The sequence below is a fragment of the Bradyrhizobium sp. AZCC 1693 genome, assembly GCF_036924745.1.
GTDB lineage: Bacteria > Pseudomonadota > Alphaproteobacteria > Rhizobiales > Xanthobacteraceae > Bradyrhizobium.
On record NZ_JAZHSD010000001.1, the window covers coordinates 227,511 to 339,648 of the forward strand.

General features: G+C 62.8%; 115 protein-coding genes and 1 pseudogene (2 of these 116 only partly in view). 84 read left to right on the forward strand and 32 right to left on the reverse strand.

The genetic code is table 11. The annotated features are described in order from the left end of the window. The 3 genes in view from sigJ to V1293_RS01130 are tightly spaced (each overlapping or abutting the next) and all read right to left on the reverse strand, a layout consistent with a single transcriptional unit that may run on beyond the window. Positions 1-507: the 5' portion of an RNA polymerase sigma factor SigJ gene (sigJ, locus tag V1293_RS01120; protein ID WP_334505936.1), read on the reverse strand. Its footprint begins 381 nt before the window's first position; only the first 507 of its 888 coding nucleotides appear in the window; its start codon is at positions 505-507; its stop codon lies beyond the left edge, outside the window. Beyond that, positions 479-1,024 carry a hypothetical protein gene (locus tag V1293_RS01125; protein WP_334505938.1) on the reverse strand — a complete coding sequence of 182 codons (546 nt, stop codon included), beginning with the start codon at positions 1,022-1,024 and terminating at the stop codon, positions 479-481. The genes sigJ and V1293_RS01125 overlap by 29 nt, the downstream gene beginning before the upstream one ends. Beyond that, positions 1,017-1,394 (reverse strand): hypothetical protein, encoded by a 378-nt coding sequence (locus tag V1293_RS01130; RefSeq protein ID WP_334505939.1) that lies wholly within the window; start codon positions 1,392-1,394, stop codon positions 1,017-1,019. The genes V1293_RS01125 and V1293_RS01130 overlap by 8 nt, the downstream gene beginning before the upstream one ends. Before the next feature lie 645 nt (positions 1,395-2,039). Between V1293_RS01130 and rplJ the strand changes: the two genes are divergently transcribed. The 7 genes from rplJ to V1293_RS01165 all read left to right on the forward strand — a co-directional run bounded on the left by rplJ (position 2,040) and on the right by V1293_RS01165 (position 17,567). Next, positions 2,040-2,558 (forward strand): 50S ribosomal protein L10, encoded by a 519-nt coding sequence (gene rplJ, locus V1293_RS01135; protein WP_334505941.1) that lies wholly within the window; start codon positions 2,040-2,042, stop codon positions 2,556-2,558. Between the two features lie 51 nt (positions 2,559-2,609). Further along, positions 2,610-2,981: a 50S ribosomal protein L7/L12 gene (rplL, locus tag V1293_RS01140; RefSeq protein ID WP_300947257.1), complete on the forward strand. Its 372-nt coding sequence runs from the start codon at positions 2,610-2,612 to the stop codon at positions 2,979-2,981. A gap of 370 nt (positions 2,982-3,351) precedes the next feature. Continuing rightward, on the forward strand, positions 3,352-7,470 hold the full coding sequence (gene rpoB, locus V1293_RS01145) for a DNA-directed RNA polymerase subunit beta (RefSeq protein ID WP_334505946.1): 4,119 nt from the start codon (positions 3,352-3,354) through the stop codon (positions 7,468-7,470). Between the two features lie 153 nt (positions 7,471-7,623). After that, the gene (rpoC, locus tag V1293_RS01150; protein ID WP_334505948.1) at positions 7,624-11,823 is read left to right on the forward strand and encodes a DNA-directed RNA polymerase subunit beta'; all 4,200 of its coding nucleotides are present in this window, start codon (positions 7,624-7,626) and stop codon (positions 11,821-11,823) included. A 162-nt stretch (positions 11,824-11,985) separates the two neighbouring features. After that, positions 11,986-13,083: a helix-turn-helix transcriptional regulator gene (locus V1293_RS01155; RefSeq protein WP_334505950.1), complete on the forward strand. Its 1,098-nt coding sequence runs from the start codon at positions 11,986-11,988 to the stop codon at positions 13,081-13,083. Positions 13,084-13,325: 242 nt separating this feature from the next. Continuing rightward, positions 13,326-15,380 carry an FAD-dependent oxidoreductase gene (locus V1293_RS01160; protein ID WP_334505952.1) on the forward strand — a complete coding sequence of 685 codons (2,055 nt, stop codon included), beginning with the start codon at positions 13,326-13,328 and terminating at the stop codon, positions 15,378-15,380. Positions 15,381-15,545: 165 nt separating this feature from the next. Then, a complete protein-coding gene (locus tag V1293_RS01165) occupies positions 15,546-17,567 on the forward strand; it encodes an ABC transporter ATP-binding protein (RefSeq protein ID WP_334505954.1) in 2,022 nt (673 codons plus the stop codon). On the opposite strand, the gene V1293_RS01170 is transcribed toward V1293_RS01165, so the two are convergent. Beyond that, positions 17,516-18,733 (reverse strand): FAD-dependent oxidoreductase, encoded by a 1,218-nt coding sequence (locus tag V1293_RS01170; RefSeq protein ID WP_334505956.1) that lies wholly within the window; start codon positions 18,731-18,733, stop codon positions 17,516-17,518. The two genes, V1293_RS01165 and V1293_RS01170, sit on opposite strands and share 52 nt — an antisense overlap. A gap of 700 nt (positions 18,734-19,433) precedes the next feature. Between V1293_RS01170 and rpsL the strand changes: the two genes are divergently transcribed. From rpsL to V1293_RS01340, 34 genes are all read left to right on the forward strand, one after another. Further along, entirely contained in the window at positions 19,434-19,805 is a 372-nt protein-coding gene (gene rpsL / locus V1293_RS01175) for a 30S ribosomal protein S12 (protein ID WP_108518071.1), read from the forward strand. A gap of 15 nt (positions 19,806-19,820) precedes the next feature. Continuing rightward, on the forward strand, positions 19,821-20,291 hold the full coding sequence (gene rpsG / locus V1293_RS01180; protein ID WP_192733871.1) for a 30S ribosomal protein S7: 471 nt from the start codon (positions 19,821-19,823) through the stop codon (positions 20,289-20,291). Between the two features lie 29 nt (positions 20,292-20,320). Next, positions 20,321-22,393, forward strand: a complete 2,073-nt coding sequence (fusA, locus tag V1293_RS01185; RefSeq protein WP_334505959.1) for an elongation factor G — start codon at positions 20,321-20,323, stop codon at positions 22,391-22,393. Positions 22,394-22,433: 40 nt separating this feature from the next. After that, on the forward strand, positions 22,434-23,624 hold the full coding sequence (gene tuf / locus V1293_RS01190; RefSeq protein WP_334505961.1) for an elongation factor Tu: 1,191 nt from the start codon (positions 22,434-22,436) through the stop codon (positions 23,622-23,624). A gap of 94 nt (positions 23,625-23,718) precedes the next feature. Next, on the forward strand, positions 23,719-24,027 hold the full coding sequence (gene rpsJ / locus V1293_RS01195) for a 30S ribosomal protein S10 (RefSeq protein ID WP_002712302.1): 309 nt from the start codon (positions 23,719-23,721) through the stop codon (positions 24,025-24,027). 52 nt (positions 24,028-24,079) lie between these two features. Continuing rightward, a complete protein-coding gene (rplC, locus tag V1293_RS01200; protein ID WP_334505963.1) occupies positions 24,080-24,799 on the forward strand; it encodes a 50S ribosomal protein L3 in 720 nt (239 codons plus the stop codon). 1 nt (position 24,800) lies between these two features. Next, the gene (rplD, locus tag V1293_RS01205; RefSeq protein ID WP_334505965.1) at positions 24,801-25,421 is read left to right on the forward strand and encodes a 50S ribosomal protein L4; all 621 of its coding nucleotides are present in this window, start codon (positions 24,801-24,803) and stop codon (positions 25,419-25,421) included. After that, entirely contained in the window at positions 25,418-25,717 is a 300-nt protein-coding gene (locus tag V1293_RS01210; protein ID WP_057849127.1) for a 50S ribosomal protein L23, read from the forward strand. Before rplD ends, V1293_RS01210 begins: the two co-directional genes overlap by 4 nt. 12 nt (positions 25,718-25,729) lie before the next feature. Then, positions 25,730-26,563: a 50S ribosomal protein L2 gene (gene rplB, locus V1293_RS01215; RefSeq protein ID WP_334505967.1), complete on the forward strand. Its 834-nt coding sequence runs from the start codon at positions 25,730-25,732 to the stop codon at positions 26,561-26,563. Positions 26,564-26,575: 12 nt separating this feature from the next. Then, positions 26,576-26,854 (forward strand): 30S ribosomal protein S19, encoded by a 279-nt coding sequence (gene rpsS / locus V1293_RS01220; protein ID WP_247515602.1) that lies wholly within the window; start codon positions 26,576-26,578, stop codon positions 26,852-26,854. Positions 26,855-26,864: 10 nt separating this feature from the next. Beyond that, positions 26,865-27,251, forward strand: a complete 387-nt coding sequence (rplV, locus tag V1293_RS01225) for a 50S ribosomal protein L22 (protein WP_334505969.1) — start codon at positions 26,865-26,867, stop codon at positions 27,249-27,251. Positions 27,252-27,270: 19 nt separating this feature from the next. Further along, positions 27,271-27,969 (forward strand): 30S ribosomal protein S3, encoded by a 699-nt coding sequence (rpsC, locus tag V1293_RS01230; RefSeq protein ID WP_108518094.1) that lies wholly within the window; start codon positions 27,271-27,273, stop codon positions 27,967-27,969. A 32-nt stretch (positions 27,970-28,001) separates the two neighbouring features. After that, complete coding sequence (gene rplP, locus V1293_RS01235) at positions 28,002-28,415, forward strand: 50S ribosomal protein L16 (RefSeq protein ID WP_025588649.1); 414 nt, start codon at positions 28,002-28,004, stop codon at positions 28,413-28,415. A gap of 4 nt (positions 28,416-28,419) precedes the next feature. Next, positions 28,420-28,626 (forward strand): 50S ribosomal protein L29, encoded by a 207-nt coding sequence (rpmC, locus tag V1293_RS01240; RefSeq protein WP_108518096.1) that lies wholly within the window; start codon positions 28,420-28,422, stop codon positions 28,624-28,626. Positions 28,627-28,637: 11 nt separating this feature from the next. After that, entirely contained in the window at positions 28,638-28,886 is a 249-nt protein-coding gene (gene rpsQ, locus V1293_RS01245; protein ID WP_009797129.1) for a 30S ribosomal protein S17, read from the forward strand. Positions 28,887-28,971: 85 nt separating this feature from the next. After that, the gene (gene rplN, locus V1293_RS01250; protein WP_011473865.1) at positions 28,972-29,340 is read left to right on the forward strand and encodes a 50S ribosomal protein L14; all 369 of its coding nucleotides are present in this window, start codon (positions 28,972-28,974) and stop codon (positions 29,338-29,340) included. Next, complete coding sequence (gene rplX, locus V1293_RS01255; RefSeq protein WP_334505971.1) at positions 29,340-29,654, forward strand: 50S ribosomal protein L24; 315 nt, start codon at positions 29,340-29,342, stop codon at positions 29,652-29,654. Before rplN ends, rplX begins: the two co-directional genes overlap by 1 nt. Continuing rightward, on the forward strand, positions 29,647-30,204 hold the full coding sequence (rplE, locus tag V1293_RS01260; protein ID WP_334505973.1) for a 50S ribosomal protein L5: 558 nt from the start codon (positions 29,647-29,649) through the stop codon (positions 30,202-30,204). The genes rplX and rplE overlap by 8 nt, the downstream gene beginning before the upstream one ends. 44 nt (positions 30,205-30,248) lie before the next feature. Continuing rightward, entirely contained in the window at positions 30,249-30,554 is a 306-nt protein-coding gene (gene rpsN, locus V1293_RS01265) for a 30S ribosomal protein S14 (RefSeq protein WP_025588640.1), read from the forward strand. 14 nt (positions 30,555-30,568) lie between these two features. Next, complete coding sequence (gene rpsH, locus V1293_RS01270) at positions 30,569-30,967, forward strand: 30S ribosomal protein S8 (RefSeq protein WP_057849119.1); 399 nt, start codon at positions 30,569-30,571, stop codon at positions 30,965-30,967. A 127-nt stretch (positions 30,968-31,094) separates the two neighbouring features. Beyond that, entirely contained in the window at positions 31,095-31,628 is a 534-nt protein-coding gene (rplF, locus tag V1293_RS01275) for a 50S ribosomal protein L6 (RefSeq protein WP_334505975.1), read from the forward strand. Between the two features lie 11 nt (positions 31,629-31,639). Further along, on the forward strand, positions 31,640-31,999 hold the full coding sequence (rplR, locus tag V1293_RS01280; protein WP_334439065.1) for a 50S ribosomal protein L18: 360 nt from the start codon (positions 31,640-31,642) through the stop codon (positions 31,997-31,999). A 62-nt stretch (positions 32,000-32,061) separates the two neighbouring features. After that, positions 32,062-32,637, forward strand: a complete 576-nt coding sequence (gene rpsE / locus V1293_RS01285; protein ID WP_028349043.1) for a 30S ribosomal protein S5 — start codon at positions 32,062-32,064, stop codon at positions 32,635-32,637. A gap of 38 nt (positions 32,638-32,675) precedes the next feature. After that, a complete protein-coding gene (gene rpmD / locus V1293_RS01290; protein WP_334505977.1) occupies positions 32,676-32,870 on the forward strand; it encodes a 50S ribosomal protein L30 in 195 nt (64 codons plus the stop codon). A 75-nt stretch (positions 32,871-32,945) separates the two neighbouring features. Then, positions 32,946-33,434: a 50S ribosomal protein L15 gene (rplO, locus tag V1293_RS01295; protein ID WP_334505979.1), complete on the forward strand. Its 489-nt coding sequence runs from the start codon at positions 32,946-32,948 to the stop codon at positions 33,432-33,434. Between the two features lie 146 nt (positions 33,435-33,580). Continuing rightward, entirely contained in the window at positions 33,581-34,912 is a 1,332-nt protein-coding gene (gene secY / locus V1293_RS01300) for a preprotein translocase subunit SecY (protein ID WP_317257353.1), read from the forward strand. A gap of 78 nt (positions 34,913-34,990) precedes the next feature. Next, positions 34,991-35,869 carry an adenylate kinase gene (locus V1293_RS01305; RefSeq protein WP_334505984.1) on the forward strand — a complete coding sequence of 293 codons (879 nt, stop codon included), beginning with the start codon at positions 34,991-34,993 and terminating at the stop codon, positions 35,867-35,869. A 186-nt stretch (positions 35,870-36,055) separates the two neighbouring features. Then, positions 36,056-36,424: a 30S ribosomal protein S13 gene (gene rpsM / locus V1293_RS01310; RefSeq protein WP_057849112.1), complete on the forward strand. Its 369-nt coding sequence runs from the start codon at positions 36,056-36,058 to the stop codon at positions 36,422-36,424. 134 nt (positions 36,425-36,558) lie between these two features. Then, positions 36,559-36,948 carry a 30S ribosomal protein S11 gene (gene rpsK / locus V1293_RS01315; protein WP_006021048.1) on the forward strand — a complete coding sequence of 130 codons (390 nt, stop codon included), beginning with the start codon at positions 36,559-36,561 and terminating at the stop codon, positions 36,946-36,948. Positions 36,949-37,069: 121 nt separating this feature from the next. Then, positions 37,070-38,110, forward strand: a complete 1,041-nt coding sequence (locus V1293_RS01320) for a DNA-directed RNA polymerase subunit alpha (protein WP_334505986.1) — start codon at positions 37,070-37,072, stop codon at positions 38,108-38,110. A 155-nt stretch (positions 38,111-38,265) separates the two neighbouring features. Next, positions 38,266-38,682: a 50S ribosomal protein L17 gene (gene rplQ, locus V1293_RS01325; RefSeq protein ID WP_334505988.1), complete on the forward strand. Its 417-nt coding sequence runs from the start codon at positions 38,266-38,268 to the stop codon at positions 38,680-38,682. 135 nt (positions 38,683-38,817) lie between these two features. Further along, positions 38,818-39,276, forward strand: a complete 459-nt coding sequence (gene greA / locus V1293_RS01330) for a transcription elongation factor GreA (RefSeq protein WP_334505990.1) — start codon at positions 38,818-38,820, stop codon at positions 39,274-39,276. 23 nt (positions 39,277-39,299) lie between these two features. After that, complete coding sequence (locus V1293_RS01335; protein ID WP_334505992.1) at positions 39,300-39,596, forward strand: DUF1330 domain-containing protein; 297 nt, start codon at positions 39,300-39,302, stop codon at positions 39,594-39,596. Positions 39,597-39,746: 150 nt separating this feature from the next. Then, on the forward strand, positions 39,747-40,091 hold the full coding sequence (locus V1293_RS01340) for a DUF1236 domain-containing protein (RefSeq protein WP_334505994.1): 345 nt from the start codon (positions 39,747-39,749) through the stop codon (positions 40,089-40,091). Between the two features lie 63 nt (positions 40,092-40,154). Here the strand turns inward: V1293_RS01340 and V1293_RS01345 are convergent, their stop codons facing one another. The 4 genes from V1293_RS01345 to V1293_RS01360 form a co-directional block, all read right to left on the reverse strand. Next, on the reverse strand, positions 40,155-40,541 hold the full coding sequence (locus tag V1293_RS01345) for a hypothetical protein (RefSeq protein ID WP_334505996.1): 387 nt from the start codon (positions 40,539-40,541) through the stop codon (positions 40,155-40,157). Positions 40,542-40,795: 254 nt separating this feature from the next. Then, positions 40,796-42,289, reverse strand: a complete 1,494-nt coding sequence (locus V1293_RS01350) for an amidase (RefSeq protein ID WP_334505999.1) — start codon at positions 42,287-42,289, stop codon at positions 40,796-40,798. Between the two features lie 7 nt (positions 42,290-42,296). Further along, positions 42,297-43,274, reverse strand: coding sequence for a Bug family tripartite tricarboxylate transporter substrate binding protein (locus V1293_RS01355; RefSeq protein ID WP_334506001.1), 978 nt, complete (start codon positions 43,272-43,274; stop codon positions 42,297-42,299). 143 nt (positions 43,275-43,417) lie between these two features. Continuing rightward, positions 43,418-44,431 (reverse strand): zinc-binding alcohol dehydrogenase family protein, encoded by a 1,014-nt coding sequence (locus V1293_RS01360; protein WP_334506004.1) that lies wholly within the window; start codon positions 44,429-44,431, stop codon positions 43,418-43,420. Positions 44,432-44,554: 123 nt separating this feature from the next. On the opposite strand from V1293_RS01360, the gene V1293_RS01365 reads away from it, so the two are divergent. The 4 genes from V1293_RS01365 to V1293_RS01380 all read left to right on the forward strand — a co-directional run bounded on the left by V1293_RS01365 (position 44,555) and on the right by V1293_RS01380 (position 48,452). Next, complete coding sequence (locus V1293_RS01365; RefSeq protein WP_334506006.1) at positions 44,555-44,932, forward strand: winged helix-turn-helix transcriptional regulator; 378 nt, start codon at positions 44,555-44,557, stop codon at positions 44,930-44,932. A gap of 81 nt (positions 44,933-45,013) precedes the next feature. Next, positions 45,014-46,408 (forward strand): DegQ family serine endoprotease, encoded by a 1,395-nt coding sequence (locus tag V1293_RS01370; protein ID WP_334506008.1) that lies wholly within the window; start codon positions 45,014-45,016, stop codon positions 46,406-46,408. Then, complete coding sequence (locus V1293_RS01375) at positions 46,405-47,739, forward strand: replication-associated recombination protein A (RefSeq protein WP_334506010.1); 1,335 nt, start codon at positions 46,405-46,407, stop codon at positions 47,737-47,739. The genes V1293_RS01370 and V1293_RS01375 overlap by 4 nt, the downstream gene beginning before the upstream one ends. 47 nt (positions 47,740-47,786) lie before the next feature. Then, entirely contained in the window at positions 47,787-48,452 is a 666-nt protein-coding gene (locus tag V1293_RS01380; RefSeq protein WP_334506012.1) for a tetratricopeptide repeat protein, read from the forward strand. A 102-nt stretch (positions 48,453-48,554) separates the two neighbouring features. Here V1293_RS01380 and V1293_RS01385 read toward each other — a convergent pair whose 3' ends face one another. The 5 genes from V1293_RS01385 to V1293_RS01405 form a co-directional block, all read right to left on the reverse strand. Beyond that, the gene (locus V1293_RS01385; protein ID WP_334506014.1) at positions 48,555-48,842 is read right to left on the reverse strand and encodes a hypothetical protein; all 288 of its coding nucleotides are present in this window, start codon (positions 48,840-48,842) and stop codon (positions 48,555-48,557) included. After that, the gene (locus V1293_RS01390) at positions 48,839-49,234 is read right to left on the reverse strand and encodes a TfoX/Sxy family protein (RefSeq protein WP_334506016.1); all 396 of its coding nucleotides are present in this window, start codon (positions 49,232-49,234) and stop codon (positions 48,839-48,841) included. Before V1293_RS01390 ends, V1293_RS01385 begins: the two co-directional genes overlap by 4 nt. A gap of 12 nt (positions 49,235-49,246) precedes the next feature. Then, positions 49,247-49,927 (reverse strand): winged helix-turn-helix transcriptional regulator, encoded by a 681-nt coding sequence (locus V1293_RS01395; RefSeq protein WP_334506018.1) that lies wholly within the window; start codon positions 49,925-49,927, stop codon positions 49,247-49,249. A gap of 24 nt (positions 49,928-49,951) precedes the next feature. Next, complete coding sequence (locus V1293_RS01400) at positions 49,952-50,386, reverse strand: hypothetical protein (RefSeq protein ID WP_334506020.1); 435 nt, start codon at positions 50,384-50,386, stop codon at positions 49,952-49,954. A gap of 136 nt (positions 50,387-50,522) precedes the next feature. Continuing rightward, positions 50,523-51,470 carry an alpha/beta hydrolase gene (locus V1293_RS01405; RefSeq protein WP_334506022.1) on the reverse strand — a complete coding sequence of 316 codons (948 nt, stop codon included), beginning with the start codon at positions 51,468-51,470 and terminating at the stop codon, positions 50,523-50,525. 131 nt (positions 51,471-51,601) lie between these two features. Between V1293_RS01405 and V1293_RS01410 the strand changes: the two genes are divergently transcribed. The 6 genes from V1293_RS01410 (at position 51,602) to V1293_RS01435 (ending at position 57,643) form a co-directional block, all read left to right on the forward strand. After that, on the forward strand, positions 51,602-52,807 hold the full coding sequence (locus tag V1293_RS01410) for an RluA family pseudouridine synthase (RefSeq protein ID WP_334506024.1): 1,206 nt from the start codon (positions 51,602-51,604) through the stop codon (positions 52,805-52,807). Between the two features lie 108 nt (positions 52,808-52,915). Then, positions 52,916-54,139, forward strand: coding sequence for an amidohydrolase family protein (locus V1293_RS01415; RefSeq protein ID WP_334506026.1), 1,224 nt, complete (start codon positions 52,916-52,918; stop codon positions 54,137-54,139). Between the two features lie 122 nt (positions 54,140-54,261). Further along, positions 54,262-55,053, forward strand: a complete 792-nt coding sequence (locus V1293_RS01420) for an ATP12 family chaperone protein (protein ID WP_334506028.1) — start codon at positions 54,262-54,264, stop codon at positions 55,051-55,053. Between the two features lie 223 nt (positions 55,054-55,276). After that, positions 55,277-55,672, forward strand: a complete 396-nt coding sequence (locus tag V1293_RS01425; RefSeq protein WP_334506030.1) for a DUF2158 domain-containing protein — start codon at positions 55,277-55,279, stop codon at positions 55,670-55,672. Between the two features lie 106 nt (positions 55,673-55,778). Then, positions 55,779-57,380 (forward strand): flagellar hook-length control protein FliK, encoded by a 1,602-nt coding sequence (gene fliK / locus V1293_RS01430; protein ID WP_334506032.1) that lies wholly within the window; start codon positions 55,779-55,781, stop codon positions 57,378-57,380. Further along, positions 57,377-57,643 carry an EscU/YscU/HrcU family type III secretion system export apparatus switch protein gene (locus tag V1293_RS01435; RefSeq protein WP_334506034.1) on the forward strand — a complete coding sequence of 89 codons (267 nt, stop codon included), beginning with the start codon at positions 57,377-57,379 and terminating at the stop codon, positions 57,641-57,643. The genes fliK and V1293_RS01435 overlap by 4 nt, the downstream gene beginning before the upstream one ends. A gap of 22 nt (positions 57,644-57,665) precedes the next feature. Here the strand turns inward: V1293_RS01435 and V1293_RS01440 are convergent, their stop codons facing one another. Beyond that, a complete protein-coding gene (locus V1293_RS01440) occupies positions 57,666-58,907 on the reverse strand; it encodes a hypothetical protein (protein WP_334506035.1) in 1,242 nt (413 codons plus the stop codon). A 62-nt stretch (positions 58,908-58,969) separates the two neighbouring features. Here V1293_RS01440 and blaOXA point away from each other — a divergent pair, with 62 nt between their 5' ends. Further along, entirely contained in the window at positions 58,970-59,788 is an 819-nt protein-coding gene (gene blaOXA, locus V1293_RS01445; protein WP_334506036.1) for a class D beta-lactamase, read from the forward strand. 78 nt (positions 59,789-59,866) lie between these two features. Beyond that, a complete protein-coding gene (locus tag V1293_RS01450; protein ID WP_334506037.1) occupies positions 59,867-61,240 on the forward strand; it encodes a serine hydrolase in 1,374 nt (457 codons plus the stop codon). A gap of 43 nt (positions 61,241-61,283) precedes the next feature. Here V1293_RS01450 and V1293_RS01455 read toward each other — a convergent pair whose 3' ends face one another. The 3 genes from V1293_RS01455 to V1293_RS01465 form a co-directional block, all read right to left on the reverse strand. Next, positions 61,284-61,787 (reverse strand): hypothetical protein, encoded by a 504-nt coding sequence (locus tag V1293_RS01455; protein WP_334506038.1) that lies wholly within the window; start codon positions 61,785-61,787, stop codon positions 61,284-61,286. Between the two features lie 86 nt (positions 61,788-61,873). Further along, positions 61,874-62,875 carry a dienelactone hydrolase family protein gene (locus tag V1293_RS01460; protein WP_334506040.1) on the reverse strand — a complete coding sequence of 334 codons (1,002 nt, stop codon included), beginning with the start codon at positions 62,873-62,875 and terminating at the stop codon, positions 61,874-61,876. A 66-nt stretch (positions 62,876-62,941) separates the two neighbouring features. Then, positions 62,942-63,349 carry a DUF4260 domain-containing protein gene (locus V1293_RS01465; RefSeq protein ID WP_334506041.1) on the reverse strand — a complete coding sequence of 136 codons (408 nt, stop codon included), beginning with the start codon at positions 63,347-63,349 and terminating at the stop codon, positions 62,942-62,944. A gap of 136 nt (positions 63,350-63,485) precedes the next feature. Between V1293_RS01465 and V1293_RS01470 the strand changes: the two genes are divergently transcribed. Continuing rightward, positions 63,486-65,018 (forward strand): acyl-CoA carboxylase subunit beta, encoded by a 1,533-nt coding sequence (locus V1293_RS01470; RefSeq protein WP_334506042.1) that lies wholly within the window; start codon positions 63,486-63,488, stop codon positions 65,016-65,018. Between the two features lie 219 nt (positions 65,019-65,237). Here the strand turns inward: V1293_RS01470 and V1293_RS01475 are convergent, their stop codons facing one another. Then, on the reverse strand, positions 65,238-65,699 hold the full coding sequence (locus tag V1293_RS01475) for a VOC family protein (protein WP_334506043.1): 462 nt from the start codon (positions 65,697-65,699) through the stop codon (positions 65,238-65,240). Positions 65,700-65,918: 219 nt separating this feature from the next. Beyond that, positions 65,919-66,269, reverse strand: coding sequence for a cupin domain-containing protein (locus V1293_RS01480; RefSeq protein WP_334506045.1), 351 nt, complete (start codon positions 66,267-66,269; stop codon positions 65,919-65,921). 125 nt (positions 66,270-66,394) lie between these two features. Between V1293_RS01480 and V1293_RS01485 the strand changes: the two genes are divergently transcribed. After that, positions 66,395-68,110 (forward strand): IS1182 family transposase, encoded by a 1,716-nt coding sequence (locus tag V1293_RS01485; RefSeq protein ID WP_334506047.1) that lies wholly within the window; start codon positions 66,395-66,397, stop codon positions 68,108-68,110. Between the two features lie 73 nt (positions 68,111-68,183). On the opposite strand, the gene V1293_RS01490 is transcribed toward V1293_RS01485, so the two are convergent. Continuing rightward, positions 68,184-68,393 (reverse strand): hypothetical protein, encoded by a 210-nt coding sequence (locus tag V1293_RS01490; protein WP_334506049.1) that lies wholly within the window; start codon positions 68,391-68,393, stop codon positions 68,184-68,186. A gap of 233 nt (positions 68,394-68,626) precedes the next feature. Here V1293_RS01490 and V1293_RS01495 point away from each other — a divergent pair, with 233 nt between their 5' ends. The 5 genes from V1293_RS01495 (at position 68,627) to V1293_RS01515 (ending at position 73,154) form a co-directional block, all read left to right on the forward strand. Further along, a complete protein-coding gene (locus V1293_RS01495; protein ID WP_334506051.1) occupies positions 68,627-69,124 on the forward strand; it encodes a hypothetical protein in 498 nt (165 codons plus the stop codon). An 81-nt stretch (positions 69,125-69,205) separates the two neighbouring features. Then, positions 69,206-70,462: a cell division protein FtsZ gene (gene ftsZ / locus V1293_RS01500; RefSeq protein ID WP_442894194.1), complete on the forward strand. Its 1,257-nt coding sequence runs from the start codon at positions 69,206-69,208 to the stop codon at positions 70,460-70,462. 152 nt (positions 70,463-70,614) lie between these two features. Then, complete coding sequence (locus tag V1293_RS01505) at positions 70,615-71,526, forward strand: hypothetical protein (protein WP_334506053.1); 912 nt, start codon at positions 70,615-70,617, stop codon at positions 71,524-71,526. A gap of 211 nt (positions 71,527-71,737) precedes the next feature. Beyond that, positions 71,738-72,727, forward strand: a complete 990-nt coding sequence (locus V1293_RS01510) for a Bug family tripartite tricarboxylate transporter substrate binding protein (RefSeq protein WP_334506055.1) — start codon at positions 71,738-71,740, stop codon at positions 72,725-72,727. A gap of 79 nt (positions 72,728-72,806) precedes the next feature. After that, positions 72,807-73,154 carry a hypothetical protein gene (locus tag V1293_RS01515; protein ID WP_334516582.1) on the forward strand — a complete coding sequence of 116 codons (348 nt, stop codon included), beginning with the start codon at positions 72,807-72,809 and terminating at the stop codon, positions 73,152-73,154. 173 nt (positions 73,155-73,327) lie between these two features. Here the strand turns inward: V1293_RS01515 and V1293_RS01520 are convergent, their stop codons facing one another. Beyond that, positions 73,328-73,969: a PEPxxWA-CTERM sorting domain-containing protein gene (locus V1293_RS01520; protein WP_334506057.1), complete on the reverse strand. Its 642-nt coding sequence runs from the start codon at positions 73,967-73,969 to the stop codon at positions 73,328-73,330. Positions 73,970-74,601: 632 nt separating this feature from the next. Here V1293_RS01520 and V1293_RS01525 point away from each other — a divergent pair. Next, positions 74,602-74,781, forward strand: a pseudogene (locus V1293_RS01525) (IS110 family transposase); the annotation flags it as partial. A gap of 364 nt (positions 74,782-75,145) precedes the next feature. Here V1293_RS01525 and V1293_RS01530 read toward each other — a convergent pair. Next, a complete protein-coding gene (locus V1293_RS01530) occupies positions 75,146-75,856 on the reverse strand; it encodes a PEPxxWA-CTERM sorting domain-containing protein (protein ID WP_334506059.1) in 711 nt (236 codons plus the stop codon). A 120-nt stretch (positions 75,857-75,976) separates the two neighbouring features. Next, a complete protein-coding gene (locus tag V1293_RS01535; protein WP_334506061.1) occupies positions 75,977-76,663 on the reverse strand; it encodes a PEPxxWA-CTERM sorting domain-containing protein in 687 nt (228 codons plus the stop codon). Positions 76,664-76,884: 221 nt separating this feature from the next. Here V1293_RS01535 and V1293_RS01540 point away from each other — a divergent pair, with 221 nt between their 5' ends. Next, entirely contained in the window at positions 76,885-77,988 is a 1,104-nt protein-coding gene (locus V1293_RS01540; RefSeq protein WP_334506063.1) for a helix-turn-helix transcriptional regulator, read from the forward strand. 137 nt (positions 77,989-78,125) lie between these two features. On the opposite strand, the gene V1293_RS01545 is transcribed toward V1293_RS01540, so the two are convergent. After that, positions 78,126-79,373, reverse strand: coding sequence for a glycerophosphodiester phosphodiesterase family protein (locus V1293_RS01545; RefSeq protein WP_334506065.1), 1,248 nt, complete (start codon positions 79,371-79,373; stop codon positions 78,126-78,128). A 250-nt stretch (positions 79,374-79,623) separates the two neighbouring features. On the opposite strand from V1293_RS01545, the gene V1293_RS01550 reads away from it, so the two are divergent. From V1293_RS01550 to V1293_RS01560, 3 genes are all read left to right on the forward strand, one after another. After that, positions 79,624-80,652, forward strand: coding sequence for an IS110 family transposase (locus V1293_RS01550; protein ID WP_334506067.1), 1,029 nt, complete (start codon positions 79,624-79,626; stop codon positions 80,650-80,652). A 355-nt stretch (positions 80,653-81,007) separates the two neighbouring features. Beyond that, positions 81,008-81,322, forward strand: coding sequence for a hypothetical protein (locus V1293_RS01555; RefSeq protein ID WP_334506069.1), 315 nt, complete (start codon positions 81,008-81,010; stop codon positions 81,320-81,322). A gap of 238 nt (positions 81,323-81,560) precedes the next feature. Continuing rightward, entirely contained in the window at positions 81,561-81,917 is a 357-nt protein-coding gene (locus tag V1293_RS01560; protein ID WP_334506071.1) for a twin-arginine translocation signal domain-containing protein, read from the forward strand. A 73-nt stretch (positions 81,918-81,990) separates the two neighbouring features. On the opposite strand, the gene V1293_RS36080 is transcribed toward V1293_RS01560, so the two are convergent. The 3 genes from V1293_RS36080 to V1293_RS01570 form a co-directional block, all read right to left on the reverse strand. Next, the gene (locus V1293_RS36080) at positions 81,991-82,236 is read right to left on the reverse strand and encodes a GCG_CRPN prefix-to-repeats domain-containing protein (RefSeq protein WP_442894195.1); all 246 of its coding nucleotides are present in this window, start codon (positions 82,234-82,236) and stop codon (positions 81,991-81,993) included. Between the two features lie 85 nt (positions 82,237-82,321). Beyond that, on the reverse strand, positions 82,322-83,347 hold the full coding sequence (locus V1293_RS01565; RefSeq protein ID WP_334506073.1) for an alpha/beta fold hydrolase: 1,026 nt from the start codon (positions 83,345-83,347) through the stop codon (positions 82,322-82,324). Positions 83,348-83,573: 226 nt separating this feature from the next. Then, the gene (locus tag V1293_RS01570; protein WP_334506075.1) at positions 83,574-84,272 is read right to left on the reverse strand and encodes an ArsR/SmtB family transcription factor; all 699 of its coding nucleotides are present in this window, start codon (positions 84,270-84,272) and stop codon (positions 83,574-83,576) included. A 173-nt stretch (positions 84,273-84,445) separates the two neighbouring features. Between V1293_RS01570 and V1293_RS01575 the strand changes: the two genes are divergently transcribed. Next, complete coding sequence (locus V1293_RS01575; protein ID WP_334506077.1) at positions 84,446-84,754, forward strand: NIPSNAP family protein; 309 nt, start codon at positions 84,446-84,448, stop codon at positions 84,752-84,754. A 68-nt stretch (positions 84,755-84,822) separates the two neighbouring features. Then, positions 84,823-85,635, forward strand: a complete 813-nt coding sequence (locus V1293_RS01580) for an isocitrate lyase/PEP mutase family protein (RefSeq protein WP_334506079.1) — start codon at positions 84,823-84,825, stop codon at positions 85,633-85,635. Between the two features lie 77 nt (positions 85,636-85,712). Here the strand turns inward: V1293_RS01580 and V1293_RS01585 are convergent, their stop codons facing one another. Further along, positions 85,713-86,150: a hypothetical protein gene (locus V1293_RS01585; RefSeq protein ID WP_334506081.1), complete on the reverse strand. Its 438-nt coding sequence runs from the start codon at positions 86,148-86,150 to the stop codon at positions 85,713-85,715. A gap of 184 nt (positions 86,151-86,334) precedes the next feature. Beyond that, positions 86,335-87,549: a cytochrome c gene (locus V1293_RS01590; RefSeq protein WP_334516584.1), complete on the reverse strand. Its 1,215-nt coding sequence runs from the start codon at positions 87,547-87,549 to the stop codon at positions 86,335-86,337. 289 nt (positions 87,550-87,838) lie between these two features. On the opposite strand from V1293_RS01590, the gene V1293_RS01595 reads away from it, so the two are divergent. The 11 genes from V1293_RS01595 (at position 87,839) to V1293_RS01645 (ending at position 104,527) form a co-directional block, all read left to right on the forward strand. After that, positions 87,839-91,345: an indolepyruvate ferredoxin oxidoreductase family protein gene (locus V1293_RS01595; RefSeq protein ID WP_334506083.1), complete on the forward strand. Its 3,507-nt coding sequence runs from the start codon at positions 87,839-87,841 to the stop codon at positions 91,343-91,345. Between the two features lie 471 nt (positions 91,346-91,816). Beyond that, the gene (locus V1293_RS01600; protein WP_334506085.1) at positions 91,817-93,418 is read left to right on the forward strand and encodes a hypothetical protein; all 1,602 of its coding nucleotides are present in this window, start codon (positions 91,817-91,819) and stop codon (positions 93,416-93,418) included. Between the two features lie 52 nt (positions 93,419-93,470). Then, positions 93,471-94,046, forward strand: coding sequence for a hypothetical protein (locus V1293_RS01605; RefSeq protein WP_334506087.1), 576 nt, complete (start codon positions 93,471-93,473; stop codon positions 94,044-94,046). Positions 94,047-95,109: 1,063 nt separating this feature from the next. Continuing rightward, positions 95,110-96,258: a thiolase domain-containing protein gene (locus V1293_RS01610; RefSeq protein WP_334506089.1), complete on the forward strand. Its 1,149-nt coding sequence runs from the start codon at positions 95,110-95,112 to the stop codon at positions 96,256-96,258. Next, complete coding sequence (locus V1293_RS01615; RefSeq protein ID WP_334506091.1) at positions 96,258-96,647, forward strand: Zn-ribbon domain-containing OB-fold protein; 390 nt, start codon at positions 96,258-96,260, stop codon at positions 96,645-96,647. The genes V1293_RS01610 and V1293_RS01615 overlap by 1 nt, the downstream gene beginning before the upstream one ends. Positions 96,648-96,844: 197 nt before the next feature. Continuing rightward, positions 96,845-97,705, forward strand: coding sequence for a MaoC/PaaZ C-terminal domain-containing protein (locus V1293_RS01620; protein ID WP_334506093.1), 861 nt, complete (start codon positions 96,845-96,847; stop codon positions 97,703-97,705). 150 nt (positions 97,706-97,855) lie between these two features. Then, the gene (locus V1293_RS01625) at positions 97,856-98,737 is read left to right on the forward strand and encodes an SDR family oxidoreductase (protein ID WP_334506095.1); all 882 of its coding nucleotides are present in this window, start codon (positions 97,856-97,858) and stop codon (positions 98,735-98,737) included. A gap of 112 nt (positions 98,738-98,849) precedes the next feature. Continuing rightward, the gene (locus V1293_RS01630) at positions 98,850-99,806 is read left to right on the forward strand and encodes a dihydrodipicolinate synthase family protein (RefSeq protein ID WP_334506097.1); all 957 of its coding nucleotides are present in this window, start codon (positions 98,850-98,852) and stop codon (positions 99,804-99,806) included. A gap of 4 nt (positions 99,807-99,810) precedes the next feature. Next, positions 99,811-100,611 (forward strand): NUDIX hydrolase, encoded by an 801-nt coding sequence (locus V1293_RS01635; RefSeq protein ID WP_334506099.1) that lies wholly within the window; start codon positions 99,811-99,813, stop codon positions 100,609-100,611. Between the two features lie 129 nt (positions 100,612-100,740). After that, positions 100,741-101,658 carry a DMT family transporter gene (locus V1293_RS01640; RefSeq protein ID WP_334506101.1) on the forward strand — a complete coding sequence of 306 codons (918 nt, stop codon included), beginning with the start codon at positions 100,741-100,743 and terminating at the stop codon, positions 101,656-101,658. Positions 101,659-101,845: 187 nt separating this feature from the next. Beyond that, on the forward strand, positions 101,846-104,527 hold the full coding sequence (locus V1293_RS01645; protein ID WP_334506103.1) for a PAS domain S-box protein: 2,682 nt from the start codon (positions 101,846-101,848) through the stop codon (positions 104,525-104,527). A 7-nt stretch (positions 104,528-104,534) separates the two neighbouring features. Here the strand turns inward: V1293_RS01645 and V1293_RS01650 are convergent, their stop codons facing one another. Next, positions 104,535-104,885 carry a GrlR family regulatory protein gene (locus tag V1293_RS01650; protein WP_334516586.1) on the reverse strand — a complete coding sequence of 117 codons (351 nt, stop codon included), beginning with the start codon at positions 104,883-104,885 and terminating at the stop codon, positions 104,535-104,537. A gap of 231 nt (positions 104,886-105,116) precedes the next feature. Between V1293_RS01650 and V1293_RS01655 the strand changes: the two genes are divergently transcribed. After that, positions 105,117-105,566, forward strand: a complete 450-nt coding sequence (locus V1293_RS01655) for a hypothetical protein (RefSeq protein WP_334506105.1) — start codon at positions 105,117-105,119, stop codon at positions 105,564-105,566. 163 nt (positions 105,567-105,729) lie between these two features. Here V1293_RS01655 and V1293_RS01660 read toward each other — a convergent pair whose 3' ends face one another. Next, positions 105,730-106,113 carry a VOC family protein gene (locus V1293_RS01660; protein WP_334506108.1) on the reverse strand — a complete coding sequence of 128 codons (384 nt, stop codon included), beginning with the start codon at positions 106,111-106,113 and terminating at the stop codon, positions 105,730-105,732. Between the two features lie 270 nt (positions 106,114-106,383). Between V1293_RS01660 and V1293_RS01665 the strand changes: the two genes are divergently transcribed. Both V1293_RS01665 and V1293_RS01670 read left to right on the forward strand, forming a co-directional pair. Further along, a complete protein-coding gene (locus tag V1293_RS01665) occupies positions 106,384-106,965 on the forward strand; it encodes a hypothetical protein (protein ID WP_334506110.1) in 582 nt (193 codons plus the stop codon). A 140-nt stretch (positions 106,966-107,105) separates the two neighbouring features. Continuing rightward, positions 107,106-107,570, forward strand: a complete 465-nt coding sequence (locus V1293_RS01670; RefSeq protein ID WP_334506112.1) for a hypothetical protein — start codon at positions 107,106-107,108, stop codon at positions 107,568-107,570. A gap of 15 nt (positions 107,571-107,585) precedes the next feature. Here V1293_RS01670 and V1293_RS01675 read toward each other — a convergent pair whose 3' ends face one another. Then, positions 107,586-107,954, reverse strand: coding sequence for a hypothetical protein (locus V1293_RS01675; RefSeq protein WP_334506114.1), 369 nt, complete (start codon positions 107,952-107,954; stop codon positions 107,586-107,588). A gap of 330 nt (positions 107,955-108,284) precedes the next feature. Between V1293_RS01675 and V1293_RS01680 the strand changes: the two genes are divergently transcribed. The 3 genes from V1293_RS01680 to V1293_RS01690 form a co-directional block, all read left to right on the forward strand. Continuing rightward, positions 108,285-109,457 (forward strand): cupin domain-containing protein, encoded by a 1,173-nt coding sequence (locus V1293_RS01680; RefSeq protein ID WP_334506116.1) that lies wholly within the window; start codon positions 108,285-108,287, stop codon positions 109,455-109,457. A 451-nt stretch (positions 109,458-109,908) separates the two neighbouring features. After that, positions 109,909-110,922: an alpha/beta hydrolase gene (locus V1293_RS01685; RefSeq protein ID WP_334506118.1), complete on the forward strand. Its 1,014-nt coding sequence runs from the start codon at positions 109,909-109,911 to the stop codon at positions 110,920-110,922. A 123-nt stretch (positions 110,923-111,045) separates the two neighbouring features. After that, positions 111,046-112,138: the 5' portion of a putative bifunctional diguanylate cyclase/phosphodiesterase gene (locus V1293_RS01690; RefSeq protein WP_334506120.1), read on the forward strand. The gene runs 857 nt beyond the window's last position; only the first 1,093 of its 1,950 coding nucleotides appear in the window; it begins with the start codon at positions 111,046-111,048; the stop codon falls past the right edge of the window.

Genomic DNA, 112,138 nt, shown 5'->3' on the forward strand with positions numbered 1-112,138 from the left:
AGGTGCCGGGCGATTGTCGCGCACCGCGCGGCGGGCGCGTGAGGCCAGTTGCCGGCAGGACGCCTCGGTGCGGTCGAGCATGGCGGCGATTTCGGGGAACGGCGTGTCGAAGACGTCGTGAAGCAGGAAGGCCGCGCGTTCCGGCGGCGACAGCCGGTCGAGCGCCAGCAACAAGGCGAACGAAAGATCGTCGGCCAGTTCGGTCGCGGCGTCGGCCGACAGGCCCTCCGCGTCGAACACGGGCTCGGGGAGCCATGGCCCGATATAGACCTCCCGCTGCGCCTTTGCGCTCTTCAGGCGATCGAGACAGAGCCGGGTCACAATGGTGACGAGAAAGGCCTCGGGGTTGTGAACGTCCTGCGCCCCGGCAAAGCGCAAATAGGCGTCCTGCACGACGTCTTCCGCGTCGCTGCGGCTGCCGAGCATGCGATAGGCAAGGCCGAGCAGGCGCCCGCGATGGGGTGCCAGCGGGTCGCCATCATGCAGCCTGTTTGACGACATCGACATTATGTCCCTCCACGGTGACGCGGCGGCACTCTTTGGCGTAACCGAGCCCTGCCTTCACCATCGGGAACATCCGGCCCAATTGCAGTGCCAGCGTTAAATCGATAACGCCCTTCTGGCCCCATTGGGCGCGAACGGCGTCGCGAAATTCATCATCATTGGCGGACCGGCGCACCACGGCGTCTGCAAACCTGAACCCAAGCGTGGTCGCGTCATTCATCGCGCGGGGATCGCGGCGGAGAACCGCTTCGACCTGGTCGTTGGGCATGCCGGCTTCCAGCGCCATGTCGACGACCAGTTGGGTGCATGGACCGCAATCCTCGGCCAGGGCGCCGACGATCTTGGCTGCGAAACTCGCGTCGATCGGGACCGCCTCGCGATGGGCGGACGCCTTCATGACGGGCGCGAATTTGAAGAAGGCGGAAGGGGAACAGTTCAGCATCATCAGGAGATAGCTGACGTCGTACCCGTAACGCTTGGCAAATGCGCGCAGCGTGCGGCGCGCGATCCAACTACGCATGATTTTCTCCTTTGCTGGGGAAGGCGGAATAGAGGGCGGCTGCCGACGGCAGTACGATGGCGAGGAGGTCAAAGACGGGGTGATGGGCGTGGCCGCCCGCCAGGATCGCCAGGTGGAGCAGGGCGTGGGCGGCGAGGAAGCTGGCGCCAGCGACTGCGGCTGGCCAATATCGTGGCCGCCATGCCCGCGCGGCCAGCGCCAGCCCGGCCACGAGGAACGCGACCCCGATATCCTGAGCGAAATGTGGGTTGAACGGGCCGGTGTCCGGTACCCCGGGTACGGTTTCGTACCAGAGGGGGCCAGCCACCAGCATGGCTAGCCCGTTCAGAACCGTGGGTATCGCAAGAATTGCTGCCAACTGACGCCGCATGGGAACCTCCTGCGGCCAAGACGAGCCAAGTGCCCCCGGTGTGACAGAACCCGTCAAAGAATTTCCCTGATTCGGGGCGAAAATTTTTGCTCCGGCCGGCCGGTGAACTGGTCTGAATTTTGCTCTTGGCAAGCCGGCCAAGACTCGGTAAACAACCGTCTCCGGGCGTGCTGGCCGTTGCTGGCACGTTCGTGCGCGCATTCCGAAAACCCGATACGGTAGGAGATCATTCCTTTCAGGACATCCGCATGGATTGCTCGAAAGGAAGGAAAACTCATCACTTCGGTGGAGTGCGGCAGGGGTCTTTCGGCTTGCCGGATGACCTCGATCCTGTCCGAGACTGCAGGCGCCCGAGTCGAAACTTAATGCGGAAACGCAAGTTTCTTCAATGGCTTAATCTTACGGCCTGCATAGACGGGTGAAGACCGGATTTCGCTTTATCGCTGCCTCGCGCGGCGCCATGGCTGATTTGGTTCGAACCTCGACACCCCGCGCCATCTGGTTCGGGAGGGCAGGCTTATCAATGTCGTCCTGCCCGGCGTGTCCTTGAGACTGGTGTCTAGAGGTCAGGTTTTGGGTGAGACGATGGGTGCAACCCGGCGGTCTTGCTCTTAAGCGAAGGCCGCCAACCGGAGAGAGCTTGCTGTGGAAAGAGCGGCAAAAAAGGACGCGGTTGAGGCGCTGAACGAGGTCTTCAAGACCACGAGCGTCGCAGTCGTCGCCCACTATTCCGGCCTCACCGTGGCCCAGATGCAGAAGCTGCGCATGCAGATGAAGCAGGCGGGCGCGTCGGTGAAGGTCTCGAAGAACCGTCTCGCCAAAATTGCTCTTGAAGGCACGGATGTCGTTGCCATCGGTTCCCTGCTGAAGGGGCCGACCGTGATCGCGACTTCAAACGATCCGGTAGCGGCGCCGAAGGTTGCCATCGAATTCGCCAAGGCGAACGAACAGTTCGTCATTCTCGGCGGCTCGATGGGTAAAACCGTCCTGGATGTGAACGGTGTGAAGGCGCTTGCCTCATTGCCGTCGCTGGACGAGCTGCGCGGCAAGATTGTCGGCCTCCTGGTGGCGCCGGCGACCAAGATTGCTCAGCTCTCCACTGCGCCCGCGGCCAAGCTCGCGCGCGTCGTTCAGGCCTATGCCTCAAAGAGCGAAGCGGCCTGACCCTTCGCAAATCAAATCTGGTTCGAACCAAACCTTTAAGGAAACTGATCAATGGCTGACCTACAGAAAATCGTCGACGACCTCTCGAGCCTGACCGTGCTCGAAGCTGCCGAACTCGCAAAGCTCCTCGAAGAAAAGTGGGGCGTGTCTGCTGCCGCCGCCGTTGCGGTCGCCGGTCCCGCTGCCGCTGCTGCCGCTCCGGCTGAAGAAAAGACCGAGTTCACGGTCGTTCTCGCTGCCGCAGGCGACAAGAAGATCGAAGTCATCAAGGAAGTCCGCGCCATCACCGGCCTGGGCCTCAAGGAAGCCAAGGACCTCGTCGAAGGCGCGCCCAAGCCGGTCAAGGAAGGCGTGAACAAGGAAGAGGCCGACAAGCTCAAGGCCCAGCTCGAAAAGGCTGGCGCGAAGATCGAATTGAAGTAAGCGTACTACACAGAAAAGTGTGGGGATTCGCGGGGTTAGCCCTTCGAATCTCCACGATTCCGCCCCATATCGGAGCGGCAGCAGGAAAACGCGGTAGGCGGTGGGGACGGCAGGGTTCCCGGCGTAAGCCGTTGGGAGACAGTCAGATTTCGGGCTTTTTCAGTCCGTGAAGCGGCAAGTTGAGACGGGCGGGTGCAGTCGTGCGCCCCGCGCGTCGTTTTGCGTTTTAAAGGGCTAGAGAACGGGTTCAGGATTTAATTCCTGAAAGTGGGCTTTGTTCCTTTCGAGCGATTCGAAATTCAACCCGGGGGCGATGGCAGTCGCGCTTCGGAAGGTTCGCCCACGAGGGCGACGAAAATGAGAGGCCACGATGGCGCAGCAGACATTCACCGGTCGCAAACGCGTTCGCAAGTTCTTCGGACACATCAAGGAAGTCGCCGAGATGCCGAACCTCATCGAGGTTCAGAAGGCGTCCTACGACCAGTTCCTGATGGTCGAGGAGCCCCCGGGCGGCCGGCTGGACGAAGGCCTGCAGGCGGTATTCCGCTCGGTGTTCCCGATCTCGGATTTCTCGGGCACCTCGATGCTCGAATTCGTCCGCTACGAATTCGAGCCGCCGAAATATGACGTCGACGAGTGCCGCCAGCGCGGCATGACCTATGCTGCGCCGCTCAAGGTGACGCTGCGCCTGATCGTGTTCGATATCGATGAGGAAACCGGCGCCAAGTCCGTCAAGGACATCAAGGAGCAGGACGTCTACATGGGCGATATCCCGCTCATGACCATGAACGGCACCTTCGTCGTCAACGGCACCGAGCGCGTCATCGTCTCCCAGATGCACCGTTCGCCCGGCGTGTTCTTCGATCACGACAAGGGCAAGACCCATTCGTCCGGCAAGCTGTTGTTTGCCGCGCGCGTGATTCCGTATCGCGGTTCCTGGCTCGACATCGAGTTCGACGCCAAGGACATCGTGTTCGCGCGCATCGACCGCCGCCGCAAGATCCCCGTGACCTCGCTGATGTACGCGCTCGGTCTGGACGGCGAGACGATCCTGTCCACCTTCTACAAGAAGATCAATTTCAAGCGCGCCAAGGAAGGCTGGCGCGTTCCGTTCGACGCCGCCCGCTTCCGCGGCTACTCGACCATCAACGATCTGATCGATGCCGACACCGGCAAGGTCGTGCTCGAGGCTGGCAAGAAGCTGACGGTGCGCGCCGCGCGCCAGTTGCAGGAAAAGGGCCTCAAGGCGCTGCGTCTGTCGGATGAAGAGCTGGTTGGCAATTATCTCGCTGAGGATCTCGTCAATCCGAAGACCGGTGAAATCTACGCCGAAGCCGGCGAGGAGCTTACCGAGAAGTCGCTGAAGGCGCTCAACGAGCAGGGCTACAAGGAGCTGCCGCTGCTCGACATCGACCACGTCAATGTCGGCGCCTATATCCGCAACACGCTGAATGCCGACAAGAACATGACGCGTGAAGACGCGCTGTTCGACATCTACCGCGTGATGCGTCCGGGCGAGCCGCCGACCATCGATTCGGCCCAGACCATGTTCCAGTCGCTGTTCTTCGACAGTGAGCGCTACGACCTGTCCGCGGTCGGCCGCGTCAAGATGAACATGCGCCTCGAGCTCGACGCGCCCGACACCCATCGCACGCTGCGCAAGGAAGACATCCTGGCCGTCATCAAGACGCTGGTCGACCTGCGCGACGGCAAGGGCGAGATCGACGACATCGACCATCTCGGCAACCGCCGTGTGCGTTCGGTCGGCGAGCTGATGGAGAACCAGTACCGCATCGGCCTGTTGCGCATGGAGCGCGCGATCAAGGAGCGCATGTCGAGCGTCGACATCGACACCGTGATGCCGCAGGACCTGATCAACGCCAAGCCGGCCGCTGCCGCGGTGCGCGAGTTCTTCGGCTCCTCGCAGCTGTCGCAGTTCATGGACCAGACCAACCCGCTGTCGGAAATCACCCACAAGCGCCGGCTCTCGGCGCTTGGCCCGGGCGGTCTGACCCGCGAGCGCGCCGGCTTCGAGGTGCGCGACGTGCATCCGACGCACTACGGCCGCATCTGCCCGATCGAGACGCCCGAAGGTCCGAACATCGGCCTGATCAACTCGCTGGCGACGTTTGCGCGCGTCAACAAGTACGGCTTCGTCGAAACGCCCTATCGCAAGGTGAAGGACGGCCGCGTCACCGACGAGGTCGTGTATCTCTCGGCGATGGAGGAGGGCCGTTATCGCGTGGCGCAGGCCAACGTGCCGCTCGACGCCAAGGGCCGTTTCACCGAAGACCTGATCGTCTGCCGTCACGCCGGCGAAGTGCTGCCGATCACGCCCGACAAGGTCGACTACATGGACGTGTCGCCGAAGCAGCTCGTTTCGGTGGCCGCGGCGCTGATCCCGTTCCTCGAGAACGACGACGCCAACCGCGCGCTGATGGGCTCGAACATGCAGCGCCAGGCGGTGCCGCTGGTTCGCGCCGAGGCGCCGTTCGTCGGCACCGGCATGGAAGGCGTGGTGGCCCGTGACTCCGGTGCCGCGATCGCCGCGCGTCGTTCCGGCGTGATCGACCAGATCGACGCTACCCGCGTCGTGATCCGCGCCACCGAGGATCTCGATCCCACCAAGTCGGGCGTCGATATCTACCGGCTGATGAAGTACCAGCGCTCCAACCAGTCGACCTGCATCAACCAGCGTCCGCTGGTGAAGGTCGGCGACATCGTCAGGAAGGGCGACATCATCGCCGACGGTCCTTCGACCGATCTCGGCGAGCTCGCGCTCGGCCGCAACGTGCTGGTCGCGTTCATGCCGTGGAACGGCTACAACTTCGAAGACTCGATCCTGCTCTCCGAGCGGATCGTGAAGGACGACGTCTTCACCTCGATCCACATCGAGGAGTTCGAGGTGATGGCCCGCGACACCAAGCTCGGACCTGAGGAAATCACCCGCGACATTCCGAACGTTTCGGAAGAAGCGCTGAAGAACCTCGACGAAGCCGGCATCGTCTATATCGGCGCCGAAGTCCGCGCCGGCGACATCCTGGTCGGCAAGATCACGCCGAAGGGCGAAAGCCCGATGACGCCGGAAGAGAAGCTCTTGCGCGCCATCTTCGGCGAAAAGGCCTCCGACGTCCGCGACACCTCGCTCCGCGTGCCGCCGGGCGTGCAGGGCACGATCGTGGAAGTGCGCGTGTTCAACCGTCACGGCGTCGACAAGGACGAGCGTGCGCTGGCGATCGAGCGGGAAGAGATCGAGCGTCTGGCCAAGGACCGCGACGACGAACAGGCGATTCTGGACCGCAACGTCTACGGCCGCCTCGCGGAGCTGCTGGAAAACCGCCAGGGCATCGCGGGTCCGAAGGGCTTCAAGAAGGACACCAAGATCACGCGCGCCGTGCTCGAGGAGTATCCGAAGTCGCAGTGGTGGATGTTCGCATCGCCGAACGACAAGCTGATGACCGAAATCGAGGCGATGCGGAAGCAGTACGACGAATCGAAGAAGGGCCTCGAACAGCGCTTCCTCGACAAGGTCGAAAAGCTGCAGCGTGGCGACGAACTGCCGCCCGGCGTCATGAAGATGGTCAAGGTCTTCGTCGCGGTGAAGCGCAAGATCCAGCCCGGCGACAAGATGGCCGGCCGTCACGGCAACAAGGGCGTGGTGTCCAAGATCGTTCCGATCGAGGACATGCCGTTCCTCGAGGACGGTACGCATGCGGACATCGTGCTCAATCCGCTCGGCGTGCCCTCGCGCATGAACGTCGGCCAGATTCTGGAGACGCATCTCGGCTGGGCCTGCGCAGGCCTCGGCAAGCGCATCGGCCAGACCATCGACAGCTACTATCAGAAGCAGGATCTCAAGCCGCTGCGCGAGACCCTGAAGAAGATCTATGGCGACGATGAAACCATCAAGACGCTGAACGACAACGAGCTGATGGAGCTTGGCCGCAACCTGAGCCACGGCGTGCCGATCGCAACGCCGGTGTTCGACGGCGCCAAGGAAGCCGACATCGAGGAGATGCTGAAGCTCGCGGGCTTCGACGCCTCCGGCCAGTCGACCGTCTATGACGGCCGCACCGGAGATGCCTTCGATCGCAAGGTCACGGTGGGCTACATCTACATGCTCAAGCTGCACCATCTGGTCGACGACAAGATCCACGCGCGTTCGATCGGTCCGTACTCGCTCGTCACCCAGCAGCCGCTGGGCGGCAAGGCGCAGTTCGGCGGCCAGCGCTTCGGCGAAATGGAGGTGTGGGCGCTGGAAGCCTACGGTGCGGCCTACACGCTGCAGGAAATGCTGACCGTGAAGTCGGACGACGTCGCCGGCCGTACCAAGGTGTACGAGGCGATCGTGCGCGGCGACGACACGTTCGAGGCGGGTATCCCGGAATCGTTCAACGTGCTGGTCAAGGAAATGCGCTCGCTCGGCCTCAACGTCGACCTGCACAATTCCAAGGTAGGACCGGCGCCGACGTCCGAGGCGGCCGAGTAACGCTTGAGATTCCATGTCCGGCCAGAAGCGCGAAGAGAACCTTCGCGCAGATGGGCCGGGCATTCGCGCTCCTCTCGGACGTTGAGCAGGGCGCGCACTAAATAAGAGTTTCGAATTTGCTGCCGGTGACGACCGGCACGCGAGGAGAAGACGATGAACCAAGAAATTATGAATCTCTTCAATCCGACGACCCCGGCCCAGGTCTTCGACCAGATCCGGATCTCGATTGCGTCCCCGGAGAAGATTCTGTCCTGGTCCTACGGCGAGATCAAGAAGCCGGAGACCATCAACTACCGGACCTTCAAGCCGGAGCGCGACGGCCTGTTCTGCGCCCGCATCTTCGGGCCGATCAAGGATTACGAGTGCTTGTGCGGCAAGTACAAGCGGATGAAGTACAAGGGCATCATCTGCGAAAAGTGCTCGGTCGAGGTGACGCTGTCGCGCGTCCGGCGCGAGCGCATGGGCCATATCGAACTGGCAGCACCCGTTGCGCACATCTGGTTCCTGAAGTCGCTGCCGTCCCGCATCGGCCTTCTGCTCGACATGACGCTGAAGGATCTCGAGCGGATCCTGTACTTCGAATACTACGTCGTGCTGGAGCCGGGCCTGACCGCGCTCAAGGACCGTCAGCTCCTGTCGGAAGACGAGTACCTGAAGGCGCAGGACGAATACGGCCAGGATTCGTTCACCGCCATGATCGGCGCGGAAGCGATCCGCGAACTGCTGAAGGGGCTTGAGCTCGAAAAGCTCGAGCAGTCCCTGCGCGCGGAGATGCACGAGACCGAATCCGACATCAAGCACAAGAAGCTCGCCAAGCGGCTGAAGATCGTCGAGGCGTTCCGCTATTCCGGCAACAAGCCGGAGTGGATGATCCTGACCGTGGTGCCGGTGATTCCGCCGGACCTGCGTCCGCTGGTGCCGCTCGACGGCGGCCGCTTTGCGACGTCCGATCTCAACGACCTCTACCGCCGCGTCATCAACCGCAACAACCGCCTGAAGCGGCTGATGGAGCTGCGTGCGCCCGACATCATCATCCGCAACGAAAAGCGCATGCTGCAGGAGGCCGTCGACGCGTTGTTCGACAACGGCCGCCGCGGCCGCGTCATCACCGGCGCCAACAAGCGGCCGCTGAAGTCGCTGGCCGACATGCTCAAGGGCAAGCAGGGCCGCTTCCGGCAGAACCTGCTCGGCAAGCGCGTCGACTATTCGGGCCGCTCGGTGATCGTGGTCGGTCCCGAACTGCGGCTGCATCAGTGCGGCCTGCCGAAGAAGATGGCGCTCGAACTGTTCAAGCCGTTCATCTATTCGCGGCTCGATGCCAAGGGCCTGTCCACCACCGTGAAGCAGGCGAAGAAGCTCGTCGAAAAGGAGCGTCCCGAGGTTTGGGATATCCTGGACGAGGTGATCCGCGAGCATCCGGTGCTCTTGAACCGCGCGCCGACGCTGCATCGCCTTGGCATCCAGGCGTTCGAGCCGGTCCTGATCGAGGGCAAGGCGATCCAGCTCCATCCGCTGGTTTGCGCGGCGTTCAACGCCGACTTCGACGGCGACCAGATGGCCGTGCACGTTCCGCTGTCGCTGGAAGCGCAGCTCGAAGCGCGCGTCCTGATGATGTCGACCAACAACATCCTGCACCCGGCGAACGGCCAGCCGATCATCGTGCCGTCGCAGGACATCGTGCTCGGCCTCTATTACGTGTCGATCATGCGCGAAGGCCTGCCCGGCGAGGGCAAGATCTTCGGTGACATGGCCGAACTCGAGCACGCCCTGCATTCGAAGGTCATCCACCTCCACACCAAGATCAAGTACCGGTGGGAGGGCACCGACGAGAACGGCAAGACTACCAAGCGCTGGATCGAAACCACCGCGGGCCGCGTCATGCTCGGCACCTTGCTGCCGAAGAACCAGAAGATCTCGTACGACATCATCAACAAGCTGATGACCAAGCGCGAAATCTCCGGCGTGATCGACCAAGTCTACCGCCACTGCGGCCAGAAGGAGACGGTGATCTTCTGCGACCGCATCATGGCGCTCGGCTTCTACAACGCGTTCAAGGCCGGCATCTCGTTCGGCAAGGACGACATGGTGGTGCCGCACTCAAAGTGGAAGATCGTCGACACTACGCGCACGCTCGCAAAGGATTTCGAGCAGCAGTACAATGACGGTCTGATCACCCATGGCGAGAAGTACAACAAGGTGGTCGACGCCTGGTCGAAGGCGACCGAAGAAATCGCCAAGGAGATGATGAAGGAAATCTCCTCGACCAAGAAGACGCCGAAGGGCGCCGACGCCGACATCAACTCGATCTACATGATGGCGCATTCGGGCGCGCGCGGTTCGCCGGCCCAGATGCGTCAGCTCGCCGGTATGCGCGGCCTGATGGCGAAGCCGTCGGGTGAAATCATCGAGACGCCGATCATTTCCAACTTCAAGGAAGGTCTGTCGGTGCTCGAATACTTCAACTCGACCCACGGCGCCCGCAAGGGCCTCGCGGACACCGCGTTGAAGACCGCGAACTCCGGTTACCTGACCCGCCGTCTGGTCGACGTGGCGCAGGACTGCATCATCACGCAGGACGATTGCGGCACCAAGCTCGGCATCAAGATGCGCGCCATCGTCGATGCCGGTACGGTCGTAGCGTCCCTGGCGTCGCGTATCCTCGGCCGCACCACGGGCGAGGACCTGCGCGATCCCGCGACCAACAAGGTCGTGGTCAAGCGCGGCACGCTGATGGAAGAGACGCATGTCGACGCCATCCAGCAGGCTGGCATCCAGGAAGTGAAGATCCGTTCGGCGCTGACCTGCGAGTTGGTCAACGGCATCTGCGGCAAGTGCTACGGCCGCGATCTGGCCCGCGGCACCCCGGTCAACCACGGCGAGGCGGTCGGCGTCATTGCCGCCCAGTCGATCGGTGAGCCCGGCACGCAGCTCACGATGCGCACGTTCCACATCGGCGGCGCGGCGCAGATCAACGAGCAGTCGTTCGTCGAGTCGAATTTCGAAGGCAAGGTCACCATCAAGAACAAGGCCATCGCCAGGAACAGCGAAGGTCACTTGGTCGCGATGGTCCGCAACATGGTCGTTGCGATCACCGATGCCGACGGAACCGAGCGTGCGACCCACCGCATTCAGTACGGCGCGCGCATGCACGTCGACGAAGGCGATATGGTCAAGCGCGGCCAGCGCATCGCGGAATGGGATCCGTACAGCCGTCCGGTGCTCACCGAAGTCGAAGGCACCATCGGGTTCGAGGACCTGGTCGAGGGTCAGTCGATCTCGGAAACGCTGGACGAATCCACCGGTATCGCCAAGCGCGTCGTCATCGACTGGCGCGCGTCGCGGGGCGGGGCGGATCTGCGTCCGGCCATCGTCGTCAAGGGCAAGGACGGCAAGGTGCTGAAGCTCGCACGTGGCGGGGATGCCCGCTACATGCTGTCGGTCGACGGCATTCTGTCGGTCGACATCGGCGCCAAGGTCAAGGCCGGCGACATCCTGGCGCGTATCTCCACGGAAAGCGCCAAGACCCGCGACATCACCGGCGGTCTGCCGCGGGTGGCCGAACTGTTCGAGGCCCGCAAGCCAAAGGACGCGGCGATCATCGCGGAAATCGCGGGCACGATCCGCTTCGGCCGCGACTACAAGAACAAGCGCCGCATCTCGATCGAGCCGATGGACAAGACCGAGGAGCCGCGCGAGTACCTGATCCCGAAGGGCAAGCACATCCATCTGCAGGACGGCGACATCGTCGAAAAGGGCGATTTCATCGTCGAAGGCAATCCGGCACCGCACGACATCCTGGCGATCAAGGGCATCGAGGAACTCGCTGCCTATCTGGTCAACGAAATCCAGGAAGTCTACCGGTTGCAGGGCGTGCTCATCAACGACAAGCACATCGAGGTGATTGTCCGTCAGATGCTGCAGAAGGTCGAGGTCACCGACCAGGGCGACACCGACATGATCTCGGGCGAACAGGTCGACAAGATCGAGTTCGACGCGCTCAACCTGAAGGCCAAGGAAGAGGGCAAGAAGCCCGCCACGGGAACGCCGGTTCTGCTCGGCATCACCAAGGCGAGCCTGCAGACCCGCTCGTTCTTCTCGGCGGCCTCGTTCCAGGAGACCACCCGAGTGCTCACCGAAGCCGCCGTCAACGGCAAGGTGGACCCGCTGGAAGGCCTCAAGGAGAACGTCATTGTCGGCCGGCTGATCCCGGCGGGCACCGGCGCCTCGATGGCCAAGATCCGCGAAGTCGCGGTCAAGCGCGACAAGCTGATTCTCGACGAGCGCGAGAAGCAGACTGCGATCGTGCCGACCGCTCCGGAAGCGGAACCGCTGGCGCTGCCGCCGGCGGAATAAGGTTCCGTCAGGTTCCAATCAACGAGAAAGCCGGCTGCGAAGCCGGCTTTTTCTTATTGTAAACGGGATCTGTCGCGAGACGGGTGGCGCTTGCTCTCAAGTTGGGGAATAGTGTTATGCTCGCAACGGTAGTGATGCTTGCAGTTCCCCATGAGCGACTTGATGAGCGACTCGGCTCATTTTGAATCCTTAATCGATCGCGTCTACGAGGCGGGGCTCATACCTTCCCAATGGCCAGCCCTGCTTGGCGACCTCGGTGCAGCGGTCGGCGGCAATGGCGGCTTTCTGTTCGGCGTGCGGGACGGATACACACGTGCGGTCAATTCCGTCGAATATGACCAGCTCATTCCTGTTTTCCTGAGAGACGGATGGAGCGAACGCGATCCCAATCTGCCGCGCGCTATCGCCCGGAACCATGCAGGCTTCCTCACTGACCATGATCTCTTCTCGGAGGAGGAGATCGCGACCAACGACGTCTATTGCAACTTTTACCGCAAGCACGGCATTGGCTACCGGGCCGGGACGATCATTCCGATACCGAGCGGCGATTCGATCGCAATTGTCGTGTCACGGCATCAGGATCGCGGTCCGGTGCCGCGAGAGGTCGTCGCCTTGCTGGATGGGCTGCGGCCACATCTGGCGCGCGCGTCCCTTGCCGCAAATCGCCTCGGCTTCGAACGCGCCCGTGCGCAGGCTGATGCTTTGCAGGTGCTGGGCCTGCCGGGCGCTGTGCTGCGCGGGCGTGGCCGGGTGTTTGCGGCAAACGGCTTGTTCGAGGCGCTGATCCCTTCGCTGTTTCGGGATCGTATCGAGCGCGTGACGACGACGGACGTCACGGCGGACGCGCTGCTTGCGGAGGCGCTTGGTCCAATGTCACTTGCCGATCGTCGGATCGTGAAATCGATACCGGTCGCTGCGACGAGAGACCGCGTGCCGATGGTGCTGCATGTCCTCCCCGTTCGCGGTTCCGCACGCGATATCTTCACGCAGGCCACAGCGCTGCTGGTGGTGACGCCGGTCGATCGCGCTGCGGTGCCGACCGCGGAGGTTCTGCAAGGCCTGTTCGACCTGACGCCGGCGGAAGCGCGCGTGGCGCGGGGCATCGGCCAGGCTGAAACCGTTGATGCACTTGCCGACGCGACCGGCGTCAATCGGGAGACGGTGCGCAGCCAGCTCAAGGCCGTGCTGTCGAAGACCGGCCTCTCGCGCCAGCAGGAGCTTGTCAGCCTGCTCGCCGGCAAGGCGTTCCATGGTGGCTAGGCAACAGATCGCGGAGGCGGAGCCACAACATCCCCCTCGCGCCGGCGGAATAGGACTTCCGCAAGAATACGGTGCGAAGACAAAAGGCCGGCACAAGCCGGCCATTTTGCTGCTTTCTTTCATTGCTGCGTTGCGGGGACCTGCTTTGTTCATCTTCCCTTCAGGGTGAAAAGGGCTTTTGCTAATTTGGTTTAGACCGGCTGCTTCCCGAAGGCAGGGGGCCGGAGGGCGACGGAAAAGACATGTTGGATCTTGCAATCGTAGGCGGCGGCCCCGGCGGGCTGATGAGCGCCTGGTATTTGAAGAAAAAGCTCGGCGATCTCTGCCGCGTCACCATCTACGAGGCGTCCGACCGTGTCGGGGGCAAGATCGTCTCGCGGAAGTTCGATTCCGCGCCCGCGCTCTATGAGGCCGGCGTCGCCGAAATCTACGATTATTCGATGACCGGCCCGGATCCGCTGCGGGAACTGATCCAGCATTTCGGCCTGCAGACCATCCCGATGGACGCGGAGCAGGTGCACCTCGACGGCGAGTTGCTCAACGACGTGCCGGGCATGCGCCGCAAATATGGTGAGAAGACCGCGGCTGCGATCGAGGCGTTCCGCAAGCGGTGCAGCGACCTGGTTTCGCCGATCGAATATTACGAAGGCGTCGGCGCCCACGACAACGAGCACCCCTGGGCCTACATGACCTGCGAGGAAGTGCTCGACAAGGAAGTCGAGGATGCCACCGCCAAGCGCTTCCTCAAGGCGATGGCGCGCTCGGATATCGCGACCGAGGCCCACAACACCAATGGCCTGAATGCGCTGAAGAACTTCGTGATGGATATCGACGGCTATATCGGCCTGTATTCGATCCAGAACGGCAACGAGCAACTGATCGAATGCCTGCGCTCGGAAGTCGATGCCGATATCCAGCTCAACCATCGCGTGCTCAAGGTCGGCAAGACCAATTCTGGCCGCTACGCGCTCAACATGATGAACGGGAAGGGGCCGGAGACACGGGATTTCGATCTGGTGCTGATGTGCCTGCCGCATTCCTGGCTCGCCACCATGCGCTGGGATGGCGAAGACCTGCGCCAGTCGATGGTCAAGCACGTCGCCTATTTCGACCGTCCGGCGCATTATCTTCGGGTTTCGATCCTGTTCGACGAGCCGTTCTGGGGCGAGAAGATCCGCGGCGCTTGGTTCATGTCGGAAGCGTTCGGCGGCTGCTGCGTCTACAATGAGGGCGCCCGCCATGACGTCGGTAAGCACGGCGTGCTCAACTGGCTGATCGCAGGTTCCGACGCGCTGGCGTTCGCCAATCTGAGCGATCAGGAACTGATCGACGCCGCGCTCAAATCGTTGCCGGCCTCGCTCGGCAACGCCCGCGATCATTTCATGGAAGGCAAGATCCACCGCTGGCTGTCGTCGGTGAATGCGCTGCCGGGCGGCCTGCCGGTGCGCGACGTCATGACCAACCATCGGCCGGAGCCGAAAGAGCATCCGGGAATCGTCGTGGTCGGCGACTATCTGTTCGATTCGACGCTGAACGGTCTGCTCGACTCCTCCGACGCCGCCACCGATATCATTCTGACCGAGATGATGCGGTTGCGCCGCACCCGCGCACAGCAGGGCGGGGTGTCATCCGACAAGATCGACCGCAGCTATTTTGAGAATTACCGTGGCGTCGGCCCCTACAGCGAAGTCTGGAACCAGTTTACCGATCCGGCCTATCTGACCGACCTGATCAAGATCGTCTGGAACAGGGCCAAAGGCTACAAGCTGCTCGTTGCCGGTTCCGCCAGCGGCGAACTGGTCGGCGCGTTGCGCGAGTTCGGCATCGATGCCTGGGGTATCGAAAACAACAAGGCGATCCACGCCAAAACGCCGAAGGCGCTGAAAAAGTACAACAAGCTCGGCTCCATCGTCGACATACCGTTCAAGGACGACGAATTCGATTTCGTGTTCGAGACCAGCCTGTGCCACGTCGCCGAAAAGCAGGTGCCGCGGGCGGTGCGCGAACTCAACCGCGTCGTGAAGACCGGGCTGCTGTTCGGGTCGGTGACGTCGGACATGGCCCCCGCGCTGATCGACCGTTACGACCTGTTGCGCGGCGTGAAGAAGCTCGGCACCTGGTGGGAATGGTCTGAATTGTTCTTCGGCAACGGCTTCGACCTCTCGATGCACCGGCGCGACTGCACCGATGCGGTATGGGCGGCGACGCTGGCCGCCAACAAGGGGCCGGGGCAGTGGTACGCCGACGCCGACAGCCTGCGCTATTCGTTCTTCGACAAGGTCGAATCGGACGATTGAGGTCCGACCGGTTGTATTAAGGCAGGACCGGCTCTGACGGATCAGCGCCGGCCGCGCCAAATGTTTGCCGAATTGATCCCGATCGCATAGAATCGGCGAGGGTAGCGCTCGCCGCTGCCGCGTTCGATTTGCGGTCATGCCGGCCGTGCAGCATCGGTTGGTTTTATGGCGCCCAAGCCTCCTTCCTCGGATGATCAGAATCCCGCGCCAGCGGACGATCCTGAGCTGACGAAGAAGCTCGTGCTGGACGCTGTCGCGCCGCTTTCCGGCGGTAAGGGGGCCGGCGCGCCCCCCGACGATGACAAGGACGACGAAAAGGACGAGCTGGAGTTCGACGACGATGATGATGACGAGGACCTCGTCGTCTTCACCGCCAAGGAAGCCGCCGGCGCAATGGCCACCATCTACGGCTTCGTCAAGCCGTATCTGGGAAATTACCGGAAGCTGCTCGTCTTCGTGACCTTCGGCGTTCTCGTCGAGACGCTGTTCAACGTCATCATGCCGCTGAGCCTCAAATTCCTGATCGACGACGCGCTCGGCGAGGAGGACTTCCAGGCGCTCTACAAGATCCTCGGCGTGCTTGCGGCCGCCGGCATCATCACCTCGATCATCGCGGTCTGGTATGAGCGCTGGGATGCGCGGCTGGCGGCGTGCATCATTGCCGACGTGCGGACGCGGCTGTTCGAGCATGTCCAGAACCTGCCTTCGTCCTACTTCGCCCGGACCAAGCGCGGCGAGATCCTCTCGCGCTTCTCGATCGACCTTGCGGCCTTCGAAGGTTCGATCAAGACCTTCGCCAACAGCGCAGCGCTGCCATTTTTCGAACTGATCGCCGGCATCGTGCTGATGCTGTTCTTGAACTGGCAGCTCGCGGCGGTGGCCTTGCTGGTGTTTCCGATCACGCTGATCGGGCCGCGGATCCTGACGCCGAAGGCGGTGCAGGCGAATTACGAGCAGAAGCTCAACGAATCGGCGCTGCTCGGCACGGTGCAGGAAAACGTGGCTGCGCAGGCGGTGGTCAAGGCGTTCAGCCTGCAGCGCCGCACGCTCGGCTGGTTCACCATGCGCAACCAGGAAGTGCGCATCAAGACCGCGTCCGCCGTCTTCCTCTCCACGATGGTGGAGCGCACCGTCACCATTTCGGTATTGCTGCTGCACCTCGTGGTGCTGGCGATCGGCGCCTATCTCGCCACCAAGGGCCAGATCACCATCGGCACCTTCGTCACCTTCGAGAGCGCGTTCTGGGAGGTGTCCTACAACATCGCCCATCTGATGCATTTCATTCCGGTGTCGATCCAATCGGCAGCGGCGGTGCGGCACATCCAGGAACTGCTGGATGAGCCGACGCGCGGCGCCGATCGGCCGGGCGCGCCCGATTTGCCGCGCATCACCAACGACATCACTTTCGACCGCGTCACCTTCGCCTACGAGGGCAGCGAGACGCCGGTGCTCGATAATTTCAGCCTCAAGCTCGGCGTCGGCAAGCGGATCGCGATCGTCGGTCCCAGCGGCTCGGGCAAGAGCACGCTGCTCAATCTGATCCTGCGTCTCTACACGCCGGACGAGGGGCGGGTGGCCATCGACGGCGTCGATATCCGCCGCGTGACCCGCGAATCCCTGCGCAGCGGCATGGCGGTCGTGTTCCAGGAGAACATGCTGTTCAACATGTCGATCCGGGAGAACATCCGGCTCGGCAAGGAAGGCGCCAGCGACGAGGAGGTCGAGGAAGCGGCGCGCAAGGCCGAGATCCACAGCTACATCATGAGCCTGCCGCAGAAATACGACACGCCGGTCGGCGAGCGCGGCGACACGCTGTCGGGCGGCCAGCGCCAGCGCATCGCGATCGCGCGCGCGATCATCCGCAATCCCTCGCTGCTGCTGCTCGATGAGGCGACGTCGGCGCTCGACCAGACCACGGAAGCCGCGATCAACCGCACGCTTCTGAACGTGGCGGAGGGGCGCACCATGATCTGGTCGACCCACCGCCTGACGTCGGTGGTCGAGATGGACGAGATCATCGTGATTTCAGGCGGCAAGGCGATCGAGCGCGGCTCGCATGCGCAGTTGCTCGCGGCCAACGGCGTCTATCGCAAGCTCTGGGACGACCAGGGCCACACGCCGCAGAACGCCGCCGGTCAGGCTGACGACGACAATGAAGACGACGATGATGAGGACGACGAGGAGTGAGCGCGGCGGCTTGATCCCGCGCTGACGCGGTTGCGCATCCGTCGCAAGGCGCCTTCGCCGAACCACGCCAGGAAGCGTGCCCAGCGCTGGGCACGCCAGTATAGCCCGTTCTCGATCGTGACCTTGCGGAAGCTGATGGCTTTGGCCATCGACCAGGCATCGCAGGCCTGCTTGACCGGATCGTTGTAAAAGGAGGCGATCTTGTCCGCGCCCATGCCCTCGGTCGCAAGCCAGGCCGGGATATGGACGTTGCAGAGCCGGGCGACGTCGGTGAACACCTTGTCGGTGCCGGTGCCGGTAACCGGGCAGGTGGCCGCAAAGGCGTCGCCGACCAGAACGATGCCCGCTTGGCGATAGCCGGTCGAGACATAGAGATCGGCGGGCCTGATCTTGACGTCGCCGGCAACGCTGAATTCGCCGGTGATGCGGCGCAGCCTGGGCAGCACAGCATTCATGGTCTCGACCGGCCTGCGGCGCATCTCGCGCAGCCAGGGGTCGTCGACCTCGCGGTAGACGAAAAGGTTGGCCCGCATCCGGCTTCCGATGGGGAAGAGCGTCACATAGGCGACGCGCTCCCTTACCCCTTCCGAAAAATAGGTAAGCGCAGGAAATTCGAAGGCCGGGCGGCCGACCGGCACCAGGTCAAATCCGATCGAGATGGAATGGCTGACGCTGAGGACCTGGCGCTCGATGCCGAGACTGCGGCGCAGCCCGACACTCAGTCCATTGGCCAGCACCACCAGCCGCGCCGAGATTATTTCGCCGTTGGACAGCGTGAGCTTTTGCCGCTCCGCGCTGGTCGAGACATCGGTCGCCTTGGCGTAGATGAGTTCGGCGGGGGCTGCGATTTCCGCCCGGACCGCGCCGATCAGCGCGTCATACATGATGCCGTATTGGCGGCTCGGCTTCTTGTCGAGCAGGTAGCCGAATCGCGCGATCCAGTTTTCGCCGTCATGGGTGGCCGAGCGGAGCACCGAATCGGCGATTCCGGTCTGGTAAAAGCGGTCGATCTGCTCGTCGCCGCTGATTTTTTCGACGCGGAAGTCGAACGGATAGACCTGATGCGGATCGATCAGGACAGTTGGAATCCCCGCGCGTCCGAGCATGGCGGCCGCGGTCGAGCCGGCAAGGCCGCCGCCGATGATCGCGATGTCGGTATATTTCATGGGCAATCCCGGCCTAGAAGCGCCAGTTTTGCGCCCCGAAAGGCAAACAAAGGCTTAGCCGGGAAAAACTGGAACCGGAAAATATTGTTTCTGGCTATATTTATCCGGGTACAATGCCCGACTCGGGCGACGCCGGGCAGGGCGGGATGTTGCCGATTCCGCGCCTCGCCAATTCATTTCCGCACCCAGCGGATCCGTGCGAAGCACTGAATCCGCAGACGCCATAGGCATTTCCAGCGTTCTCGTTTCGCTTGACTTAGCTATCCACCGCTTATAGAAGACGGCCACTTAACGACAGGCGGTGAGCAACGCCAGCGTCGGAACGGAACACCCTTTCAAATCCTTACGGAAGTTTCCTAAGGGACCTGGACGGGCACCAACCTCGACGAATGCCGCTCAAACGCTGTCGATCATATTGCTAGGCAATGCCAGGACGATTTTAGTTCTCTTGAGCACGTCCTCTTGAGAGTGAACTCGGATGCATGACCTCGGTAGCAGGCCGGACAGCGACCGCTGATCGGCCTGTGCTTGCGGTCCTCTGTGGCGTCGAAGCGCTTTCCGCTCAGCAATGGGTGGTTGGCGCGATTTCGTTTTGCGTGGATGTTTTTCACGCAAGGCGGGCCGAACGGAACGGCTAGTTCCGAGAAGAATTTGCGAAAGCCATTCAAGGTTTCGCGCGAACTAAAGGGTGAAGGCTGACATGCCGACGATCAACCAGCTGATCGCAAAACCGCGTGCGGTGCAGAAGTCACGCAAGAAGGTGCCGGCGCTGCAGCAGTCGCCGCAGAAGCGCGGTGTTTGCACGCGCGTCTACACCACGACCCCGAAGAAGCCGAACTCGGCGCTTCGTAAGGTCGCCAAGGTGCGCCTGACCAACGGCTTCGAAGTGATCGGTTACATCCCGGGTGAAGGCCATAACCTTCAGGAGCACTCGGTGGTCATGATCCGCGGCGGTCGCGTCAAGGATTTGCCCGGCGTGCGCTACCACATCCTCCGCGGCGTCCTCGATACCCAGGGCGTCAAGAACCGTAAGCAGCGTCGTTCGAAGTACGGCGCGAAGCGTCCGAAGTAAGCGGGAACAGATCAGATGTCTCGTCGCCATTCTGCTGAAAAGCGTGAAGTGAACCCGGATCCGAAGTTCGGGAACATCATCATCACGAAGTTCATGAACTCGATCATGTACGACGGCAAGAAGTCCGCCGCCGAGAGCATCGTCTATGGCGCGCTCGCCATGATCGAAGCCAAGACCAAGCAGGGCCCGCTGCCGGTTTTCGAGCAGGCGCTCGAAAACGTCATGCCGACCATCGAAGTGCGGTCGCGCCGCGTCGGTGGCGCCACCTACCAGGTGCCGGTCGAAGTGCGCTCGGTTCGCCGCCAGGCGCTGGGCATTCGCTGGATCATCACGGCGGCCCGCGATCGCAACGAAAAGACGATGACGGAGCGGCTCTCGGCCGAACTGCTCGACGCGTCGAACAACCGGGGGAACGCCGTCAAGAAGCGTGAAGACGTGCACCGGATGGCGGAAGCCAACCGTGCCTTCTCGCATTATCGCTGGTAACGGCGAAGAACGGATTTAAGGAACAGCCCATGCCCCGCGTTCATGCCATAGAGAACTACCGCAACTTCGGTATTATGGCGCACATCGATGCCGGCAAGACCACGACCACCGAGCGCATCCTCTATTACACCGGCAAGAGCCACAAGATCGGCGAAGTGCACGAAGGTGCCGCGACGATGGACTGGATGGAGCAGGAGCAGGAGCGTGGCATCACGATCACCTCCGCTGCGACCACCGCGTTCTGGAACGGCAAGCGCCTGAACATCATCGACACCCCCGGCCACGTCGACTTCACCATTGAAGTCGAGCGTTCGCTGCGCGTGCTCGACGGCGCCGTGTGCGTGCTCGATTCGAACCAGGGCGTTGAGCCGCAGACCGAGACCGTCTGGCGCCAGGGCGACAAGTACAGGGTTCCGCGTATCGTCTTCGCCAACAAGATGGACAAGACCGGCGCGGATTTCTTCAAGTGTCTCGCCGACATCGTCGACCGCCTCGGCGCCAAGCCGATCGCGATCCAGCTTCCGATCGGCGCCGAGAACAACTTCAAGGGTCTCGTCGACCTCGTGAAGATGCAGGGCATTATCTGGAACGACGAATCGCTCGGCGCGAAGTTCGACTATGTCGATATCCCGGCCGACCTCGTCGACCAGGCCAAGGAATACCGCGAAAAGATGATCGAAGCCGCCGTCGAGCTCGACGACGACGCGATGGCCGCCTATCTCGATGGCAAGGAGCCGGATGAGGCGACGCTGAAGCGGCTGATCCGTAAAGCCGTGCTGACCGGCGCCTTCTATCCGGTGCTGTGCGGCTCGGCCTTCAAGAACAAGGGCGTGCAGCCGCTGCTCGACGCCGTCGTCGACTACCTGCCGTCGCCGGTCGACGTGCCCGCGATCAAGGGCACCGACGATGACGGCAATGAAGTGGTGCGCAAGGCCGACGACAAGGAGCCGCTGGCTCTGCTCGCGTTCAAGATCATGGACGATCCGTTCGTCGGCACTATCACCTTCTGCCGCATCTATTCGGGCGTCCTGCAGAGCGGTACCGGCGTCGTGAACTCGACCCGCGAAAAGAAAGAGCGTATCGGCCGCATGCTGCTGATGCATGCGAACAACCGCGAAGACATCAAGGAAGCCTATGCCGGCGACATCGTGGCACTGGCGGGCCTGAAGGAAGCGCGGACCGGTGACACGCTGTGCGATCCCGACAAGCAGGTCATCCTCGAAAAGATGGAATTCCCGGAGCCGGTGATCGAGATCGCGATCGAGCCGAAGTCGAAGGCCGACCAGGAAAAGCTCGGCGTCGCGCTGGCGAAGCTTGCCGCGGAAGATCCGTCGTTCCGCGTGTCGACCGACCAGGAGTCCGGCCAGACCATTCTCAAGGGCATGGGCGAACTCCATCTCGACATCAAGGTCGACATCCTCCGCCGTACCTACAAGGTCGACGCCAACATCGGCGCGCCGCAGGTGGCGTTCCGCGAGCGGGTTACCAAGCGCGCTGAAGTCAAGTACACGCACAAGAAGCAGACCGGCGGTACCGGTCAGTTCGCCGAAGTGTCGATCATCGTCGAGCCGAACGAGCCCGGCAAGGGCTACGAGTTCGAGTCGAAGATCGTCGGCGGCGCGGTGCCGAAGGAATACATCCCCGGCGTCGAAAAGGGCCTCAACAGCGTGATGGGCTCGGGCGTCGTTGCCGGCTTCCCGGTGGTGGACGTCAAGGTCCAGCTGGTCGACGGCAAGTATCACGACGTCGACTCCTCGGCGCTGGCCTTCGAAATCGCATCGCGCGCGGCATTCCGCGAAGCGCTGCAGAAGGGCAAGTCCGTTCTGCTCGAGCCGATCATGAAGGTCGAGGTGGTGACCCCGGAAGACTACACCGGTTCGGTCATCGGCGACCTGAATTCGCGGCGCGGCCAGATCCAGGGCCAGGACATGCGCGGCAACGCCAACGTCATCAACGCGATGGTGCCGCTCATGAACATGTTCGGGTACGTGAATAACCTGCGCTCGATGAGCCAGGGACGCGCGACCTTTACGATGCAATTCGATCACTACGCTGAAGCGCCGGCGAACGTGTCGGCAGAAGTCCAGAAGAAGTTTGCCTGATTGTCGTTGGTTCAAAGCTAACGACTGAACGGAGAGTCAAATGGCCAAAGCAAAGTTTGAACGTACTAAACCGCACTGCAACATCGGAACCATCGGTCACGTCGACCATGGCAAGACATCGCTGACCGCAGCGATCACCAAGGTGCTGGCTGAAACCGGCGGTGCGACGTTCACGGCGTACGACCAGATCGACAAGGCGCCGGAAGAGAAGGCGCGCGGCATCACGATCTCGACCGCCCACGTCGAATACGAAACCCAGAACCGGCACTACGCCCACGTCGACTGCCCGGGCCACGCCGACTACGTCAAGAACATGATCACCGGCGCGGCGCAGATGGACGGTGCGATCCTGGTGGTGTCGGCCGCCGACGGCCCGATGCCGCAGACCCGCGAGCACATCCTGCTTGCCCGCCAGGTCGGCGTTCCCGCGCTCGTCGTGTTCCTGAACAAGTGCGACATGGTCGACGATCCGGAACTGCTCGAACTCGTCGAAATGGAAGTCCGCGAACTGCTGTCGAAGTACGAATTCCCGGGCGACACCATTCCGATCATTCGTGGTTCTGCGCTCGCCGCCCTCGAAAACAAGGATCCGAAGCTCGGTCACGATGCCGTCCTCGCGCTGATGAAGGCCGTCGACGAGAGCATCCCGCAGCCGGCGCGCCCGGTCGACCAGCCGTTCCTGATGCCGGTGGAAGACGTGTTCTCGATCTCCGGCCGCGGTACGGTGGTGACCGGCCGTGTCGAACGCGGCATCATCAAGGTCGGCGAGGAAATCGAAATCGTAGGACTCCGCGACACCCAGAAGACCATCGTCACCGGCGTCGAAATGTTCCGCAAGCTGCTCGATCAGGGCCAGGCCGGCGACAACATCGGTGCGCTGCTTCGCGGCACCAAGCGCGAGGAAGTCGAGCGCGGCCAGGTGCTGTGCAAGCCGGGTTCGGTCAAGCCGCACACCAAGTTCAAGGCCGAGGCTTACATCCTGACCAAGGAAGAGGGCGGTCGTCATACCCCGTTCTTCACCAACTACCGGCCCCAGTTCTACTTCCGCACCACCGACGTGACCGGGGTCGTCCATCTGCCGGAAGGCACCGAGATGGTGATGCCCGGCGACAACATCGCGATGGAAGTGCACCTGATCGTGCCGATCGCGATGGAAGAAAAGCTGCGCTTCGCGATCCGCGAAGGCGGCCGCACCGTCGGTTCGGGCGTCGTTTCCAGCATCATCGAGTAGGCAGCGAACAGGGAATGGCGAATAGCGGGTGAATTCACTCGCTGTTCGCTCCCCACCATTCGCAAGAAGCGACGACAAAGAAAGACAAACGGCAATGAACGGCCAAAATATTCGCATCCGTCTCAAGGCGTTCGACCATCGTATCCTCGATACGTCGACCCGCGAGATCGTGAACACGGCGAAACGTACCGGTGCCCAGGTTCGCGGACCCATTCCGCTGCCCACCCGCATCGAGAAGTTCACCGTCAACCGTTCACCGCACGTCGACAAGAAGAGCCGCGAGCAATTCGAGATGCGCACCCACAAGCGCCTTCTCGACATCGTCGATCCGACCCCGCAGACCGTCGATGCTCTCATGAAGCTCGATCTGGCCGCCGGTGTCGACGTCGAGATCAAGCTCTAAGATTTTCAGGATCGTCCGAAGTTAGCGGACAGAAAGAACAGGAAGCACGCCGATGCGCTCCGGAGTGATCGCACAAAAGGTCGGGATGACGCGGGTCTTTACGGAGACCGGCGAACATATCCCTGTGACCGTGCTGAAGCTGGGCAATTGCCAGGTGCTGGGCCACCGCACGACCGAGAAGAACGGTTATGTCGCGTTGCAGCTCGGTTCGGGTACCCGCAGGACCGTCTATCTGCCGAAGGCAGAGCGCGGCCAGTTTGCGGTCGCCAAGGTCGAGCCCAAGCGGAAGGTCACCGAGTTCCGCGTGTCGGAAGACGCGCTGATCCCGGTTGGCGCCGAAATTCAGGCGGACCATTTCGTGGTTGGCCAGTTCGTCGACGTTACCGGCACCTCGGTCGGTAAGGGTTTTGCTGGCGGCATGAAGCGCTGGAATTTCGGCGGTCTGCGCGCCACCCACGGCGTGTCGGTTTCGCATCGTTCGATCGGTTCGACCGGCGGACGTCAGGACCCCGGCAAGACCTTCAAGAACAAGAAGATGCCCGGTCACATGGGTGTCGATCGCATCACCACGCTCAATCTGCGTGTGGTGCAGACCGACGTCGAGCGCGGCCTGATCCTCGTCGAAGGCGCCGTTCCCGGCTCCAAGGGCGGCTGGATCTCGGTGCGCGACGCCGTCAAGAAGCCGCTGCCGAAGGATGCTCCGAAGCCCGGCAAGTTCAAGGTCGCCGGCGGCGAGCAGGCTCAGGCTCCGGCCGAGCAGGAGGGCGCGTGAGATGGAACTGAAAGTCACGACCCTTGAAGGCAAGGAAGCTGGTTCGGTCCAGCTCTCGGACGCGATCTTCGGTCTCGAGCCGCGCGCCGACATTATCCAGCGTTGCGTGCAATGGCAGCTCAACAAGCGCCAGGCCGGAACGCACAAGACGCAGGGCCGCGCCGATGTCTGGCGCACCGGCAAGAAGATGTACAAGCAGAAGGGCACCGGCGGCGCCCGTCACGGCTCGGCCCGCGTGCCGCAGTTCCGCGGCGGTGGCCGTGCGTTCGGTCCGGTGGTTCGCTCGCACGCGACCGACCTGCCGAAGAAAGTGCGCGCGCTGGCGCTCAAGCATGCCCTGTCGGCGAAGGCCAAGGACGGCGGCCTGATCGTGATCGACAATGCGCAAGTCAAGGACGCCAAGACCAAGGCGCTGGTCGGTCATTTCTCAGGGTTGGGCCTAACCAATGCGCTGATCATCGACGGCGCCGAGCTGCACACCGGTTTCGCCACCGCTGCGCGCAACATTCCGAATATCGACGTGCTGCCGATCCAGGGCATCAACGTCTATGACATTCTGCGTCGTCAGAAGCTCGTGCTGACGAAGGCGGCAGTCGATGCGCTGGAGGCGCGCTTCAAATGAAGAATATCGATCCGCGCCATTACGACGTGATCGTCGCGCCCGTCGTCACCGAAAAGGCGACGGTGGCGTCCGAGCACAACAAGGTGGTGTTCAAGGTCGCCAGCAAGGCGACCAAGCCGCAAATCAAGGAAGCCGTCGAAAAGCTGTTCGACGTCAAGGTGAAGCGCGTGAACACGCTGGTCCGCAAGGGCAAGACCAAGGTGTTCCGCGGCAATTTCGGTTCGCAGTCGGACGTGAAGCGGGCGGTCGTGACCCTCGAAGAGGGCCACCGCATCGACGTCACTACCGGACTATAAGGCGACACAGCGATGGCATTGAAAACATACAATCCGACGACGCCGGGCCAGCGCCAGCTGGTGATGGTCGACCGTTCGGCGCTCTACAAGGGCAAGCCGGTGAAGGCGCTGACCGAGGGCAAGCTCGGCAATGGCGGCCGCAACAACACCGGCCGCATCACCGTGCGTTTCCGCGGCGGCGGCCACAAGAAGGCCTACCGCCTGGTGGACTTCAAGCGGAACAAGGTCGACGTTCCCGCCGTCGTCGAGCGGCTGGAGTATGATCCGAACCGCACCGCGTTCATCGCGCTGATCAAGTATCAGGACGGCGAGCAGGCCTATATCTTGGCGCCGCAGCGTCTGGCTGCCGGCGACACCGTGGTTGCCGGCAACTATGTCGACGTGAAGCCCGGCAATGTCATGCCGATGGGCAACATGCCGGTCGGCACCATCATCCACAATATCGAGATGAAGATCGGGAAGGGCGGCCAGATCGCGCGTTCGGCCGGCACTTACGCCCAGATCGTCGGCCGCGACCAGGACTACGTCATTCTGCGCCTGAACTCGGGCGAGCAGCGCCTGGTGCACGGCCGTTGCCGCGGCACCATCGGTGCGGTGTCGAACCCCGATCACATGAACATCTCGATCGGCAAGGCCGGCCGTACCCGCTGGCTCGGCTGGCGTCCGCATAACCGCGGCGTCGTCATGAACCCGATCGACCATCCGCACGGCGGCGGCGAAGGCCGCACCTCGGGCGGCCGCCACCCGGTTACGCCGTGGGGCAAGCCGACCAAGGGCAAGAAGACCCGTTCGAACAAGTCGACCAATCGATTCATCCTCCTAAGCCGCCACAAGCGGAAGAAGTAAGGAACGCCGGACATGGTACGTTCAGTCTGGAAAGGCCCGTTCGTCGAAGCGTCTCTGCTCAAGAAGGCAGATGCTGCGCGCGCGTCCGGCCGTCACGACGTCATCAAGATCTGGAGCCGCCGCTCGACCATCCTGCCGCAGTTCGTCGGCCTGACGTTCGGCGTCTACAACGGCCAGAAGCATGTGCCGGTATCGATCAACGAGGAAATGGTGGGTCACAAGTTCGGCGAATTCTCGCCGACCCGTACCTTCCATGGCCATTCTGGCGACAAGAAAGCCAAGAAGGCTTGAGGAATAGACGATGAGCAAACCAAAGCGCGAACGTGTCCTCGCGGACAACGAGGCCAAGGCAGTTGCCCGGATGCTGCGCGTCAGCCCGCAGAAGCTCAATCTTGTCGCGCAGCTGATCCGCGGCCGGAAGGCGTCTGCTGCGCTCGCCGACCTGCAGTTCTCGCGCAAGCGGATCGCGGTCGACGTCAAGAAGTGCCTGGAATCGGCGATCGCGAACGCCGAGAACAACCACGACCTCGAAGTCGACGATCTCGTCGTCGCCGAGGCGCATGTTGGCAACGGCATTGTCATGAAGCGTTTTTCACCGCGCGGCCGTGGCCGTTCGGGGCGTGTATATAAACCGTTCTCGCACCTGACCATCGTGGTTCGTCAGGTCGAGGCCGAGGCAAGCGCTTAAAGCGGCGCGGGAGAAAACGATGGGTCAAAAGATCAATCCAATCGGACTGCGTCTCGGCATCAACCGCACGTGGGATTCCCGTTGGTTCGCCGGCAAGAACGAGTACGGCAAGCTGTTGCATGAAGACGTCAAGATCCGCGAGATCCTGCACAAGGAGCTCAAGCAGGCGGCCGTCGCCCGCATCGTGATCGAGCGTCCGCACAAGAAGTGCCGCGTGACGATCCATTCGGCGCGTCCGGGCGTGGTGATCGGCAAGAAGGGCGCCGACATCGACAAGCTGCGCAAGCGGGTTGCCGACATCACCGCTTCCGACGTCGTCATCAACATCGTCGAAATCCGCAAGCCGGAACTCGACGCCACCCTGGTCGCCGAATCGATCGCCCAGCAGCTCGAGCGCCGCGTCGCTTTCCGCCGCGCCATGAAGCGGGCGGTGCAGTCGGCGATGCGTCTCGGCGCCGAAGGCATCCGTATCAACTGCTCGGGCCGTCTCGGCGGCGCCGAAATCGCGCGCATGGAGTGGTACCGCGAGGGCCGCGTGCCGTTGCACACGCTGCGCGCCGACGTCGATTACGGCGTGGCGACCGCGTTCACCACGTTCGGCACCTGCGGCGTCAAGGTCTGGATCTTCAAGGGTGAGATCCTCGAGCACGATCCGATGGCCCAGGACAAGAAGATGGCCGAAGGCGACACCGCACGTCCGCGCCGCGACGCAGCGTGAGACATCAGAAGAAGGTTTGAGGGCTTAAAGCCATGATGCAACCAAAGAAAACGAAGTTCCGGAAGGCGCATAAGGGCCGTATCCACGGCGTTGCGACTTCGGGTGCGACGTTGTCGTTCGGTCAATTCGGCCTGAAGGCGATGGCGCCCGAGCGCATCACCGCCCGCCAGATCGAAGCCGCGCGCCGCGCGCTGACCCGTCACATGAAGCGCGCCGGCCGCGTCTGGATCCGCGTGTTTCCGGACCTGCCGGTGTCGAAGAAGCCTGCCGAAGTCCGCATGGGCTCCGGCAAGGGTACGCCGGAATTGTGGGTGGCGCGGGTCAAGCCGGGCCGCGTGATTTTCGAGATCGACGGCGTCACGGTGCAGACCGCCAAGGAGGCGCTCTCGCTCGCCGCCGCCAAGCTGCCGATCAAGACGCGCTTCGTCGCGCGCATTGCGGAGTAACGTCATGGCCCCGATGAAAGTTGAAGACATCCGCGCGATGAGCGACGACCAGAGGGAGGATGCCGTCCTCAATCTGAAGAAGGAGCGTTTCAACCTGCGTTTCCAGCGCGCCACCGGGCAGCTGGAGAACACCTCGCGGCTGCGCGAAGCCCGCCGCGATATCGCCCGCATCAAGACCATCGCCGCGCAAACGCGCGCGAAGAAGAAGTAAGAGGCCGTATTATGCCGAAACGTACCCTTCAGGGCGTGGTCGTGAGCGACAAGCAAGCCAAGACGGTGGTGGTGCGCGTCGATCGCCGCTTCACCCATCCGATCTACAAGAAGACGATCCGCCGCTCCAAGAACTACCATGCGCATGACGAGAACAACGAGTTCAAGCCGGGCGACATGGTGTGGATCGAGGAGAGCAAGCCGATCTCCAAGTTGAAGCGCTGGACCGTGGTCCGGGGCGAGCAGAAGAAAACCGCCTGAGGTTCGTTCGGCCAGGCCGGACGGGTAATCAGGAAAAATTTTAGGCGCTAATTCGAGCGCATCAGAAAGAGGACGAGGTGCATCAATGATTCAGATGCAGACCAACCTCGACGTGGCCGACAATTCAGGCGCACGCCGTGTCATGTGCATCAAGGTGCTCGGGGGCTCCAAGCGCCGCTATGCCACCGTGGGCGACGTTATCGTTGTGTCGATCAAGGAAGCGATTCCGCGCGGCAAGGTGAAGAAGGGCGATGTGATGAAGGCCGTCGTGGTACGGGTCCGCAAGGACATCCGCCGCGCCGACGGCTCGGTCATCCGCTTCGACCGCAACGCCGCCGTCTTGATCAACAACCAGTCGGAGCCGGTCGGCACCCGTATCTTCGGGCCCGTGCCGCGCGAGCTGCGCGCCAAGAACCACATGAAAATCATCTCGCTTGCGCCGGAGGTGCTGTGATGGCTGCCAAGATCCGGAAAGGTGACAAGGTCATCGTGCTGAACGGCCGCGACAAGGGCCGCACCGGCGAAGTATTCGAGGTCCGCCCCGCCGAGAACAAGGCGCTGGTGCGCGGCATCAACATGGTGAAGCGTCACCAGAAGCAGACCCAGAACCAGGAAGGCGGCATCATCTCCAAGGAGTCGCCGATCCACCTGTCCAACATCGCCTATGTCGGCAAGGACGGAAAGCCGACCCGCGTGGGCTTCAAGATTCAGGCTGATGGCAAGAAGGTACGCATTGCCAAGAGCTCGGGAGCAGAGATCGATGGCTGATACCGCTTACACACCGCGCCTGCGCGCGGAGTATGACAAGAGCATTCGTGGCCAGCTGACTGAAAAGTTCGGCTATGCCAACGTCATGCAGGTACCGCGGCTGGACAAGGTCGTGCTCAATATGGGCGTCGGCGATGCCGTCAACGACCGCAAGAAGGCCGAGACCGCGGCTGGCGAACTGACGCTGATCGCCGGCCAGAAGGCGGTCGTGACCTATTCGCGGATCGCGATCGCGACCTTCAAGCTGCGTGAAAACCAGCCGATCGGCTGCAAGGTCACGTTGCGGAAAGCGCGGATGTACGAGTTCATCGATCGCCTGGTGAACGTGGCGCTGCCGCGCGTGCGCGACTTCCGTGGCCTCAATCCGAAGAGCTTCGATGGCCGCGGGAACTACTCGCTCGGCCTCAAGGAGCACATCATTTTCCCCGAAATCGATTTCGACAAGGTTTCGGAAGCCCGCGGCATGGACATCACGGTCTGCACCACGGCCAAGACCGACGACGAGGCGCGTGCCTTGTTGACCGCATTCAATTTCCCGTTCCGGCAGTGAGAAGCCACTAAAGCCTCTCAAACGCGGAAACCCAGGAGCCAAGCATGGCAAAGAAGAGTTCGATCGAGAAGAACAACCGGCGCAAGCGGATGACGAAGAACGCCGCCCCGCAGCGTGCGAAGCTGAAGGCGATCATCGCCGACAAGACCCGGCCGATGGAAGAGCGGTTCGCGGCGACGCTGAAGCTCGCCCAGATGCCGCGCAATTCGTCGGCGACGCGGATCCGCAACCGCTGCGAACTGACCGGTCGTCCGCGCTCGAACTACCGCAAGAACAAGCTCTCCCGCATCGCGCTGCGTGAACTCGGCTCCAAGGGCCTGGTTCCCGGGCTCGTGAAGTCGAGCTGGTAAGGAGGGTCGTCAAGATGTCAACGCACGATCCGATCTCCGATCTCATCACCCGCATCCGCAATGCGCAGATGCGTTCGAAGTCCAAGGTCTCGACCCCGGGCTCGAAGATGCGCGCCAGCGTGCTCGAAGTGCTGAAGTCCGAGGGCTACATCCGCGGCTACGCCAGCGTCGAACATGCTTCGGGCCGCAGCGAGCTCGAGATTGAGCTGAAATATTTCGACGGCGAGCCCGTCATTCGCGAGATCGAGCGGGTCTCGAAGCCGGGCCGCCGGGTTTACGCCTCGGTGAAGAACCTGCCGCGGGTGAACAACGGTCTCGGCATTTCGGTGTTGTCGACGCCGAAGGGAATCATGGCTGACCACGAAGCGCGCGACGCGAATGTGGGCGGCGAAGTTCTCTTCACGGTGTTCTAGTGCGCATTCCGCAAAAGTGGGAACCGGTTTTGCGACAAGAATGCGCACAAGCTTTTAATTTGACGCGTTTTCTACGGCGAACCGCTACACACTTCGCCGGAAAACGCTAAGGAGAAGGATTGAAGCCATGTCACGTGTTGGCAAACGGCCCGTTCCGGTCCCGTCCGGTGTGACGGCGACCGTCGAGGGACAGACCGTCAAGATGAAGGGGCCGAAGGGCCAGCTTCAGTTCGTCGTGCATGACGACGTCGAAGTGAAGTTCGAGGGCGGCGAGGTCAAGGTCGCGCCGAAGTTCAAGACCAACCGGGCGCAGGCCATGTACGGCACCGCGCGCGCGCAGGTCGCGAACCTGGTCGAGGGCGTCACCAAGGGTTTCGAGAAGAAGCTCGAGATCACCGGCGTCGGCTACCGCGCCGCGATGCAGGGCAAGAACCTGCAGCTCGCGCTCGGCTACAGCCACGACGTCGTCTACGCGATCCCGGAAGGCATCACCATCGCGGTGCCGAAGCCGACCGAGATCACGATCACGGGCACCGATTCCCAGCGCGTCGGCCAGGTCGCCGCGGAAATCCGCGCCTACCGCCCGCCGGAGCCCTACAAGGGCAAGGGCGTGAAGTACGCCAACGAATTCATCTTCCGCAAGGAAGGCAAGAAGAAGTAACGGAGCCGGTCATGTCACTCAAGGTCACGAATGCCCGGCGCAAGCAGCGCGTGCGCAACTCGCTGCGCCGGTCCGCCAATGGACGTCCGCGTCTGTCGGTGTTCCGTTCGTCGAAGCACATCTACGCCCAGGTCATCGACGACCTGAAAGGCGAAACGCTGGCTTCCGCCTCGTCGCTGGAAAAGACCATGCGCGAGGGCGGCAATACCGGCGCCAACATCGATGCGGCCAAGGCCGTCGGCAAGCTGCTGGCGGAACGCGCCGTGCAGAACGGCGTCAAGGAAGTGGTGTTCGATCGCGGTCAGTATCTCTATCACGGGCGCGTCAAGGCGCTCGCGGATGCGGCCCGCGAAAGCGGACTGAGCTTCTAACGAACCGGTTTTGGAAATTTACGAGGACAGGGGCTTTCTTCCCCTAAAGATTGGAAAACACCATGGCAGGTGAACGCGAACGCGGCGGACGCGAACGGAGCAGGGATCGCGAGGAGCGCGACAGCGAGTTCGTCGACAAGCTCGTCCACATCAATCGCGTGGCGAAGGTCGTCAAGGGCGGCAAGCGCTTCGGCTTTGCGGCGCTGGTCGTGATCGGCGACCAGAAGGGCCGGGTCGGTTTCGGCCACGGCAAGGCGCGCGAAGTGCCCGAGGCGATCCGCAAGGCGACCGAGTCGGCCAAGCGCAACCTGACGCGCGTCGCACTGCGCGAAGGCCGCACGCTGCATCACGACATCGCCGGCCGCCACGGCGCCGGCCGCGTCTACCTGCGCGCGGCTCCGGCCGGTACCGGCATCATCGCCGGCGGCCCGATGCGCGCGGTGTTCGAAACGCTCGGCATCCAGGACGTGGTGGCGAAGTCGATCGGCTCGTCGAATCCCTACAACATGGTTCGCGCCACCTTCGACGCGCTGAAACATCAGGATTCGCCGCGTTCGGTGGCGGCACGCCGCAACATCAAGGTGTCCACGCTGCAGTCGCGCCGCGTCGGTGGCGACGCCGAAGTGGTGGCTGAATAACCGGCGCGATTTTTTAAGCGCTCTTTGGAGTTAAGACGATGGCCAAGGCCGCAAAGATGATCAAGGTCGAGCAGACCGGCAGCGCGATCCGCCGCCACCACTCGCAGCGTGCGACGCTGATCGGCCTCAAGCTCAACAAGATCGGTCGTGTCACCGAGCTGCAGGACACGCCTGCGGTTCGCGGCATGATCGCCAAGGTTCAACATCTCGTCCGCATCGTCGGCGAGAAGTAAGATCGGAGCATGATCCCGAAAAGCGGGTACCGGTTTTCGGTCAAGATCATGCGCCAAGGATAAAGGAAACTAACGATGAAGCTCAGCGATATCGCCGACAACGCCGGCTCGCGCAAGAAGCGCATGCGCGTCGGCCGTGGCATCGGTTCGGGCAAGGGCAAGACTTCGGGCCGCGGCGGCAAGGGCCAGACTGCGCGTTCGGGCGTGCGCATCAAGGGCTTTGAGGGCGGCCAGATGCCGTTGCATCGCCGCCTGCCGAAGCGCGGCTTCAACAACATCTTCCGGCTCGACTTCGCCGAGATCAATCTTGACCGGCTGCAGCAGGCGATCGATGCCAAGCTGGTCGACGCCAAGGAACCCGTCACCGTGGAATCGCTGGTCAAGGCCGGCGTGATCCGTCGCGCCAAGGACGGCCTGCGGCTGCTCGGCCGCGGCGAACTCAAGGCGAAGCTCGCGATCGAGGTGCACGGCGCCTCCAAGTCCGCGGTCGCGGCGGTCGAGAAGGCCGGCGGCACCGTGAAGATCCTGGCCCCGGCCAAGAAGGAAGAAGGCGAGGCGGCGTAACATCTGCGTCATCGCCCGCCTAATCGCGGGCGATCCGCACGATAGGACAATGGACTTATCGAAGCCGAGCACCAAATAATGTCCGGCGTCTGCCGATGGCCCCGACCGGGGCATCGGCCTGGGGGGCGGCGGGAGAAAGCCTGATCATGGTCTCAGCAGCAGAACAACTTGCGGCAAACCTCAATTTCGGCGCCTTGGCGAAAGCCGACGAACTGAAGAAGCGCATCTGGTTCACGCTGGGTGCGCTGCTTGTTTATCGGCTCGGCACCTATATCCCGCTGCCCGGCATCGACCCCGCGATCTGGGAGCAGGTGTTCAAGTCGCAGGCCGGCGGCATTCTCGGCATGTTCAACATGTTCGCCGGCGGCGGCATCCACCGCATGGCGATTTTTGCGCTGAACATCATGCCGTACATCTCGGCATCGATCATCATCCAGCTCCTGACCACGGTGTCTCCGCAGCTCGAGGCGCTGAAGAAGGAAGGCGAGGCCGGCCGCAAGACGCTGAACCAGTACACCCGCTATCTGACGGTGATCCTGGCCGCGTTCCAGTCCTACGGTATCGCCGTCGGCCTGCAGGGCGCCGGCAACGTCGTCAGCGACCCCGGCGTCTTCTTCCTGCTCTCCACGACGATTACGCTGACCGGCGGCACCATGTTCCTGATGTGGCTCGGCGAGCAGATCACCTCGCGCGGCATCGGCAATGGCATTTCGCTGATCATTCTGGCCGGCATCGTCGCCGAGCTGCCGTCGGCGCTTGCCAACATGCTGGAACTGGGACGCCAGGGCGCGCTGTCGACCGGCCTGATCCTGATCGTGATCGTGATGGCGGTCGCCGTGATCGCCTTCATCGTGTTCATGGAGCGCGCGCAGCGCAGGCTGCTGATCCAGTATCCGAAGCGCCAGGTCGGCAACAAGATGTTCGAGGGCCAGTCCTCGCATCTGCCGCTGAAGCTCAACACCTCGGGCGTGATCCCGCCGATCTTCGCCTCGTCGCTGCTGCTGCTGCCGGCCACTGTTGCGAACTTCAACGCCGGCAAGGGCCCGGAATGGTTCCAGTGGCTCAACACCCAACTCAGCCACGGCCGTCCGCTGTTCCTGTTCCTCTATCTGGCGCTGATCGTGTTCTTCGCCTTCTTCTACACCGCGATCGTGTTCAACCCGACCGAAACCGCCGACAATCTGAAGAAGCATGGTGGCTTCATTCCCGGTATCCGTCCGGGCGAGCGCACCGCCGAATATATCGACTACGTGCTGTCGCGCGTTACCGTGCTGGGCGCGATCTATCTGGCGATCGTGTGTCTGATTCCCGAAATCCTGATTTCCTACGCTTCGGTGCCGTTCTATTTCGGCGGCACCTCGCTCCTGATCGTCGTCAGCGTGACGATGGATACGGTGGCACAGGTGCAGGGCTATTTGCTGGCCCATCAGTATGAAGGACTGATCAGGAAATCGAAGCTGAGGGGCCGCCGCCGCTGATCTCGCGGAAACGCTGCGGTCTGAATTTCAATAAGAGGGTGTGCGGTGTTCGCTCACCAAGCCGGGGGGCGAAAAGTCATGAGATTGATCCTTTTGGGTCCGCCGGGCGCGGGCAAGGGGACCCAGGCGCAGCGGCTGGTCCAGAAGCACGGCATTATCCAGCTCTCGACCGGCGAGATGCTGCGGGCGGCGGTGGCCGCGCAGACGCCGGTCGGCCTGCAGGCCAAGGACATCATGGCGAGCGGCGCGCTGGTGCCGGATGAAATCGTGATCGGGATCATCTCCGACCGTCTCGACCAGCCCGACATGAAGAACGGTTTCATCCTCGACGGCTTCCCCCGCACGGTGCCGCAGGCGGCAGCCCTCGACGAACTGCTGAAGAAGAAGCACATCAAGCTCGACGCCGTGGTCGAACTGCGCGTCAACGAGAGCGCGCTTCTGAACCGCGTCGAGACCCGCGTCGCCGAGATGCAGGCCCGCGGTGAGGAAGTGCGAATCGACGATACCCCGGAGGTGCTGTCGAAGCGGCTGGCCAACTACCGTGCGCAGACCGAGCCGCTGATTCACTATTATTCGGAGCGGCGGAAGCTTCTGACGGTCGACGGCATGATGACCATCGAGCACGTCACCCGGGAGATTAACCGGATCCTGTCGGCGATCGGGGCGGTGGAACCTAAGGTGGCCAAGCCCGCGGTCTCGGCCAAAAAGGCCGGGGGAGCCGCCAGGAAGACGGCGAAGCCGGCGGGCAAAAAGGCTGCCAAAACCGCTAAGAAGGCCGCCAAAGCGGCTCCAAAGGGCAAGAAAGCCACCTCCAGAAAGGCCGGAAGGGCGACGGGGGCCGCACGGAACGCCGCGGCGGCGGCCAAGGGTAGGGCTGCCGCCAAGGTCAAAAGGGCGACAAAAAAGACCGTTCGCAAGGTCGCCAAAAAGGTCACGAAAAAGCGAGCTAAGCGATAGAGGCGGTTGACGAAACCGAGTTGAATCCTTTAATAAGCCCCGCATCCAAGTCGGATAGTTTTTGACGATGCCGGGCCCCGAAGCAGATGAGGGGAAGGGCGTCGTGTTCGCGTTTGCGGAAACCTGCCCGAGATAGCAAGAACTTAAAAGCCGGCCCATGAGGGATCGGCGACAGGAGAGAAGTCCGTGGCCCGTATTGCCGGCGTGAATATCCCGACCAACAAGCGCGTGCTGATCGCGCTCCAGTACATTCATGGCATCGGCCAGAAGAACGCGGCCGAGATCATCGAGAAGGTCAAGATCCCTCTGGATCGTCGCGTCAGCCAGTTGAGCGACCAGGAAGTCCTGCAGATCCGCGAAGTGATCGACCGTGACTATCTCGTCGAAGGCGACCTTCGCCGTGAGACCGGCATCAACATCAAGCGGCTGATGGATCTCGGCTGCTATCGCGGCCTGCGTCATCGCCGCGGCCTCCCGGTGCGCGGCCAGCGCACCCACACCAACGCGCGCACGCGCAAGGGCCCGGCCAAGTCGATCGCCGGCAAGAAGAAGTAAGCGGGCGAATAGCGAATAGGGGATGGCGAATAGTTATCTATTCGCCACTCGCCACTCGCCATTCGCCACTCACGTTTTTAGGTGTAGCCGCTGGCAATACGGCGGCGTTTGAGATCACAGGAAGGTTTTAGGTAATGGGCAAGGAAGCCACCCGCGTACGCCGTCGCGAACGCAAGAACATCGCCTCCGGCATCGCGCACGTCAATTCGTCGTTCAACAACACGACCATCACCATCACCGACGCGCAGGGCAACACCATTGCCTGGTCGTCGGCCGGCACGATGGGCTTCAAGGGCTCGCGCAAGTCGACCCCCTACGCCGCGCAGGTCGCGGCCGAAGACGTTTCCAAGAAGGCGCAGGAACACGGCATGCGCACGCTGGAAGTGGAAGTTGCGGGCCCCGGTTCGGGCCGTGAATCGGCGCTTCGTGCGCTGCAGGCGGCGGGCTTCACTGTGACGTCGATCCGCGACGTGACGACGATCCCGCACAATGGTTGCCGTCCGCGCAAGCGCCGGCGGGTCTGACGTTTGGTCGCGGGCGCTCGATTCGCGCGTCTCGCGATTGTTTTTGGAATTTTGACTGCCGCGGGCTGATCCGCGGATCTCCAACGCCGGTGATTTGAAGGCAAATCGACCGGCCGGTCTATTGACCCGAAGGGGTGACAAAGTGACGATCCAGAAAAATTGGCAAGAACTCATTCGACCGAACAAGCTGCAGGTAACGCCGGGCACCGATGCGACCCGGTTTGCGACCGTGGTCGCCGAGCCGCTCGAGCGCGGCTTCGGTCAGACGCTCGGTAACGCGCTGCGCCGCATCCTGCTGTCGTCGCTGCAGGGCGCCGCCGTGCAGTCGGTGCACATCGACGGCGTGCTGCACGAGTTCTCCTCGATCGCGGGCGTTCGCGAGGACGTCACCGACATCGTGCTCAACATCAAGGACATCTCGATCAAGATGCAGGGCGAAGGCCCGAAGCGCATGGTCGTGAAGAAGTCGGGCCCGGGCGTCGTCACGGCCGGCGACATCCAGACCGTCGGCGACGTCGTGGTGCTCAATCCCGACCTGCAGATCTGCACGCTGGACGAGGGCGCGGAAATCCGCATGGAGTTCACGGTTGCCGCCGGCAAGGGCTATGTCGCCGCCGAGCGTAACCGGCCCGAGGACGCGCCGATCGGCCTGATCCCGGTCGACAGCCTGTTCTCGCCCGTGCGCAAGGTCTCCTACAAGGTCGAGAACACCCGCGAGGGCCAGATCCTCGACTACGACAAGCTGACCATGACGATCGAGACCAACGGCGCGATCTCGCCGGAAGACGCGGTGGCCTATGCCGCCCGCATCCTGCAGGATCAGCTCAACGTGTTCGTGAACTTCGAAGAGCCGCGCAAGGAAGTGACGCAGGAGATCATCCCCGATCTCGCCTTCAACCCGGCGTTCCTCAAGAAGGTCGACGAGCTCGAACTGTCGGTGCGTTCGGCAAACTGCCTGAAGAACGACAACATCGTCTACATCGGCGACCTCGTGCAGAAGTCGGAAGCGGAAATGCTCCGCACCCCGAACTTCGGCCGCAAGTCGCTGAACGAGATCAAGGAAGTGCTGGCCCAGATGGGTCTGCATCTCGGCATGGAAGTGCCGGGCTGGCCGCCGGAGAACATCGACGAGCTCGCCAAGCGCTTCGAGGATCACTACTAAGCGAATAGGAAGTGGCGAATAGCGAATAGCGAATTGAGAAGAAGCTACTCGCTACTCACCATTCGCTACTCGCCACCCCGGGCGAACGCAGGCAGCCCACCTGAGCAACATGTCCGACGAACCGTCGCGACGAAGACAAATCAAGGAATAGTTCAATGCGTCACGGCAAGGTTCATCGTAAGCTCAACCGCACCGCCGAGCATCGCCGCGCGATGTTCGCCAACATGTGCGCGGCGCTGATCAAGCACGAGCAGATCGTCACCACGCTGCCGAAGGCGAAGGAATTGCGCCCGATCGTGGAGAAGCTGGTTACCCTCGGCAAGAAGGGCGGGCTCGCCATGCGCCGCCAGGCGATCTCCGAGATGCGCGACAAGGATCAGGTCAGGAAGCTGTTCGACGTACTGGCGACCCGCTACAAGGACCGCCAGGGCGGCTACACCCGCATCATCAAGGCCGGCTTCCGCTACGGCGACAACGCGCCGATGGCCGTGATCGAGTTCGTCGACCGCGACGTCGATGCCAAGGGCCTGGATTCCGGCCCGGTGCAGGAAAAGTCCGCCGAAGCGGCGTAAGGCTTCCAAGATCGCAAGTTTTAAAAGCGGCGCTTTCGGCGCCGCTTTTTTGTTGGGCGACGCGCCTGGCCATCCCGTCACCATGTGGGGAGCGGGTTCACAGGAACCCTCCGGGACCGCCGACGTTTAACATGCATGAGCCGGGCGTTCGTCAAGGATACAGAGGACGTCGAAGATCTGCCTGACCGGCCGATCTCCGATCTTCCGAATGACGTGACGGCTGAAGGTCTTCGCCGGATCGAGGAAGCATTGGCCGCAGCCCAGGCCGCGCAAGCTGCAGCGCAATCCGCAGGAGATCGGACCGCCCTGGCCAGCGCCCGCCGCGATGTCCGTTACTGGAGTGCGCGCCGCGCCACGGCGGCGGTGATCCCGGAACCCACGGACAATTCGGTCGTGCGGCTCGGCCACACCGTCACCATCGTGCGCGAAGATGACCGCCGGCAGACCTTCCGCATCGTTGGCGAAGACGAGGCCGACCCCGCACGCGGGACGATCTCGCATGCGTCGCCGCTGGCGCGCGCGCTGTTCGGCAAGGGTGTCGGCGATGTCATTGTTGTCGCCGGAGCGGAAGCGGAGATCGTCGAAATTCGGTGATCAATTGTAGTCTGAGGTTCGCGATGTCGGCCTATGTTATTTCCGAAGTCGAGATGCGCGATGCGGCGAGCTTCGAGGCTTATCGCATCATCGCCGCGAAGACGATCGCGCAATATGGCGGGCGCTATTTAGTCCGCCGCGGCGTCGCAAATTTGATCGAAGGCGGCCCACCGCCGAAAACTATCATTGTCGTTGAATTTCCAACGATAGAACGTTTGCGCGAATGGTACGCTTCGCCGGAATACGCGGAGGCCTTGAAGGTGCGGCAGACGGCGCTGGATCGACGGCTGATCTTCGTTGAGGGCGTCGCGCCGCTTTGAGCTTGCAACGGAATGTCGCGCTAAATAGCGGCGCGTCAAGGCGATATCTTTGCCTATTCAACGCGTTGCGATGGTAATTCTTCCCGGAACAAGAGGATGAAAAATCTGTTTTTCCCGCAGCCGCGCTTATGCGGTTTGAGGAGGAACGAGATGAAGAAACTGTTCATACTTGCGGCGGCGGCGTCGCTGGTTGCGACGATGGCCAACGCTCAGAGCACCACCGTCGAGACGACGACCGGCGCCGCTGGCGCGACAATCCGTATCGAGCCGGAGTATCGCACCCGCATCAAGAGTTACGTCATCGAGCACAAGATCCGCCCGGTGGAAACACAGGAAAGAATCATCGTCGGCGCCAAGGTACCGACCGATGTCGAACTCGTGCCGGTACCTTCGGATTGGGGCCCGTCAGTGACGAAGTATCGCTATGTCTACTCGAACGACCGCGTGATGCTGGTTGATCCCGCCACCCGCACCGTGGTGCATGAAATCGACTGATTGACTGACGCGTTGTTCATCAAAAAAGGGCCGCCCTGTTGGCGGCCCTTTCGATTCGATGCATCACCAATGATGCCAGTGGCGGCGATGGTAGAACCGCGGGCCATAGAACCGCGGACCACCATAGTAGGCGTATGCCGGGCGTATGACGCGACGGTAGCGAACGACGGGATAATAAGGCTCGTCGTAATATCCGCCATAGTAGGCCGGCGCATAGCCGCCGTAATATCCGCCGTAATAGCCGGGGTAGCCGCCATAATAGCCGTAACCTGGACCATAGGCATAGGCGCTCGACGCGATGCCGCCGATTAGCGCTCCCGCCAGAAGTCCGCCGGCCAGGCCTGGCCCCCATCCCCCGTGCCCCCACCGTGCTTCCGCAGGCGCCGGTGCCGCGATGGTGGCGAGGCCGAGGGTCGCTGCGGCGGCCAAGGCCAAAGGTGCTTTCCTCATGGAACGTACTCCTTTTCCCTAAAGACATTCGCTAAACACATTCGAGTGAAGTTCGTTGCGTAAGTATCGGCTTCCAAGCGGCTTTTGCGGCTGATTTAATTTTGATGAACGTGCGTTCAGGAGGCGATTTCGCGCGGGAGTCCATAATTGCAATGTTCCGCTTGGAACTTTGCGGCAGGAAAGGTATTCCGCACGGCTTCTCGCGCTGGTCAGCAAGAAGCCCTCCCAGCCGATGACCGCAGATGAATACCGCCTCAGTCGAAATCCAGAAAACCCGGCCGGCCGGACATCGGTGGCTGACGGCCCAGCCAGGCGAGATCGGGGACGGGACGGGCCGTCTCCGAACTGGCTGCAAGCAGGGCCTCGATCTCTCGGGCAACCGAAAGCGTTGCGACATCGCCGCCGCGCGGGCCGATGATCTGGATGCCGAACGGCAATCCGGCGCCGTCGCGGCCGGCCGGGATCGCCACCGCCGGGTGCCCGGCATTGGTGACGGCATAGGCCAGCGCCAGCCAATGGAAATAGCTTTTGGTCGGCGCGCCGTCGATCGCGGCCGGGTAGAGCTCCGACCACGGCCGTGGGCTGATCGTGACCGTGGGCGCAATGACAAAATCGTGCTCGCCGAAGAATTTCTGCCAGCTCCGATAAAGCGCAGTCTGCAGCGAGAGCGCACGCGCCACGTCGAGCGCGGAATATCCGAGCCCCTCGGCCACGTTGTCGCGAATATTGGGCCCCACCTTGTCCGGATACTTCTCGGCCAGTTCACGGTGACGCCCCAGAAATGCGACGGCGCGCAATATGCGAAACACCTCGTCGGCATGGCTGCAATCCGGATGGGTCCATTCGAGACTGCGGAAGGCCGATCCGAATGTGGCGAGCTTCTTCTTGAATGTCTCGGCGATGGCGCGCTCCGTCGGCGCAAACCCGAAATCGCAGGTCGCCGCGATCCGCAAGCCGGCGAGATCGGTCCTTGGCGGATCGCGGTAGGTCGCACGCTCGGGCGCTCCGCCGGCGTGCAGGATCGCCGACAGCGGATCGCGCGCGTCGCGATCCAGCATGCAGGAAAGCATCAGGCAGGCGTCGGATACATTTCTGGCCATCGGCCCGAGCTGCGAGATCTGCAGCCAGGCCATGTTGCGGCTGTTGCTGGCGATCAGCCCGGGCGAGGGGCGGAAACCGACGACCCCGCAGAACGCTGCGGGGTTCCTGACCGAGCCTCCCGTGTCCGAACCGGTCGCCAGCGGCACCATGCCGGTGGCAAGCGCTACCGCCGATCCGCCGGATGAGCCGGCGGCGGAGCGTTCGGGATTGAACGGGTTGCCGGTGGCGCCGTGAAGCGCATTGCGGGTGTTGCCGCCCGCGCCCCATTCGGGGACGTTGGTCTTGCCGACGACGATGGCGCCGGCGCGCTTCAGCATTGCAACGATGGCTTCGTCGTCTTTCGCGATATTGTCGGCGAACAGCACGCTGCCGAAGCTCGTCGGCAACCCCTTGGCGTCGATCAGGTCCTTGACCCCGAGCGGAAGTCCGTGCAGCGCGCCGAGGTCATCGGCGCGCATCACGGCGGCCTCGCTCTCCTGCGCCGTTGCGCGCGCGGTCTCGAACGAGCGCGCAATGACCGCATTGACGGCCGGATCGATCGCCTCGATGCGCCGGATGCAACTGTCCATGAGTTCGACCGGCGAAAACTTGCGCTCGCCGATCAGCGCCCGGGCTGCTACCGCGGGCAGATCGCACGGCTCGGTCATGTCAGGACTACTCTTCCTTGATCCCGCCCTCGCGGGCCAGTTCCTTCATCGCAGCCGTTTCCTTGGCGATGAAACCCGGCCAGTCCGCATAGCGCTTGAAAGCGGGTTCATACCCGACCTTCAGGAAACGCTCGATCACCGAAGGGCTGGCGATCGCCTCTTCCAGCGTCGAGGCCAGCCGGTCGCGAATGGCCGGCGGGACACCCTTGGGCACCACGATGGTACCCCATGAGACAAGATCGATATTGGGATAACCGAGTTCGGCGAGCGTCGGAACGTCGGGAAGGAACTGCGAGCGTTTGGCGGAAAACACCGCGAGCGGGCGAACCGTGCCGGCTTCGATTTGCGGCCTGATCGCGATCACGGTGTCGACGTGGTACTCGATGTGCTTGCCCATCAGGTCGTTCATCGCCGGCGCACTGCCCCTGTAGGGCAGGTGCACCATCTTGATGCCGGCACTCGATTTGAAGAGCTCGCCGGCAAAATGCGAAATGGTGGCCACGCCAAAGGAGGCCAGCGACAGCTTGTCGGGATTGGCCTTTGCCGCCGCGACCAGCGCAGCAACGTCCTTGATCGGATTGTCGCGATGGGTGACCAGCACCATCGTGATGGTGCCGGTCTGGGCGATCGGCTCGAAATCCTTGGCGCTGTCGTACGGCACGTTCTCCTTCACCGCATTCTGCAAGGTGAACGTCGAATTCGAGCTGGAGAACAGGGTGTATCCATCGGGAGCCGCGTTGGCGACCTCCTTGGCTGCGATCGTGGTGCCGCCACCGGGGCGGTTGAGCACGATCACGGGCTTGCCCAGGCGTGCCTCGAGTTCGCCGGCAACGATGCGCCCCACGACGTCGGAGGCGCCGCCGGCCGGAAAGGGCACGATCAACTGGAGCGGTTTTTCGGGGTAGCTGCCTTGCGCCGTTGCGGTCGACGCACAACCCATCACCCAGGCCGACGCGATCGCGGCCGCCAGAAACATCCTTATCATTCGAAACAGGCCTCCTGTCTTCCTTAACCCCCGGCAATTCGCGCCGGGGTTCTAGGCGACAGCCATCCCGGATCGATGGAGCAGGCTCCCCTGAATCGACCTCCCGATCAACCCTGTTGTTTGGTCACCCTGTTGTTTGGTCGCTACCAGCCCTCCAGCACGATCTTGCCGCGCGACTTGCCGCTTTCCAAAAGCGCATGCGCGCGCTTGAGGCTAGCCGCGTTGATGGTGCCGAAGGTCTGGTCGAGCGTGGTGCGCAGCACGCCCTTGTCGATCAGGTCTGCCACATCGTTGAGCAGATGGTGCTGCGCAATCATGTCCGGCGTCTGGAACGACGAACGCGTGAACATCGATTCCCAGTGGATCGAGACCGCCTTGCCCTTGAAGGCAGAGACGGTGAATTCCGGGGGATCGTCGATCAGGCCGAACTTGCCTTGCGGCGCCATGAAATCGGCGATCGCCTTGTAGTGCTGGTCGGTAAAGGTGAGGCTCGCAACCAGCGCCACCGGCGGCACTTTCAGCTTCTCGATCTGCTCCTTCATAGGTTTGGAGTGATCGATCACGGCATGCGCGCCGAGGTCGAGGCACCATTTCTGCGATTCCGGACGCGTCGCGGTCGCGACCACCGTCAGCCCGGTGAGGCGGCGCGCAAGCTGAATCAGGATCGAGCCGACGCCACCGGCGCCGCCGGTGATCAAGAGCGTGCGCGGATCGACGCTCTTGCCCGGCACGGCGCTGAGCCGGTCGAACAGCAATTCCCAGGCGGTGATCGAGGTGAGCGGCAGCGCTGCGGCCTGCGCGAACGATAGCGACTTTGGCTTCTTGCCGACGATCCGTTCGTCGACCAGATGATATTCCGCATTGGTGCCCTGGCGCAGGATCGAGCCGGCGTAGAACACTTCGTCGCCCGCCTTGAACAGGGTCACGTCGGGGCCGACTGCATCGACGATGCCGGCGGCATCATAACCCAGGATCTTTGTCTCGCCCTCGGGCGGAGCGGCGCGCTTGCGGACCTTGTAATCGACCGGGTTGGCCGAGATCGCCTTGACGGCAACCCTGATGTCGCGGCCCTTCGGTTCCGGCTTGGCGGTTTCGAAATCGATCAGCGAATCCGCGTGCTCGATGGGGAGTGATTTTCGGTATCCGACGGCCTTCATGTCCGTGCCCTCCTGGTTTGCTTGATTGAGCGGTTGAGCCTAACTGTCGCGCTGGCATCCACTTGGCAAGTACTGTAAATTCGGGGAACTAGTCCCTGTTTGGATACTATTGGAAAATTGTCTATGAAACGGCGGAATTTTGCCCATCGGCCGGGTTGCGCGGTCGAGGCTACGCTCGATCTGATCGACGGCAAGTGGAAAGGCGTGATCCTGTTTCACCTGCAGGCCGGCACCCAGCGCTTTGGGGAGTTGCGGCGGCGGATGCCAGGGATTACCCAGCGCATGCTGACCAAGCAGCTTCGGGCGCTCGAGGACGACAAGCTCGTGATCCGCAAGGTCTATGCCGAGGTGCCGCCGCGGGTCGAATACACGCTGTCTGAGATCGGCGTGAGCCTGCGGCCGGTGATCGAGACGCTGCGGGCGTGGGGCGAGGGCCATCAGGAACGGCTATCCTGTGCGCCGGCGCCAGACGTCGTCAAAACGCCCGATCGCGCGGCGTAGCTGCCGGTATTGGGTCCATATAATCTTCTCTCGTTGCCGCCGCGCGACTATATGTGTGGCGCCAAATTCCAGGATTTTCGCATGAATTTGATCCGCTCTTTCGCCCTGCTGCTGGCCTCGGCAGTCGTCGCAACGCCTGCGCTGGCGCAGGACCGGCGCGTGCCGTCCTCGGGCGCCGAGTTGCGGCTGTCCTACGCGCCGATCGTGCAGCGCGCGCAGCCGGCGGTGGTGAACGTCTATGCCGCCAAGACCGTGCAGAACCGCAACCCGCTGCTGGACGACCCGCTCTTCCGCCGCTTCTTCGGCGTGCCCGGCCAGCAGCCCGAGCAGATGCAGCGCTCGCTCGGATCGGGCGTGATGGTCGATCCAACAGGGCTCGTGGTCACCAACAACCACGTCATCGAAGGCGCCGACCAGGTCAAGATTTCGCTTGCCGACAAGCGTGAGTTCGAGGCCGAAATCGTGCTGAAGGACAGCCGTACCGATCTGGCCGTGCTGCGCGTGAAGGACGGAAAAGACAAATTCGCGACGCTGGACTTCGCCAATTCCGATGAACTGCTGGTCGGCGACGTCGTGCTCGCGATCGGCAATCCCTTCGGCGTCGGCCAGACCGTGACGCACGGCATCGTCTCGGCGCTGGCGCGGACGCAGGTTGGCATCACCGACTACCAGTTCTTCATCCAGACCGATGCGGCGATCAATCCCGGCAATTCCGGCGGCGCGCTGGTCGACATGACCGGCAAGCTCGCCGGCATCAACACCGCGATCTTTTCGCGCTCCGGCGGTTCGCAGGGCATCGGCTTTGCGATTCCCGCCAACATGGTGCGCGTCGTGGTGGCGTCGGCCAAGAGCGGCGGCAAGGCCGTCAGGCGGCCATGGCTTGGCGCGAAGCTCCAGGCGGTGACGCCGGAGATCGCCGACACGCTGGGGCTGAAACTGCCGAACGGCGCATTGATCGCCAATGTCGCACCGAACAGCCCGGCGGCGCGCGCCGGTCTGAAACCGTCCGACCTGATCGTCGCGATCGAAGGGCAGACAATCGACGATCCCAATGCGTTCGATTACCGCTTCGCCACCAGGCCGCTCGGCGGCGGTGCGCAAATCGACGTGCAGCGTGCCGGGAAGCTCGTCAAGGTCACGGTGCCGCTGGAGACCGCGCCCGACACCAACCGCGACGAAATCGTGCTCACCGCGCGTTCGCCGTTCCAGGGCGCGAAGGTCGCCAACATTTCGCCGGCGGTCGCCGATGAGCTGCATCTGGATTCCCAGACCGAGGGCGTCGTGGTGATCGACCTTGCCGATGATGGAACGGCTGCCAGCGTCGGCTTCCAGAAGGGCGACATCATCCTTGCCGTCAACAACCAGAAGATCGCCAGGACCAGCGACCTCGACAAGGCCTCGAAAGCATCATCCAGGCTCTGGCGCATCGTCGTGGTGCGCGGCGGTCAGCAGATCAACGTGACGCTGGGCGGATGAGCCCCAAGCAACCGCGCGAGGCAACCAACCTCTTTGCCGCGGCAGGGATGGAGCAGGACGCGCCGCGTCCGCTGCCCGACCGGCTGCGGCCGCGCACGCTCGCCGAGGTCGTTGGACAGGACCACATCCTTGGTCCCGACGGCGCGCTGACGCGCATGCTGGAGACGCGCACGCTGGGCTCGCTGGTGTTCTGGGGGCCGCCCGGCACCGGCAAGACCACCGTGGCGCGGCTGTTGGCGGATGCCACCGAGCTGCATTTCGAGCAGATTTCCGCGGTGTTTTCCGGCGTCGCCGACCTCAAGAAGGTGTTCGACGCTGCCCGCGCCCGGCGCGAGATGGGCAAGGGCACGCTGCTGTTCGTCGACGAGGTGCACCGTTTCAACCGCGCCCAGCAGGATTCATTTCTGCCCGTGATGGAAGACGGCACCGTGGTGCTGGTCGGCGCCACCACGGAAAATCCGTCGTTCGAGCTCAACGCCGCGCTGCTATCGCGGGCGCGGGTGCTGGTGTTCCATTCGCTCGATGTCGCCGCGATCGAAAAACTGTTTGCGCATGCCGAGAAGATCGAGGGGAGGAGGCTGCCGCTCGATGCGGAGGCGCGCGCCGTGCTGGTGCGGATGGCTGATGGCGACGGCCGCGCCGCGCTGACCCTGGCCGAAGAGGTCTGGCGCGCCGCGCGCAAGGACGAAATCTTCAATGCTGCGCAGTTGCAGGAAATTTTGCAGCGCCGCGCGCCGATCTACGACAAGTCCGCCGACGGCCATTACAATTTGATCTCGGCGCTGCATAAATCGGTGCGCGGCTCCGATCCTGATGCGGCGCTGTATTACCTCGCGCGCATGCTGGACGCCGGCGAGGACCCCTTGTTTTTGGCACGGCGCGTGGTGCGGATGGCGGTCGAGGATATCGGTCTCGCCGACCCGCAGGCACTGGTGATCTGCAACGCCGCCAAGGATGCGTTCGACTTCCTTGGGTCTCCCGAAGGCGAGCTCGCGATCGCGCAGGCGGTGATCTATCTGGCCACCGCGCCGAAATCGAACGCCGCCTACAAGGCGTTCGGCGCTGCGATGCGCGCGGCGAAAGAGGGCGGTTCGCTGCTGCCGCCAAAGCATATTCTGAATTCGCCAACCAAGCTGATGAAGTCGGAAGGCTATGGTACCGGCTACGAATACGACCACGACGCGCCGGACGCCTTCTCCGGGCAGGACTACTTTCCGGAAGCGCTGGGGCGGCAAACCTTCTACGATCCGCCCGATCGCGGGTTTGAGCGTGAAATCCGCAAGCGGCTGGATTATTGGGCGAAGTTGCGAAAGGAACGTGAGCGCGAATGAACAGTTTCGGGAACTATCTTGCACAGACCATTCGCGCTGTCGCCTTTGTGGCGACGCTGGCGCCTACGGTTGCGGCTACCGCTGAGACCGTCGAAGTGGTGCCGGGCGTACAAGTGACGAAGCGGACGTATTCCGCGCCGATCAACGAGCAGCCATTTTTCGGATTTGCGGCCAAGAATTCCGAGGAGAAGGCCGCCGACGATAAATTTGTAGACGCCATCGTTGGAGCCACCGGCTCGCGTGAAAAGGCTTTCGAGGAAGCAACCAAGCGGGCCTGGATAGCGATAAATGCCGGCAGGATACGGGAAGCCGCGCTGCGATTTAATCAGGCCTTTCTCGTTTCACCTGAACAGAGCAGCGTCTATCATGGCTTCGCGGTGATAGCCCAAGCTCGCTTCAATGATTTGGATGCTGCGGACGAGCTCTTCAGGATCGCGCTCAAGCAGCCTCATCCGGTGAAGGCGCTCCATGCCGATTATGGCCGCTTCCTGCTGATCGCCAAGCGGCCGCGCGATGCGCTGTCGGTGCTGGAACAGGCGGTCAAGGAGGCGCCGGATTTCGGCGACGCCTGGACCAATCTCGCCTGGGCGCGCTTCCAGAACGGTGACCCGGTTGCGGCCTGCACGGCGGCGGAGGAGGCTGCCAAGCACCGCCCATCCAACAATTCCATGGGCGACCTGACGGCGGTGAGAAACGTCGCGCAGTGCAAATAGCTCGGGCGGCTTAGACTACCGGGCGACGCGGTTGTGATGCAGCAGCGAAACGGCGCGTGGCCAAGTCGCTGAACCGCGCCATTCGCCGCAACGTCTTTCGTGTCAAGCGGACCTTACTTCGTAGACACGAATGCTCGAAATGTGGGGATTGCCCTGGGCCATCTTCTCGGCGTCGTCGAGATTTGCCGCGTTGACGATCGTGAAGCCGGTGATGGAGTCGGGCCCGAGCGGAAGGTCCCTCGTTCCGCCCTTCGAGATCTCGCGACCATTGCCGAAGCCGCCCATGTCAACGGTATGCGGCTTGGTCGCTTCGAACCATTTGCCCCAGGCGGCCATGATTTCCGGGGTGGGCTTCTCAAATCCGTAATGCAACAGCACAAACTTCTTCATGGGCTACTCCTTTTCACCGGTCGGGGCATTTGCTTTCCCTTGGGGGACTTCGCTTTCGGTGCGATTGCCTCGGCATACCGCAGCGAAAGATCGATCCAGGATGCGCGGCTGCGCGGGTCGGCCAGCAGTTCGTCGGGCAATCGCACATATTCACGCATCGGCCGGCCCGGCATGGGCTCGAAGGGCCGTTCGCCGAATTCGGCGCTGAACCGGGCGCGATCCTTGTCCGATAGCCGTATGATGAAATCGTTCTGATGCAGCCCGATAAAGAGGTTTCCGTTGGCGAAGGCCGCCGGGTAGCCGAACATCTTGCGGCGGGAAACACTTGTGCCTGACGGAACCGACGTCTCGAACAGATCGATCAGCGACTGCGGTGATTTCGTCCAGGCCACCGGTCCCTCCCGTCAGTTTGCAGCGGGCGTGATGCGCCGGCGATCCGCGGGGTCGAACAGAAGGGGAAGCTTGCGGACGAGCGCCATGGCGCCGGTTACCCTGGCGCGCTTCGCCTCAATCGCATCCTGAAGCGATACGCTCATTCCGACAATCTGCAGCACCGCGTCGAACGGGGCTTCCAGCGTCCCCTTGCAATCGGTGAGGCCTCTCTGAATCGTCGTCCCGACGCTGCTGCCCGCGACGGTGAAGCCGGCCGATTTCTTGCCATGGGTGACCACGAGGCCGACGTTGATTTCCGGCACGGGCGAGCGCTTCGCAATAGCGTCAAGGCCGAGCAGCACCCAGTCAGGCTCGAACGTGTCGCCCGGTACCGGCGGGAACAGGAAGCGGCCGCCCCAGCGGATCAACTCCCGGATCGCGGGCTGAATCTCCCGGCCGATCTCCGTCAGCTCGTACACCTGCGCATTGACCGGAGGCGGCAAGGCCGTCCGCCTTACGACGTTGCATTCGGTCAGGGCGGTGAGGCGCGTTGTCAGCAAGGTGGGGCTCATGCCGTCAAGATGATCCAGGAGATCGCCAAATCGCTTCGGCCCGAGAAGAAGCTCCCGAATGATCAGGAGAGTCCATCGCTCGCCGATGATTTCCGCCGCGCGGGCAAGTGCGCAGAATTGCGGGTAGTGCAGGTTGCTCATGCCTTTAGGTCGGTTTCCTCCGCATCATCTTCGGTAGGCGAGCGCAATCAATGGCCCCACGACGGCGAATTGCAGGATCGTGAAGGCGGTTTCGAGCAGCACATAATCCGGCACGGAAGCCATCACATTCTTGGCTCCGACCGCGAGCGTGGTGAATGACCACGACAGCAGGCCCGCGCCAAGACCGTACAACAGCCCGTCCTTCACGAAGGAGCCGCTGCCTTGGATGAATACACGTGGGAACAGCCACGAGAAGATCGCACCCTGGATGATCATCGAAGCCAGTCCGAAGGCGATTACCGGCTCGTCGCGATAGATTTGGAGCGCGTGGTACTTCTGCTCGAACAGGACGAGATGCCAGACGTAGGCGATCGGAAAGGACGGAAGCAGATAGGCGGCAAATCCAAGCCAAAAGCTGCGGACGCCGGTTGGGCGGGCAACGTCAGATGTCGCTGACATCGGAAAGCTCCAGCTTACTACATTTTTTATAGTATGCAGTACAAAATCTGGAGTCAACTGTTCATGGGTGACGGAGCCCTCAGGCGCAACGGCGGTTCCGGGTGTGGGGCGCGCAATGCGCGCCCTCATTCGAAAGCTATTTCCCCGTCTTCACGAAATCGAGGATCTCATCGACAAGGCGCGTATCCACCGCGTTGATCGCATACACTTCCGACATATGGCTGTGCTGCGGCACCATCGTCGCCCGCGCGCACCCGTTCGGCCCCTTGCAGGCGGCCTGCTTCAGCAGATTGAACTGCTCGACGAAGCGCGGCGGGTCGAGTTCGGCGGCGGCGATCATCAGCGGGGCCTTCGTTGTCAGCAAACCCTGAAGCGAGGAGCGCTCGGCATAGCGCGATGGGTCGGAGCCGAAATAGGCAATCTCGGGATCGCCGAGCGGCGAAGCGTTCAGGTCGTAGATGCCTGACACCATCACCGCGCCGGCAAGGCCGCCGTCTTTCACCTTGTAGAACTCCGGATGCGACACGTAGTTGGCGACATGAATCGCGCCGGCCGAATGCCCCATCAGGTAGATGCGCGCGGGGTCCCCGCCACGCTCGCCGATCTTGCCGGCGACCCATGCCACGACGGCGGCGAGATCTTCGGCGCCCGCCGGGTAGGGCGATTGCGGCGCCAGCCGATAGGTGGCGTTGACGCCGACAAAGCCGTTTTGGACGGCCCACAGCATGACATTGTCGTAGAACGGGCTGGTCGGCGTTGTCCGCTTGTTGCCGCCGACGAAGGCGCCGCCGTGAACGAAGATCAGCACCGGTCGGGCTGATGCCGCCGTCTCCGGCGTGAAGACATCGAGCAGATGGCGATCGGCCGGCCCGTATTTGACCTCGCGCTCGGTCTTGACGCCCTGGTACGGTTCCTTCTGCTGCATCGGCGCGAACAGCGCAGCGGTCTTGGGCGGATCGACGACGCGGCCGATTTCCAGGAGCTTCCAGACGAGATCCTCCGACATCGGGGCTTGCTGCGCGGCGGCGGCCGTGCTGGCGAGGACAGCCGCAAGCGCAGCCAGCGCCAATCTCGAGAATGCCATCCGCGATACTCCTTCGTTTCTTCTGGGTTCGGCCTAACATGGCCGATCCCGTCGCCAATTTGTACCGATTTCACCGTGACGATTCGCTGCATTTGCGCTACCGAAAGGCTCACCTTTGGAGCCGGAACCAGATGAGCCGCCGCGACCGAAAACCGCTAGCCAAGTCGCGTTCGCCGGGCGATCGCCCCAAAGGGGCTACTCCCTTTCGCAACAAGAAGTCCGGTGACGGGCCGCAGGGCAATCGCCCCGGCGGCAAGTCCGCACGGTTTGCCGAGCCGCGCCGGACGAAGCCGGCGCCGTTCGTTCCCGAGCCCGAGAAGATCGCCCCCGAGCCGCCGCCGCTGCCGACCAAGGTTCAGACCGTCGTCGTGACCGCCGACGAGAACAACATGCGCGTCGACCGCTTCCTCGAGGCGCGCTTTCCGGGGCTTTCGTTCTCCCACATCCAGCGCATCGTTCGCAAAGGCGAGTTGCGCGTCAACGGCAAGCGCGCCGACAGCAAGGACAGGCTTGAGGAAGGCCAGAGTATCCGCATTCCGCCACTGAAGCTCGACACGCCGAAAGGCGCGGGTCAGCTCTCGGAAGCTGCAACCAAGACGCTGCAAGCCGTCAAGGACATGATCCTCTTCGAGGACGCCGACGTCATGGTACTGAACAAGCCCGCTGGGCTCGCCGTGCAGGGCGGCTCCGGCATCACGCGAAACGTCGACGACATGCTGGAAGTGATGCGCGACGCCAAGGGGCAGAAGCCGCGGCTGGTGCACCGGCTGGACCGGGAAACGTCGGGCTGTCTATTGATTGCAAAAACCCGCTTTGCCGCCACCGCCTTGACCGGCTCGTTCCGCCATCGCTCGGCGCGCAAGATTTACTGGGCGCTGGTTGCCGGCGTGCCGAAGCCGAAGCAGGGCCGCATCTCGACCTACCTTGCCAAGGAAGAGAGCGAGGACGACAGCATCATGCGGGTTGCAAAACACGGCGACGAGGGCGCCAGCCACGCGGTGACCTACTATGCCGTGGTCGAGACCTCCGCCCAAAAACTCGCCTGGGTATCGCTGAAGCCGGTCACCGGGCGAACCCATCAATTGCGCGCCCATATGGCCCATATCGACCACGCCATTGTCGGCGATCCCAAATATTTCAACAAGGAGAACTGGGCGCTGCCGGGTGGCCTGCAGAACCGGCTGCATCTGTTGGCGCGGCGGATCGTGATCCCGCATCCGCGTGGCGGCGTGATCGATGTCAGCGCGCCGCTGCCGCCGCACATGCTGCAGTCCTGGAATCTGCTGGGGCTTGAGCATGACCGGTTCGATCCGATCGAGAACGCGCCGGAGGAATGACGCGGGGCGCGCAACAACGATCAAACGGCAAACACGCTGATTTGATATTGCGCGGTCCAGGCGGTCTCTAACATCAGGCCGCCCGGAGCAACCTTGGGAATGCCGCGCATGAACGGAAATCTGGTCCGCCTCGCGTTTTGCTTTTTCGTTCTGATCGGGGCCGCCGGTGCGAGTGCGCCGGCCAACGCGCAGACCCTCGCTCTCGTCGGCGGCAAGGTCTACGCCTTGCCCGACGCCGCGCCGCTTCCCGATGCGGTCATTATCGCCTCCGACGGCGTCATTGCCGCGATCGGCAGCCGCAGCGACGTGCAGATTCCGTCCGATGCGCGCGTCATTGATTGCACCGGCAAGACGGTGGTGGCCGGCTTCTGGAACAGCCATGTCCATTTCACGGAAGCCGTCTGGAAGAACGCAGGCTCTGCTCCCGCCGCGCCGCTACAAGAGCATATGCGGGAGATGCTGACGCGGTGGGGTTTTACGACCGTCTGGGATCTTGGCTCAGACGGGCAAGATACCCTGGCATTGCGCCGCAGGGTCAACGCCGGCGAGGTGCCGGGCCCGAATATCTATTCGACACTCGACATCTTCCCCAAGGATGGCCATCCCGTCTATCTCCCGGCCGAAATGCAACTGCCGGAGGCTGCGACGCCCGACGAGGCCGCTCAGTTGGCGCGCAGGTATATCGGCGTGCTCGATGGCGTGAAGCTGTTCACCGGCTCCTTCAAGGGCTCCGGCAAGCCGGTCGTGAACATGGATCCGGCCGTCGCCAAGGCAGCCGTCGACGTGGCGCATGCCGCGGGCAAGCCGGTGTTCGCCCATCCGCAAAACATGGCGGGCGTAGACACGGTCATCGCGGCTGGCGTCGACATCATGGCTCACACGGTGGCCGGCGAACCGGTCTATTCGCCCGGGCAACTCGCGCGTTTCAAGCAGCAGGGCATTGCCCTGGTTCCAACATTGTCGCTGTTTGCAAAACTGCCGGTCGGACCTGATATCGCGGCCCGCCTCGTCGCTACGACCGTCAATCAGGTCAAGGCGTTCTCCGACAATGGCGGTCCGGTCCTGTTCGGCACTGACATCGGCTTCACGACGTATTACGACACCACGCTCGAATATGAACTGATGCACCGCGCGCTGTCCGAACGCCAGATCCTGGCGTCGCTGACGACCAACCCCGCGCAGTATTTCAAGGCCGCGACGAAGGGGCGGGTCGAGAAGGGGTTTGACGCCGACGTCGTGGTGCTCGACGGCGATCCCACCGCCGATGTCACCAATCTCGCCAAGGTTGCCTACACCATCCGCGCCGGCAAGGTGATCTATCAAAAACCCTGACGCCGGCGGAACCAGCAGCATCGCAACCATCGCCGCAAGTTCCTCATCGGCTTTATTTGCATCCACCGTTATCGTATTGTCAGACCTGAATTTATCGCCGCCCGCGGGAAGCTGAACACGAGATGCGTGAACTATTCGATGAAGTCGCCGGACATTCTCCGCTCGATCCGGAGGAGGCGGTGCGACGCGCCACGCGCACGCCCCAGCGCAAGCGGTTCTACAAGGAGGCCGGCACGGCCGTGGCGGATGGCGGGTTTTCCGTCACGCTGGACGGCAAGCCGATCCGCACGCCTTCCGGCCGCCAGGTGGTGGCGCCGACCGGCGCCATTGCGGAAGCGATCGCCGCCGAATGGAATGCGCAAGGCGAGACCATCGATCCCCTGACCATGCCGCTGACGCGTTTTGCCAACAGCGTCGCCGAGGTCACCGACCGCGTCGATGCCGTGGCCGACGATGTCGCAAAATATCTCGGCACGGATCTGCTGTTCTACCGCGCCGACCATCCCGAGGCGCTGGTCGCGCGCGAAGCCGCGCATTGGGACCCGGTGCTGTCCTGGGCCGCGAACGAACTAGGCGCCCATTTCATCCTGTCCGAGGGCATCGTGCATGCCGCCCAGCCGGCGCAGGCGATCAAGGCCGCCCGCGGCGTGTTTCCGGCCGACCCCTGGTCGGTGGCCGCCCTGCATGTGGTGACGACGCTCACGGGCTCCGCGCTGCTGGCGTTGGCATTGCTGCACGGCGTCCGCGATCCCGATCAGGTCTGGACCGCCGCCCATGTCGATGAGGACTGGAACGCCGAAAAATGGGGCGTGGACGAGGAGGTGGCGGCCCGCCGGGCCGCCCGGCTGGTCGATTTCCGGGCAGCGGTGACCATTCTCAGGGAATTGAATCCCGGCGGGCCTTCCTCGCGCTGAGATTGGCTTCCGCCCACCGCGACGGAACACGCTTGGCATCGAAGCCTTCGTGGGCAGCGCAAGCCGGTCGCCTGCCGCGAATCGGGGCGATGTGCTAGCATAAGTTGCACGTATCGACATGGTGACGGCGCATTGTCTGGACGATCGCGCGTCGGCAACTTCCAGACGAAACGATTATCGCCGCGAGTTGCGCTCATCAAAACTGTTGACCGCGGATATACGAATGACCGTTTTCAAACCGGGAAATCTCGTGGTGCTGAAATCCGGCGGTCCGATCATGACCGTGGATGCGGTGAACACCGACATTTTCGATGACAACAAAGTCACGGGCATCGTCTGCGTCTGGTTCGTCGGCGAGAAGCTTCAGCGCGTACGGTTCGGACAGGATGCGATCGAACCCGCACGGTTGCAAAAGACCTCTTCAAGAAAACGAAAGGCGCGTTTGGAGGAGGTCGCCGGTGAGTACAAGATGGTTCTTGATGAGATGGTCGGCGCCATGAACGCCCCGGCGGATACCGAGAGCGATGTTTCAAGGGAGGTTGCGGGACAACCGGAGTCCGCAAAGACCGTTGCTGAACAATCGGACACGGCGCCGGCTCCCAACGATGTCGCTGCCTGACGGATCGAAGGTGGAATTGCCGGTACTAAGAGGCCCGAAAGGGCAGAGTATTAACGAGAGGTTTACGACGCCGGGTTAGTCTCTAGTCTGGCCGAGACCTCTTGATATGGCGATATCAATCAATCCCGTTCTCCCGGTGCTATCAGCCCAAGAGGCTGGCGGCATTGCGCCCGAGCTCGTGCTGCAGCCGGGAAGTGTCGTCAACGCCCAGGTTCTGAAAGTGCTGTCCGCCGATCTGGTGCGGATTGCCATCGCCAGCCTCTCGATCGATGTGGCCTCGGAAATCCCGTTGCAGCAGGGCCAGAACCTGCAGCTTGCGGTCATGCAGACCAGGGACGGCATCCGCCTCGCCGTGGTCGGGCAGGGCGGCGATGCCGCGGGCACCGCAGCCGACGCCGTCACCTTGTCGCCCGATGCGCTGGCCGATGCGGCCGTCACTCGGCCGGCCATCGTGTCACCGAAGAACGTGCTGACGCCGCTGGAGCGCGTAGCCGTCTCAGCAGCCGCGCAAGCCGCGGTCACCGAACAGGACAGCCTGGCGCCGTTGTTTGCCAATCTGGGTGCGGCGGTTTCCTCCAGCAATCTGCCGCCGAAATTGCAGGCGGCGATCGCGCAGGTGCTGGCGCAACAGACGAGCCTCGACCAAAACCTCGACGGCGGTGACATCAAGACGGCGTTCCAGAAATCCGGAATTTTTCTCGAGGCGTCGCTGGCGGCTGGCTCGGTCCCCGCGAGCGGCGTTCCCGATCTCAAGGCCGCGCTGATCGTGCTTCGCCAGACGCTGCAGTCGGCGCTTGGCAGCAACGCAACAGCCGCGACGCCCGTTACGCCCCCCGCGGCGGATGCAGCGGCGCCACACGTCGCTGCGGCAAGCCTTGCGCCGTCTTCGTCGCCCAATCTCGATGTCCAGGAAATCCTGCTGCCGCAGGCACGGTTGGTGGTCGCCGAAAACCTCGCGCTGGCCGGCCAGGCCGCGCGCAGTCCGCTTGCGGCTGCGCTTGACGCAGGACCTTCGGCCGGTGCGACCTTGAACCTGCTGCAGGAAGCGCTGCAGGAGCTTGGCACCCCGGCGCGGGCAGCCGCCCCGTCGAAAGAGGTTCGTGGCGCGGACGTGGCCTTTCACACCAACACGCCGCCGCCGCCGCCCGTCCGCGGCGCGCTTCCGGCCGCCCAGCCCATCGCACAGCCCACCATCGCGCCGCATGCGCCGCTCGAGGCGACCGCGCATCATCTGCTCGATGACACCGATGCCGCCATCGCGCGGCAAACCCTGCTGCAGGTGGCCTCCCTGCCGGATCGTATCGACAATTCGGCGCCGAAGGCCGACATGACCGTGCCACGCTGGAATTTCGAAATTCCGTTCGCAACGCCGCAGGGCACGGCGATGGCGCAGTTCGAGATTTCCCGCGATGGCGGCGGCGAGGGCGTCGAGGCGGCCAAGCGGGTATGGCGCGCGCGATTTTCCCTCGACGTCGAGCCGGCCGGTCCGGTTCATGCGCTGATATCGCTGACCGGCGAAAAGACCTCGGTGCGGATCTGGGCCGAACGGCCTGCTACGGCAGAGCAACTACGCGCCGAAACCTCGCAGCTCAGCCAGGCGCTCAGCCGCGCCGAGTTGCAGCCAGGCGATATCGTGATCCGCGACGGCGCGCCGCCACAGCCCGCACCTACCGCCCGTGCCGGCCATTTTCTGGACCGCGCGCTATGAGCGTCGAGATCAGGAACAAGCTTGCGGTCGCGCTGCACTACGACAAGACCGGCGCCCCACGGGTCGTGGCGAAGGGCAAGGGCGTCATCGGTGCCAGGATCATCGCCGTCGCCCGGGAACATGACATCCCGATCGAGGAGAACGAGGTTCTGGCGGGCGCCTTGTCCCATGTCGAGATCGGCGACGAAATTCCGCCGGACCTCTACAAGGCGGTCGCCGAAGTGCTGATCTTCGTGCTGCGGCTGTCGGGGCGGATCCGGTGATTGAGAATGGTTGCCCGCGTCGCTACTCGATTCCCCACACATGAGGATCGAGAAGTCCTGCCGACGGCTTGATCTCATCAATGTTGACCGGACGCCGCGTCATGCGGACCGCGATCCATTCCTTCACCACCTCCGGCCCCTCCACGGCACGCCACCGCCAATGATCCTTCAGCGTAACGCCGTCGCTCGTCAGGCACCTTGATCGGCTGACGTCCCAAAATGTGAACAAGTAGAACCAACGGCAGGTCTCGCCAAGGATCGTCTCCGAGCGGTTTGTTTCGTGCCACATTGCGGGCGTTGTGGTCGCCGCATCCTCCGGCGCAGATGCCGGCCGGGTGATGGCGAGCCGCTTGGGTGCGCCTAATTCGTCCCAGACATATTCAAAGCCCATCCGACCAGAATCATGCACGATCTCAAGCTTGCGGCGTACGCCGCTTACAGTTTCCTCTATTGACTGCCACTGACCGCGCTGGCGCGTTGTTCGAACCGATTTTCCTGCATCGGCGGACTGGCCCGAAAGCTCCATAGTTATTTCATAGCCGAGTATTCCCGATGCTCCCAAAGTTGGCGCATCTCGATCCCACCAATCCAGGATCAAGAGCGAGCGCGAGGGCTTCACCTCGTCCGCTGTGACCGTCCGGCGCTCCACGCGCGTTGCCTCGGCGAATGTAATTACCTTGTTTCCGAAGGTGGACCTCTGCCACAACTCAATGCCGTCATCCGTGACGCAGCTCAGATGGAAAGAGCCCGAGTCGCTGGGGGCCCCTTCACTGGGTCTCGATACTTCCCACACCGTGCAGGTCTCGTCGAGATGCGCCTGCCGTTCCCCGGTATTGCGAGGCCGGTAGCCACGATAAGATAGATCAATGCCACCACGACTGAGAAATGTCGATGACACCCTGCGCTGATCATGGACTGAAACGACGCCATTGACGGAGTAATACGCGACGAAACGGTAGGTGCCTTCAATTCGATCTACACGGGTCCAATCTCCGTGATGAGTCACACTTCGTTTGGCGACCTCCTTGCCATACATGCTCTCGACCATGGTGACGACATAGTCAGGTTGCGGGGAGATCGGCGCAAACGGCAGATTGGCCATCGCAGAGGCGACAGCGGGGACGAAGATCGCCGGTACAAGAAAGATCTTTCGCAAAGCAAACTTTCCAAAGGTGTTGGCGGCACGCGCTGTAATAGCGTTGAGTTGTACCGCAATCCTTGGCGCGTCTGGAAGGGAGGTGCATCCTGGTATTTCGATTGTCATTGTTTTACCACGATGCCATCTGCATCGTTTTCTCACGTTCCTCAACCAGCTCGGATACCACCGTGATCAATCGCCGCCATGCGCTCGGCCTACTCACCGCCGCGAGCATTCTTCCCACCCGCAGTTTCGCCAACGTCTCCTACCAGCGCAGCGAGTTTCGCGACGATCTGGCCAAGCGGTTTTTCGACCTCGGCACGACAGGTACCTTCGTCGCCTACAAGGTAGATGATTACCTGATCATCGCCAGCGACAAGGTGCGCTCGGGCGAGGGCAGGCTGCCGGCCTCGACCTTCAAGATTCCGAATTCGATCATCGCGCTGGAGACCGGCGTGGTCGAGGACCCCGACAAGGACGTCTTCAAGTGGGACGGCGTGACGCGCAGCATCGAGCCCTGGAACAAGGACCACACGCTGCGCTCGGCGATCGCGGTGTCCGCGGTGCCGGTCTATCAGGAGATCGCCCGGCGCATCGGGGCCGAGCGCATGCAGAAATATGTCGACCTGTTCGACTATGGCAACCGCGACATCGGCGGCGGCATCGACCAGTTCTGGCTCACGGGAAATCTTCGCATCGATCCCGTCCAGCAGATCGATTTCGTCGACCGGCTGCGGCGCGGCGTGCTGCCGGTCTCGAAGCGCAGCCAGAAGCTGACGCGTGACATCCTGCCCGTGACGAAAGTCGGCGACGCCACCATCCGCGCCAAGAGCGGCCTTCTGGGAGCGGAGCAAGGCAAGCCGTCATTGGGCTGGATGGTCGGCTGGGTCGAGAAGGGCTCTTCCACCACCGTGTTCGCCATGAACATGGACTGCAAGGAGCAAAGCCACATCGCCGCCCGTATGACGGTGACGCAGCAATGCCTTGCCGATATCGTGGCCTATTGACGGGCTGATCTGCGCGGTCTCGGCTGGTGCGCGGGGGCGAGTTGAACTAGCATGCCCTGACTACCAGAGGGGGTGTGCATGCCGGATCGTCGCTCGGTATTGCTGGGAGGCTTGGCGCTTGCGCTTCGGCCAGCCTGGGGCTGGGCGCAGACCCCAGCGGACCAGGATATTGCTGCCATCCTCAAGGAGAGGGTGGATGTTGGGCGTGACACGCTGGGCCTTGTTGCCGCCTTCCTCGACGGGGATCGGCGCAGCGTCACCGTGTACGGGCAATCCGATCCGGCAAACAATCGCGCGCTCGACGCTGACACGGTTTTCGAGATCGGCTCGATCACCAAGGTGTTCACCGCGCTGTTGTTTGCCGACATGGTCTTGCGCGGGGAGGTCGCACCAGATGACCCCGCGGCCAAATATCTGCCTGATAGCGTCAAGGTGCCGGATTTCGAGGGTGCGCCGATCACGCTCCTTGACCTTGCGACCTACACATCGGGCCTGCCGCGGATGCCCTCCAATTTCGCGCCGAAAGATCCGAACAATCCCTACATCGATTACACGGCCGATCGGCTCTACGATTATCTCTCGAACCACAAGCTCGGCTTCAAGCCGGGCAAGCACTACGAATACGCCAATCTCGGTTTCGGCCTGCTGGGTCACATTCTGGAGCGGTGCGCTGGCAGGAGTTATGAGGAACTGGTCGTCTCTCGCATTTGCGCGCCGCTTGGCATGGACGATACACGCATCACGCTTTCGAGTTCGATGCAGCAACGTCTGGCGCGCGGCCATAACGCCGGTTTGACGCCCGTCGCGAACTGGGATTTTTCGGCGCTCGCCGGTGCGGGCGCGCTGCGTTCGACGGCGAACGACCTGATGAAATTTCTCCGGACGTGCATGAATCCCGCTGACGAGCCGATTGCCGCCGCGCTGAAGATGACGCTTTCCGAACGTCGTCCAAGGGCGAAGGAGCGTGACGTGGCGCTGGGTTGGTTCGTCGCGTCGCGGTTCGGCGATGAGTTGGTCTGGAAGGACGGCGGCACCGGTGGCTATGCCACCTTCATCGGCTACTCGACCAAAACCCGGCGAAACTGTATCCTTCTCTCCAATGCGGCCGCATACGGCGCTAATACCGCGCTAGCCACGCATCTCATCAACACGGCGTACCCGCTGCCGAAACTTCGCCGTGAGGTGCCAATCGATCCGCAAATTCTCGCAACCTATGTCGGGCGTTACGAATTGACGCCGGATTTTGTGCTGACCGTGCGCGCCGACGGCGGCCGGCTGTTTATCCAGGCCACGAAGCAGTTGGAATATGAGGTGTTCGCCGAGAGCGAGCGGAATTTCTTCTATCGCGTGGTCGACGCCCAGATCACTTTTGATCCCAGCGACAACGGCGTGTCCCGTTCGCTGACATTGCATCAGAACGGCCGCGACCGGCCGGGACGCCGGGTGCCTTAGCATCAGTTCATCCACGCCAACGTCGTCGCAATTTAGCTCGCGGCTAACGCCGGTTCAGCGCCAGCGAGACGGACGTGATGTTGGCGCCCTGAGGCTGGATGGACACCGTCTGGCGGCCGCCACGCGTCGTCAACGACAGGTTGGCCGAAAAGCTGTCGCCTCGCGCTGCAACCTCGACGTGATCGCCGGCCGCGCGTCCGGAAAGCGTGCCGGATGCATTGCGGCTTGCTTCGGTCCATGAACCCCTGATCGCACCACCGCGGTATTCAACTTCGCTTGCGAGATCGAATTTGTAGCTCTCGCTCGCACAGGTCAGATTGAGCCGAAGCTGATCGCCGGCCCCGTCGACGTCGTACGATGCGCGGCAACGCAACCGCTCTTGTTGTCCGTCGCTCGTGCTCAGAACGCCGCTGCCTGACCATGTACCTGCCATGGCGACGAAAGGCGAGACAGGTGCGGCCAGCGCCGTGCAGCCGGGCAGGCTTAGCACAGCAAGCAGCAACACCCTTTGAGTGAGACTGGATCCAGACATGTTGATGGCCTCCATTTCGGTATGGCCATCAACGCCGGAATCGCAAACAGGTTCATCGGTTCCACCGCCACCCGGCTTGGGCGGCGGGTTCCACCGCGCAGCTATCCCAGCTTGAGCAACGCCTGCAGGAATTCGCTCACCGCTTTTCGCGCTTCCTGCGCGGTTGCCGGATTGCCGCCGACGTGCGGATTGAGTGAGATGCAGGCGTCCTGGTAGGTGAAGGGCGCCTTGGTATCGTCGTTCATCAGAACACCGCCTTCGCCCTCCTTGAGCCGGCAGTTGCGCGCCGACTGGGCATTGGCTGACACGACGACCGTGCTGAGGCCGAGCAGGCCGGCATCGAAGCCGTGTGCGGAATCCGGATATTCCGTCAGCACCGCGTCGCGTTTCGCTTCCTGCAAGCGGGCGAGATAGGCCTTGCAGCTTGCGACCGGGTTATAGTCGTCGGGCGTGCCGTGAAAAATCCGGACCGGACGCGCCACGGTCTCGGTATCGGTGGCATAGCTGGTCGAGCAGTCCGGATAGAACGGAATATAGGCGGCGAACTGCGCGCCTGACTTGTTCCAGAGCTTGTGGAAGCGCTCGAGGCTGGCGTAGAGCGTGGCCTGTCCGCCGCGCGAAAATCCCATCAGCACGATCCGGTCAGGATCGACGCGCGGATGTTTGGCGAGGATTTCCAGCGAACGGTAGATATCGACGATGAAATTGAGCCGGCCGAGCAGCGCCTGGTTGGGACCGACCGCCGTCAGCCCGCGGCCGCTGAAGCCGTCGATCACGAAGGTCGAAATCCCCATCGTATTGAGATGGCGCACCCACGGGTCCATGCCGGCGCCGACGCCGCTCGATCCATGCATCAGCACTACGACCGGAAGTTTTCCGCTTCCTTGCGCGATGCGGAATTCGCCGGCAACCGTGACCTGCTTGCCGTTGGCGTCGCCGGTAAGGAATTGCTGGTCGGAAATCGTCAGCGACGGGATCGCGTAGATTTCGGTCCGCGCCGCGACGTCCTTTGGCATCGATTGCGCTGAGGTTTCGATGCAGGTGAACAATAGCCCCGTGCAGAAAATCGTGGCCGCAGCCGCGACGCGCCAATCCGTCAGCATTGATCCCCCCAAATTTTATTGCTGTGGCAGCTTTGGGTGGGACTACATCAAGCGGCCAATCGCCTGTCAATTCGGAAGCTTGCCGATCCGTCCCATATGGGTGAAGCCAAACCCGCTGGCATATTTCAGGCCGTAGCCGAGCGCGCGGTCGAAGCCGATATGGGCTAGCCAGATCATGGCGATCGAGAGGATGAGCGGCGAGGCGGTGCCAAAGCCGGTCGTCATCATCGCCATCGGCGCGAGATAGCTGTGGGCTGCGTTGTAGATGAGGGCGCCGAAGCGGGGTCCCGACAGGTAGGCCGCAAAGCTCAGATCGGGCACGAAGAACAGCAGGGCGTAAACCCACCAGTCGCCATCCCAGATATAATAAAGCAGCGTCATACCGATAAAGAGCGCTAATCCTTCCAGCCGGAGCACCATGCGCACGCCCCCGGTAACGGCGCCTGAGGTGTCGGCGCTTGCAGTATCGGTCATTCCATTCCCCTGATCAGGATGGGCATATAGGGCGTGCCGGATGGCGGTACCAGAGGCCGGAAGGGGTGTTTCCGCTTCCGAAAAGGCCGTGTTAGAACCCCCTCAAATCGTTACCCAAAAGGCGGGCGGGAGCAGCATGAAGGATATCCTGGACACCCTCGAAGAACGGCGCGCCGGCGCCAAGCTCGGCGGCGGCGAGAAGCGCATCGAGGCGCAGCACGCCCGCGGAAAATTGACCGCGCGGGAGCGCATCGAACTGCTGCTCGACAAGGGCTCGTTCGAGGAATTCGACATGTTCGTCGAGCACCGCTCGACCGAATTCGGCATGGAGAAGTCAAAAGTGCCGGGCGACGGTGTCGTCACCGGCTGGGGCACGGTAAACGGCCGCAAGACCTTTGTGTTCGCCAAGGATTTTACCGTGTTCGGCGGCTCGCTGTCCGAGACCCACGCGCTGAAAATCACAAAACTGCAGGACATGGCGATGAAGGCGAGGGCGCCGATCATCGGCCTCTATGACGCCGGCGGCGCGCGCATCCAGGAAGGCGTCGCGGCGCTCGCGGGCTATTCCTACGTGTTCCGCCGCAACGTCATCGCCTCGGGCGTGATCCCGCAGATATCTGTCATCATGGGCCCCTGCGCCGGCGGCGACGTCTACTCGCCCGCGATGACCGACTTCATCTTCATGGTGAAGAACACCTCTTACATGTTCGTCACCGGCCCCGACGTGGTGAAGACCGTCACCAACGAGGTGGTGACGGCCGAAGAGCTCGGCGGCGCCTCGGTGCACGCCACGCGCTCCTCGATCGCCGACGGCGCGTTCGAGAATGACGTCGAGACCCTGTTGCAGATGCGCCGGCTGATCGACTTCCTGCCGTCCAACAACACCGACGGCGTGCCGGAATGGCCGAGCTTTGACGACATCGAGCGCGTGGACATGTCGCTCGATACGCTGATCCCCGACAATCCGAACAAGCCCTACGACATGAAGGAGCTGATCCAGAAGGTCGTGGACGAGGGCGACTTTTTCGAAATCTCGGAAACCTTTGCCCGGAACATCGTCACCGGCTTCGGCCGCATCGCCGGCCGCACCGTGGGCATCGTCGCCAACCAGCCGATGGTGCTGGCGGGCGTGCTCGACTCCGACGCCTCCCGCAAGGCCGCGCGCTTTGTTCGTTTTTGTGACGCCTTCAACATCCCGATCGTGACGTTTGTGGACGTGCCAGGCTTCCTGCCGGGCACGGCGCAAGAGTATGGCGGCCTGATCAAGCACGGCGCGAAACTGCTGTTCGCCTATTCGCAATGCACCGTGCCGCTCGTCACCATCATCACCAGAAAGGCCTATGGCGGCGCCTTCGACGTCATGGCGTCGAAGGAAATCGGCGCCGACATGAATTACGCCTGGCCGACCGCCCAGATCGCGGTGATGGGCGCCAAGGGCGCGGTCGAAATCATCTTCCGCAGCGACATGAACGATCCCGACGCGATCGCCAAGCGAACCAAGGAATACGAAGACCGCTTCCTGTCACCGTTCATCGCCGCCGAGCGCGGCTACATCGACGACGTCATCATGCCGCATTCGACACGGAGGCGGATCGCGCGGGCGCTGGCGATGTTGAAGGACAAGAAGGTCGAGATGCCGGCGAAGAAGCACGACAATTTGCCGTTGTGATGGGAATGCGTATGGTGGGTTAGCCGAAGGCGTAACCCACCGGCCGAACCGACCGCGCATCGAGACTTCGGTGGGTTACGCTACGATAACCCACCCTGCGAAGCTTAGGCCTACTTCGCCGTAAACGCAGTTTGCAGGGTGGGCCACGCTTCCGCCTTCGCTCTTCCGAGCTTCGGCAGACAAGCTAACCCGCCCCACATTATTCTCCCGCGAGCGGCGCTACGCCGCCCTGTTTTGCTGCTTCATAAATTCCGTTGCGCGCTTCTTGAGCTCGGCAGGCGAAACGTCCTCGACGTGGGTGCCGATGTGCCAGTGATTGCCGGCCGGGTCCGCCACGCCGCCGCTGCGGTCGCCATAGAACATGTCCGAAGGCTCCATCACCGACGTGCCGCCGGCCTTCAGCGCCTTCTGGTAAACCGCATCCACATTGGGCACGTAGAGGTGCAGCATGGCCGAAGTGGCCTTTGCGCGCTCGGAAGCATCGGAAATCATCACCACGGAATCACCGATCTTGAGCTCCGCGTGCATGATCTTGCCGTCGGGTCGCATCATCGGCTCGAACACGAATTGCGCGCCGAATGCGTTCTTCATGAACTGGACGATCCTTTCCGCGCCGTCGACGACGAGATAAGGCGTGAGAGTGTGATATCCTTCGGGAACGGGCTTTACTTTGCTTGCCATCGCTGTCTCCTCTGGTTTGGATGACGCCTGCAGCAGAATGACCCAACATCCCCCTTTGTCTTTTAGATTTTCACGCGGTTGTTTGTAGAAAGTGTGACGGTCTCATTGCCGCGACGGCGGGTCCGCGGGCAGCTCGCGTTGCGGTGGTTCCGCGTTATATTCATGCTCCGAGCAATAGGAACTCGCGCCGAGCACTCCTCGACATCATTAAAGCTCGGCCTAACGCGACACCAGCGGAACAAAATCGTATTCGCCGACCCCTTGCAGAACCAGGAAGGTGAGCGATGTCGCGCCGCCGTTGGTCACCAGATGCGGTCGCGCGGGTTTGACGACATAGACTTCGCCGGGCTTCAGATTCACTTCCTCTTTCGGATCCTGCAGGAACAGCCGCATCTGGCCTTCCAGAACGTAAAACGTATCGGACACATTGGTGTGGGTGTGCCACGGCACCTTCTGGGTTGCGGAGAGCTGCAACTCCGTAATGCGAAAGCCGGGGCGCGCGGCGTGCTGGGCGCGGCGCTCGACTTCGTAAAGCTGACTGGCATCCTTGACTGGCTGCGGCTGGCTCATGACGGCCTCCCTCGGATCATCGGCCCCGATCGCGTGGTGATGCCGTGCCATGATAGCTTGCCCCCGCCATTCACGAAACGGTCAGCTTCGTAGGAGTGGGTCAGGCGAAGCCGTAACCCACCAACGTGTCGATACGCGGTTGGTGCAGCGGTGGGTTACGCTTCGAGGCTGGGCAAGAATTTTTCTCACCCGAATCCGGATGCTGTACGATTCGGTTTATGACGAATCGCAGCTACAAGACCGGTCCGTGCCGGGAGCAATTGAGCCTTCTGCCGCCTCGCGTCGAGGATTATGTTGGGCGAGATAACCCGGTTCGGGCGATCGAGGCCTATGTCTGCGCGCTCGATCTTGAGAAGCTCGGGTTCCGGCATGCCGGAGGTGGTATTGGGGCGGGACAGCCCAGCTACGATCCGGCGGATCTGTTGAAGGCCTATCTTTACGGCTACCTTCATCGGGTCCGCTCCTCGCGTCGCCTCGAACAGGAGGCGCAGCGCAATCTGGAACTGATGTGGCTGCTCAAGGGGCTGACGCCCGGCTACCGGACCATCGCCAACTTCCGCCGGGACAACTGGGCGGCGCTCAAGGCGGCGAACCGGGAATTTGTACTTCTGCTGCGCGAACTCAACCTTCTGGGCGGGGAGCTCGTGGCGATCGACGGCGCCTTTTTCCACGGCGATGCCAGCAAGGCGAGCATCAAGACGAAGAAGCGGCTGGCTGAGCAGCTTGCTCGTCTCGACCGCGACATCGAGGAGTATGGCAAGGCGCTGGCATCGAACGACGCCACCGAAGAGGTGCATTCGTCCAGCAACGAAGAAGGCGGGAGGGGGAATGGCGGCGCGGTTGCGGACAAGCTCGCGGCATTGATGGAGCGGCGGGCGAAGGCCGAGGCTGATCTTGATCGACTGAAGGAGAGCGGCGAGACCCAGTTGTCGACCACCGATGCGGACGCCCGGCTGTTGTCGAAGAGAGGCCATGTCGTCGCCGGCTACAATGTTCAGATCGCGGTCGATGCCAAGCACAAGCTCATCGCCACGAGCGAGGTCGTCAACGACGGCAACGATACGGGCCAGCTATACGAGGTGGCCGAGGCGGCAAAAGAGGCGCTGGGAGTGGAGGCGCTGGAGGCGGTCGCCGACACCGGCTATTACAATGGCGCGACCCTGAAAGAATGCGAGGAAGGCGGCATTGTTGCCTACGTCCCGCCGCCCAAACGAACGGGGGGCCTGGAAGAGCAAGGCCGCTTCACCCATGAAGCGTTCAGCTATGACGCCGAAGCCGACGTTTATCGCTGTCCTGCGGGCGCGCTGTTGAAACCGATGAACGGCGTCAAAATCAGCCCGGCTGGTCGGCAAGACGTCCGCTATGTGAGCCTGAAATCCGTCTGCAAGGCTTGTCACCTGCGCGAGCGATGCCTTGGTCAAAAGGCGGACAAGCGCACGATCTACCGCTGGGTGCACGAAGCGGTGATCGATCGTCACCGGGAGCGGATGAAAGAGGCCGGGGCCATGATGCGCCAGCGGGCCTGCCTGGTCGAACATCCCTTCGGCACGCTCAAATGCCGCGCCGGCTATCGCCACTTCCTGGTCCGCGGCTTCGACAAGGTGCGCGGCGAATGGAGTCTGATGGCGCTCTGCTACAATCTCGCCCGCGTGCTGAACATCCTCGGCTTCGACGAATTTGTCGCATTCTTTGCCCGTCGGGCGGCCGAGCGGGCGATTTTGCGCGTCTTGCGCGCCATCACGTCCGCGATAGGCCTTGCCAACGCCTCCATCAAAGCCTTCTCAGCCAAATTGGTCCGAAACTCGGCGATCATCTGCTTCCGCTTCAGCACTGCCGCGTAACTGTGCGATTCTTGCCCAGTCTGTTCGCCAACCCACCTTACGAAGCTGCCAAGCCGAGACGGTCGCGGCCTTATCACTCCTCTTCGTCCCTTATGCGTTGCTCGCCTTCGCGCAGGCGCTGCGCAATTGCCGTTCGTCTTGGTATCAGCGCGGCCTCATCCGCGAGCCGCTGCGCGAGATCGGAGTGATATTGCTGCACGACGTCGAGCACCGCTTCCTTGGCGAGCCTGCGATGGTACTCGGCAAGAAATCTGTGCAGGTCAGCGAGCTGTTCGTCATCCATGGCGATCGCACCTCAGCCGCAATGCCAAATATATGGCGACCGGTTGATTCCGGCCAGCTTGCGGCGCTCCCAATCCCGGCAAACCGGGCGGCCGCAGAGCGGGGCAGCCGCGGTACCTCAAATGGGCCGCTCCCGCCGCTCGTTAACCATCTATTAACCATACCGACCTAGCCTGTGGTTATTGCCAGTCATCACTAGCGGATTACCGCCGGTTCGTTCGAGGAGAACAGCCGATGTCCGTTGAAATTCTTACCTATGGCGCACTCGGCGCCCGCCTGAACATCTCGCCAGTGGCCGCCCGTTCGCTGGCCAGGCGGCTTCGCTTGCCGCGCTCGCTTTCGGAGGATGGCAAGGCCCTGGTGAGCGTTGATCTCGCTGAAATAAGGCACACGCCGCAGCCTGTGGGCCGCCGCCAGGCGGGCGAAGTCGCGCAGTGGACGGCAAAACTGGCGGCGTTGGAGGCGGAAATCGCGCAGCTCGAAGCGAGGGCCGCCGGTCATCGCGCAGATTTCGAGCACGAACGCGCACGCGCCGACCGCCTGATGGACGAGCTGCTGCAGGCGAGGGCCGAGATCACTGCCGCCAGGGAAGCGGCGGCGCGGCTTGAGGGGGAGGTGGCCGTCCTGCGGACCCGTGCCCGAACTGATAGCTCGATCGACAAGACGGAACGCCGGCTGGGGCAGCTCGCGGCGACCCTGGTGGAATCAGACCGCAAGGCGGCACGTGGGTAGTAATCCAGGTCTTTTCATTCCAGGTCTTTTCATTCCAGGTCTTTTCATTCCGCGGCTTGGCGGAGCAACCGTGGGGCAACAATGACTGACGTCACAGATATTCACGAGCTGAGGGCGCGCATCATCGTGTTCGGGGTCGGCGGCGCCGGCGGCAATGCCGTCAACAACATGATCGAGGCGGGGCTCGAAGGCGTCGACTTCATCGTCGCCAATACTGATGCACAGGCGCTCACCAGTTCGAAGGCCGGGCGTGTCATCCAGATGGGCACGCAGGCGACCGGCGGCCTTGGCGCCGGCGCGCAGCCCGAATTAGGGCGCGCGGCGGCGGAAGAGGCCATCGATGAGATCCGCGATCATTTGACCGGCGCACATATGGTGTTCATCACCGCCGGCATGGGCGGCGGCACCGGCACTGGCGCAGCCCCGATCATTGCCAGGACCGCGCGCGAGCTCGGCATTCTCACCATCGGGGTCGTCACCAAGCCATTCCAGTTCGAGGGCCAGCGCCGCATGCGTTATGCCGAAGCCGGCATCGCGGAACTCCTGAAGGCGGTCGACACCCTCCTGATCATCCCGAACCAGAACCTGTTCCGGGTCGCCAACGAGAAGACCACCTTCGCCGATGCCTTCGCCATGGCCGATCAGGTGCTTTATTCGGGCGTGGCCTGCATCAGCGACCTCATCGTCAAGGAAGGTCTGATCAATCTCGATTTTGCCGACGTTCTCTCGGTCATGCGCGAGAAGGGCAAGGCCATGATGGGCAGGGGCGAGGCCTCCGGGCCGAAGCGGGTGCTCAACGCCGCGATCGCTGCGATTTCCAATCCATTGATCGAGGATCCCTCGATCAAGCGCGCCAGCGGCCTGATCGTCTCCATCACCGGCGGCAGGGACCTGACGCTGTTCGAGGTCGACGAGGCGGCGACCCGCATCCGCGACGAGGCCGATCCGGATGCCAACATCATCGTCGGCGCGACCTTCGATGCAAGCCTCGAAGGCGTCGTCCGCGTCTCGGTCGTGGCGACCGGCATCGATAATCTCGCCGCGGCGCGTCCGGCGCAGCCGGCGGATAACTCCCTCGCAGACCTCGCCGGCCGGCTGAGCAACGACAGGCGCCGCATCACTGAGCGGATCGAGCGCGCTGTACCGCCACCGAGTCCGCCGTCGATGCTCCCGGCGGCCCGCCACCCCGAAGCGCGACCGGCAAGGCCGCTCGCGGAGCAGGCGCGGCAGGCGGCGCCGCAGCGCCTCGATCCGTTCGGCCGCGCCTCACCTGCACGCAATCCGGCCGAGGAAAAGGTTCTCGATATCCCGGCCTTCCTGGGCCGCAAGGCGAACTGAGCCGTCGTTGGAACCAGGTCAACTCGCTTCCAGCCGCCGGACGTAGAGCGCCGCGATGCGACTTCAGGAAGATTACCGTCAACGCCGCGTGCGGACGCAACAGTCCGCATTGCCCAAAATCAGCCCTATACTTTCCATCCTCCAGCCTTGCTTTGGTCAAAACGGCGGTAGGGAGTGTCTACAATCCGACGATCGCCCGTTCAGTTGACGGCAAAACTGGGAGGAGGCGCCCCATGGATTCCTCTGTTAACACCAAGCAAGCCGATCCACGCGATGTTAGTCCGGGACTTTCAGCGCAAGACGTCGAACTGGTCGCTCGCGCCGATCAACGGCTCGCGCACGCTTATGAACAGATCGCCAACGCCGATGAGCAGCTGGCGCGCATCAATGAACAGATTTCCAGGATGGAGTACGATGCCGCACGGAAGAAGGCCGTGAACAAGCTTAGCCGGCCGTCGCGTGGCAGGCCGGCGCTGCGCGGCTTCATAGGCCTGCTGCTGGCTGCCGGCATTTGTATTGCTGCATTCGCGTCGCAGTCCTATGGCGAGACGGCCAGGCTGATGATCTCCCGGTGGGCACCGCAACTGGCTTCGTCGTTGCCGTCGGCAACACCGAAGCTTGATGCCCAGCAGAGCCTGCCTGTTGTTCAGGTGGCTGCGGCGGACGCAGCAATTTCGCAATTGTCAGCTCCGGCTCAGACCGCGCCGCAAGACGCGGCACCCGGTCCGATCCCACCTGAGGTGACACAATCGCTCCAAACGATGGCGCGTGATCTCGCAAGCGTGCAGCAGGAGATCGGGCAGCTCAAGGCCAGCCAGGAAGAATTGGCGCGCGAAAATGCCAGGACCGCCGAACAGCTCAAGGCGAGCCAGGAACAAATGGCGCGCGCGATCGCCAGCGCCTCGGAGCAGAACCTGCGGCCCAAGGCGTCAGGAGCGGCGACATCAGCCAATCCGCCACGGTCGGTTGCCAACCCCGCGCGCAAGCCCGTGTCGACGCCTCCGCAGAAGCAAGCCAGAGCGCAAGCGCGGGCGCCAGTGCAGTTGCAGTCCCGGCAACAGTAGTTTTGATAGGCGCCGCCGTCCGCCAAGGGCGGTGTCGCCTCTCTCGCCAGTCGCGTTATTTTCCAGCGCTCGGAATATGGCAGTCGCAAATGCCATTCATTGCGCTGGTGCGCTTGCGCGAATTTCGTTGAGTGCGCCAATCTGTCCCGGCCTTCGCATGTGGCGGCAGCCGGGCGATGCGCTAGGCTCCCTGAAAATTCAGGGAGGGATCATGTTAGCGAAAATCAATCGGCGTCACTTCATCGCTGCCGGCACGGCAACTGCCGCGATGCCTTTCCTGTCGCGCGGGGCCTCGGCGCAGGCGGTGTGGCCGTCGCGGAATATCCGGATGGTCTGCAGCTACCCGGCGGGCGGGCAGACCGACCTGCTCGCGCGCGCCTTCGGCGATTTCATTACCAGGCAGGTGGGGAAGACCGTCGTCATCGAGAACAAGGCAGGCGCCTCCGGCTCGATCGGCGCAGCGGACGTCGCGCGCGCGGAGCCGGATGGCCACACCATCCTGTGCTCCATCTCGACCACCTATGTGATGAACCGGGTCATGATGAAGAACCCCGGTTACGACATGGATAGAGACCTGACGCTCGTCAGTATCATTCCGGGCGCCGGGCTGCTGCTGGTCGCGAGCCTGGCGTCCGGCGTCAAGACGCTGGCCGATTTCGTAGCCTTCGCGCGCAAGAAAGGCCAGGTGAACTTCGGCACCTATAGCGCGGGATCGGCGCCGCACATGACGATCAACGAACTCAACAAGCAGTATGGTCTCAAAATCGAACCTATCCACTACCGGGGCGAAGCGCCGATGTGGACGGGGCTGCTGGACGGCACGCTCGATGTCGCGATGGGCAGCTACACGGCAGCCCAAACCGTCCTGCAAGGCGATAAGGGCGTTGTGTTCGCGGTGCATTCGAAGAAGGTCGACGCGATCCCTGATATCAAGACCCTGCCCGAACAAGGCGCGACATCAAAATTCTTCACCGTGAGCGGCTTCACCGGCTGGGCGTTGCCGAAGGCTGTGCCGCAGCCGATCGTCGATCGGCTGGCCGAACTTTGCGTGGCGGCCAATGGCGATCCCAAGGTGAAGGAAGTTCTCCGGACTTTCGTGCTGGATCCGGCGCTCGGCTTCAAGGAGAGCAACGCCCTGTATCAGCGCGAATTGCCGACCTGGATCGAGAGCGCGCAGGCGCTCGGCCTGGAGCCGGTCTAGCGCGAAAGGGGGATCAGCGTGTAGGGTGGGTTGGGCGAAGCCGTAACCCACCGCACATTGGTGCTCGATCTTGAATCTGATGGCCGAGGACGACCCGACCGACGAGATTTCCCTCATCGAGGAGCGGCTCGAGGAGCTTGCCGAAGTCTCGGAGCGATGCCGGAAGATCATTCTGGTTTCCAAGGCGGCCATCGCCGGCGGCTTCGCATTGCTGCTCGTGATGATGCTCGGCCTGTTCGGGTCCAGTCAGGTCGCCGCCCTCGGCTCGATCGCCGCGGTACTCGGCGGAATCGTATCGCTCGGATCGAATGTCAGCACGTTGCGGCAGACGAGCGACGCCATCAGCGCCGCCGAGGCGCTCCGTTCGGATCTGATCGGCAGGATCGATCTCCGGGTGGTCGGCGATAGCCCCATGAAACTGAGTTGACGCGCCTCGCACAGGCAGTGCTAGGGTGGGCAAAGCGACTTGTCCGCCGTAGCTCGAAGAGCGGAGGCGGAAGCGTGCCCACCATTCTTGCCCTCGCACAAAATGGTGGGCACGGCGCTGAGAGCGCCTTTGCCCACCCAACGAAGCTTTTGTCACCCTCGCAATCGTGTCGGTCACGCCACGAGCGTCGCCGGCGCAGATTTCTTGCGACGATAGGCGCCGTAGCCGATCCCGGCGAAGCCGAGCAGCATCATCGCCCAGGTCGACGGCTCGGGAACGGCTGAAACCGCATCAAAGGAAACAGTTCCTTCGAAGAACACCGCTGCATGGTTGTTGGGAGTCGGTCCGCCAAAAATTCCACTCAGCGTGTTGTTGACGATGAAATGAAGCGTATTGGTCCCCACGACAAAGGGTCCCGTAATCGGATCGAATGTCGAGGTGCTGTTCCCGTAGCGAAAATTGTATGCAGCATTGTCGCTGCCATCAGGCAGGAAATAAAACGAACCCGATCCGGGTCCAAAAATGCCGGTCTCGCTCACATTCGTGCCATTCAGTTGAAGCACGGCGCGATCGTCGGCCGCGAACAACGAGGTATTGAGAACCGCGTTCGAAAAACCCACCGGAAGCACGAATGTCGCGTCTACCGTGTAGTAGGAGTTGGCGAAGTCTCCAAAGTCCTGGCCGACGCTTACATTGATTGTCGTGGCTGAAGCAGTTCCCACTGCTGCGAAGAGCATAGCGGCGGCACAGGTTATGCCGGCGATTGATTTTGACTTCACTATCGAGGCGAACAAGTAATTCTTGAGCATTTTCATTTACCGAAATCTCCTACTTTCAAAATACGCCGATGCGAAAAGGCTAGAAGATCGACGTGACGCGATCCATAGGCCCGCGCTTTGCGCGGCGTTCGGTCGCTACATCAAATGATGTACGGCAGGGCCGGCTGTTGCAGTTATTTGGCCCGGCGATACACTGTCTTGATTACGGTGCTGCAAGTAGTTTCAATTCTGCCATTTTACCGCGGGGGCGGGGCTTGATGAATCAGGACGATTTGCTCGTCATCATCGAGAAGATCTATGAAGCCGCGACCGACACGAGCCTCTGGCCCGTCGTCCTCCAGACCATCGCCGACGCCTTTGGCGCCCAGGATGCGTCGCTGAGCGCGGTCTCGCCGGTGGCCGTGCCCTGGCTGGTCGCGCCGCGCACCGATCCTTCGTTCCTGCAAAGCTATGGGCAGCATTATCATCCGTTGAATCTGTTCTGGGACCGCATGACGCGCGTGCCGGTCGGTACCGCGGTCACCGACCGCATGGTGCTTCGCCAGGAAACCCTCCGCGCCAGTCAATTCTACAACGAGTGGTCGCGGCCGCGGAACTACCTTTCGGTGATGGGGGCGACGCTTCTCGTCGAGGATCAATGGCGCTTCGAGTTCGTCGTTCCCGGCAAGAACGTCATGCTGACCAAGCCGCTCAAGGGCTGTTCGCAATTGAAGAGCTGGGCCATGCGGATCAAAAAGCGCGCCGGCATGAGCAAAGCCAAGGTGGCGTTGGCGCGCCGGCTCGCGGTGATCATGCACCGCATGCTCGCCGACGGAACACCCTTCAACGCCGCTGCGGCGGCAGCCTAACAGGGAGAAACAGCAGTTTTCGGGCGGGTCACGACACCAGGCCTTCTCGAAGCGAAGTCCCTTCGCCGGGACGATGGATCAGGTCAGGCCGTTGCCCACCAGGTCGCCTCGTGAGCACGCTCAACGTAGATTGGTCGACCTATCCTCTTCCAACCCCATCAGGTGGCGGCCCTGCGCCGACCCCGTACAGAAGCGAGACCCCGGCGGGCGGACAACGCAAAGGGATTGACTAATCGAGGCCCGTTACAGAAGGGTGGGCAAAGCGCAGCGTGCCCACCATCTCTCCAGTGCGACGCTGCATGGTGGGCACGCTTTCGCTTTGATTTGCACACCCTACGAGGCTTCGTCCTCGCGTTCATGACGGTCAGGCCGCGACGGCCGCCGGCTTCCTGCGGCGATAGACACCGTAGCCGATGCCGGCGAAGCCGAGGATCATCATGGCCCAGGTTGAAGGTTCGGGAACGCCGCTGCTGATCGTGACGTTCGTCGGCGTGAGTCTCGCATGAACGTACGCGCTGTACATCCCCGTGACGAAATTGCGATACTCGATATCGACGATTGCAAAAATGCCGTCCTTGGAGTCGACCGTGTGGCTGAAGGGACCGTCGAGCGATGACGGAAAAAGCGAGTCAAGCCGATCCAATCGGTGAATGAGGTTCACGGTCTCCGTGGTTGGTCCAAGCTGGGCGAGGCGCTTGATGTCGTGCTGGATCAGGCTGCCCGTGTCGTGAATGCCCTGAATGAACCCGAGTTTGTTGGGGACGAAATCGAGACTCACATTGTTGATCGTGAAGGTCGCGCTGAGCGCCGGCGACGGCGAGCCGAAGAAACTCCCTCCAAGCGCATAGTTCCATCCCGGCGAGTTCAAAGTTTCGCCGAGGCTGGTGTCGAAAACGTAGACGGCCTTATAGGCGGCGCCATCAAGATGGTCGCCGGCATGGAAGAACCCGATGGGGTCATCTCCGCTTGCAACGGTGCCGTTATAGGTCACCGTGACGATCGTGGCGCCGGCAGGGGCAATGCCTGCAAGGCAGACAGTCAGGCCGGACAAGACGATCAATGCAAATTTTCGCATTTTGAATTCCGAATACCGGGGGTTGCTCGTTGTCGACGTATAATTTTGCGCAATGTCCCGTGGTCGGACGTCGCAAATAAAAAGGCCGCCACGAAGGCGGTCTTTTTGCATTCATCTCGGTCAGGCCGCGAGGGTGGCCATCTTCTTGCGACGATAGGCTCCGTAGCCGACGCCGGCGAAGCCGAGCAGCATCATGGCCCAGGTCGAGGGCTCGGGCACGGCGCCCGTCACAAAATTCGGGCTGAAACTGTCGGCATTCAGGCTCAGGTCTCTGAAGGTGATCGTGTTCGCGCTGGTGCCGCCATATTCCTCGAGGAGAAACACATCGAGCGTGAGCTGCTGGTTGGTGAAGCCCGAAATCGTAAACGTACCGCCGCCTGCCCCGGGCGTGTAGGTCAATGAGTTGATGCTCAGGAAATTGTTGACGTGAACGTCGCCGGAACTGGCGAAATGAAACACGTCGGAAAAACTGTTCGCCTGATTATGGACTTCCAGTCCGGCTTCACCATCCAGAGCAAGTATCGACGGATAGAGGTCGAAGACCGAAAGCGTGAAGTTGCCGGAGAACGTAAAGTTGCTCTGGAGATCGGCGCGCCCTTTGTTGGTGCCGCTATCATGGTTGAATACAATTCCACTACTGGTCAGCGCGGCGCCGAAGCCCTGGGTGGTGGTGATCGAAAGATTTGGATTGAGCGTGCCGCTGGTGAGGCTGTCGAAAAATGTCACCGCCTGCGCTTGACCTATCGAGCTGACAGCAAGCCCGGACAGGAGAGCGAATGCAAACACATTAGTCCCGGACAATTTCATTTGCGAAAATCTCCTACACTGAAAATTCACTGATGCGAAAGGCTAGAAGATGGATGTGACGCTAGCCAGCCGTTCGGGCTTGGCGCGGCGTTCGGTCGCTACATCAAATGATGTACGGCAGGGCCGGCTGTTGCAGTTATTGGGCCCGGCGCTACACTGTCTTGATTACGGTGCTGCAAGTAGTTTCAATTCTGCCATTTTACCGCGGGGGCGGGGGCTTGATGAACCAGGACGATTTGCTCGTCATCATCGAAAAGATCTATGAGGCCGCGACCGACACGAGCCGGTGGCCCACCGTCCTTCAGACCATCGCCGACGCATTTGGCGCGCAGGATGCATCGCTGAGCGCGGTCTCGCCGGTGGCTGTGCCCTGGCTGGTCGCGCCGCGCACCGATCCGTCGTTCCTGCAAAGCTACGGGCAGCATTATCACCCGCTAAACCTGTTCTGGGACCGGATGACGCGCGTGCCGGTCGGTACCGCGGTCACCGACCGCATGGTGCTTCGCCAGGAAACCCTCCGCGCCAGTCAATTCTACAACGAGTGGTCGCGGCCGCAGAACTACCTTTCGGTGATGGGGGCGACGCTTCTCGTCGAGGATCAATGGCGCTTCGAGTTCGTCGTTCCCGGCAAGAACGCGTTCGGGCCGGAGCAGATCAAGCTCTACGATGCGCTGGCGCCGCACCTCAAACGCGCGGTGCAGCTCACACACCGCCTGCAATCCGCAGAGCTCGATCGTGCCTATTCGCACGGCGCACTCGACAGCCTCGACCGCGGCATGCTGATGGTCGACTCCAGGGCGCGCGTGTTGTTCGCAAACCAGGCGGCAAAGAGATCGTTCAACGCCGGCCTGAAAATGGTGGATGGCGTGCTGTGCGGGACAAAGCCGTCGGAAACCGCGTGGCTTCATCTGGCAATCGCCGATCCCTTCAACAATGGCGGGCGCAATGAGATCGCGATTTCGCGAGATGCGGATCGCGCGCCGCTGTCGTTAACGGTGATACCGCTGCGGCATCACGTCGAATGGATCGCGCGGCATGAGCAGGCGGCGATCGTCTTCGTCAGTGATCCCGAGGACGCCGCGTGCCAGCGGCATCAAGCCTTGCAGCAGCAGTTTCGCCTGACGCGCGCCGAAGCCGCCCTGGTCGAGGAAATGCTGAAAGGCGGGGACATGCCTGATGTCGCAGCCCGGCTTGGAATCGCGCCGGCGACCGCGCGAACGCACCTGCATCGCATCTTCCGGAAGACGGGCACGACACGCCAGTCCGAGCTGGTGCATCTGGCGTTGTCGCCGGGCGAGGGCGTTCGACGAAACGGCGGCGCGTAGGGTGGGTTAGCGCGCAGGGTGGGCAAAGGCGCACTGCGCCGTGCCCACCATTCTCGTGCGAGTCAAAGTTGGTGGGCACGCTTCCGCCTTCGCTCTTCGCTACGGCGGACAAGTCGCTTTGCCCACCCTACGAAACATCACTTCATCGCCGTACAACTCGCATAGAACGTCGTCGTCGCCGGCCAGTCCGAGAACATGCCGCGCACGCCGACCTGTTTGGCGAGCACGTCCAGCACGGTCAGCGAATCGCCGTCGCGATCGACCGCTGATTTGATCGATTTGTGATAGAAGCCGCCGCCCTTGTGCAGCGGGCCGTCGCGCTCCAGCGACCAGCCGATCAGGTCGAGGCCGGCGGCCTTCGCGGCCTTGGCGTATTCGGACGGGACGATCTCGCGCTTGTCGTTCAGCGTCAGCATGGTCCAGATCGGAGGGCCGAGGATGGCTATGCCTTGCGCCTTCAATTCTGCCATCGAAGGTTTCCAGGTCTCTGGCTTGCTGGGATCGAGACCCTGCTTCTCGTAGCGCTCCTCGAGATAGACCGCCTGCTTTGCGAATTCCGGCTCGGTCTTCACCCAGTAGAGCACGTCGGCGAGATTAAAACTTTGCGCAAACACATCGCCCGGGGCAATGCCGGCTTTCTTGTAGGCGTCCAGCATTTGCGAAGCGTATTTCTCCTGGCTGTAATCGCCGTCGAATGGCATCGGCACTTCCGGCGCCTTCAGCTCCGGCGTGAATTTGGCGCCCAGGCTCTTGATCAGCGCGATGCTCTCGTCATGCGTCATCAGCGTGCCGGAATTGGCGTAAAGATCCGTGCGCCAGCGCGGCGTGCCGTTCTGGTATTCCTCCGCCGTCTTCGCATCCGGATTGAAGCCGTCCATCTTCGCGCTCAGCCGGCGGAATTCGGCAAGCGTGATGTCGCTGGTGCAGCACTTTGCCGACGCCTTCTTGCCGCTTGCCGGGTCGGCCGGGCTGAACGCCTGCGAGCATTTGGCGGCAAGCTCCGGCACCGTCAAAATGTTGGTCGTGGTGTGCAGGTCGCACTGCGAATGGCGGCAGACCAGTTCGCGGTCCTTGGTAAAGGTCACGTCGCATTCGATGATGCCGGCGCCCATGCGGGCGGCCGCGACATAAGATTCTTTCGTATGCTCGGGAAACTCCAGCGCTGCGCCGCGGTGGCCGATGGAAAAGTCGGTCTTGCGAAACGGCCCGGTGCACTGGCTGAGCTGTTGCTTCAGCGGCCCGTCCTTCATCTTGTCGACCAGATAAAACGGCCGCGGCCCGATCTGCGGCTCGTGGGGTAGCAAGATGTCGTCGGCAAGGGCGGGAACGGCCGCCGCCAGCAGCCAGAGGGCTGCGGCAAGGGCGGAGCGATGGCGGATGGGCATGGGTGGCACCTCGGATAACGCGTTGCGCGCGGCCTTGATATCACGGAGCATGTGACAGTTGCGTGTGGAAGGATACGTAGATGGGGTAACGGGCCCCGGCCCGCCTTCCAAGCAAGCCGCGCTTGCTACGGCGCTGTTGGGTAGCGCGCTTCGCGCGGCTTGCTTGGAAGGCGGGCGGTCGTCCCTCACATTGATGGTGTTACGGAGTCAGAGGGATGAGCCTCGCTCCAAGCATCGAGGAGAGACGACCATGAACCACTATGCCGGAATCGACGTGTCATTGGAATGCTCGAGCGTGTGTGTTGTTGACGCAAGCGGCAAGATTTTGCGCGAGGCCAGGGTGGCCAGCGAGCCGGAGGCGCTGATCGCCTGGTTCCGGCAGTCTGGCTTTGAGTTTGAGCGGATCGGGCTGGAAGCCGGGCCCTTGTCGCAATGGCTGTTTGCGGGGATGAAGGCGGCCGGCCTCGCCGTTGAGCTGCTCGAGACGCGGCACGTGCGGAAGGCGTTCGAGGCGATGCCGGTCAAGTCGGATCGCAACGATGCACGCGGGATTGCGCAACTGATGCGGCTGGGCTGGTTCCGGCCGGTGCACTGCAAATCGATCAGTGCGCAAGAGACCCGATCGCTGTTGACCGCCCGCAAGCTGGTGCAATCGAAGCTTCTCGACGTCGAGAACAGCCTGCGCGGGATCCTGCGCGGTTTTGGCCTCAAGGTTGGCAAGACGACCGGGCAGACTTTCGCGGGACGGATCGAGGAACTCGTGGACGGCCATCCGCACCTGCAAATGATCGCCAAGGCGCTGCTGGCGGTGCGAGCGGTGCTGCGGACCGAGTTCGCAGCTTTCGAGAAGCAAACCCGCAGGATGGTGCGGTCCGATACGCAGGCACGGCTGCTGACGTCAGTCCCGGCGGTCGGCCCGATCGTGGCGCTGACCTATGCCAGCGCAATCGACGATCCGACCCGGTTCAAATCGTCGAAGCAGGCAGGAGCCCATTTCGGGTTGACCCCGAAGAAGCATCAATCCGGTGAGACCGACTACACCGGCCGGATCAGCAAGATCGGTGACGCCTCGGTGCGCACGGCGCTCTATGAGGCTGCCAACGTCATGCTGACCAAGCCGCTCAAGGGCTGTTCGCAATTGAAGAGCTGGGCCATGCGGATCAAAAAGCGCGCCGGCATGAGCAAAGCCAAGGTGGCGTTGGCGCGCCGGCTCGCGGTGATCATGCACCGCATGCTCGCCGACGGAACACCCTTCAACGCCGCTGCGGCGGCAGCCTAACAGGGAGAAACAGCAGTTTTCGGGCGGGTCACGACACCAGGCCTTCTCGAAGCGAAGTCCCTTCGCCGGGACGATGGATCAGGTCAGGCCGTTGCCCACCAGGTCGCCTCGTGAGCACGCTCAACGTAGATTGGTCGACCTATCCTCTTCCAACCCCATCAGGTGGCGGCCCTGCGCCGACCCCGTACAGAAGCGAGACCCCGGCGGGCGGACAACGCAAAGGGATTGACTAATCGAGGCCCGTTACAGAAGCGTGGGCAAAAGCGCAACGTGCTCACCGTGCAACAACGGTGCAAGAAATGGTTTGCACGCTACGCTTTGCCTACCCTACAAGAACAATTCCTGGGAGAGAAACATGCCCGCAGCCTTTTTCGTCGTCCGCGCCACCGTATCAGACCCCGCCAAGCGTGAGGCCTTCGGCACCTGGTATTCGCGCGAGCACCTGCCGGATGCGATGAAGTCGTTCGGCGCTGTGAAGGCATGGCGCTACTGGAGCGATACCGATCCATCGCTGCACCAGGCGATGTACCAATTCCCCGATAAGGCGGCGCTCGACCGCGCGATCGAGGGGCCGGAGATGAAGCGCCTGGTCGCCGATTTCAACCGCGACTGGCCCGACGTGACGCGGACGCGGGAGGTGCTGGTGCTGGCCGAGGAGCGCGTGGCGTAAGACAGTCGTCAGGCAAGGCGACTTGTCCGCTGAGGCTTATGAAGGCGGTGCGTCACACGCGCGCGCGATGCAGAAATGCCGCAACGGCGACAAATGTTCCGCAGCGAAGAGCCGTGCGCGAAAATAAATCTTGATCGGCTTCGTTCGCGGCAAAGCTGAATGCGCAGTTCACCGCGCGTTCATCTAGGCAGCTTGAAACTCTCTTCTTTCGCACCCAGCAGACGGAGGAGGAGATGTGATGGAACGCCGCCACTTTCTGAAACTCGCCTTTGGATTTGCCGCGGGCGGCATCGCGCTTGCAGCGAGCGCGCAGGCCGCGCCGCTGATGCCGGCGCCGCTCGCCGACGACGCCAAACTGCCCGTCAATCCTGATGCCCAACCCGCCGTCACTTCAGGCGAGGAGGTCGATCGCCTCACGCCGGAAGAAGTGCGCTGGGGCCGCGGCCGCCATCGCGGCTGGGGCCGCCGCCATTGGGGCTGGCGTCGCCGGCACTGGGGTTGGCGCCGCCGCCGTTGGCGCCGCAGGTATTGGGGCTGGCATCGCCGCCGTCGCTGGCGCCGCCGCTACTGGCGTCGTCGTCGTTACTACTGGTAAGTCGCCGCCGGGGATTGCTTAGATAAGGAATAAAAAAAGCCCCGCGCGAGCGGGGCTTTTGTCGTGCTCTGGATCAGTAAGCGCGGCAGCGTCCGTAGCGCCACACGGTGCCGTAAGGGCACCCGCGACCGGGCCGCACCACCACGACCGGAGGCGCCACAACGACCGGGCCTGGACGAACCACAACGGCCCGGCGATTGGGCTGGCAGCCGCCATAGGGGCCACGATGCCAACCGGGGCCGCATCCGCCTGCGGCTTCCGCCGCGCTGAAGCTGGCAACGGTGCCCAGGGCCAAAACTGCTGCGAAAAGGTATTTCATGTTTTCTCCCGTTTTCGGCCGCAAGGACGGCACGATTCGGAACCTATTCACGAACAGCTGAATGGAATATGAATGTCGTGATTTGTCATGGGGCTACGGCCAGAAATCCGAGCACCAGTTCGTTGTATTTGGTCGGTGCCTCCAGGAAGACCAGATGTCCGGTGTTCGGGATCACCTCGGCGCGGCCGTTGGTCATCATTGCCGCGAGCGCCTTTGCGCGTTCGGCGTTCTGCCCCATTTTCGCGCGCAGCGCCTCCGGCGCATTGGCTCTGCCCGGCGCGTTGTGATCGTCGGCGCCCATCACGAACAGCGTCGGCTGCGTGATCAGCGGAATCTCGTGCACGACAGGCTCGCGGTAGATCATCTGCGCCGAGCTGACGAAGGCGCGCAGCCAGCGCTGATATTCGGCGCTGCCCTTGATGTTGAAACGCGCGTCGATGAACGGCGTAACCTGTTCGGGCGGCAGTTTTAGCGCGTAATTGGTCTCCAACTGCTTGCGATAGCCGTCTGCCGTGAGCTTGTCCTCGTTCTCCAAGATCTTCTCGGTCGGCGTCGGCGGCACGTAAAGCCGATAATCCTCCAGCCCGATCGGCGCGGTCAGCACCAGATGCGCGATCCGGTCCGGCCAGGCGCGCGCGATCCGGACGCCGAGCATGCCGCCGAGCGAATGCGCCACGATGTCGGCCCTGGCGATCTGCAGATGATCGAGGAGTGCGATCGTGTTGCGCGCCAGCGTATCGAAATGCAGGTCGCCTTGCGGCTTGGAGGATTTGCCGAAGCCGATCTGGTCCGGCACCACCACGCGATAACCGGCCTCGCTCAGCGTCTTGATCACCGGCGCCCAGTAGCTCGATGGGAAATTGCGGCCATGCAGCAGCACCGCGGTGCGCCCGTTCGGCTGTGCCGGAGCTACGTCCATATAGGCCATCCGCACCTGTTCGCCGTCGTTCACGAGCGGCAGCAGATGGACGGGGTAGGGATAGGCAAAGCCCTCGAGCGCAATGCCGTAGGGCTCGCGTTGAGCGGGCCGTTCAGTTTCCGCCGCGGCCGCAGACAACAACGGCGTCGCCGCCAAGGCGACTGCTATCGCACCGACGCACATCCGTCGCATCCCAAAACTCCTGTTCGCAAGGGGCGTATTGATGCCGACATCGCGCGGTGTAAAGACTTTGCATTTCACGTTTTGGCGAGAGCGCCAGTTCGTCCTCATGTGAGGGGGCGCCAACGGGTCCGCGCGTAGCGCGGCCCCGACGACAGGCTCCGCGCCGTCTCCGGACGATGCTTCTTCGAGAGAGCACATCATGCCCGGCACAAGCCCGGCCATGACGAAAAATGAGTCACTCCTGCATGCTTCCGAACAGCGCCGCGAACCGCTTTTCGCCGGTGCGGGTGAAGTTGACGACGCGGCTGCCCGGCGCAGGATCCCGCGCCGCCCAGTTGAGTTCGGTGAACCGGTTCATCACGGCGGCACCCAGCGTGCCGGCGAGGTGATGGCGGCGTTCGCTCCAGTCGAGACAGGCCTTGCAGACGGGACGGCGCGGGTGCGCCAGCGCCTCCGTGTCGATCTGCAGGGCCTCGGCCATGAAGCGCTTGCCTTCGCCGGTGAGTTCGATGTCCTGTTTTGTTTGCCGGACCAGCCGCTGCTTGCGCAGGCTGTCGAGCATCTGCACGCCGAGATCGCCGGCGAGGTGATCGTAGCAGATCCGCGCCCGCCGCAGCGCCGGCTCCTTCGGTCCCGTGCGCACGCGGGTGTGGCCGGCACGCTCGGCCAGGCCCGCAAGCCCTTCGAGCACATGGGCGACGTCGGGGCCGGTGAGGCGGTAGTAGCGGTGACGCCCCTGTTTTTCCGGCTCGATCAGGCCGCCTGCCTCGAGTTTCGCCAAGTGCGAACTCGCGGTCTGCGGCGTGATGCCGGCCTGATGCGCCAGCTCGCTCGCGGTCAGCGCGCGGCCGGTCATCAGCGCGGTCAACATATTGGAGCGCGCGGGATCGCCGACCAGAGAGGCGATCATGGCGATATCGGGGCCTGCTTTCATAGTTCGATGATAGCCGAAGCATCATCGACAATCAAGCGGGTATGCTCCGAACTGCGACACAGGCTCCGTCATTGCGAGGAGCGAAGCGACGAAGCAATCCATTCCTCCGCTCGTGGAGGCATGGATTGCTTCGCTTCGCTCGCAATGACGGCCAAGGAAGCACAGGAGCCCCCATGACCATCACCGTTTTCATCCGCTACCAGCTCGATCCGTTCAAGCGCGCGCTGTTCGAGCAGTACTCAAAAAACTGGCTCACCATCATCCCGAAATGCGGCGGCGACCTGCTCGGCTACTGGATGCCGCATGAGGGCACCAACAACATCGCGTTTGCGCTGATCTCGTTCGAGAATCTCGCGGCTTACGAAAGCTACCGGGCGCGGCTGCGCGCCGACAGCGAGGGTATGGCCAATTTCAATTTCGCCGAGGAGAACAAGTTCATCCTCGCCGAAGAGCGGACCTTCCTGCGCAAGGTCGTGGCGTGAGGCGTCTGGCAGAACGGGCGTCGCGCACCTATCTACGCGGCGCCAACAAACATTGAGGGGAGCTATCAATGCTGACACCTGCTGACAAGCGCGCCGCGTTCAGGAAATTGCACGAGAGCGGATGCTTTATCATCCCCAATCCCTTCGATGTCGGCAGCGCGGTAGCCTTGCAGCATCTCGGCTTCAAGGCGCTGGCTTCCACCAGCGCAGGCTTTGCCTGGACGATTGGGAAAGCCGACAACCGCGTCACTGTCGATGATGTCTGCACCCATCTCGCCGCGATCTGCGCGGCGGTCGATATCCCCGTCAATGCCGATTTCGAGGACGGCTTTGCGCACGAGCCGGACAAGGTCGGCGTCAATGTCGCGCGCGCCGTGAAGACCGGCGTTGCCGGCCTTTCGATTGAGGATTTTACCGGGGACAACGCAAAACCGCTGTTCGAGCGTGCGTTGGCGGTCGACCGCATCCGGGCGGCGCGAAAAGCCATCGATGCCGACAACAGCGGCGTCCTGCTCACCGGCCGCTGCGAGGCGTTTTTGCGCGGGCAGAAGGATCTGACGCTCGTGATCGACCGGCTCACCGCCTATGCCGAGGCCGGCGCCGATTGCCTCTACGCGCCCGGCATCTCAACGCCGGACGAGATTTCGGCGGTCGTGAAGGCGGTGCATCCAAAACCCGTCAATCTGCTGGTCGGCGCATCCGGCCCGTCGCTGAAGGCGGCTTCCGATCTCGGCGTGCGCCGCATCAGCGTCGGCGGCGCGCTGGCGCGGATGGCATGGACCGGCTTCATGAAGGCGTCGAAGGAGATGGCGGAGCAGGGGACGTTCAAGGAGTTTGCGAACGGCTATCCCGGCGGCGAACTCAACAAGATGTTCAGCTAACTAAGCCCCAAATTTACTTGGCCACAAAAAAGCAGCGGGCCGATCGGCCCGCTGCGCGACGTTTCGGATGATAACCGTTACTGCTTGCTGGCCGGCGCGTTGTCGGCTGGCGGCGTGGTCGCCTTGTTCATGTCCGTGCTCGACTCAGTCGGAGCCGCCGGGCGGCTGGTCGCCGCGCCTGTGGTCGTGCCCGGCTGGTTGTTGCTGCGAGGCGTTACGTCACGCATGCCTGGAGGCGCCGCCGGGTTGGCCGGCTGCGTCTGTGCGGTCTGGTTCGGTGGCGAGGTGCCTGCCTGGTTTACGGTCGTATTGTTGAGGCCATAGAACAGGGCGCCCAGCACGACTGCGATGGCAACGGCGAACATCGCGACCTTGGTGCCGCTCGGAGCGCCTTCGCCGAGCGCGGGATCGGGCTGCAACTCATTGTCCAGACTGTTGAGGCGGGCCTGATGACGGATTTCCTCATCGCTCAGGCCGGCGCGGTAGGGATCGTTCGGATTGGGTTGGTATGCCATGAATGGGTTCCTCCGTTAGCATCCCACAGTTAACCGGCAAGACAATGGCTGGCGTGACCGGATGTTCCGCACCAACGTTGCAACCCCGTAATGTTGGAACCGGTGATTCCACCCAGTTCCCAATGTGAGGTTTGCACGTGGCGCTGACCGCGCAGGCGATGACCGCAGCACTTGCGGCGCCGCGCTATCTTGGCCGGCGCGCTTTCGCGACCTGATCCGCCGTCACCAGCGGCGCCGCATTGCCCCAGGCATTGCGAATATAGTTCGTCACGTCCGCGATTTGCTGGTCGGTCATTTTCGCGGCATAGGCCGGCATCGATCCCTTGTTGGGCGCGCGCGGCGTCGTCACGGTCTCGGCGCCGTCGAGGATGACGCGCAGCGTGCTCAACGCGTTGGCCGATTGCAGGTTGGCGTTGCCGGGCAGCGGCGGGTAGATCCGCGGCGCACCTGATCCATCCTCTTCGTGGCAGGCGATGCAGGCGCCATTGTAGAGCTTTTCGCCCGCGGCCATTTGCGCCGGCGAGGGCGGGGTGACCTTCGGCTCGGGCGTGCCGGTCGGGAGGCCTTTCAGGTAGACCGCGATGGCGCGGATATCCGCATCGCTCATCTTCGAGGTCGAGTTGACCACGACCTCCGACATCAGCTCGCCGGCGTGGCTCCTGGCGTTGCGGCCGCTCTGCAGATACTCCGTGATGTCTTCCACGCTCCAGGATTTCAGGCCACTGCGCTCAGCGCCGTCCAGCCGCGGCGCGAACATGCCCGTGACCCGCCCGCCGCCATACTTCTGGCCGCGTCTGTCGGCGCCAAACATGTTCTTCGGCGTGTGGCAGGCGCCGCAATGCGCGACACCCTCGACCAGGTAGCGCCCGCGATTCCATTCGGCGCTCTTTTGCTGGTCGGGCATCAAAATGCCGGGCTTGAAGAACAGCCAGTTCCAGCCGCGCATCACGACGCGATAATTGAATGGCCAGCGCAGCTCGGGCGCGCGCGGCGTATTGCTCACCGGCGTCAGCGTCGCCAGATAGGCGCGGATGGCGAGAATGTCCTGGCGCGTCAGTTTGGTGAAATTCGGATAGGGGAAGGCCGGGTAATAGCGCGAGCCGTCGCGCGCCACGCCGAAGCGCAGCGCCCGGTAGAATTCGTCATCGCTCCAGGCGCCCAAGCCCGTCTCGCGGTCCGGCGTCAGGTTGGGCGAGTAGATGCCGCCGAAGGGGGTGTCGATCCGCTTGCCCCCGGCGAACGGTTTTGCGGGATCGGCGGTGTGGCAGCTTGCGCAGTCGCCGGCATCCGTCAGCGCCTTGCCGCGCGCGATGTCCTCAGGCGTCGGCTCGGATTGGGCATGCCCTTCGCTAACGGCGAACGCAGTGCACAAAAGCGTCCCAGCGAGAATCGCCCGCATGATCCGATGTCGTCCCTGCACCCTTTGGCCTCCTGTGTCGTTATAGCGCGAAAGCGCGGCGAACGGGGACGTCATGCCATTTCGCGCCGAGGCTTCCGGACGACACAAACCGAAATGCGCTGCCGTTATTCCCGGCACGAAATTGCGATTTTTGAAAGCGGGGCTTGAGGGCCGAGATTTGTAGTGCGTGGGCGGAAAAATCCGACATAGACTGGTTCTAATGAGTTCAGATGACTAGCTAAAAGCAGTCGTTCCGATCAAGGCTCCACCGGCGGCGAAGAGGGCTTCAATGGGAATTAACCAAGGTCCGATCAGTCTCGATCAGAAATACACCCAAGGGACAGGCCACATCTTCCTGACCGGCATCCAGGCGCTGGTCCGCCTGCCGATGGCGCAGATCCGCCGCGACCGCGCCGCAGGGCTGAACACCGCGGGCTTTATCTCCGGCTACCGCGGCTCACCGCTCGGCGGCTACGACCAGCAGCTCTTCGCCGCCCGAAAACACCTCGACCAGTACAACATCAAGTTCCAACCCGGCGTGAACGAGGACCTCGCGGCCACCGCGATCTGGGGCTCGCAGCAGCTCAACCTCTCGCCCGGCGCCAAATATGATGGCGTGGTCGGCATCTGGTACGGCAAGGGCCCCGGCGTCGACCGCTGCGGCGACGTCTTCAGGCACGGGAATACGGCCGGCTCGGCCAAGAACGGCGGCGTGCTCGTCCTCGCCGGCGACGACCACGGCGCAAAGTCCTCCACCGTCCCGCATCAGTCGGACCACGCCTTCATCTCCGCGCTGATGCCTTATCTTTATCCCTCCAGCATCCATGAAATGATTGAGATGGGCTTGCTGGGTATCGCAATGTCGCGCTACTCCGGCTGCTGGGTCGGCATGAAAGTGATCACCGAGACGGTGGAAACCACCGCCGAGATCGACCTCAGCGACGAGATGACGCCGTTCGCGATCCCGACCGATTTCGAGATGCCGCCCGGCGGGCTCAATCTGCGCTGGCCGGACGATCGCTATGCACAGGACCTGCGCCTTCAGGACTACAAGGGCTATGCGGCGATTGCCTTTGCCCGCGCCAACAAGATCAACCGCATCACCATGGATTCGCCGAACGCTCGTTACGGCATCATGGCGTCGGGCAAAAGCTACGAAGATATCCGTCAGGCGCTGCGTGAGTTGGGGATCACCGAGGAGGTCGCCGCCAAGATCGGGCTTCGGCTTTACAAGATCGGCATGCCCTGGCCGCTGGAGCCGGAAGGCGTTCGCAATTTCGCCGTCGGCCTCGAGGAAATCTTCATCATCGAAGAGCGCCGCGAGATTGTCGAAAATCAAGTGAAGCAGGAACTGTTCAACTGGCGCGACGACGTCCGCCCCCGCATCGTCGGAAAGATGGACGATCACGACAAGCGATTCCTGACATTCGCCGCCGAGCTTTCCGTCGCCTCGCTTGCGAGTTCGCTGACCGAGCGGCTGCTTCGACTTAATCTCAACCCCGAAATCGCCGCGATGCTCCGCGCCAAGGCCGACTGGTTCAACGGCCGGCAGGCAACCCAGATGCAGGCGGTCGCCCCCGTTACCCGCACGCCGTATTTCTGTTCGGGCTGCCCGCACAACACCTCGACCAAGGTGCCGGAGGGCAGCCGCGCCTTCGCCGGCATCGGCTGCCACTTCATGGCGCTGTGGATGGACCGCTCGACCGAGACCTACACCCACATGGGAGGCGAGGGCGTGCCGTGGGTCGGCGTCGCACCCTTCACCAAGGAAGAGCACGTGTTCGCCAATCTCGGCGACGGCACTTATTTCCATTCCGGCAGCCTCGCGATCCGTCAGGCGATCGCCTCGGGCGCCAACATCACCTACAAGCTCCTCTACAACGATGCGACCGCGATGACCGGCGGCCAGCATGTCGACGGCGAATTGTCGCCGCAGCAGATCACCTTCCAGCTTCATTCTGAAGGCATCCGCAACATCTATCTCGTCTCTGAAAATCCGGACGCCTATCCGGCGTCCGACATCGCGCCCGGCGTCAAGGTCGCGCATCGCGACGAACTCGACGCGGTCCAGAAGACCTGCCGCACGCTGAAGGGCACTTCGGCGATCGTGTTCGTGCAGACCTGCGCCGCCGAAAAACGCCGCCGCCGCAAGCGTGGCCTGATGGAAGATCCTGCGCGCCGCGTCATGATCAATCCGGCCGTGTGCGAAGGCTGCGGCGATTGCTCGGTGCAGTCGAACTGCATTTCGGTGGAGCCGCTGGAGACCGAGATGGGCCGCAAGCGCACCATCAACCAGTCGACCTGCAACAAGGACTATTCGTGTCTGAAGGGCTTTTGCCCCTCCTTCGTTACCATCGACGGCGGCAAGCCGCGCCGCCGCGCGCCGGCTAACCTTGGCGACACCGGCCTCGGCGACATCGGCGATCTGCCCGAGCCGTCCTCGTTCCCCTCGCTGCAGCGGCCCTACAATATCGCGGTCGGCGGCGTCGGCGGCACCGGCGTGCTGACGATCGGCGCGCTGCTCGGCATGGCCGCGCATATCGAGGGCAAGGCCAGCATGATCCTCGACATGTCCGGCCTCGCGCAAAAAGGCGGCGCGGTGCTCAGCCATGTGCGTCTGTCAGAACATACCGCCGACGTCACCTGTTCGCGGATCGTCACCGGCACCGCCGATCTCGTGATGGCTGCCGACGAGGTAGTGGCGGCCGCCAAGGACACCATCACGCTTTGCGAAGCCAGCCGCACCGTCGGCGTCATCAACACCCACGTCATTCCGACCGCCGATTTCATCCTCAACCGCGATTTCAATTTCCAGAGCCGCAAGGTCAACCACGTGCTGGAGACCGAGCTGCGCAAGGACTCTTCTTTCTACGACTTCACCAAGCCCGCCGAAGCGCTGCTTGGCGATTCAATCGCCACCAACATCATGATGCTGGGGTACGCCTACCAGAAGGGCCTGCTGCCGCTGTCGGCAAAGGCGATTCTGCAGGCGATCGAGGTCAACGGCGTCTCGATCAAGATGAACACGCAGGCCTTCCAGCTCGGCCGTCTCGCCGCCGCCGATCCGGCGCGGCTTGAGGCCATGATGAAAGGCCAGGACGAGGTCGTTACGCCGAAGACGCTGGATGCGATGTCGCTCGACGAGGTCATTGCCCACCGCAGCGCGCACCTCGCCGAATACCAAAATGCTGCGCTCGCCGAGCGCTATCGCGGTCTCGTGAAGCGAGTCCGTGACGCCGCCACCGATGGCGGCTATGGCGATCCGTTGCCGCGCGCGGTCGCGATCAATTACGCCAAACTGCTTGCTTACAAGGACGAATACGAAGTCGCACGGTTGTTCACCGACGGCCGCTTCGAAAAGCAGCTCCGCGACCAGTTCGAAGGCGACTTCAAGTTCAACTTCAATCTGGCGCCGCCCATTCTCGGCGGCGGCCTCGACGCACTCGGCCGCCCGAAGAAGCGCGCATTCGGCGCCTGGATGTTGCCGGTATTCCGGACATTGGCAAAACTGCGCTTCCTGCGCGGCACGCCGTTCGACATCTTCGGCTACAGCCCCGACCGCAAGCTCGAGCGCGACCTGATCGTGGCTTACGAAAAGGACGTCGCCACCGTGCTCGGCCTGCTGTCGCCGGTCACGCACGACATCGCGGTCGAGATTCTGTCATTGCCCGACCGCATCCGCGGCTACGGCCCGGTCAAGGAGAAGGCGGTGCACGACGCCAAGGCGCGCTACACCCAACTCGCCGCAGACCTCGTCAACCCGCCACCGGCACCGCGGCAGTTGGCGGCGGAGTAGGGCACCGATCGGGTGGGCAGGCAGGCGCACGGCGCCGCGTCGACGATTTTCCTTTGTGATGGTGGGCACACTTTGCTCACCCCTGCGCGCTAACGCAGAACCTATAAGTCCGAAGGAGCGGTCAAATGCTCGCTTCGGTGCACACTCCGGATTCAATTCAGATATTGTGCGCGCGTTGCAGGCTCTTTCGGGAGCATGGAAAGAGGATTAAGCTTCACTCGGTAAGCGCCAGAGACGTGCCGAAATCCTGTGATTGAGGGCGACGTCGGTGGCTTCAGCAGCAAGCATTGCGCATTCATTCAAAACCGGTTGCAGGCGCGATTTGTAGCGCGTTCGGACCGGCGTGGTTGATCTGCGCGCTTTGCAGGCGCAGGGGCAACAAACCGAAACTGGATAACGAGGAGGGACGGAGAGGCATCTGATCACTCAAGCTTACGGACGATCACTCGCAAGGCCTAAAGGAGACTCACGATGAACGCGAAATCGGGACGAACCTTGTTTGCCGCCGGCCTGATCAGTGCGGCGCTCGCAAGCGGCGCAATCGGCCAGCAAGACCAAAATCTCGGTAAGGTAACTTTCGCTACCTCCTGCGACCCCAAAGTGCAGGTCGAGTTTGACCGCGGTGTCGCCATGCTTCATTCGTACTGGTTCGTGATCGCCCGCCGGAAATTCGAAGAGATCCTGCAGCAGGATCCCACTTGCGCCATGGCGTATTGGGGCGTGGCGATGGACCTGCTCGGCAACACCCTTGCAACTACCCCGTCACGGGCGGACGCGCAGGCAGCTTGGGCCGCACTCGAGAAGGCGCGGGCTGCCGGGCCGAAGACCCAGCGCGAACGTGACTGGATCGAGGCGCTGAGCGCCTATTTTCGTGACCACGATAAGGTCGATGTAAATGCCCGACTGGCAGCCTACAATACCGCGATGGCGCAGATGGCGCAAAACTATCCTGACGACTACGAAGTCCAGGCCTTTTATGCGTTGACGCTTCAAGCCGCCGCACCGAAAAGCGACCTCACCTACGCCAATCAGGTCAAGTCCGCAGCGTTATTGGAGAAACTCTTCGAGCAGAATCCGCAGCATCCGGGCGTGACACACTACCTCATTCACGCCTACGACTTCGCGCCGCTTGCCGACAAGGGGATCGCTTCAGCGCGGCGTTATGCCAGCATTGCGCCGGCCGTGCCGCACGCGCGGCACATGCCATCGCATATCTATTCCATGGTCGGCCTGTGGGAGGAATCCATTGCCTCCAACGCGTCGTCGCTGGAGATCCAGCCGGACTACTATCATGCGTCGGATTTCATGGTTTATGCCCACCTGCAGCTCGCACAGGATACCAAGGCTGATGCCATGATCAAGAGGTCGCTCGCCACCGCCGATCGCGGCGATCGTCCTATCACCTTCGTTAATTTCACCGCCAAGTCCGCCATGCCCGCGCGTTATGTCCTGGAACGCGCAGATTGGGCTGGCGCCGCCGAGCTGCCTATGATTGCCACCCAATATCCGATGGCGGATTCGTTGATCCGCTTCACGCGCGGTCTGGGCATGGCCCGCACGGGTGATCTTGCAGGCGCCAAGGCAGAGATCGAAGCGATGAAGGCGTTGCGAACGACACTGCAGCGTGCCGACCAATCCTATTGGGCGGACCGGACCGAAGAGCAGATGCTGGCCGTTTCGGCCTGGATCGCACTGAAGGAAGGCGCGACCGATCAGGCGCTGCGGTTCATGCGAGCCGCGGCCGATGGCGAGGACGGCAGCGTCAAGCATGTCGCGATGGAGAATCGCCTCTATCCGTTCCGCGAATTGCTGGCCGAACTACTTCTGGAGACGGGGCAGCCTGCCGCCGCCCTGAACGAGTTCGAGACTGCACTCAAGCAGACGCCCAACCGCTTTCGCGCGTTTTGGGGAGCCGCCCGCGCTGCCGACAGCGCAGGCGACCGGCAGAAGGCCTCCGATTATTTTGGCAAGCTGGTGAACTTGGCCAGCAACGCCGATACGGAGCGGCAGGAAATCCGTGTGGCCCGGGCACATACGCGCCAAGACGACACGATAGGTTCTGCACGAAAATAATTCCTTGGCTGCCTGGCCCAGCGCCCGGCAGCCATCAGGTCGGGAAGCCACGATGATCCGCGCGGTCGCATTGGCAATCATGCTCGGCGTGCTGGTGAGCGGCGTGGCCGCCTACACCATAAGCTCGCCGGGCTGGCGGATCGCGACTGCACCGCCATTCGGTGTGGCCGTAAGGCGGGCTGAGCCGAGCGCCACCGCCGACGCCTGGCCGATCTGCACCACTATGAGGTCGGTTGCATTGGATGCCGACTGGGCGCAACTCGATCCCGATTTCAAGGCCGGCAAGAGGGCACTGCGCGCAGAGAATTGGAATGGCGCAATCGCAGCGTTCGAGCTCGCTGCGCTGCGCGACCCGACTAATGCCGATATCCAGAACTACATCGGCTATGCCTATCGGCGGCTGCGTCAGATGGGTCCGGCTATTGGCCATTATCAGAAGGCATTGATGCTGAACTCCCGCCACCGCAGCGCGCATGAGCATCTCGGTGAGGCTTATCTGGTGCTGGGGGAGCCGGCCAAGGCACAGCAATTGCTGATGGCGCTGGAAAATCTCTGCCTGCTTCCCTGCGAGGAATACGACGACCTCAAACGTGCCGTTACGGCGTACAAAACGCTGGTCGGGCAGTGAGGTCGATTCATCGGCCACCAGCGCCACGCCAGACCGCGGCGGCGCCATGCCCACCGTATCTCACTGACCATGGCGTTGCTAAACCCTCATGCTGGTGAGGAGCCGCGTGAGCGGCGTCTCGAACCATGAGGCTCCGATCTCGCCCGTGGCCATCCTTCGAGATGACCGCTTTGCTGTCTCCTCGGGATGAGGTCGGTGGTGCGGTTACGATGCCTATCCGTGGACTGATTTGCCCGACGGGCAAAGCCGCGCGTGTTTCGAACCGCAGACGCGCAAAAACACCGCAAAACCCGCTGCGCGCAAACACGAATTTCACCAGCCATTTCAACGTGATTTGGGTCGTCCAGATTGCGCATCGAAAATATTCCGCTTCCCATTCTCCGCAAATCAGCTTCCTTTACGCGCCATCCCGCCTCATCGAAGAGGGGCGTACGCGTCGTCACGATACGTGGAGTGCGGGTTGCGGTGGACGCGATGGCGTTGCGCGCGCGAGGCATTGCAGGGCGGTCTCGAGCTTGGTCTTGGGGCTGTGAGCGATCGATCCGCGCAGGACGAGCGACGTTGTTGCGTACGGCAAAAGCGTGTGGTTCTGGCACCCGTGGCTGGTGTCAAGCTGGTGGAGGCTGTTCGAATCCAACCGGGTTCGATCAGCCGTCAATCCGGCAGCGACGGAGGCAAGAGGAATTCGTCTCCGGGGAGAGCTCGGCATAAGCCGTAAAGCCATTGCGCAGGGAAGGCCGGATGCTCTCCGCTGGACCTGTATGCTCGTGTGCGCACTTCTTTGTGCACATTGCACACGAGACCGCGGGTGCAGCGCGCACCCGGTCTTCCCTGCGCCCTCTCACGAAGAGGGCCGAGCAACCAGGCATAACTCGGGCGCGTCGCGCCGCGAGAACACGCCGGCATATCCGGCTCTCACGACCTGATACGATTTCCGCTGATAATCATCCCGAGTTGAGTCTAGTCGCTACCGTCTCGCCCTGCGGAATATTTCGGCGCTTGCCAAGGGGGCGGCGACAGGCCAGAAAAAAACCTGGAAGAAGAAACGCCAACGGAGAACGATTTGACCATCAAGGGCAAAGCCTACATTGCCGGGATCTACGAGCATCCCACCCGGCACGCACCCGACAAATCAACCGCACAGTTGCATGCCGAGGTCGCCAAGGGGGCGATCGAGGATGCCGGGCTCACCAAAGCCGACATCGACGGCTATTTCTGCGCCGGCGACGCCCCCGGCGGCCTTTGGCCGATGGTCGATTATCTCGGCCTCAAGGTTCGCCATATGGATTCCACCGATACCGGCGGCTGTTCCTATTTGATCCACCTCGGCCACGCGGCAGAGGCGATCGCGGCCGGCAAATGCTCGATCGCGCTCATTACCCTGGCGGGCAAGCCGCGCACCGGCCCGATGCCGCCACGTGCGGCCGGCGCCGAAGCCGATTTCGAGGCGGCCTATGGCGCGACTACCCACAATGCCTACGGCATGTGTGCCATGCGTCATATGCACGACTATGGCACCACGAGCGAACAGCTCGCCTGGATCAAGGTCGCGGCTTCCCATCACGCGCAGTACAACCCGCACGCGATGCTTAAAGAGGTCGTCACCGTCGAGGACGTCATCAACTCGCCGATGATCTCGGACCCGCTGCACCGGATGGATTGCTGCGTCGTCACCGACGGCGGTGGCGCTGTCATCGTGACCACGCCGGAAATCGCGAAAAGCCTGAAGAAGCCGCTGGTGCGGCTGATCGGCCATGGCGAGGCGATGAAGGGCCCGCGCGGCGGCAAGGATCTCGATCTCACTTATTCCGCCGGCGTCTGGTCCGGCCCGCGCGCCTTCGAGGAAGCGGGCATTACCCCGAAAGATATCAAGTACGCCTCGATCTATGACAGCTTCACCATCACGGTTTTGATGCAGCTCGAAGACCTCGGCTTCTGCAAGAAGGGTGAGGGCGGCAAGTTCGTCGCCGACGGCAACTTGATTTCGGGCGTCGGCAAGCTGCCGTTCAACACCGATGGTGGCGGTCTCTGCAGCAACCATCCGGTCAACCGCGGCGGCATGACCAAGATCCTCGAGGCGGTCCGCCAATTGCGCGGCGAAGCCCATCCGAAGGTGCAGGTGCCGAATTGCGATCTCGCGATCGCCCACGGCACCGGCGGACTTCTCGGCGTGCGTCACGCCGCCTCAACCTGTATTCTGGAGCGCGTGTAATGGCTGATGTGAAAAAATATCCGACGCCGGTAACCAACCCCGAGACCGCGCAGTTCTGGGAAGCGGCCAAGGCCGGCAAGTTCATGATCAAGCGCTGCACCGCCTGCGGCGAGCCGCACTACTTCCCGCGCTCGATCTGCCCGTTCTGCTTCTCCGACAAGACGGTGTGGGAGGAAGCTTCCGGCGAGGCCACGATCTACACCTACAGCCTGATGCGCAAATCGCCGACCGGTCCTTACGCGATCGCCTATGTGACGCTCAAGGAAGGTCCGTCGCTGCAGACCAACATCGTCGATTGCGATCTTGAGAAGCTGAAGATCGGCCAGAAGGTGAAGGTGGTGTTCAAGCCAACCGATGGCGCCCCGCTGCCGTTCTTCACGGCGGCCTGAGCCTTTCCCTTCTCCCCTTGTGGGAGAAGGTGGCGCGAAGCACCGGATGAGGGGTTCTATCCGCGAGCGATGTGCTTGCGGAGCCAACCCCTCACCCAAGCGAGTTTGTGGCTAGCGCCGGTGATGCCCTCTCCCACAAGGGGAGAGGGCGCTGCAACGGGCGCCGGTCAAGAAGATTTCGGGAGAGGACGACGGCAATGCCGATCAACTACGAACAACTCATGGCCCTGAAAAATCTCGGCCAGAAATACGCCTATACCGACCGCGAGGTGATGCTTTACGCCTATGGCATCGGCATGGGCGCCGATCCGATGGATGAGAACGAACTCGCCTATGTCAACGAAGGCACCTTGACCCCGCGGCCCCTCAAGGTCGTGCCGACCTTCGCCTCGGTGGCGGCGTGGGGCTCAGGGCCCGGCGAGATGAATCTCAACCGCGTGATGGTGGTCGACGGCGAGCGCGACATCACCTTCCACAAGCCGCTGCCGAGTGCTGCCAAGATCACGGCCGACTCGACCGTGCTGGATGTTTTCGACAAGGGCAAGGACAAGGGCGCGGTGATCCGTCACCAGACCGTGCTGAAGGACGAGAGCGGCGACAAGCTCGCTACGCTGGTGGCTTCGCGTTTTGCGCGCGGCGACGGCGGCTTCGGCGGGCCTTCCGAAGGCCAGCCGGAGCCGCACAAGGTGCCGAGCCGCGCTCCCGACCAGATCGTCGACATCACGACGCGGCCGGATCAGGCGCTGGTCTACCGCCTCTGCGGCGACCGCAACCCGCTGCACTCTGATCCCGAGTTTGCCAAGAAGGCGGGCTTCCCGCGGCCGATCCTGCACGGCATGTGCACCTATGGGATCACCTGCCGCGGCGTGCTGCAGACCTACGCCGACTACGATCCGTCCGCCTTCAAACAGCACGTCGCGCGCTTTTCCTCGCCGGTCTTCCCCGGCGAGACCGTGACGATGGAATTGTGGAAGGACGGCAACGTGATTTCGTTCGAAGCCAAGGTGAAGTCGAGGGGCGTCACCGTGATCAAGAGCGGCAAGACGGTGCTGGGGTGATGTCACAGAACGCGCTTGAGTTTTGTCGTCATGGCCGGGCTTGACCCGGCCATCCACGTCTTTCTCTCGGTTACAGGAAAGACGTGGATGCCCGGCACAAGGCCGGGCATGACGGCGGAAATGCAAGAAGACTAGACGGGAGAACACACCATGGGACTACTCGACGGCAAGGTCGCGATCATCACCGGTGCGGGCGGCGGGCTCGGTGAGGCCTACGCAAAGCTGTTCGCGCGCGAGGGCGCGGCGGTCGTGGTCAACGACCTCGGCGGTCCCCGCGACGGCTCCGGCGCCGATGTTTCGATGGCGCAGAAGGTGGTCAATTCGATCAAGGAAGAGGGCGGCCGGGCGGTCGCCAATGGTTCCGACATCTCGACCATCGCAGGCGGGCAGTCGGTGTTCGAGGACGCTATCAAGAATTTCGGCCGCGCCGATATTTTGGTGAACAATGCCGGCATCCTGCTCGACGAAACTTTTGCAAAAGCAAAGGAAGCCAACTGGGACAGGGTGATCAGGGTGCATCTCAAGGGCACGTTCTGCTGCACCCAGCCGGTGTTCAAATGGATGCGCGAAAACGGCGGCGGCGTCATCGTCAACACGTCGTCGACCTCGGGCCTGATCGGCAATTTCGGTCAGACCAATTACGGCGCCGCCAAGGGCGGTATCTGGGGACTGTCGAATGTGCTGGCCATTGAAGGCCGCAAGTACAACATCCGGATCTGGACGCTGGCCCCGGGTGCGCTGACCCGCATGACCGCAGACCTGCCACGATATAAGGAGAACCCCGGCGCGGCGCTGGGCCCGGACGGCATCGCGCCGGCCGTGCTATACATGGTCAGCGACTTGTCGGGCGACCAGACCGGCAAGGTGCTCGGCGTTTCCGGCCCGCGCGGCGTGCGGGAGATGCGGATGATGGAAATGGAAGGCTGGACGCCGCCGTTTACGGGGTGGAAGGCTGAGGATATCGTTACCCACGCCAAAGAGATCTTCTTCTCCGAGGAGGATATCAAGAAGTCGGCGCGGCGATTCAAGTAGATGTCGTTCCGGGGCGATGCGATAGCATCGAACCCCAATGCGCAGTTGCGCATTGTGGAATTCCGGGTTCGCTTCGCGCCCCGGAATGACGGACAATAGGATAGAGGCACGAATGACAAAGCTCACCGCCCAGGCCGCCGGCACCTTCGCCATCGCGCCGACACCGTTCCACGACGACGGCCGCATCGACGAGAAATCGATCGACCGGCTGACCGACTTCTACGCCGAGGTCGGCTGCGACGGCGTCACCGTGCTCGGTATTCTGGGCGAGGCGCCGAAGCTCGACGCAGCCGAGGCGGAGCAGGTGGCGGTTCGCTTCGTCAAGCGCGCCAAGAACATGCAGATCATCGTCGGCGTTTCGGCGCCGGGTTTTGCCTCGATGCGCTCGCTGGCGAAAGCCTCGATGGACGCCGGCGCCGCGGGCGTGATGATCGCGCCGCCGCCGCATTTGCGCACCGACGACCAGATCACCGGCTATTTCAAGCAGGCGCAGGAAGCGATCGGCGACGACATTCCATGGGTGCTGCAGGACTATCCGCTGACGCTCAACGTCATCTTCACGCCGGCCGTGATCCGCAAGATCGTGATGGACTCGCCGTCCTGTGTGATGCTCAAGCACGAGGACTGGCCGGGCCTGGAGAAGATCTCCACGCTGCGCGGCTATCAGAAAGACGGCTCGCTGCGCCCGCTTTCAATTCTCGTCGGCAATGGCGGGCTGTTCCTCGATTTCGAAATGGAGCGCGGCGCGGACGGCGCCATGACGGGTTATGCGTTCCCGGAACTCCTGATCGACGTCATCAAACTGTCGAAGGCCGGCAAGCGCGACGCCGCGCACGATCTGTTCGACGCGCATCTGCCGCTGATCCGTTACGAGCAGCAGCCCGGCGCGGGTCTTGCGGTGCGCAAATACGTGCTGCAGAAGCGCGGCATCATCTCTTCCAGCGCGCAGCGCAAGCCCGGTGCGACGATTACGGCAACCGCAAAGGCCGAGGTCGAGTATCTGTTGTCGCGGGTGGCGCGCGTCGACCGCCGCGCCAATCTGCAACCGCAATCCAGCGCGGCGGGCTAGTCCAATGGCCGAAGCCGTCGCCCCGCGTCCCGCATCCACCATCCTGCTGCTGCGCGACAGCGCCGAGCTTAGGGAAATCGAGGTCTTCATGATGGTCCGCCATTATGAGATCGACTTCAATTCCGGCGCGCTGGTGTTTCCCGGCGGCAGCGTCGACAAGGGCGACAAGGAGATCATCGCGACGCCTGAACTCTATTCGGGCGGCGAAGGACTCGACGAGGCGACCTTGAGCTTCCGCATCGCTGCAATCCGCGAAACCTTTGAGGAAAGCGGAATCCTGCTGGCGCGGCCGAAGGGCTCGAAGGCGCTGGTCGACGCCAAGCGTGCCAGCGAAATCGAGGCGGCGCATCGCGCCGATCTCTGCGACAGCAAGATCAGCTTCCTCAATGTGCTGACCGATAACGGCATGGTGCTGGCGCTCGACGAACTCGTTCCCTACGCGCACTGGATCACGCCCGAGGGCATGCCCAAGCGCTTCGACACCTGGTTCTTCCTCGCCGCCGCGCCACCGGAACAGGTCGGCGCCCATGACGGCAAGGAATCCACCGATTCGATCTGGGTGTCGCCACGCGAGGCCCTGGAGGGCGGTGAGAGCGGGCGCTTCAAGCTGCCGTTCCCAACCACGCGCAACCTGATCAAGCTCGGCAAGCAGGCCAGCGTGAAGGCGGCGCTCGACGACTCCAGAGGCAAATCCGTCGTCACCGTGACGCCTGTCATGACCAGGAATAACGGCGGCCGCCAGCTCCGCATTCCCCTCGAAGCCGGTTACGACGGCGAGGTGTTCGAGGTCGGCTCGGTCGGTTGACGCGTCCGTCGCGCCTGAAGGCCCGGCTGCGGCGAAAGTTGCATCCACACTTCGGCGCATAACGAAGTATCGAGGGGCGTCCGGATGTAATGTCCGTCCCGGCATTGATCGAGACCGGGAAACACGGACATGGGCGAGAGACATCACCAGCCCGCCGGCATGGCGACCGAACTGGCGCTGCTGCTCGCGCTCGCGACGCTCTGGGGCGCGTCCTACACCTTCATCCGGATCGGCGTCGCGACCATCCCGCCGATCACCCTGATCGCGTGCCGCACGCTGATTGCCGGAGTGCTGCTGCTGGGCATCATGCGCTGGCGCGGCGTGAGAATGCCCGTCGATGCCACGACCTGGCGACGCTTCCTGTTCCAGGCCTGCCTCAACAGCGTCATCCCGTGGACCATGGTCGCTTGGGGATCGCGGACGCTGGATGCGGGCGTGGCGACCATCCTCAACTCCACCGCGCCGATATTCACGTTTTTCCTGACGCTCGCCGTCACGCGCCATGAGGCGGTGACGTCGCGGAAGTTGCTCGGCGTCGTCGCCGGGATGGCCGGCATCTGCCTGATCGTCGGGGTGCAGGCGCTGTCCGGCTTCGGCGAGGAACTGACGGCCCAGATCGCGATGGTGGTTGCCGCTATCTGCTACGCAGGCGCCGCCATCCTCGGCCGGGGTTTTAGGGATCTCGATCCGATGGTGCCCGCGGCGGGGTCGTTGCTGTGCGGCGCGGCGCTGCTGATTCCCGTGAGCCTGGTGCTGGAGCGGCCGTGGACGCTGCAGCCGTCAGCCAGTTCGATGCTGGCGCTGGCAGCGCTCGCGGTGTTCTCCACAGCGCTTGCCCTCGTGATCTATTTCCGCCTGATCCGGACCCTGGGATCGGTCGGTACCACGGCGCAGGCCTATTTGCGCGTGCCGATCGGCGTCGCGGTAGGCGTGGTTTTCCTCGGAGAGCAGTTGAGTTCGACCGCCTGGATCGGGCTCGCCTGTGTCGTCATCGGTGTCGCCGCGATGACGATCCCGGCGCGAAGGGCGCTCGAAGGGGCCGCGTAAACGCGCTTCGCCCTGATCGTCAGGAGGACCCTGCGCTTGCCCGGCGGTACCCCAATCGTGGGATAGCGGCAGCCGGCGCGAGGCCAGAACCGGCTTTCGGCCGGCTTAACCGTCGTTCCCGGCATGTTCCCAACGGCCCGAAATCCATCGTATATACTACGCCCGACTGGAGCCCGGCCCGACCAACATGACCGCCGAAACGCCGCCGAATTCGCTGCCGCCGCGATCGTTTTCGCTTTCGATCGGCCAACTGACATTCGGCAGTTTCATGCTGGTGCTGGCGGTGATCATCATCACCTCGACCGCCAGCGTCATCGCCATCCGCCACATCGATTCGACCTTTGCCGAGCTGCAGCGGCTGCAGAGCGTCGGCGACCTTGCCGAGGACATCGACCGCCGCATGAACGAATTGCGGCTCGCCGCGCGGGATTTCGTCACCGACCCCGGCACGCAGTCGGTCCAGGTCGGCGAAGCCGCAGCCTCGCTCGGCGAGATCCTGAAGAAGACGCGGCTGGAGCTCGCGCCCGAGCAGCAGGACATGATCGACGGCGTCACTGAGCGCCTGTCGACCTATCGCAGCGGCATCGAGCGGATTTCCGCGCTGATCAACCGCCGCGCCGAAATGATCGTCGCGTTGCCGCCCTTGCGCGAAAAATTCGATGCTGCGATCGCCGAAGCGTCCGATCCCCAAATGGCGATGGCCCTGTTGCAGACCCAGAGCCGCATCGCCTCGGCGCTGCTGGCGCATAATCCCTCGGCTGCAGAACAAGCCGCGGAAAGCATGCGCTCCATGACGATCGCTGATCCGAAGCTGCGCGCGGTAGTCGACGATTATGCGCTGGCGATCGTCAACATATCGGTCCGGGAAGGGCAGATATCCGACATAGACAGGGAGGTGCTCGGCGCGGAGGGCCGCCTGATCCAGCGCGTGACGGAATTGTTGCGTGACGTCAGCGAGCGGCGGGGCCGTGTCCTCTCCCGCGATTTTGCGCGGACGCTCGCCGAAGCGAAGTGGCAGAGCATCGTGCTTGGCACCGCCGGCGTCTTGATCGGGCTTTTCGCCTCGTTGCTGGTGGTTCGCCGTACCGTGCGTCCGCTTGCCGCGATCGCAAACTCGATCCGCGCGGTGGCCGGCGGTGAAAAGAGCGCCTCGATCCCTGCGACGGATGTCGACAACGAGATCGGCGACATTGCCCGGGCTGCCGAAGTGTTCCGGCAAACGCTGGTCGACGCCGACGCGGCGCGCGAGGCGGCGGTGCGTGCGCTCGCCGAACAGCGGCTTGCCGAGGAAAGTTACCGCAAGCTGTTCGAGTCCTCGGTCGACGGAATCTACGTCACGACGCCCGGCGGCGCGCTGCTGAACGCCAACCCGGCGCTGGCGCGGATGATGGGCTATGCCACGCCGCAGGACCTGATCAACGGCATCGGCGACATCGCGGATACGGTCTATGTCCATCCCGAGGCGCGGGCGGAATACGAGCGGCTGATGCAGCGCGACGGCATGGTCCGTGAGTACGAGTACCAGGTTCGCACGCGCAGCGGCTCGGTGCTGTGGCTCTCCGACAGCGCCAGCGCCGTGCACAACGAGGCCGGCGTCATCGTCCGCTACGAGGGAACGGTGCGCGACATTACCGACCAGAAGCGCGCCGAGGATGCGATCGCCGAAGGCCGCCGCCTGCTGCAAATGGTGATCGACACCGTGCCTGCGGTCATCAACGTCAAGGACAAGGAGCTCCGCTACGTCCTGATGAACCGCTATATGGCCGGCATTTTCGGGGTCGAGCCGGGGGATGCGATCGGCCGCACCACGGCAGATCTGATGTCGCGCTACGGCGCCGAAAAGACCGACGAGCCCGACAAGCGGGTGCTGGCGGCCGGCAAGGAACTCGGCTTCTACGAGGAGGAATACAAGGATGCGTCCGGCCATATGCGGCAGTGGCTGGTCAACAAGCTACCGATCCTCGATACGGCCGGCGAGATCGAGAACATCGTGACTGTTGCGCTCGACATCGGCGAGCGCAAGCGCGTCGAATCCGAGATGCGCAAGGCCAAGGATTCGGCGGAGGGGGCGCTGCGGAACTTGCGCGAGACGCAGAATTCGCTGATCGAAGCTGAAAAGCTCGCCGCCCTGGGACGGCTGGTGGCGGGCGTGGCCCACGAGGTCAACAACCCCGTCGGCATCAGCCTGACGGTTGCCTCCGCGCTGGAGCGCAAGACGTCGAACTTTGCGGCCGAGGTCGCCCGTGGCGAACTGCGGCGCTCCAGCCTGAACGATTTTCTCGAGACCAGCCGCGATGCCTCGTCGCAGCTGGTCGCCAACCTCAACCGCGCCGCCGAGCTGATCCAGTCGTTCAAGCAGGTTGCCGCCGACCGCAACTATTCGGACCAGCGCTCGTTCGACCTCGGCGATCTCACCGAGCAGGTGGTGATGAGCCTGCGGCCCGGCCTGCGCAAACACAATCTGACGCTCAATGTCGAGTGCCAGCCCAACCTGATGATGAACAGCTATCCTGGGCCGTACGGGCAGGTGCTCACCAACCTGTTCCTCAATTCGGTGGCGCATGCGTTCCCGGACGGCAAGCCCGGCACGGTCGATATCCAGGTGCGGGAGTCCGGCAAGGACAATGTCGAGATCATCTTTTCCGATAACGGCATCGGCATGAGCCTCGACGTCCGCCGCCGCGCGTTCGATCCGTTTTTCACCACGCGGCGCGACCAGGGCGGCACCGGACTTGGCCTGCACATCGTCTACAGCATCGTGACGACGCGACTCGGCGGCCGGCTCGATCTCGATTCACAGCCGGGCGGCGGCACGCGCATCCAGATGATCCTGCCGCGCACCGCGCCGCTAGAGCAAGCGGCGGAGTAGGGAACCGCTAGTCGATATCCGCCAGCTTGTGCAGCGTGGCGCCGAAGATCTGGCTGGCTTTGCCGACGAGCGCGGTTCCGTTCATGCTGCCGCGGGTGTCGGTGAAAGTTCCGGATACGCCGATGCCGACCGGATTGGGGCCGCCGAACAGCGGGTTGTCGTTGTCGCGCGGGGTGGTGTGGCGCTGCACCAGGACCTCGCCTTTGAAGGTATCGCCCTTCACCGTGTAGCTGCCGGTATAAAACAGATAGGCGTCGCCGCCAAGGATCTGGCCGTCCCGGAACAAAATGACGCCGCTGCCCTTGCCGATGCGCCCATCCAGCAAGGTGACGTGGATCGAATAGAGCCCGTTCTTCATGACGTCCCAGATGCCCGCCACCGCGCCCACGGAAGCCGGTCAAGGAGTTATGCCAAAGCGTGGCCGGCACCGTCAACGCGTCAGGTTGACTGCCAGTTCCCGCGCAGGAAGCACACCTTGCGCGCACCACTCCGACGTGAAGCGAGGATGACGGTGAACGACTCAACTTGGCCCGCGAAATGCATAGCTCGATTTGGCACCGGCCGGCGGGTGCTGGAGCAAGAGAAACAGGTGACCAACTGGATCAATTCCGGCGGCCACGTGCCGCACCCATACGCAGAGAATAGCAATCGTGAAACCATGGGCCGTCATCGCGCGGGCCGCTGGAACAAGCCGTTGATGATCGGCGCGATGTTGCTGATGTTGCCGCTGGCTTCCGATCCCGGCGTGGCCCGCGATCCGGACGGCCGTTATGCCAACTCGCCGCTGAAGCAGTGGTTCGACAGCCTGAAGAGCGGCAAGGGGCCGTGCTGTTCCGACGCGGACGGCAGCGCCGTCAGCGACGTGGATTGGGAATCGAAAAGCGGGCACTACCGTGTTCGCATCGATGGCGAGTGGTTCGACGTGCCTGACGACGCGGTCATCACAGAACCCAATCGCGTCGGGCGAACCATGGTCTGGCCGATGCGCGGCTATCAGGGATTGAGCATCCGCTGCTTCATGCCGGGCAGCATGACCTAGCGCGCGACCGTCATACTCCGCGAAAGCGGAGTATCCAGTGCGCCGAGGCTTTTCAGTTCTGTCTGAGGTCTCTGGAATACTGGATCACCCGCTGGAGCCTGTCATCGGCGGCGCTGCGCGCCGACCCGGTGGCGGGTGATGAGGGTCCGGAAGCGTTTGCGCGTCACGCGTATTTTTTGTCGCGCTCGAGCAGCTCGATCGAAATGCCCTGCGGCCCGCGGATGAAGCAGATGCGCACGCCGGGCCGGATGGTGGTCGGCTCCTTTGTGAACTCGACGCCCTTGGCTCTGATCTCGGCGGCGACCGCGTCGATGTCTTTCACGGTCAGGCCGAAATGGTCGAGACCCTGATAGGGCGTCACCGGCGGAGTGTTGACGCCGTCGCCGGCGGTGACGGGCGCGATGAACACATTGGCGCCGCCGAGTTTGACGTCGATGCGCCCGGGGCCGCGGATGATCTCGCCGCCCAAAACGTCTTCCAGCCATGCGGCGGTCGCCTCGGGATCGGGACTGCGCAAATGGACATGGTCCCAGATAACGTTCGGCATCTTCGGTCTTCCCATTATTGTTGTTGCGGCGCTCAAGGCCGGTTGCGGCGCGGCCAATGTAGCGGCAGGTCATCCGCAATTCCATCCCGGTCGCGCCGCCGCCGCAATATTGTCGAGGTGGCATGAAACCTTTTCTGCCCTGGGTGATTGTTGACGGCCGGCGGGATCCGTACAGCGGCGGTCGTGACAGAAGCCGTACGGGAAACGCCCGTAGGGCTTTTTTCGTGAGCGGCACGGCGATCGCCGACGCTGCCGGGTGAGGACGCGGCTATGAGAATCGCCGGGTGGTCGTTCGGAAAGGCCGAAGCACGGCTCGTCGTGCTACCAGCCATCGCCATCGCTGGCTGCGCCATATGGTTGATGCTCCCGCAAGCAAGCGATGCCGAGGGTCATTCCACCGCGACGGCGACTGAAGTCACCCGCGTCACGCAGGATGCATCCCGCACGGACGACACGGCCGGGACCCAGGCGACCTTGTCGAGCCCGGCGTCGACCGATGCCAACACGGCGGCCGCGCCTCTCGACGTCGCGCCGCCGGAAACGGTGGAGCCCGCCAGGTCGCCGCTCGATGGCTTGAAAATTATCTCGCAGTCGTGGCGAAGGGGCGGGCTCGGCTCGAAAGCGCTGGTGACGTTCACGCTTCGCAACACCAACGACTACGCGGTGAAGGATATCGAGATCGCCTGTACCTTCATCCGCCGGGACGGCAGCCATCTGACCGACCGCAGGCGCGTCATTCCCGATACTGTGAATATGAAGAGCCGGAAGCGGTATGCGGGCATGCTGGTCGGGTTCGTCAACGTCAACGCAAATAAGGCGAAATGTTCACTGGTGACAGCCAGCCGAATTTAACCCTGCGCGGTCAAACGCGCGTTCCCGCACCCGAAAATGTGATCGCCGCCTTTGAACCTTGCCGGCGGGGTAGGAACTAACTGGTGTACCGCCCGTTAGGCGATTGAGCCGCGCAATGCTCGCGCGGGGGGAGCGAGACAATGCCTGTAGCGCGTTATTTCCTGTTTGTCGGCGGAGTGCTGCTCGCGCTGTTGTTGGCGATCGATGCGATCGTCCCACAGCAGGCCGTCGTGGCCAGCCAGGCCGCTCCTTCGGTCAACAAGACCATCGTGCGCATTCGCTCCGACCAGAAGCTGCCGGAGCGGGTGGTCTACGACACCAGCCTTCCGACGATCGTTCCGCCGACCGTGACGGCCCAGGCCGTTGCGCCGCCGGTGCCTGCCGTGGCCTCGGCCGATGCCACCGCCCAGGCCCGCGTGCGGGAGACGTTTGCCCAGTTCGTGCCGGGGGAGGCGAAGAAGCCCGAGCCGCAGGTTCAGCGCAAGCGCAAGGTCGCCAAACGCCAGGCGCCGCCGATGCAGTTCGCGCAGCCGCCGCAAATGCGGGTGGCGCAGCAGTCGCATTTCGGCTTCTTCGGCGGTCCGAGCTGGAACAACACCTGGTAGGGTGCGCCGCCTGATTTAGCGCGGCAGCTTCGGAATCTTGTCCGCAAAACCGTTGTAGCAGGTCAACCGCTCGTCTTCCTCCTTGAGGAAGCGGCAGTCATTGACGCCCTTCGCTGCCGGCGCTTTCGGCTTGGGCTGCGGCGCATAAACGGCGTCGTAGCAATTCAGCCGTTCCTTGGTCGCATCGTCAATGTCCTGGCAGGCCTGCAACTTCTGGGCGACCGACAACGGTTTTTCATTTTCCTTCTTGCCCGCCGCTGACTTCTTCGACCCAACCACAACCAGCGGTTTGTCCCCGATGGTCGGAGGATTTGTGGGGGCGGTCCCCTGAGCCAGCGCCGCCGCCGGATACAGGATCGCCAGCGTCAGGATGATCTTTCTCATGTCGAAATGTCCGAATAGCCGTAAGCCGAACGAGCGCGCCTGGAGAGATCCGAACTCCCGAACCTCGGAATCGAAAACCCGCCGCGCGCCTGCATTCTCTAGCACCATCCCCAAGCGTCTGTCTAACCCGTTGATTTAATGGCCATTCAATTGAGCCTGCGACCGCTCGGAGGGTGTCGGTCGGACCGTGCTTAACGTCCGGTTGCCCCGGAGCACTTCCGGCTTGTGATCGGCACACCCCATCGCCAACATTGTGGACTAGTGGGCACTCCTTCGGAGGCCGCGTGGGCCGTGCCGGAGCATTTCGCTGGCCCGCAGAGGGAGAGCACCATGTCCGATCCGCAGCGCCGGGAGTTTCTGGCCGCCACAGGCATTGCTTCGCTGGCAGCGCTGGGCGGGACCCAGCCGGCCGCCGGCGGCGACCCGAGCTTCATGAACAATGTTCCGGACCCAACGCTCGCGGGTAAGGATCTGCCGACCTTCAAATTCGCGCTGGAGAAGTCGGACGGCAAGGTCATCGGCAACAGTTACGGCAAGGAGGCGACGGTTACGCAACTGCCGATTTCCAAGGGGATCGCCGGCGTCTCGATGCGGCTTGAGCCCGGCGCGATGCGCGAGCTGCACTGGCACGCCACCGCGGCCGAATGGGCGTTCGTTCTTGCGGGCCGCGTCCGCACCACCGTCGTCGACCCAAGCGGCCTCGCCGAGACCAACGATTTCGACCCCGGCGACGTCTGGTACTTCCCGCGCGGCCACGGCCACATGCTGCAATGTCTCGGCGACAAGCCCTGTCACTTCATCCTGATCTTCGACAACGGCTACTTTTCCGAATTCGGCACCTTCAGTATCACCGACTGGGTCGGGCATACGCCGCCGGCGCTGCTGGCGAAGAATTTCGGCCTGCCCGAAGCAGCGTTCGCAACATTTCCGAAGGAGGAAGTGTATTTTGCGCGCGGCAAACCGCCGCCTCCCGAGCCCCCGGTGCCGCTGCAGGGCTGGAAGCTGCCGCCGGAGACCCACAAATACCGCCTGCTGGCGCAGCAGCCGCATGCGACCTATCGGGGCGGTCGCGAGTGGCGCGTCGATTCCAGCCGCTTCCCGATTGCGAAGACGATCACGGGCGTCGTGCTCGATCTCGATCCCGGTGCGCTACGGACGCTGCATTGGCATCCGAACGCCGACGAATGGCAATACGTCGTCGAGGGCGAGGTGAGCGTCACCCTGTTCGGCTCGCACGGCCGCTACCGGATCGAGCGATTGCAGAAGGGCGACGTCGGCTACATCCCGCAAGGTTATGGCCACTCGATCGAGAATGTCGGCAGCGGACCTGCGCGCATCCTGATTGGATTTAACGCGGGGATCTACGAAACCATTGATCTCTCGCAATGGATTGCAGCAAATCCCAGGGACGTACTCGCCACGAATTTCGGCCAGCCGCCGGAAGTGTTTGAAAAATTTCCGGACCGCGACGTGTTCATCGCCGGCAAGGAGGGCGGCCGTTAGGGAAGGGCCGCCAGGCGTGAATCAAAACGTCGTCGCGGCACCATCGTGCCTGGGTGAGGGCAGATCTAGCGCAGGCGATAGGCGTCAAATGCGTGGGCCAGGAATACGCCGATGCTGACGAAGACGAGGAACGCCGTCACGACCTCGGTCATAGCCTTCCTCCCTGTAATACGATCCCGGAAAGGGCACGCCTGAGAAATCCGCGGTAGATGAGGTTCAGGACCGATACCAACATGATCTAACCCCGTCATTTGTTGAGCCAACAACGTAGGGGGCATTTGTTTCCAGAGGACTTCGCGGCGAATCGAAATGGTTTCGTTGCGCCGCCTGCGGATCACGGAATCGCGACGGAACCGGAACAATCGATTGCCATCGTCCGCCCTTTTCTCGCCATCCTAGTTCAGGAGACCTGCTGTGGCGGCTTCTAAGGCCACATTCCCAAAGGTCCTGCGTGATCGTCCGAGATTTGCTGCAAAACGAGACTTCCCGCCGCGCGTTGCTGCGCGGGATTGTGTCTTCCGCCAGCGTGCTTGCGCTCGGCGGATGCGCCAGCCTGGGCGCGACCGGCGCGCGTTACGATGCGTCGTCGCTTGCCGCCGAACCGACACTGCTCGTCACAACCACGCGCAAGCCGGTGAACGGCGGGCGGACGAAACCCTGGTTCGGGCCGGAACGCGCCACAAGGATGACCGTCGCCCGGGCGAAGCTGGTGCCGCCTGACGAGAGTCGCTTCTCGCTCGCCGCAGCCGGTCTTGGCGATTGGCGTCTTGATGGGGTCGAGCCGGTGTCGGGAGAGGTCAGCGATCTTCTCGCGCAGGGCGGCGGGGGAGACGTCCTGATCTACGTGCACGGTTTCAAACAGACATTCGAGACGGCCGCGCTCGATGCAGCACACCTCGCCGACGGCATCAAATTTCGCGGCCAGACGATGGTGTTCTCCTGGCCGTCCAAGGCTGGACTGTTCGACTACGCCTACGACCGCGACAGCGCGATGTGGTCGCGCGACGGCTTCGAGCGCGTGCTCCAAGCCGCCGTCACGACTCCCGGCGTCGGCCGTGTTCACATCGTCGCACACAGCATGGGCACCATGCTGACGCTCGAAAGCCTGCGCCAGCTTTATGCGCGAAACGGCGACAGCGTTACCGACAGGATCGGGGCCGTGGTGTTCGCCGCACCTGATATCGACATGGACGTATTCTCGTCGGCGGTCACCCGGATCGGTCCGCTCGGCCGCAAGATCACCGTCGTTGCCGCGACGAACGACCGCGCGCTGGCGCTGTCGGGACGGTTAGCCGGCGGAATGACGCGGGTCGGCGCCGCCGAGAAGGCCGCCATCGAGCAGCTCGGGGTCCGCGTCATCGATGCGTCCGACGCAGGCTGGGGCGTCATCAACCATGATTTGTTCCTGTCCAATGCGGAGGTGCGGCGGGTGATCCGCCGTTCGATCGACACCTCAGCCGCGTAAAGCGAGAAGCTGGTTTCGGCGCATTAGCGAGCCGTTAACCAGCCGCGCAGCGCCATGGAGCCGGCCGAGCATTTTAAGGGTTTTGCGGCACGATCAAGGAGATTGGATCCGTGTGGTTGCCGCATGAACAATATTGCAAAGTTATTTCGGATTGATGCCGAGAATCACGAATTGATGGGCGCGCAACTCGCGGCGTTTTCGCGGCAGATCCCATTGCTCTATTTCATCCTCAGCGTGAATTCGATTGCGTTGGCGTTTACCCATCTTGGCATCGCGCCCTCAAGCCTGACCGTTGCGTTTCCCGGCTTTCTGGTCGGGGCTTGCGCGATCCGTTGCCTGATCTGGCTGCGGCGCCGTGACAGCGTGGTCGAGCCGAAGGCCGCGGCCCGCACCCTGCGGGCGACGGTGTTGCTGGGCGGCGCACTGGGATTTGCGTTCCTGGCGTGGGCGCTCAGTCTGTTTCCGTATGGCGACACGTCGCGCCACGGCCATATCCTGTTCTTCGTCGGCATCACGGTCGTGAGCTGCATCTTCTGCCTGATGCATGTGCGCCCGGCGGCGCTGATCCTGACCGGCACGGTGATCGCGCCGTTCGTGATTTTTCTGCTTGCGAGCGGTGACGTGGTTCATGTCGCCATCGGATTGAACCTGTTCCTGGTCACGGTCGCGATGATCTACATCCTGATCATATGTTCCGGGCAGTTCGCCGCCATGGTCAATGGTCAGATAGAGACCAGGCGTCTCAGCAACGAGAACTTCCGTCTCGCCAATGTCGACAGCCTGACGGATCTGCCAAACCGGCGCCAGTTCTTCCACCGGCTGTCGGTCCTCGCAGAACGAGCGAAAGCGGAAAGCCACAGATTCGTCGTCGGCGTGCTTGATCTCGACGGCTTCAAGGCGGTCAACGATCTCTACGGACACGGGGTCGGCGACCGGGTGCTGAAGGAAACCGGCCAGCGCCTGCTGGAGCTTTCCGATGACACGCAATTCATCGCGCGTCTCGGCGGCGACGAGTTCGGAATCATCGTCGATGCGGGCCTCGATCCCGAGGCCGTTCTTGCGGTCGGCTCAAAAGTCAGCTCCGTCTTCGACGCGCCGTTTTCCGTCGCCGGCATCGTCGCCAAGATCGGCGGCTCGGTGGGGTTTGCACTTGCACCGGATGCCGGCACGACGGCCGAACTGCTCTACGAGCGCGCCGACTACGCGCTCTACCACG

What these genes read in the sequence shown, in the direction of transcription:
- V1293_RS01425 (WP_334506030.1), top strand. Translation starts at nt 55,277, where the DNA reads ATGACCGTTTTCAAACCGGGAAATCTCGTGGTGCTGAAATCCGGCGGT.
- V1293_RS01340 (WP_334505994.1), top strand. Translation starts at nt 39,747, where the DNA reads ATGAAGAAACTGTTCATACTTGCGGCGGCGGCGTCGCTGGTTGCGACG.
- V1293_RS01595 (WP_334506083.1), top strand. Translation starts at nt 87,839, where the DNA reads ATGGGAATTAACCAAGGTCCGATCAGTCTCGATCAGAAATACACCCAA.
- V1293_RS01625 (WP_334506095.1), top strand. Translation starts at nt 97,856, where the DNA reads ATGGGACTACTCGACGGCAAGGTCGCGATCATCACCGGTGCGGGCGGC.
- rpsH (WP_057849119.1), top strand. Translation starts at nt 30,569, where the DNA reads ATGTCAACGCACGATCCGATCTCCGATCTCATCACCCGCATCCGCAAT.
- V1293_RS01560 (WP_334506071.1), top strand. Translation starts at nt 81,561, where the DNA reads ATGGAACGCCGCCACTTTCTGAAACTCGCCTTTGGATTTGCCGCGGGC.
- V1293_RS01440 (WP_334506035.1), bottom strand. Translation starts at nt 58,907, where the DNA reads ATGACAATCGAAATACCAGGATGCACCTCCCTTCCAGACGCGCCAAGG.
- V1293_RS01475 (WP_334506043.1), bottom strand. Translation starts at nt 65,699, where the DNA reads ATGGCAAGCAAAGTAAAGCCCGTTCCCGAAGGATATCACACTCTCACG.
- V1293_RS01345 (WP_334505996.1), bottom strand. Translation starts at nt 40,541, where the DNA reads ATGAGGAAAGCACCTTTGGCCTTGGCCGCCGCAGCGACCCTCGGCCTC.
- rpsS (WP_247515602.1), top strand. Translation starts at nt 26,576, where the DNA reads ATGGTACGTTCAGTCTGGAAAGGCCCGTTCGTCGAAGCGTCTCTGCTC.
- V1293_RS01545 (WP_334506065.1), bottom strand. Translation starts at nt 79,373, where the DNA reads ATGCCCATCCGCCATCGCTCCGCCCTTGCCGCAGCCCTCTGGCTGCTG.
- V1293_RS01565 (WP_334506073.1), bottom strand. Translation starts at nt 83,347, where the DNA reads ATGCGACGGATGTGCGTCGGTGCGATAGCAGTCGCCTTGGCGGCGACG.
- V1293_RS01590 (WP_334516584.1), bottom strand. Translation starts at nt 87,549, where the DNA reads ATGCGGGCGATTCTCGCTGGGACGCTTTTGTGCACTGCGTTCGCCGTT.
- V1293_RS01620 (WP_334506093.1), top strand. Translation starts at nt 96,845, where the DNA reads ATGCCGATCAACTACGAACAACTCATGGCCCTGAAAAATCTCGGCCAG.
- V1293_RS01335 (WP_334505992.1), top strand. Translation starts at nt 39,300, where the DNA reads ATGTCGGCCTATGTTATTTCCGAAGTCGAGATGCGCGATGCGGCGAGC.
- V1293_RS01530 (WP_334506059.1), bottom strand. Translation starts at nt 75,856, where the DNA reads ATGCGAAAATTTGCATTGATCGTCTTGTCCGGCCTGACTGTCTGCCTT.
- V1293_RS36080 (WP_442894195.1), bottom strand. Translation starts at nt 82,236, where the DNA reads ATGAAATACCTTTTCGCAGCAGTTTTGGCCCTGGGCACCGTTGCCAGC.
- rpoB (WP_334505946.1), top strand. Translation starts at nt 3,352, where the DNA reads ATGGCGCAGCAGACATTCACCGGTCGCAAACGCGTTCGCAAGTTCTTC.
- V1293_RS01635 (WP_334506099.1), top strand. Translation starts at nt 99,811, where the DNA reads ATGGCCGAAGCCGTCGCCCCGCGTCCCGCATCCACCATCCTGCTGCTG.
- V1293_RS01640 (WP_334506101.1), top strand. Translation starts at nt 100,741, where the DNA reads ATGGGCGAGAGACATCACCAGCCCGCCGGCATGGCGACCGAACTGGCG.
- V1293_RS01365 (WP_334506006.1), top strand. Translation starts at nt 44,555, where the DNA reads ATGAAACGGCGGAATTTTGCCCATCGGCCGGGTTGCGCGGTCGAGGCT.
- V1293_RS01660 (WP_334506108.1), bottom strand. Translation starts at nt 106,113, where the DNA reads ATGCCGAACGTTATCTGGGACCATGTCCATTTGCGCAGTCCCGATCCC.
- V1293_RS01550 (WP_334506067.1), top strand. Translation starts at nt 79,624, where the DNA reads ATGAACCACTATGCCGGAATCGACGTGTCATTGGAATGCTCGAGCGTG.
- V1293_RS01360 (WP_334506004.1), bottom strand. Translation starts at nt 44,431, where the DNA reads ATGAAGGCCGTCGGATACCGAAAATCACTCCCCATCGAGCACGCGGAT.
- rpsL (WP_108518071.1), top strand. Translation starts at nt 19,434, where the DNA reads ATGCCGACGATCAACCAGCTGATCGCAAAACCGCGTGCGGTGCAGAAG.
- V1293_RS01600 (WP_334506085.1), top strand. Translation starts at nt 91,817, where the DNA reads ATGAACGCGAAATCGGGACGAACCTTGTTTGCCGCCGGCCTGATCAGT.
- V1293_RS01470 (WP_334506042.1), top strand. Translation starts at nt 63,486, where the DNA reads ATGAAGGATATCCTGGACACCCTCGAAGAACGGCGCGCCGGCGCCAAG.
- rpsG (WP_192733871.1), top strand. Translation starts at nt 19,821, where the DNA reads ATGTCTCGTCGCCATTCTGCTGAAAAGCGTGAAGTGAACCCGGATCCG.
- rpsQ (WP_009797129.1), top strand. Translation starts at nt 28,638, where the DNA reads ATGCCGAAACGTACCCTTCAGGGCGTGGTCGTGAGCGACAAGCAAGCC.
- rplC (WP_334505963.1), top strand. Translation starts at nt 24,080, where the DNA reads ATGCGCTCCGGAGTGATCGCACAAAAGGTCGGGATGACGCGGGTCTTT.
- V1293_RS01495 (WP_334506051.1), top strand. Translation starts at nt 68,627, where the DNA reads ATGTCCGTTGAAATTCTTACCTATGGCGCACTCGGCGCCCGCCTGAAC.
- V1293_RS01465 (WP_334506041.1), bottom strand. Translation starts at nt 63,349, where the DNA reads ATGACCGATACTGCAAGCGCCGACACCTCAGGCGCCGTTACCGGGGGC.
- V1293_RS01455 (WP_334506038.1), bottom strand. Translation starts at nt 61,787, where the DNA reads ATGGAGGCCATCAACATGTCTGGATCCAGTCTCACTCAAAGGGTGTTG.
- rplE (WP_334505973.1), top strand. Translation starts at nt 29,647, where the DNA reads ATGGCTGATACCGCTTACACACCGCGCCTGCGCGCGGAGTATGACAAG.
- V1293_RS01535 (WP_334506061.1), bottom strand. Translation starts at nt 76,663, where the DNA reads ATGAAATTGTCCGGGACTAATGTGTTTGCATTCGCTCTCCTGTCCGGG.
- ftsZ (WP_442894194.1), top strand. Translation starts at nt 69,206, where the DNA reads ATGACTGACGTCACAGATATTCACGAGCTGAGGGCGCGCATCATCGTG.
- rplR (WP_334439065.1), top strand. Translation starts at nt 31,640, where the DNA reads ATGTCACTCAAGGTCACGAATGCCCGGCGCAAGCAGCGCGTGCGCAAC.
- V1293_RS01400 (WP_334506020.1), bottom strand. Translation starts at nt 50,386, where the DNA reads ATGTCAGCGACATCTGACGTTGCCCGCCCAACCGGCGTCCGCAGCTTT.
- V1293_RS01575 (WP_334506077.1), top strand. Translation starts at nt 84,446, where the DNA reads ATGACCATCACCGTTTTCATCCGCTACCAGCTCGATCCGTTCAAGCGC.
- V1293_RS01160 (WP_334505952.1), top strand. Translation starts at nt 13,326, where the DNA reads ATGTTGGATCTTGCAATCGTAGGCGGCGGCCCCGGCGGGCTGATGAGC.
- V1293_RS01210 (WP_057849127.1), top strand. Translation starts at nt 25,418, where the DNA reads ATGAAGAATATCGATCCGCGCCATTACGACGTGATCGTCGCGCCCGTC.
- V1293_RS01385 (WP_334506014.1), bottom strand. Translation starts at nt 48,842, where the DNA reads ATGAAGAAGTTTGTGCTGTTGCATTACGGATTTGAGAAGCCCACCCCG.
- rpsE (WP_028349043.1), top strand. Translation starts at nt 32,062, where the DNA reads ATGGCAGGTGAACGCGAACGCGGCGGACGCGAACGGAGCAGGGATCGC.
- rpsN (WP_025588640.1), top strand. Translation starts at nt 30,249, where the DNA reads ATGGCAAAGAAGAGTTCGATCGAGAAGAACAACCGGCGCAAGCGGATG.
- rplB (WP_334505967.1), top strand. Translation starts at nt 25,730, where the DNA reads ATGGCATTGAAAACATACAATCCGACGACGCCGGGCCAGCGCCAGCTG.
- rpmC (WP_108518096.1), top strand. Translation starts at nt 28,420, where the DNA reads ATGGCCCCGATGAAAGTTGAAGACATCCGCGCGATGAGCGACGACCAG.
- V1293_RS01650 (WP_334516586.1), bottom strand. Translation starts at nt 104,885, where the DNA reads ATGAAGAACGGGCTCTATTCGATCCACGTCACCTTGCTGGATGGGCGC.
- V1293_RS01435 (WP_334506034.1), top strand. Translation starts at nt 57,377, where the DNA reads ATGAGCGTCGAGATCAGGAACAAGCTTGCGGTCGCGCTGCACTACGAC.
- rplF (WP_334505975.1), top strand. Translation starts at nt 31,095, where the DNA reads ATGTCACGTGTTGGCAAACGGCCCGTTCCGGTCCCGTCCGGTGTGACG.
- V1293_RS01670 (WP_334506112.1), top strand. Translation starts at nt 107,106, where the DNA reads ATGCCTGTAGCGCGTTATTTCCTGTTTGTCGGCGGAGTGCTGCTCGCG.
- V1293_RS01585 (WP_334506081.1), bottom strand. Translation starts at nt 86,150, where the DNA reads ATGGCATACCAACCCAATCCGAACGATCCCTACCGCGCCGGCCTGAGC.
- rplV (WP_334505969.1), top strand. Translation starts at nt 26,865, where the DNA reads ATGAGCAAACCAAAGCGCGAACGTGTCCTCGCGGACAACGAGGCCAAG.
- rplO (WP_334505979.1), top strand. Translation starts at nt 32,946, where the DNA reads ATGAAGCTCAGCGATATCGCCGACAACGCCGGCTCGCGCAAGAAGCGC.
- tuf (WP_334505961.1), top strand. Translation starts at nt 22,434, where the DNA reads ATGGCCAAAGCAAAGTTTGAACGTACTAAACCGCACTGCAACATCGGA.
- V1293_RS01630 (WP_334506097.1), top strand. Translation starts at nt 98,850, where the DNA reads ATGACAAAGCTCACCGCCCAGGCCGCCGGCACCTTCGCCATCGCGCCG.
- greA (WP_334505990.1), top strand. Translation starts at nt 38,818, where the DNA reads ATGAGCCGGGCGTTCGTCAAGGATACAGAGGACGTCGAAGATCTGCCT.
- V1293_RS01350 (WP_334505999.1), bottom strand. Translation starts at nt 42,289, where the DNA reads ATGACCGAGCCGTGCGATCTGCCCGCGGTAGCAGCCCGGGCGCTGATC.
- V1293_RS01450 (WP_334506037.1), top strand. Translation starts at nt 59,867, where the DNA reads ATGCCGGATCGTCGCTCGGTATTGCTGGGAGGCTTGGCGCTTGCGCTT.
- V1293_RS01675 (WP_334506114.1), bottom strand. Translation starts at nt 107,954, where the DNA reads ATGAGAAAGATCATCCTGACGCTGGCGATCCTGTATCCGGCGGCGGCG.
- fusA (WP_334505959.1), top strand. Translation starts at nt 20,321, where the DNA reads ATGCCCCGCGTTCATGCCATAGAGAACTACCGCAACTTCGGTATTATG.
- V1293_RS01540 (WP_334506063.1), top strand. Translation starts at nt 76,885, where the DNA reads ATGAACCAGGACGATTTGCTCGTCATCATCGAAAAGATCTATGAGGCC.
- V1293_RS01645 (WP_334506103.1), top strand. Translation starts at nt 101,846, where the DNA reads ATGACCGCCGAAACGCCGCCGAATTCGCTGCCGCCGCGATCGTTTTCG.
- V1293_RS01305 (WP_334505984.1), top strand. Translation starts at nt 34,991, where the DNA reads ATGAGATTGATCCTTTTGGGTCCGCCGGGCGCGGGCAAGGGGACCCAG.
- rpsC (WP_108518094.1), top strand. Translation starts at nt 27,271, where the DNA reads ATGGGTCAAAAGATCAATCCAATCGGACTGCGTCTCGGCATCAACCGC.
- V1293_RS01665 (WP_334506110.1), top strand. Translation starts at nt 106,384, where the DNA reads ATGAGAATCGCCGGGTGGTCGTTCGGAAAGGCCGAAGCACGGCTCGTC.
- rpoC (WP_334505948.1), top strand. Translation starts at nt 7,624, where the DNA reads ATGAACCAAGAAATTATGAATCTCTTCAATCCGACGACCCCGGCCCAG.
- V1293_RS01580 (WP_334506079.1), top strand. Translation starts at nt 84,823, where the DNA reads ATGCTGACACCTGCTGACAAGCGCGCCGCGTTCAGGAAATTGCACGAG.
- V1293_RS01170 (WP_334505956.1), bottom strand. Translation starts at nt 18,733, where the DNA reads ATGAAATATACCGACATCGCGATCATCGGCGGCGGCCTTGCCGGCTCG.
- V1293_RS01605 (WP_334506087.1), top strand. Translation starts at nt 93,471, where the DNA reads ATGATCCGCGCGGTCGCATTGGCAATCATGCTCGGCGTGCTGGTGAGC.
- rpmD (WP_334505977.1), top strand. Translation starts at nt 32,676, where the DNA reads ATGGCCAAGGCCGCAAAGATGATCAAGGTCGAGCAGACCGGCAGCGCG.
- rplD (WP_334505965.1), top strand. Translation starts at nt 24,801, where the DNA reads ATGGAACTGAAAGTCACGACCCTTGAAGGCAAGGAAGCTGGTTCGGTC.
- V1293_RS01510 (WP_334506055.1), top strand. Translation starts at nt 71,738, where the DNA reads ATGTTAGCGAAAATCAATCGGCGTCACTTCATCGCTGCCGGCACGGCA.
- rplL (WP_300947257.1), top strand. Translation starts at nt 2,610, where the DNA reads ATGGCTGACCTACAGAAAATCGTCGACGACCTCTCGAGCCTGACCGTG.
- V1293_RS01520 (WP_334506057.1), bottom strand. Translation starts at nt 73,969, where the DNA reads ATGAAAATGCTCAAGAATTACTTGTTCGCCTCGATAGTGAAGTCAAAA.
- V1293_RS01370 (WP_334506008.1), top strand. Translation starts at nt 45,014, where the DNA reads ATGAATTTGATCCGCTCTTTCGCCCTGCTGCTGGCCTCGGCAGTCGTC.
- V1293_RS01410 (WP_334506024.1), top strand. Translation starts at nt 51,602, where the DNA reads ATGAGCCGCCGCGACCGAAAACCGCTAGCCAAGTCGCGTTCGCCGGGC.
- V1293_RS01460 (WP_334506040.1), bottom strand. Translation starts at nt 62,875, where the DNA reads ATGCTGACGGATTGGCGCGTCGCGGCTGCGGCCACGATTTTCTGCACG.
- rplN (WP_011473865.1), top strand. Translation starts at nt 28,972, where the DNA reads ATGATTCAGATGCAGACCAACCTCGACGTGGCCGACAATTCAGGCGCA.
- V1293_RS01130 (WP_334505939.1), bottom strand. Translation starts at nt 1,394, where the DNA reads ATGCGGCGTCAGTTGGCAGCAATTCTTGCGATACCCACGGTTCTGAAC.
- V1293_RS01490 (WP_334506049.1), bottom strand. Translation starts at nt 68,393, where the DNA reads ATGGATGACGAACAGCTCGCTGACCTGCACAGATTTCTTGCCGAGTAC.
- fliK (WP_334506032.1), top strand. Translation starts at nt 55,779, where the DNA reads ATGGCGATATCAATCAATCCCGTTCTCCCGGTGCTATCAGCCCAAGAG.
- V1293_RS01615 (WP_334506091.1), top strand. Translation starts at nt 96,258, where the DNA reads ATGGCTGATGTGAAAAAATATCCGACGCCGGTAACCAACCCCGAGACC.
- V1293_RS01155 (WP_334505950.1), top strand. Translation starts at nt 11,986, where the DNA reads ATGAGCGACTCGGCTCATTTTGAATCCTTAATCGATCGCGTCTACGAG.
- rplQ (WP_334505988.1), top strand. Translation starts at nt 38,266, where the DNA reads ATGCGTCACGGCAAGGTTCATCGTAAGCTCAACCGCACCGCCGAGCAT.
- rplX (WP_334505971.1), top strand. Translation starts at nt 29,340, where the DNA reads ATGGCTGCCAAGATCCGGAAAGGTGACAAGGTCATCGTGCTGAACGGC.
- secY (WP_317257353.1), top strand. Translation starts at nt 33,581, where the DNA reads ATGGTCTCAGCAGCAGAACAACTTGCGGCAAACCTCAATTTCGGCGCC.
- V1293_RS01420 (WP_334506028.1), top strand. Translation starts at nt 54,262, where the DNA reads ATGCGTGAACTATTCGATGAAGTCGCCGGACATTCTCCGCTCGATCCG.
- V1293_RS01355 (WP_334506001.1), bottom strand. Translation starts at nt 43,274, where the DNA reads ATGATAAGGATGTTTCTGGCGGCCGCGATCGCGTCGGCCTGGGTGATG.
- V1293_RS01375 (WP_334506010.1), top strand. Translation starts at nt 46,405, where the DNA reads ATGAGCCCCAAGCAACCGCGCGAGGCAACCAACCTCTTTGCCGCGGCA.
- rpsK (WP_006021048.1), top strand. Translation starts at nt 36,559, where the DNA reads ATGGGCAAGGAAGCCACCCGCGTACGCCGTCGCGAACGCAAGAACATC.
- rplP (WP_025588649.1), top strand. Translation starts at nt 28,002, where the DNA reads ATGATGCAACCAAAGAAAACGAAGTTCCGGAAGGCGCATAAGGGCCGT.
- V1293_RS01165 (WP_334505954.1), top strand. Translation starts at nt 15,546, where the DNA reads ATGGCGCCCAAGCCTCCTTCCTCGGATGATCAGAATCCCGCGCCAGCG.
- V1293_RS01680 (WP_334506116.1), top strand. Translation starts at nt 108,285, where the DNA reads ATGTCCGATCCGCAGCGCCGGGAGTTTCTGGCCGCCACAGGCATTGCT.
- V1293_RS01480 (WP_334506045.1), bottom strand. Translation starts at nt 66,269, where the DNA reads ATGAGCCAGCCGCAGCCAGTCAAGGATGCCAGTCAGCTTTACGAAGTC.
- rpsJ (WP_002712302.1), top strand. Translation starts at nt 23,719, where the DNA reads ATGAACGGCCAAAATATTCGCATCCGTCTCAAGGCGTTCGACCATCGT.
- V1293_RS01515 (WP_334516582.1), top strand. Translation starts at nt 72,807, where the DNA reads ATGGCCGAGGACGACCCGACCGACGAGATTTCCCTCATCGAGGAGCGG.
- V1293_RS01570 (WP_334506075.1), bottom strand. Translation starts at nt 84,272, where the DNA reads ATGAAAGCAGGCCCCGATATCGCCATGATCGCCTCTCTGGTCGGCGAT.
- V1293_RS01405 (WP_334506022.1), bottom strand. Translation starts at nt 51,470, where the DNA reads ATGGCATTCTCGAGATTGGCGCTGGCTGCGCTTGCGGCTGTCCTCGCC.
- V1293_RS01125 (WP_334505938.1), bottom strand. Translation starts at nt 1,024, where the DNA reads ATGCGTAGTTGGATCGCGCGCCGCACGCTGCGCGCATTTGCCAAGCGT.
- V1293_RS01555 (WP_334506069.1), top strand. Translation starts at nt 81,008, where the DNA reads ATGCCCGCAGCCTTTTTCGTCGTCCGCGCCACCGTATCAGACCCCGCC.
- V1293_RS01415 (WP_334506026.1), top strand. Translation starts at nt 52,916, where the DNA reads ATGAACGGAAATCTGGTCCGCCTCGCGTTTTGCTTTTTCGTTCTGATC.
- V1293_RS01395 (WP_334506018.1), bottom strand. Translation starts at nt 49,927, where the DNA reads ATGAGCAACCTGCACTACCCGCAATTCTGCGCACTTGCCCGCGCGGCG.